The organism is Streptomyces sp. NBC_00259 (assembly GCF_036181745.1).
Taxonomy (GTDB): domain Bacteria; phylum Actinomycetota; class Actinomycetes; order Streptomycetales; family Streptomycetaceae; genus Streptomyces; species Streptomyces pratisoli.
The window spans coordinates 2,345,645-2,458,930 of record NZ_CP108080.1; the positions used below are offsets into that span (position 1 = coordinate 2,345,645).

101 protein-coding genes, 4 tRNA genes and 1 pseudogene (1 of these 106 running past the window's edge) are annotated in these 113,286 nt (G+C 71.8%); 60 read left to right on the forward strand and 46 right to left on the reverse strand.

The window, feature by feature from the left end:
- Window positions 1–103: 103 nt before the first annotated feature.
- The 4 genes from OG766_RS10535 to OG766_RS10550 all read left to right on the forward strand — a co-directional run bounded on the left by OG766_RS10535 (window position 104) and on the right by OG766_RS10550 (window position 5,451).
- Complete coding sequence (locus tag OG766_RS10535) at window positions 104–757, forward strand: HNH endonuclease family protein (protein ID WP_266374469.1); 654 nt, start codon at window positions 104–106, stop codon at window positions 755–757.
- A gap of 155 nt (window positions 758–912) precedes the next feature.
- Window positions 913–2,820: an alkaline phosphatase D family protein gene (locus OG766_RS10540; protein ID WP_266374468.1), complete on the forward strand. Its 1,908-nt coding sequence runs from the start codon at window positions 913–915 to the stop codon at window positions 2,818–2,820.
- A gap of 130 nt (window positions 2,821–2,950) precedes the next feature.
- Entirely contained in the window at window positions 2,951–4,924 is a 1,974-nt protein-coding gene (locus tag OG766_RS10545) for an FAD/NAD(P)-binding protein (protein ID WP_423247028.1), read from the forward strand.
- Window positions 4,925–4,983: 59 nt separating this feature from the next.
- Window positions 4,984–5,451 (forward strand): DoxX family protein, encoded by a 468-nt coding sequence (locus OG766_RS10550; RefSeq protein WP_266374467.1) that lies wholly within the window; start codon window positions 4,984–4,986, stop codon window positions 5,449–5,451.
- Window positions 5,452–5,721: 270 nt separating this feature from the next.
- Here the strand turns inward: OG766_RS10550 and OG766_RS10555 are convergent, their stop codons facing one another.
- Window positions 5,722–6,339 carry a superoxide dismutase family protein gene (locus OG766_RS10555; RefSeq protein ID WP_266374465.1) on the reverse strand — a complete coding sequence of 206 codons (618 nt, stop codon included), beginning with the start codon at window positions 6,337–6,339 and terminating at the stop codon, window positions 5,722–5,724.
- A 298-nt stretch (window positions 6,340–6,637) separates the two neighbouring features.
- Here OG766_RS10555 and OG766_RS10560 point away from each other — a divergent pair, with 298 nt between their 5' ends.
- Window positions 6,638–7,330 carry a DedA family protein gene (locus OG766_RS10560; RefSeq protein ID WP_328725137.1) on the forward strand — a complete coding sequence of 231 codons (693 nt, stop codon included), beginning with the start codon at window positions 6,638–6,640 and terminating at the stop codon, window positions 7,328–7,330.
- Here OG766_RS10560 and OG766_RS10565 read toward each other — a convergent pair.
- Window positions 7,299–7,598, reverse strand: coding sequence for a DUF2277 domain-containing protein (locus OG766_RS10565; protein ID WP_266374463.1), 300 nt, complete (start codon window positions 7,596–7,598; stop codon window positions 7,299–7,301). The genes OG766_RS10560 and OG766_RS10565 overlap by 32 nt on opposite strands.
- Before the next feature lie 157 nt (window positions 7,599–7,755).
- On the reverse strand, window positions 7,756–7,998 hold the full coding sequence (locus OG766_RS10570; RefSeq protein WP_328725139.1) for a hypothetical protein: 243 nt from the start codon (window positions 7,996–7,998) through the stop codon (window positions 7,756–7,758).
- 299 nt (window positions 7,999–8,297) lie between these two features.
- Between OG766_RS10570 and OG766_RS10575 the strand changes: the two genes are divergently transcribed.
- On the forward strand, window positions 8,298–8,756 hold the full coding sequence (locus tag OG766_RS10575; protein WP_328725140.1) for a protein-tyrosine phosphatase family protein: 459 nt from the start codon (window positions 8,298–8,300) through the stop codon (window positions 8,754–8,756).
- A gap of 161 nt (window positions 8,757–8,917) precedes the next feature.
- Here OG766_RS10575 and OG766_RS10580 read toward each other — a convergent pair whose 3' ends face one another.
- Window positions 8,918–9,184 (reverse strand): hypothetical protein, encoded by a 267-nt coding sequence (locus OG766_RS10580; protein WP_266374460.1) that lies wholly within the window; start codon window positions 9,182–9,184, stop codon window positions 8,918–8,920.
- A gap of 468 nt (window positions 9,185–9,652) precedes the next feature.
- Here OG766_RS10580 and OG766_RS10585 point away from each other — a divergent pair, with 468 nt between their 5' ends.
- The 3 genes from OG766_RS10585 (at window position 9,653) to OG766_RS10595 (ending at window position 11,564) form a co-directional block, all read left to right on the forward strand.
- On the forward strand, window positions 9,653–10,126 hold the full coding sequence (locus OG766_RS10585; protein ID WP_266374459.1) for a VOC family protein: 474 nt from the start codon (window positions 9,653–9,655) through the stop codon (window positions 10,124–10,126).
- A 114-nt stretch (window positions 10,127–10,240) separates the two neighbouring features.
- Window positions 10,241–10,984 carry an SDR family oxidoreductase gene (locus OG766_RS10590; RefSeq protein WP_328725141.1) on the forward strand — a complete coding sequence of 248 codons (744 nt, stop codon included), beginning with the start codon at window positions 10,241–10,243 and terminating at the stop codon, window positions 10,982–10,984.
- Between the two features lie 79 nt (window positions 10,985–11,063).
- Window positions 11,064–11,564 (forward strand): YfbM family protein, encoded by a 501-nt coding sequence (locus tag OG766_RS10595; RefSeq protein ID WP_328725142.1) that lies wholly within the window; start codon window positions 11,064–11,066, stop codon window positions 11,562–11,564.
- A 77-nt stretch (window positions 11,565–11,641) separates the two neighbouring features.
- On the opposite strand, the gene OG766_RS10600 is transcribed toward OG766_RS10595, so the two are convergent.
- Window positions 11,642–12,112: a GNAT family N-acetyltransferase gene (locus OG766_RS10600; protein WP_266374455.1), complete on the reverse strand. Its 471-nt coding sequence runs from the start codon at window positions 12,110–12,112 to the stop codon at window positions 11,642–11,644.
- 297 nt (window positions 12,113–12,409) lie between these two features.
- Here OG766_RS10600 and OG766_RS10605 point away from each other — a divergent pair, with 297 nt between their 5' ends.
- Window positions 12,410–12,667: a hypothetical protein gene (locus tag OG766_RS10605; RefSeq protein ID WP_266374454.1), complete on the forward strand. Its 258-nt coding sequence runs from the start codon at window positions 12,410–12,412 to the stop codon at window positions 12,665–12,667.
- 75 nt (window positions 12,668–12,742) lie between these two features.
- Here the strand turns inward: OG766_RS10605 and OG766_RS10610 are convergent, their stop codons facing one another.
- Together OG766_RS10610 and OG766_RS10615 are read right to left on the reverse strand one after the other, a co-directional pair.
- A complete protein-coding gene (locus tag OG766_RS10610) occupies window positions 12,743–15,163 on the reverse strand; it encodes a SpoIIE family protein phosphatase (protein ID WP_328725143.1) in 2,421 nt (806 codons plus the stop codon).
- Window positions 15,164–15,489: 326 nt separating this feature from the next.
- Entirely contained in the window at window positions 15,490–18,129 is a 2,640-nt protein-coding gene (locus OG766_RS10615) for a SpoIIE family protein phosphatase (RefSeq protein WP_328725144.1), read from the reverse strand.
- A gap of 341 nt (window positions 18,130–18,470) precedes the next feature.
- Between OG766_RS10615 and OG766_RS10620 the strand changes: the two are divergent.
- Window positions 18,471–18,731, forward strand: a pseudogene (locus OG766_RS10620) (IS110 family transposase); the annotation flags it as partial.
- 199 nt (window positions 18,732–18,930) lie between these two features.
- Here the strand turns inward: OG766_RS10620 and OG766_RS10625 are convergent.
- The gene (locus OG766_RS10625; RefSeq protein ID WP_328725145.1) at window positions 18,931–19,668 is read right to left on the reverse strand and encodes a hypothetical protein; all 738 of its coding nucleotides are present in this window, start codon (window positions 19,666–19,668) and stop codon (window positions 18,931–18,933) included.
- Window positions 19,669–20,567: 899 nt separating this feature from the next.
- Window positions 20,568–20,642, reverse strand: a tRNA-Val gene (locus tag OG766_RS10630).
- 296 nt (window positions 20,643–20,938) lie between these two features.
- Between OG766_RS10630 and OG766_RS10635 the strand changes: the two genes are divergently transcribed.
- The 3 genes from OG766_RS10635 to OG766_RS10645 all read left to right on the forward strand — a co-directional run bounded on the left by OG766_RS10635 (window position 20,939) and on the right by OG766_RS10645 (window position 23,381).
- Entirely contained in the window at window positions 20,939–22,309 is a 1,371-nt protein-coding gene (locus OG766_RS10635) for a hypothetical protein (protein ID WP_328725146.1), read from the forward strand.
- A 159-nt stretch (window positions 22,310–22,468) separates the two neighbouring features.
- Entirely contained in the window at window positions 22,469–23,068 is a 600-nt protein-coding gene (locus OG766_RS10640; protein ID WP_266374446.1) for a DUF4383 domain-containing protein, read from the forward strand.
- Between the two features lie 91 nt (window positions 23,069–23,159).
- Window positions 23,160–23,381 (forward strand): FmdB family zinc ribbon protein, encoded by a 222-nt coding sequence (locus OG766_RS10645; RefSeq protein WP_328725148.1) that lies wholly within the window; start codon window positions 23,160–23,162, stop codon window positions 23,379–23,381.
- Window positions 23,382–23,538: 157 nt separating this feature from the next.
- Here OG766_RS10645 and OG766_RS10650 read toward each other — a convergent pair whose 3' ends face one another.
- On the reverse strand, window positions 23,539–24,201 hold the full coding sequence (locus tag OG766_RS10650) for a response regulator transcription factor (protein ID WP_266374444.1): 663 nt from the start codon (window positions 24,199–24,201) through the stop codon (window positions 23,539–23,541).
- A complete protein-coding gene (locus OG766_RS10655; protein ID WP_328725149.1) occupies window positions 24,192–25,343 on the reverse strand; it encodes a sensor histidine kinase in 1,152 nt (383 codons plus the stop codon). The genes OG766_RS10650 and OG766_RS10655 overlap by 10 nt, the downstream gene beginning before the upstream one ends.
- Before the next feature lie 133 nt (window positions 25,344–25,476).
- On the opposite strand from OG766_RS10655, the gene OG766_RS10660 reads away from it, so the two are divergent.
- Window positions 25,477–26,115 carry a DedA family protein gene (locus OG766_RS10660; protein ID WP_328725150.1) on the forward strand — a complete coding sequence of 213 codons (639 nt, stop codon included), beginning with the start codon at window positions 25,477–25,479 and terminating at the stop codon, window positions 26,113–26,115.
- A 183-nt stretch (window positions 26,116–26,298) separates the two neighbouring features.
- Here the strand turns inward: OG766_RS10660 and OG766_RS10665 are convergent, their stop codons facing one another.
- The 3 genes from OG766_RS10665 to OG766_RS10675 form a co-directional block, all read right to left on the reverse strand.
- Entirely contained in the window at window positions 26,299–27,111 is an 813-nt protein-coding gene (locus OG766_RS10665) for an HAD family hydrolase (protein WP_423247173.1), read from the reverse strand.
- A 77-nt stretch (window positions 27,112–27,188) separates the two neighbouring features.
- Window positions 27,189–29,765: a phosphoribosyltransferase gene (locus OG766_RS10670; protein WP_328725152.1), complete on the reverse strand. Its 2,577-nt coding sequence runs from the start codon at window positions 29,763–29,765 to the stop codon at window positions 27,189–27,191.
- Window positions 29,765–30,928 (reverse strand): HpcH/HpaI aldolase/citrate lyase family protein, encoded by a 1,164-nt coding sequence (locus OG766_RS10675; RefSeq protein WP_266374437.1) that lies wholly within the window; start codon window positions 30,926–30,928, stop codon window positions 29,765–29,767. Before OG766_RS10675 ends, OG766_RS10670 begins: the two co-directional genes overlap by 1 nt.
- A gap of 206 nt (window positions 30,929–31,134) precedes the next feature.
- On the opposite strand from OG766_RS10675, the gene OG766_RS10680 reads away from it, so the two are divergent.
- Window positions 31,135–32,007 carry a TerD family protein gene (locus OG766_RS10680; RefSeq protein WP_266374435.1) on the forward strand — a complete coding sequence of 291 codons (873 nt, stop codon included), beginning with the start codon at window positions 31,135–31,137 and terminating at the stop codon, window positions 32,005–32,007.
- 106 nt (window positions 32,008–32,113) lie between these two features.
- Here the strand turns inward: OG766_RS10680 and OG766_RS10685 are convergent, their stop codons facing one another.
- The 6 genes from OG766_RS10685 to OG766_RS10710 form a co-directional block, all read right to left on the reverse strand.
- On the reverse strand, window positions 32,114–32,851 hold the full coding sequence (locus OG766_RS10685) for a TerD family protein (RefSeq protein ID WP_266374434.1): 738 nt from the start codon (window positions 32,849–32,851) through the stop codon (window positions 32,114–32,116).
- 158 nt (window positions 32,852–33,009) lie between these two features.
- Window positions 33,010–34,143 (reverse strand): DUF475 domain-containing protein, encoded by a 1,134-nt coding sequence (locus tag OG766_RS10690; protein WP_266374432.1) that lies wholly within the window; start codon window positions 34,141–34,143, stop codon window positions 33,010–33,012.
- Between the two features lie 68 nt (window positions 34,144–34,211).
- On the reverse strand, window positions 34,212–34,787 hold the full coding sequence (locus OG766_RS10695) for a TerD family protein (protein WP_266374430.1): 576 nt from the start codon (window positions 34,785–34,787) through the stop codon (window positions 34,212–34,214).
- A gap of 130 nt (window positions 34,788–34,917) precedes the next feature.
- Window positions 34,918–35,493: a TerD family protein gene (locus OG766_RS10700; RefSeq protein WP_266374429.1), complete on the reverse strand. Its 576-nt coding sequence runs from the start codon at window positions 35,491–35,493 to the stop codon at window positions 34,918–34,920.
- 183 nt (window positions 35,494–35,676) lie between these two features.
- Window positions 35,677–36,135: a peroxiredoxin gene (locus OG766_RS10705; protein ID WP_266374428.1), complete on the reverse strand. Its 459-nt coding sequence runs from the start codon at window positions 36,133–36,135 to the stop codon at window positions 35,677–35,679.
- Between the two features lie 163 nt (window positions 36,136–36,298).
- Window positions 36,299–36,727 carry a DUF3052 domain-containing protein gene (locus OG766_RS10710; protein ID WP_266374427.1) on the reverse strand — a complete coding sequence of 143 codons (429 nt, stop codon included), beginning with the start codon at window positions 36,725–36,727 and terminating at the stop codon, window positions 36,299–36,301.
- 339 nt (window positions 36,728–37,066) lie between these two features.
- Between OG766_RS10710 and aceE the strand changes: the two genes are divergently transcribed.
- Window positions 37,067–39,814, forward strand: coding sequence for a pyruvate dehydrogenase (acetyl-transferring), homodimeric type (aceE, locus tag OG766_RS10715; protein WP_266374426.1), 2,748 nt, complete (start codon window positions 37,067–37,069; stop codon window positions 39,812–39,814).
- Window positions 39,815–39,890: 76 nt separating this feature from the next.
- Window positions 39,891–40,763 (forward strand): potassium channel family protein, encoded by an 873-nt coding sequence (locus OG766_RS10720; protein ID WP_443045473.1) that lies wholly within the window; start codon window positions 39,891–39,893, stop codon window positions 40,761–40,763.
- On the opposite strand, the gene OG766_RS10725 is transcribed toward OG766_RS10720, so the two are convergent.
- Entirely contained in the window at window positions 40,744–41,148 is a 405-nt protein-coding gene (locus OG766_RS10725) for a peptidase inhibitor family I36 protein (protein WP_328725154.1), read from the reverse strand. The two genes, OG766_RS10720 and OG766_RS10725, sit on opposite strands and share 20 nt — an antisense overlap.
- Before the next feature lie 190 nt (window positions 41,149–41,338).
- Window positions 41,339–42,943 (reverse strand): MFS transporter, encoded by a 1,605-nt coding sequence (locus OG766_RS10730; RefSeq protein WP_328725155.1) that lies wholly within the window; start codon window positions 42,941–42,943, stop codon window positions 41,339–41,341.
- Between the two features lie 126 nt (window positions 42,944–43,069).
- Between OG766_RS10730 and OG766_RS10735 the strand changes: the two genes are divergently transcribed.
- The 7 genes from OG766_RS10735 to OG766_RS10765 all read left to right on the forward strand — a co-directional run bounded on the left by OG766_RS10735 (window position 43,070) and on the right by OG766_RS10765 (window position 50,595).
- Window positions 43,070–43,756, forward strand: a complete 687-nt coding sequence (locus OG766_RS10735) for a TetR/AcrR family transcriptional regulator (RefSeq protein ID WP_266374422.1) — start codon at window positions 43,070–43,072, stop codon at window positions 43,754–43,756.
- A gap of 87 nt (window positions 43,757–43,843) precedes the next feature.
- Window positions 43,844–45,055 carry an alpha/beta hydrolase gene (locus OG766_RS10740; RefSeq protein WP_328725157.1) on the forward strand — a complete coding sequence of 404 codons (1,212 nt, stop codon included), beginning with the start codon at window positions 43,844–43,846 and terminating at the stop codon, window positions 45,053–45,055.
- 86 nt (window positions 45,056–45,141) lie between these two features.
- Window positions 45,142–46,005 carry a DUF4429 domain-containing protein gene (locus OG766_RS10745; protein WP_266374420.1) on the forward strand — a complete coding sequence of 288 codons (864 nt, stop codon included), beginning with the start codon at window positions 45,142–45,144 and terminating at the stop codon, window positions 46,003–46,005.
- A 165-nt stretch (window positions 46,006–46,170) separates the two neighbouring features.
- A complete protein-coding gene (locus OG766_RS10750; RefSeq protein WP_266374419.1) occupies window positions 46,171–47,541 on the forward strand; it encodes a sensor histidine kinase in 1,371 nt (456 codons plus the stop codon).
- Window positions 47,538–48,218 carry a response regulator transcription factor gene (locus OG766_RS10755; RefSeq protein WP_328725158.1) on the forward strand — a complete coding sequence of 227 codons (681 nt, stop codon included), beginning with the start codon at window positions 47,538–47,540 and terminating at the stop codon, window positions 48,216–48,218. The genes OG766_RS10750 and OG766_RS10755 overlap by 4 nt, the downstream gene beginning before the upstream one ends.
- 104 nt (window positions 48,219–48,322) lie before the next feature.
- Window positions 48,323–49,378 carry an alpha/beta hydrolase gene (locus tag OG766_RS10760; protein ID WP_266374417.1) on the forward strand — a complete coding sequence of 352 codons (1,056 nt, stop codon included), beginning with the start codon at window positions 48,323–48,325 and terminating at the stop codon, window positions 49,376–49,378.
- On the forward strand, window positions 49,375–50,595 hold the full coding sequence (locus OG766_RS10765; protein ID WP_328725160.1) for an acyltransferase family protein: 1,221 nt from the start codon (window positions 49,375–49,377) through the stop codon (window positions 50,593–50,595). Before OG766_RS10760 ends, OG766_RS10765 begins: the two co-directional genes overlap by 4 nt.
- A 68-nt stretch (window positions 50,596–50,663) precedes the next feature.
- Here OG766_RS10765 and OG766_RS10770 read toward each other — a convergent pair whose 3' ends face one another.
- Both OG766_RS10770 and OG766_RS10775 read right to left on the reverse strand, forming a co-directional pair.
- Window positions 50,664–51,674, reverse strand: a complete 1,011-nt coding sequence (locus tag OG766_RS10770) for an aldo/keto reductase (protein WP_266374415.1) — start codon at window positions 51,672–51,674, stop codon at window positions 50,664–50,666.
- A 4-nt stretch (window positions 51,675–51,678) separates the two neighbouring features.
- Window positions 51,679–52,134: a MerR family transcriptional regulator gene (locus OG766_RS10775; protein WP_266374414.1), complete on the reverse strand. Its 456-nt coding sequence runs from the start codon at window positions 52,132–52,134 to the stop codon at window positions 51,679–51,681.
- 122 nt (window positions 52,135–52,256) lie between these two features.
- Here OG766_RS10775 and OG766_RS10780 point away from each other — a divergent pair, with 122 nt between their 5' ends.
- Window positions 52,257–52,721 carry a GNAT family N-acetyltransferase gene (locus OG766_RS10780; RefSeq protein WP_266374413.1) on the forward strand — a complete coding sequence of 155 codons (465 nt, stop codon included), beginning with the start codon at window positions 52,257–52,259 and terminating at the stop codon, window positions 52,719–52,721.
- A gap of 10 nt (window positions 52,722–52,731) precedes the next feature.
- On the forward strand, window positions 52,732–53,556 hold the full coding sequence (locus OG766_RS10785; protein ID WP_266374412.1) for a serine hydrolase domain-containing protein: 825 nt from the start codon (window positions 52,732–52,734) through the stop codon (window positions 53,554–53,556).
- A gap of 45 nt (window positions 53,557–53,601) precedes the next feature.
- Here OG766_RS10785 and OG766_RS10790 read toward each other — a convergent pair whose 3' ends face one another.
- Window positions 53,602–54,258 (reverse strand): pirin family protein, encoded by a 657-nt coding sequence (locus OG766_RS10790; RefSeq protein WP_266374411.1) that lies wholly within the window; start codon window positions 54,256–54,258, stop codon window positions 53,602–53,604.
- 139 nt (window positions 54,259–54,397) lie between these two features.
- On the opposite strand from OG766_RS10790, the gene OG766_RS10795 reads away from it, so the two are divergent.
- The 5 genes from OG766_RS10795 (at window position 54,398) to fabF (ending at window position 59,374) form a co-directional block, all read left to right on the forward strand.
- On the forward strand, window positions 54,398–55,594 hold the full coding sequence (locus tag OG766_RS10795; protein ID WP_266374410.1) for a PucR family transcriptional regulator: 1,197 nt from the start codon (window positions 54,398–54,400) through the stop codon (window positions 55,592–55,594).
- 89 nt (window positions 55,595–55,683) lie between these two features.
- Window positions 55,684–56,652 (forward strand): ACP S-malonyltransferase, encoded by a 969-nt coding sequence (locus OG766_RS10800; protein WP_266374409.1) that lies wholly within the window; start codon window positions 55,684–55,686, stop codon window positions 56,650–56,652.
- A gap of 16 nt (window positions 56,653–56,668) precedes the next feature.
- Complete coding sequence (locus OG766_RS10805) at window positions 56,669–57,700, forward strand: ketoacyl-ACP synthase III (RefSeq protein WP_266374408.1); 1,032 nt, start codon at window positions 56,669–56,671, stop codon at window positions 57,698–57,700.
- Between the two features lie 83 nt (window positions 57,701–57,783).
- A complete protein-coding gene (locus OG766_RS10810; RefSeq protein WP_266374407.1) occupies window positions 57,784–58,032 on the forward strand; it encodes an acyl carrier protein in 249 nt (82 codons plus the stop codon).
- Window positions 58,033–58,111: 79 nt separating this feature from the next.
- Window positions 58,112–59,374, forward strand: coding sequence for a beta-ketoacyl-ACP synthase II (fabF, locus tag OG766_RS10815; protein WP_328725163.1), 1,263 nt, complete (start codon window positions 58,112–58,114; stop codon window positions 59,372–59,374).
- Between the two features lie 88 nt (window positions 59,375–59,462).
- Here fabF and OG766_RS10820 read toward each other — a convergent pair whose 3' ends face one another.
- On the reverse strand, window positions 59,463–60,149 hold the full coding sequence (locus OG766_RS10820) for a hemerythrin domain-containing protein (protein ID WP_328725164.1): 687 nt from the start codon (window positions 60,147–60,149) through the stop codon (window positions 59,463–59,465).
- A gap of 83 nt (window positions 60,150–60,232) precedes the next feature.
- On the opposite strand from OG766_RS10820, the gene OG766_RS10825 reads away from it, so the two are divergent.
- Window positions 60,233–60,679: a MarR family winged helix-turn-helix transcriptional regulator gene (locus OG766_RS10825; protein WP_328725165.1), complete on the forward strand. Its 447-nt coding sequence runs from the start codon at window positions 60,233–60,235 to the stop codon at window positions 60,677–60,679.
- Between the two features lie 37 nt (window positions 60,680–60,716).
- Here OG766_RS10825 and OG766_RS10830 read toward each other — a convergent pair whose 3' ends face one another.
- Window positions 60,717–61,211 (reverse strand): DUF3145 domain-containing protein, encoded by a 495-nt coding sequence (locus tag OG766_RS10830; RefSeq protein WP_266374403.1) that lies wholly within the window; start codon window positions 61,209–61,211, stop codon window positions 60,717–60,719.
- A 245-nt stretch (window positions 61,212–61,456) separates the two neighbouring features.
- Between OG766_RS10830 and OG766_RS10835 the strand changes: the two genes are divergently transcribed.
- The 3 genes from OG766_RS10835 to OG766_RS10845 all read left to right on the forward strand — a co-directional run bounded on the left by OG766_RS10835 (window position 61,457) and on the right by OG766_RS10845 (window position 64,822).
- Window positions 61,457–62,377, forward strand: coding sequence for a GDSL-type esterase/lipase family protein (locus tag OG766_RS10835; protein WP_266374401.1), 921 nt, complete (start codon window positions 61,457–61,459; stop codon window positions 62,375–62,377).
- 430 nt (window positions 62,378–62,807) lie between these two features.
- A complete protein-coding gene (locus OG766_RS10840; RefSeq protein WP_328727461.1) occupies window positions 62,808–64,064 on the forward strand; it encodes a pyroglutamyl peptidase in 1,257 nt (418 codons plus the stop codon).
- Between the two features lie 23 nt (window positions 64,065–64,087).
- Entirely contained in the window at window positions 64,088–64,822 is a 735-nt protein-coding gene (locus OG766_RS10845) for a carbon-nitrogen hydrolase family protein (RefSeq protein ID WP_266374400.1), read from the forward strand.
- A gap of 41 nt (window positions 64,823–64,863) precedes the next feature.
- Here the strand turns inward: OG766_RS10845 and OG766_RS10850 are convergent, their stop codons facing one another.
- Window positions 64,864–65,691 carry an EI24 domain-containing protein gene (locus tag OG766_RS10850; protein WP_266374399.1) on the reverse strand — a complete coding sequence of 276 codons (828 nt, stop codon included), beginning with the start codon at window positions 65,689–65,691 and terminating at the stop codon, window positions 64,864–64,866.
- 175 nt (window positions 65,692–65,866) lie between these two features.
- On the opposite strand from OG766_RS10850, the gene OG766_RS10855 reads away from it, so the two are divergent.
- Window positions 65,867–68,428 (forward strand): M14 family zinc carboxypeptidase, encoded by a 2,562-nt coding sequence (locus OG766_RS10855; protein ID WP_328725166.1) that lies wholly within the window; start codon window positions 65,867–65,869, stop codon window positions 68,426–68,428.
- A gap of 112 nt (window positions 68,429–68,540) precedes the next feature.
- On the opposite strand, the gene OG766_RS10860 is transcribed toward OG766_RS10855, so the two are convergent.
- Together OG766_RS10860 and OG766_RS10865 are read right to left on the reverse strand one after the other, a co-directional pair.
- Entirely contained in the window at window positions 68,541–68,963 is a 423-nt protein-coding gene (locus OG766_RS10860; protein ID WP_266374397.1) for an organic hydroperoxide resistance protein, read from the reverse strand.
- A 61-nt stretch (window positions 68,964–69,024) separates the two neighbouring features.
- The gene (locus OG766_RS10865; RefSeq protein WP_423247029.1) at window positions 69,025–70,044 is read right to left on the reverse strand and encodes an NADP-dependent oxidoreductase; all 1,020 of its coding nucleotides are present in this window, start codon (window positions 70,042–70,044) and stop codon (window positions 69,025–69,027) included.
- 92 nt (window positions 70,045–70,136) lie between these two features.
- Between OG766_RS10865 and OG766_RS10870 the strand changes: the two genes are divergently transcribed.
- Window positions 70,137–70,571, forward strand: a complete 435-nt coding sequence (locus OG766_RS10870; RefSeq protein ID WP_266374396.1) for a MarR family winged helix-turn-helix transcriptional regulator — start codon at window positions 70,137–70,139, stop codon at window positions 70,569–70,571.
- Window positions 70,572–70,680: 109 nt separating this feature from the next.
- On the opposite strand, the gene OG766_RS10875 is transcribed toward OG766_RS10870, so the two are convergent.
- Window positions 70,681–71,394, reverse strand: a complete 714-nt coding sequence (locus OG766_RS10875; RefSeq protein ID WP_266374395.1) for an SCO2400 family protein — start codon at window positions 71,392–71,394, stop codon at window positions 70,681–70,683.
- A 138-nt stretch (window positions 71,395–71,532) separates the two neighbouring features.
- On the opposite strand from OG766_RS10875, the gene OG766_RS10880 reads away from it, so the two are divergent.
- From OG766_RS10880 to OG766_RS10900, 5 genes are all read left to right on the forward strand, one after another.
- Window positions 71,533–72,081 (forward strand): hypothetical protein, encoded by a 549-nt coding sequence (locus tag OG766_RS10880; RefSeq protein ID WP_266374394.1) that lies wholly within the window; start codon window positions 71,533–71,535, stop codon window positions 72,079–72,081.
- A gap of 153 nt (window positions 72,082–72,234) precedes the next feature.
- The gene (locus OG766_RS10885; RefSeq protein ID WP_328725167.1) at window positions 72,235–73,272 is read left to right on the forward strand and encodes a rod shape-determining protein; all 1,038 of its coding nucleotides are present in this window, start codon (window positions 72,235–72,237) and stop codon (window positions 73,270–73,272) included.
- A 2-nt stretch (window positions 73,273–73,274) separates the two neighbouring features.
- Complete coding sequence (locus OG766_RS10890) at window positions 73,275–74,924, forward strand: GAF domain-containing sensor histidine kinase (protein ID WP_443045474.1); 1,650 nt, start codon at window positions 73,275–73,277, stop codon at window positions 74,922–74,924.
- A gap of 165 nt (window positions 74,925–75,089) precedes the next feature.
- Window positions 75,090–75,734 carry a hypothetical protein gene (locus OG766_RS10895; protein WP_266374390.1) on the forward strand — a complete coding sequence of 215 codons (645 nt, stop codon included), beginning with the start codon at window positions 75,090–75,092 and terminating at the stop codon, window positions 75,732–75,734.
- An 85-nt stretch (window positions 75,735–75,819) separates the two neighbouring features.
- A complete protein-coding gene (locus OG766_RS10900) occupies window positions 75,820–77,043 on the forward strand; it encodes a nitrate/nitrite transporter (protein WP_328725169.1) in 1,224 nt (407 codons plus the stop codon).
- A 77-nt stretch (window positions 77,044–77,120) separates the two neighbouring features.
- Here the strand turns inward: OG766_RS10900 and OG766_RS10905 are convergent, their stop codons facing one another.
- On the reverse strand, window positions 77,121–77,801 hold the full coding sequence (locus OG766_RS10905; protein WP_443045601.1) for an esterase/lipase family protein: 681 nt from the start codon (window positions 77,799–77,801) through the stop codon (window positions 77,121–77,123).
- Window positions 77,802–78,010: 209 nt separating this feature from the next.
- Here OG766_RS10905 and OG766_RS10910 point away from each other — a divergent pair, with 209 nt between their 5' ends.
- The 4 genes from OG766_RS10910 (at window position 78,011) to OG766_RS10925 (ending at window position 81,485) form a co-directional block, all read left to right on the forward strand.
- Window positions 78,011–79,528 (forward strand): acyl-CoA synthetase, encoded by a 1,518-nt coding sequence (locus OG766_RS10910; RefSeq protein WP_328725171.1) that lies wholly within the window; start codon window positions 78,011–78,013, stop codon window positions 79,526–79,528.
- A complete protein-coding gene (locus tag OG766_RS10915) occupies window positions 79,521–80,906 on the forward strand; it encodes a carboxyl transferase domain-containing protein (protein WP_328725172.1) in 1,386 nt (461 codons plus the stop codon). The genes OG766_RS10910 and OG766_RS10915 overlap by 8 nt, the downstream gene beginning before the upstream one ends.
- 125 nt (window positions 80,907–81,031) lie before the next feature.
- The gene (locus OG766_RS10920; protein ID WP_266374384.1) at window positions 81,032–81,283 is read left to right on the forward strand and encodes a DUF6400 family protein; all 252 of its coding nucleotides are present in this window, start codon (window positions 81,032–81,034) and stop codon (window positions 81,281–81,283) included.
- On the forward strand, window positions 81,267–81,485 hold the full coding sequence (locus tag OG766_RS10925; protein WP_266374383.1) for a hypothetical protein: 219 nt from the start codon (window positions 81,267–81,269) through the stop codon (window positions 81,483–81,485). The genes OG766_RS10920 and OG766_RS10925 overlap by 17 nt, the downstream gene beginning before the upstream one ends.
- 118 nt (window positions 81,486–81,603) lie before the next feature.
- On the opposite strand, the gene OG766_RS10930 is transcribed toward OG766_RS10925, so the two are convergent.
- Entirely contained in the window at window positions 81,604–85,284 is a 3,681-nt protein-coding gene (locus OG766_RS10930) for a S8 family serine peptidase (protein ID WP_328725174.1), read from the reverse strand.
- A 300-nt stretch (window positions 85,285–85,584) separates the two neighbouring features.
- The gene (locus OG766_RS10935) at window positions 85,585–86,877 is read right to left on the reverse strand and encodes an MFS transporter (protein WP_328725176.1); all 1,293 of its coding nucleotides are present in this window, start codon (window positions 86,875–86,877) and stop codon (window positions 85,585–85,587) included.
- A 252-nt stretch (window positions 86,878–87,129) separates the two neighbouring features.
- Between OG766_RS10935 and OG766_RS10940 the strand changes: the two genes are divergently transcribed.
- Both OG766_RS10940 and OG766_RS10945 read left to right on the forward strand, forming a co-directional pair.
- Complete coding sequence (locus tag OG766_RS10940; protein WP_266374380.1) at window positions 87,130–87,303, forward strand: CsbD family protein; 174 nt, start codon at window positions 87,130–87,132, stop codon at window positions 87,301–87,303.
- Window positions 87,304–87,557: 254 nt separating this feature from the next.
- On the forward strand, window positions 87,558–88,217 hold the full coding sequence (locus tag OG766_RS10945; RefSeq protein WP_266378022.1) for an NADPH-dependent FMN reductase: 660 nt from the start codon (window positions 87,558–87,560) through the stop codon (window positions 88,215–88,217).
- 22 nt (window positions 88,218–88,239) lie between these two features.
- On the opposite strand, the gene OG766_RS10950 is transcribed toward OG766_RS10945, so the two are convergent.
- Window positions 88,240–88,965: a hypothetical protein gene (locus OG766_RS10950; protein WP_266374379.1), complete on the reverse strand. Its 726-nt coding sequence runs from the start codon at window positions 88,963–88,965 to the stop codon at window positions 88,240–88,242.
- A 1,319-nt stretch (window positions 88,966–90,284) separates the two neighbouring features.
- Here OG766_RS10950 and OG766_RS10955 point away from each other — a divergent pair.
- Entirely contained in the window at window positions 90,285–91,427 is a 1,143-nt protein-coding gene (locus OG766_RS10955) for a hypothetical protein (RefSeq protein WP_328725177.1), read from the forward strand.
- Between the two features lie 109 nt (window positions 91,428–91,536).
- Here OG766_RS10955 and OG766_RS10960 read toward each other — a convergent pair.
- The 3 genes from OG766_RS10960 to OG766_RS10970 all read right to left on the reverse strand — a co-directional run bounded on the left by OG766_RS10960 (window position 91,537) and on the right by OG766_RS10970 (window position 91,941).
- Window positions 91,537–91,613: transfer RNA gene (locus OG766_RS10960), tRNA-Ile, on the reverse strand.
- Between the two features lie 177 nt (window positions 91,614–91,790).
- Window positions 91,791–91,863 (reverse strand) — tRNA-Asn (locus tag OG766_RS10965).
- Window positions 91,864–91,868: 5 nt separating this feature from the next.
- Window positions 91,869–91,941, reverse strand: a tRNA-Asn gene (locus OG766_RS10970).
- A gap of 251 nt (window positions 91,942–92,192) precedes the next feature.
- Between OG766_RS10970 and OG766_RS10975 the strand changes: the two genes are divergently transcribed.
- From OG766_RS10975 to OG766_RS10990, 4 genes are all read left to right on the forward strand, one after another.
- A complete protein-coding gene (locus OG766_RS10975) occupies window positions 92,193–92,495 on the forward strand; it encodes a YtxH domain-containing protein (protein ID WP_266374370.1) in 303 nt (100 codons plus the stop codon).
- 422 nt (window positions 92,496–92,917) lie between these two features.
- A complete protein-coding gene (locus tag OG766_RS10980; protein ID WP_266374369.1) occupies window positions 92,918–94,357 on the forward strand; it encodes an FGGY family carbohydrate kinase in 1,440 nt (479 codons plus the stop codon).
- A 146-nt stretch (window positions 94,358–94,503) separates the two neighbouring features.
- Window positions 94,504–96,237 (forward strand): ABC transporter ATP-binding protein, encoded by a 1,734-nt coding sequence (locus OG766_RS10985; protein ID WP_266374368.1) that lies wholly within the window; start codon window positions 94,504–94,506, stop codon window positions 96,235–96,237.
- Window positions 96,237–98,162 carry an ABC transporter ATP-binding protein gene (locus OG766_RS10990; RefSeq protein WP_266374367.1) on the forward strand — a complete coding sequence of 642 codons (1,926 nt, stop codon included), beginning with the start codon at window positions 96,237–96,239 and terminating at the stop codon, window positions 98,160–98,162. Before OG766_RS10985 ends, OG766_RS10990 begins: the two co-directional genes overlap by 1 nt.
- A 46-nt stretch (window positions 98,163–98,208) precedes the next feature.
- On the opposite strand, the gene OG766_RS10995 is transcribed toward OG766_RS10990, so the two are convergent.
- Window positions 98,209–99,471: an RNA polymerase sigma factor gene (locus OG766_RS10995; RefSeq protein ID WP_266374366.1), complete on the reverse strand. Its 1,263-nt coding sequence runs from the start codon at window positions 99,469–99,471 to the stop codon at window positions 98,209–98,211.
- 217 nt (window positions 99,472–99,688) lie between these two features.
- On the opposite strand from OG766_RS10995, the gene OG766_RS11000 reads away from it, so the two are divergent.
- Window positions 99,689–100,723: a nucleotidyl transferase AbiEii/AbiGii toxin family protein gene (locus OG766_RS11000; protein ID WP_266374365.1), complete on the forward strand. Its 1,035-nt coding sequence runs from the start codon at window positions 99,689–99,691 to the stop codon at window positions 100,721–100,723.
- Here the strand turns inward: OG766_RS11000 and dnaG are convergent.
- From dnaG to OG766_RS11025, 5 genes are all read right to left on the reverse strand, one after another.
- Window positions 100,720–102,618, reverse strand: a complete 1,899-nt coding sequence (dnaG, locus tag OG766_RS11005; protein WP_266374364.1) for a DNA primase — start codon at window positions 102,616–102,618, stop codon at window positions 100,720–100,722. The genes OG766_RS11000 and dnaG overlap by 4 nt on opposite strands.
- Window positions 102,619–102,669: 51 nt before the next feature.
- On the reverse strand, window positions 102,670–103,938 hold the full coding sequence (locus OG766_RS11010; protein WP_328725178.1) for an NAD(P)/FAD-dependent oxidoreductase: 1,269 nt from the start codon (window positions 103,936–103,938) through the stop codon (window positions 102,670–102,672).
- Between the two features lie 322 nt (window positions 103,939–104,260).
- A complete protein-coding gene (locus OG766_RS11015; RefSeq protein ID WP_266374362.1) occupies window positions 104,261–105,583 on the reverse strand; it encodes a deoxyguanosinetriphosphate triphosphohydrolase in 1,323 nt (440 codons plus the stop codon).
- A gap of 35 nt (window positions 105,584–105,618) precedes the next feature.
- Window positions 105,619–106,587 carry a sirohydrochlorin chelatase gene (locus tag OG766_RS11020; protein ID WP_266374361.1) on the reverse strand — a complete coding sequence of 323 codons (969 nt, stop codon included), beginning with the start codon at window positions 106,585–106,587 and terminating at the stop codon, window positions 105,619–105,621.
- 175 nt (window positions 106,588–106,762) lie between these two features.
- Entirely contained in the window at window positions 106,763–107,467 is a 705-nt protein-coding gene (locus OG766_RS11025) for a hypothetical protein (protein ID WP_328725179.1), read from the reverse strand.
- Between the two features lie 422 nt (window positions 107,468–107,889).
- On the opposite strand from OG766_RS11025, the gene OG766_RS11030 reads away from it, so the two are divergent.
- Together OG766_RS11030 and OG766_RS11035 are read left to right on the forward strand one after the other, a co-directional pair.
- The gene (locus OG766_RS11030; protein WP_328727463.1) at window positions 107,890–108,510 is read left to right on the forward strand and encodes a SanA/YdcF family protein; all 621 of its coding nucleotides are present in this window, start codon (window positions 107,890–107,892) and stop codon (window positions 108,508–108,510) included.
- A gap of 103 nt (window positions 108,511–108,613) precedes the next feature.
- A complete protein-coding gene (locus OG766_RS11035; RefSeq protein ID WP_328725180.1) occupies window positions 108,614–110,734 on the forward strand; it encodes a molybdopterin oxidoreductase family protein in 2,121 nt (706 codons plus the stop codon).
- Window positions 110,735–110,786: 52 nt separating this feature from the next.
- Here OG766_RS11035 and OG766_RS11040 read toward each other — a convergent pair whose 3' ends face one another.
- Entirely contained in the window at window positions 110,787–111,218 is a 432-nt protein-coding gene (locus tag OG766_RS11040) for a gamma-glutamylcyclotransferase family protein (protein WP_328725182.1), read from the reverse strand.
- Window positions 111,219–111,298: 80 nt separating this feature from the next.
- Window positions 111,299–111,637, reverse strand: coding sequence for a divalent-cation tolerance protein CutA (gene cutA / locus OG766_RS11045; RefSeq protein WP_328727464.1), 339 nt, complete (start codon window positions 111,635–111,637; stop codon window positions 111,299–111,301).
- Window positions 111,638–111,857: 220 nt separating this feature from the next.
- On the opposite strand from cutA, the gene OG766_RS11050 reads away from it, so the two are divergent.
- The 3 genes in view from OG766_RS11050 to OG766_RS11060 are tightly spaced (each overlapping or abutting the next) and all read left to right on the forward strand, a layout consistent with a single transcriptional unit that may run on beyond the window.
- Window positions 111,858–112,616, forward strand: a complete 759-nt coding sequence (locus tag OG766_RS11050; RefSeq protein ID WP_328725183.1) for a hypothetical protein — start codon at window positions 111,858–111,860, stop codon at window positions 112,614–112,616.
- Window positions 112,613–113,068, forward strand: coding sequence for a hypothetical protein (locus tag OG766_RS11055; protein WP_328725184.1), 456 nt, complete (start codon window positions 112,613–112,615; stop codon window positions 113,066–113,068). Before OG766_RS11050 ends, OG766_RS11055 begins: the two co-directional genes overlap by 4 nt.
- Window positions 113,047–113,286 carry the 5' portion of a sensor histidine kinase gene (locus tag OG766_RS11060; protein WP_328727465.1) on the forward strand. 621 nt of this gene lie beyond the right edge of the window, so 240 of the gene's 861 nt are visible here — the first part of the coding sequence; the start codon lies at window positions 113,047–113,049; its stop codon lies off the right edge, out of view. Before OG766_RS11055 ends, OG766_RS11060 begins: the two co-directional genes overlap by 22 nt.

Genomic DNA, 113,286 nt, shown 5'->3' on the forward strand with positions numbered 1-113,286 from the left:
TTACCTGGCGCCCATCCCCGGGCAACCTGGCGCCGCAACGATGGCGCGGGCCCTGACCCAGGGCTCGCTCCGGCCAACGTCCCCCACAGCCATAGGAGTTCGCATGTCAGGTGTCTACGCGCGTCGAGTGACCCGTACCGCCATACTCGCCGCCTCCGTCGCACTCGCGTCCGCGACCGCGCTGCTCACCGCGCCCGCTGCCCAGGCCGCCCCGCCCACCCCGGTCAGCGCCGCCACCGCCCGTACGTATCTCGGCCAGCTCACCGTCAAGACGGAAGGTTCCTCCTCGGGTTACAGCCGGGATCTCTTCCCGCACTGGATCACCCAGTCGGGCGCCTGCAACACGCGCGAGGTCGTCCTCAAGCGCGACGGCTCCAACGTCGTCCAGGACTCCAGCTGCGCGGCCACCAGCGGCAGCTGGTACTCCCCCTACGACGGCGCCACCTGGTCGGCCGCCGCCGACGTCGACATCGACCACATCGTGCCGCTCGCCGAGGCCTGGCGTTCCGGCGCCAACTCCTGGTCCACGTCCTCGCGCCAGGCCTTCGCCAACGACCTGACCCGCCCGCAGTTGATCGCCGTCACGGACAACGTCAACCAGTCCAAGGGCGACCAGGACCCCGGGGAGTGGCTGCCGTCACGGACCGCCTACCACTGCGTGTACGCCCGCATGTGGGTGCACACGAAGCACTACTGGAACCTCTCGGTCGACTCGGCCGAGAAGTCCGCGCTGCAGTCCATCCTGAACGGCTGCTGAACGGCCGCCGAGCGGCTGCCGACGACGTCTGACGACCTCTGCGGCCGCTGACCCGCGGGCCGGCGGTCCGCCCGGCCCCGCGGGTTCTGCCGACACGGAACCGCGCTACCCTCCCCCGTCGTTCCGTACCGTACGGGGGCGACGGAGGAGGGCACATGGCAGCGGGGCTGCGCCTGGGACCACTACTGCGGTACGTGGACTGGGACACCGGTGAGCACGCGACCATCTGGATCGAGGCCGACCGGCCCTGCACGGCCGAGGTGCGGTGCGCCGACGCCGGGGCGGGCCGGACCGGGACGGCCGGCAGCGCGGACGGCACCGGGCCGGAAGCCAGGACGAGGGCGGACGCCGCGACCGGGGCCGACGCCGTGACGAGGGCCGACGAGTCCGGAGCCGACCGGCCCAGACCCGACCAGCCCAGACCCGACCAGCCCGGACCCGACCGCCCCGGAGCCGGCGGGTCCGCCCGTACGTTCCAGGTCGAGGGCCATCACTACGCGCTGATCCCGGTCTCGGGCCTCACGCCCGCCTCCTCGACGGCGTACGAGGTGCTGCTGGACGGCCGCCGGGTCTGGCCGCTCGACGACTCGCCCTTCCCTCCGAGCACGATCCGTACGCCCGCGATCCCCGCCGCGGACGTGCGGGTGGCCTTCGGCTCCTGCCGCTGGGCCGCCCCGCCGGCCGACGAGCACGACCCCATCGGGCCCGACGCGCTCGACACCCTCGCCGCCCGGCTGGCGGACGACCCCGACGCCTCCCGCCCCGACGTGCTGGTGCTGCTGGGCGACCAGGTGTACGCGGACGCGACGTCGCAGGCGACCCAGCGCTGGCTGGCCGCGCGGCGCGATCTGAACGAGCCCCCCGGCGTCGAGGTCGCGGACTACGAGGAGTACACCCGGCTGTACGACGAGTCCTGGCTGGACCCCGTGGTCCGCTGGCTGCTCTCCACCGTCCCCAGCTGCATGATCTTCGACGACCACGATCTGATCGACGACTGGAACACGAGCGCGTCGTGGCTGGCGGAGAAGCGCGCCACGGCGTGGTGGCAGGAGCGCATCCTCAGCGGGCTGATGTCGTACTGGGTCTATCAGCACCTGGGCAATCTCTCCCCGGCCGAGCTCGCCACGGACCCGGTGTACGCGGCCGTACGGGACACCCCGGACGGTACGGACGCGCTGCGGCGGTTCGCGGCCACGGCCGACGCCGACCCCGCCGCCGTCCGCTGGAGCTACCGGCGCGACTTCGGCAGAAGCCGGCTGCTGATGATCGACACCCGCGCCGCCCGGGTCCTCGACGAGCGGCACCGGGCGATGCTCGACCAGGACGAGGCGCACTGGCTGCGCGACCAGGCGCTGGAGGCACCGGGGTCGTACGACCACCTGCTCATCGGGACGTCGCTGCCGTGGCTCCTGCCGCCGCTCATCCATGACGCGGAGAGCTGGAACGCGGCGCTGTGCCGCGGGGAGCGCGGCGAGCGCTGGGCACGATTCGGCGAGGACCTGCGCAGACGGGCCGATCTGGAGCACTGGGCGGCGTTCCCGTCCTCGTTCGAGAAGCTGACCGCGCTGATCGCGGAGGTGGGCAGCGGACCACTGGCGCCCGCGACGATCTGCGTCCTGTCCGGGGACGTGCACCACGCCTACGTCGCCGAGCCCGAGTGGCCCGACAGGGAGGTGGACACGACGAGGGCGATGGACACGACACCGGGCGGCGCCGCCGCCGCGGTGCCGGGCGGGGCGACCGGCGGGGCGCCTGACGCGCGGGTGTTCCAGCTGACCTGCTCCCCCGTGCACAACGCCATCCACTCCTGGGTGCGGCTCGGCTTCCGCTTCGGCTGGAGCCGGGCGGGGCGGCGCCTGGGCCATGCGCTCGCCCGGCACGGCCGGGCGGGTCGGCCGGTCATCGACTGGAGCAGAAGCGGCGGCCCCTGGTTCGGGAACCAGCTGATGACACTGACGCTGAACGGGCGTTCAGCCGAGCTCCAGCTCGATCAGGCGCGGGCGGATCGTACGGGTACGCGGCTCCTGACCGTGGAAACGCGGAACCTGACGAATGGTCCGTGACACTTCACACAGCGGGCGACGATCCTCACCCCCGCCCCTTCGGGTCCTCACAAGGCACCGGCATGATGAGGCGGTCGATCCGCTTCTCGCGACGCCACACGCCCCCACATTTGCCCCGGGAGTCAGTGCTTTGTCCGTGTTGCCCGCAGCGCCGCCCTCAGCTCCGCACGCCATAGCGCTGGTCGGCGCGGGGCCCCGCGGCACTTCGGTCCTCGAAAGGCTCTGCGCCTCCGTGCCCGAGCTGACCCCGGACACTCCGCTGACCGTCCATGTCATCGACCCGGCTCCGGCCGGTCCCGGCCAGGTGTGGCGTACGGACCAGCCGGCCGAGCTGCTGATGAACACGGTCGCCTCGCAGGTGACGCTCTTCACGGACGCCAGCGTGGAGTGCGAGGGGCCGGTGCGGCCGGGCCCGAGCCTGTACGAGTGGGCCGCCACGGGTGACGCGGCCGCCGGGACGCTCGGCCCGGACGACTATCCGACCCGCGCCTGCTACGGCCGCTATCTGGAGTGGGCGTTCCGCTCGATCGTCCTGAACGCGCCGGTGACGGTCCGGGTGGAGGTGCACCGGGCACGGGCGATACGCCTCGACGACGCCGAGGACGGCTCGCAGCAACTGGCGCTGGACGACGGGACGGTACTGACCGGACTGAGCGCGGTGGTGCTGGCGCAGGGCCATCTGCCGGTGGCGGCGGGCGCGGCACCGGCCGGGCTCGGTGCGTACGCGGAGCGGTACGGACTGCGTCACTACGCCCCCGCCAACCCCGCCGACCTCGACCTCTCCGTGATCGCACCGGGCGAAACGGTCCTGCTGCGCGGTCTCGGCCTCAACTTCTTCGACCACATGGCGCTGTTGACGACGGCCCGCGGCGGAGTGTTCGTCCGGGACGGGGACCGCCTCGCGTACCGGCCCTCGGGGCGTGAGCCGCGGCTGTACGCGGGCTCGCGGCGCGGCGTTCCGCACCAGGCGCGCGGGGACAACGCGAAGGGTGCGTCGGGGCGGCACCATCCGCTGGTCCTCACCCCGGATGTGATCGCGGTCCTGCGCAAGCGCGCGGACGCCGGTGATCCGCCGGACTTCCTGGACGAGATATGGCCGCGGATCGCGAAGGAGGTGGAGACGGTCTACTACGAGGCGCTGCTCGCGCAGGGCCCGGGCGACGGGACCGGCTCCCGGGTCCACGGACGGGCGGGCTGTCGGACCGGTGAACGGAGTGGCTTCCGGGCCGCGTTCCTGGACACCGCGCACGGCAGCGCGGAGGAGGCGGCGGTCCTGGACGCCCACGGGTGCGCGCAGGCCGACCGCTGGTCCTGGGAGCGGATCTCACGACCGTACAAGGGCGAGACCTTCACCGGTCCGGCCGCCTTCCGCGACTGGCTGCTCGGCCATCTGCGGCGCGACGCCGAGCACGCGACGCTCGGCAATGTGGCGGGTCCGGTCAAGGCGGCCCTGGACGTCCTGCGGGACGTGCGCAACGAGGTACGGCAGATCGTGGACCACCGCGGTCTGTCAGGGGCGTCGCGCCGCGACCATCTGGACCGCTGGTACACGCCGTTGAACGCCTTCCTCTCCATCGGCCCGCCGCGCCGCCGGATCGAGGAGATGACCGCGCTGATCGAGGCCGGAGTGCTGGACGTGGTCGGCCCGAGGATGTCCGTACGGGCGGAGGGCGGGGTGTTCACGGCCGAGTCCCCCGACGTGCCGGGGTCGCGGGTGACCGCGACGACGCTGATCGAGGCCCGGCTTCCGGAGCCCGACCTGCGGCGCAGCCAGGACGAGTTGCTCGCGCGGATGCTTCGGACGGGGCAGTGCCGACCGCATACGATCGGCGGCTACGAAACCGGCGGCCTGGACGTGACGGGGCGTCCTTACCGTCTGATCGACCGCCGGGGAAGGGCCCACTCCCGGCGGTTCGCGGTCGGGGTCCCCACCGAGGGAGTGCACTGGGTGACCGCGGCGGGGGCGCGGCCGGGCGTGGACTCGGTGACGCTTTCCGACGCGGACGCGGTGGCACGGGCGGTGCTGCGTGTCGTCGCGGCCGGCCGTGAATTTCTCATGAAGAACGACCGCGAGCACAATGTTGAACTTGCAAGCATTGATTAGGCCCGCCTAACTTGGGGTCTCATCGGTTTCACGTCCCCAGACCGAAGGAGACCCCCCACATGGCCACACGTCAGCTGTCCTCACGGCTGGACCAGGTCCAGCCGTACGCGCTGGGCCTGTTCCGCATCGTCCTCGGCCTGCTCTTCGCCTGCCACGGCGCCCGCTCGCTCTTCGGCGTCCTCGGCGCCGAGGCCGCCGGCGGCACGGCACCCACCGGCGCCTGGCCGGGCTGGTACGCGGCCGTCATCGAACTCGCCGCCGGCATCCTGGTACTGATCGGCCTCGGCACGCGCGCCGCGGCGTTCGTCGCCTCGGGCGCGATGGCGTACGCGTACTTCACGGTGCACCAGACCGAGGCCCTCTTCCCGATCCAGAACGGCGGCGAGGGCGCGGCGGTCTACTCCTGGGCGTTCCTGCTCCTGGTCTTCACCGGGCCGGGCGCGCTGGCCCTGGACCGGCTCTTCGCCGCACGCGGCAACGCGAACGACAGCGCCAAGCGCGACGAGCCGACGGCAGTCGCGGCCTGAGTCCTCGACTTACCTGATGCCTGATGCCCGGCACCCGGCGCCCCGCCGACGCCCGGGCCTCCCGGCCGCTGAGCCCGGGTCCGCACCCTGCCGGACCCGGGCTCACACGCGTACGGGGCCGGGCGGGCGGTGCGAGCGGCCCGGATGGGGGCCGGTAGCGGCGTGGGGCCGGGGCCGGTTCGGCTGGTAGCGGTGCAGGTCCGGGGCCGGTCCGGGGCCGGTCCGGGGCCGGTCCGGGTCAGGGGCTCGTGTCGCGGATTCAGTGCGGGCTCACGGTGTTCCGTAGCCGCCGAACGGGATGGTGAAGCAGGCGACGCGGGCGCCGGCGCCGCCCTGTTCCCGGTGGAGGACCAGCGAATTCGCGCTGCCGCGCCGGAATCCCCAGTCGTGCCGGGCCTCCACGGTCGCCTGGCCGGTCGCGTCGGTCGTGAAGTCCAGCCACACCTCGTTCGCGGCCTCGGCGACACCGGCCGGGTCGGCATGGTGGCGGTAGTGCGGCCCCGCCTGGTCCGGCGCCGCGTCGCACGGCTCGGTGTGAACGTGCGCACCGAACGCGTGGCCCGCCTTCACCCCGCCCACGCGCGCCCGCACCACGGTTCCCGCCCGGCCCGCCTCCTGCTCGACCACGATCCACGCCCCGGCCGGCACGAGTGTCCGGTCGTACGTGAGCGCCGTCGACGGTACGAACGAGCCGGGCGGCGCGAACCGGCCGTGGACCCGCAGCACGAGCCCTTCGCCCGCGCCCGCGCCGACGCCCACACCCGCGGACCCGGACCCGGACGTGGCCCCGGACCCGTCCGAGGTGCCGTAGGCCGCACCCACGGCACCGACCGCCAGCAACCCCAGGGCCGCCGCCCCGGCCAGTACTCCCGCCGACGTCACCGCCATGTGCCCACTCCTCGTGCTCGCCGTACTCGCCGTGCTCTCCGTGGTCGCCGCGCTCGCCGAGCTGCCACGTCGGCCGGGCTCGCCCGGCCTCCCTCCTACCGCGAGCGGGTCGGATCACCGGCCGAGCCGCGCCCGCAGGGAGGCCTCTGTGCCGCAGACTGCACCCGTACGGCCGCGCCCGACTTCACCCCACCCCTGACGATCTGTGCGCACGACTCGGGCGTACGCTGTATGGCTGTCATGCCGCCCCTGCCGCTCCCCTGCGACGTCGCGGCGTTTCGTCCTGTGGGGAGTCGTGGTGCTCGAGACTGTGGGGCTGCTGACCGGCAGCCCATGGATCTATGCCGTCGTGGCCCTCTCGATCCTTCTCGATGTGTTTCTGCCCGTACTGCCGAGCGGCGTGCTGGTCATCACGGCCGCGACGGCGGCCGCGGCCGGGTCGACGGCCGTCGCGGGATCGACAGCGGTCGCCGGGGCGAAGGCGGCCGCGGAGTCGGGGGCGGTCGCGGGAGCGAAGGCGGCGGCCGACCAGGTGTCCGGCGAAGTGCCGTCGCTGATCGCGCTGCTGCTCTGCGCGACGACCGCGTCCGTGCTCGGCGACCTCGCCGCGTACCGGCTGGCCTGGCGCGGCGGCGAGCGGCTGGACCGGGCCATCGCGCGCTCCCGACGCCTGACCAGGGCGCAGGAACGTCTCGGCACGGCGCTCGTCCAAGGCGGTGGGATGCTCGTCGTCATCGCCCGGTTCGCCCCCGCGGGCCGCTCCGTCGTCTCCCTGGGCGCGGGCGCGTCCCGCCGCAGGGTGAGGGAGTTCCTTCCCTGGTCGGCCCTCGCGGGCGTGGCATGGGCGGGCTACAGCGTCGGCCTCGGCTACTTCGGCGGCCAGTGGCTGGGCGCCACCTGGGTGGGCGTGGCGGTGTCCGTCCTCGCCCTCTTCGCCGCCGGGTCCGTCGCGGCCTACGTCATGCGGCGTCCGGCGCCGGAACCGTCGTAGCCGATCCGGCCGATCCGGCCGATCCGTCCACTCCGGTCGTCGTGGCCGTCCTGGTCACGCCGCCTCGCACCTCCAGCCCGTCGAGGAGCTTCTGCGTCGCCTCCGCTATCTCGTCCACGGCGCGCTCGAACACCTCCCGGTTGTGCGCGGCGGGGGCCCGGAACCCGGACACCTTCCGTACGAACTGCAGGGCCGCGGCCCTGATGTCCTCCTCGGTGGCTTCTTCGGGGAGGACCGGCGGTCGGAGAGTCTTGATGCTGCGGCACATGTCTCCAGTGTGGGCCACACCACTGACAACCGGGCTGATCCCGGCGCCGACCCCGGTATGGCAGGCACGACCGGAGCGACCGACGCGACCGGCGCGACGACCGGACCGGCTCCCAGATCCCGCAGCCGACTCCACCGGCCGGTCGGGGTGGTGGGTGTCAGGCCGCCTCGGCGAGCGAGGCTCGCGCGGTGCCTTCGGCGAGAGGGGCGGGCTCAACGCCTTCGGCGCCCTCGGCCGACGCAGGGCCGACAGCCGCCGCCCACTCCACGAGCAGACGCTGGTACTTCGCCTCGTCCGCGGCGGACAGCCGTGCCCCGGACCTCGCCCACAACGCACGAATCTCCGCATTCACCACGGCAGCGGACCGCACGGAACCAAGCTCGCGAAGGGTTGGGGACATGCGCACAAGGTTACGCCGCGGGACTGACAACCGTGACCCTGGCGACGCGCACGGTGACGGAGTTCATATGCCGGACAGGGCGACCGTCACCGACCCCAACGTCCCGCTCACCCCTCAGAGTTTGCGCCCGGACCGGCGACCGACGCCGACCTCTGACGTTGACGGCCGACGACCGACCACCGACGACCGCGGGCACTTCGGTCACCGCGAGCAGGATCGACGCCAGGTGCCCCTGCCCCGCCGCCAGGCGCATCGGCAAGACCTGCGACGACGCGCAGAGCCTCGACTACGTTGGCGGCATGACCGCACCCTGGCCCGAGAGCGCCCCCGGAGTGCTCCGTCTGCCCTCCGGTCGCCTCGTCCGGGGCCGCGGCCTGCGCCGTGCCCTGCCGCCCGGCCTTCCGCCCACGTACGCGGTGTATCTGCTGGGCAAGCAGCCGCCGAGCACCCCCTGGGAGGCCCGCTGGCTCCGCTGGCCGGACTTCCGCCTCCCCAGCGACCGCGCCGACGCCCACGCCGCCCTCCACGAGGCCCTGACCAGGGCGTCCACCGATCGGGTCGAGATCGCCTGCGGCGGTGGCCGCGGCCGCACCGGTACGGCACTGGCCTGCCTCGCGGTCCTCGACGGTGTACCGCCCGCCGAGGCGGTCGCCTTCGTACGACGGCACTACGACCGGCACGCCGTCGAAACCCCTTGGCAACGGCGGTACGTCCGCCGCTTCCCCACCCCCTCCGCGCCCCCTCCGCAAGGCGGTTGACGCCGGATCCGTATCGACGGAACCGCACGTGCAGCACTCCCGCAACCGAACTGCCGCCGTCACCACGACTGTTGCCACGCACCGGGGTCACACCGCTTTCGCACGCGCGGTCCGGCCGGACGGCGATGCCGTCCGGCCGGACCGTTGCTCAGGGCCGAGCCCTACCTCTTCTTCACGGTCTTCTTCTCGACCACGATGACGATCTTGGTCTTCCCCGTCTTGAAGACGATCTTGGTCTTCTCCCGCTTGCGCTCCCCGTTGCGGTCACGCTTGTCGTGGTGGTCGAAAGTGGGCGCCTTCGCGCTCACGGCGCCGATCTGCGGCGCCGGGGCGGCGAATGCACTGGAGGGAATGAGCGCACCTCCTGCGGCGAGAGCGGTCGAAGCGGTAAGGATCACGAGACGCTGCGTGCAGGTTGTGCGAGCCATGGAAATCTCCTCAGCGAAAAGGGCGAAAAGGTTCGGTGGAAAGTCCTGCCGGTACGAGCCGGACCTTTCGAGTGGGCCACCTGCTCCGCGTGAACCCATGACTCAATTACGCCCGCACTACCGAAGCACGTCACGTCGCTGCATTTCGGGGCTTGACAGCAGGCGACAATCACGTTAAAAGCTGCACCGGCCCGCAGTCCGAGCTCTCGATTCACCTGGCTCCGCCCGGCTACGGGGCTGCGGGCGGGCACGCCGCGCGATCGGCCGCACAAGCCGGTACGTTGAGATACGAGGCGCGCATCTCCGTCTTGCGTGGGAAACGCACATGCGCCGGACCAACAACCGCTACCCGAGCGCGGCCGCCGGCCTGGCCACCGCCCTCGTCGGTGCCCCGCTGGCGGCGGCCCTGTTTCGGCCCCCAGCATCAGGCAGGACATCCAGCGAAAAGCGCGAAGAAAGAGATCCCTCATGGATCTGAAACTCGAACTCATCATATTGCCCGTCTCCGACGTAGACCGGGCCAAGAGTTTCTACGAGGCGGCGGGATTCCGGATGGACATCGACGTCACCGCGAATGAGGACTACCGGGTCATACAGTTCACACCGCCCGGCTCCGAGTGCGCGATCATCCTCGGAAAAGGGGTCACCTCCGCCGCGCCCGGCTCCACGCAGGGCCTGTACCTCATCGTGTACGACATCGAGGTGGCCCGTGCGGAGCTCGTCGGCCGCGGCATCGACGTGAGCGAGCTGTTCCACGATGCCGAAGGCATCTTCGCGCACAGCCACGACGGCGGAAAGTTCGTGTACCCGGCCGGCAACAAGGGGCAGGTGGCCGGCCCGCACCCCACCCGTGCCGACTACGGCACCTACGCCACCTTCAGCGACCCGGACGGCAACGGCTGGGTGCTCCAGGAGGTGAAGCAGCGTGCCCCTGGCCGCTGACACCCTTCGGCAGCGAGCCGGTTCCCTTCACGTTCCTCCGAAGCCACAGCCCGTACCCGTACCCGCACGCGAACCCGCACCCATCCCCATAGCCGTACCCGGAGGTGTGCGCGGATGACGGCCGGCAAACCCAACCACTCCCTCGCCGGCCAGACCGTTGTGGTCATCGGCGCCAGCGCGGGCATCGGGCTCGAAACCGCCCGCCAGGTACGCGCGGACGGCGCCCGGCTGGTCCTGGTGGGCCGCAACCCCGAACGGCTGCAACAGGCCGCGCACGAGCTCGAACCCCTCGGCACGGCGACGTTCGACGCCACGGACACCGAGCGCGTCGAGCAGTTCTTCGGGGATCTTCCCGGTCCGGTCGACCATGTGATGGTCACCGCCGGTGGCCCCTTCTACATGCCCCTGGAAGGCATGGACCTCGCGGCCGCCTCACGAGAGTTCGAGCAGCGTCTCAGCATGACGCTCGGGATCGCCCTCCACAGCCGCGGCAAGGTCCGGGCCGGCGGCACCCTGATCTTCATCGGAGGCACCGGCGGTCGCCGTCCCACTGTCGGCCTTTCCGTCGTGTCCGCCCTCACGGCGGCTCTGTCCGCCCTCATCGCGAACCTGGCGCTCGAACTGGCGCCGGTCCGGGCGAACCTCATCGCCGCGGGCTTCGTCGACACTCCCCTGTCGGCCTCGCTCCTGGGCGATCAGCTCGACGCCCGACGTGCGGAACTGCGCGCCACGCTCCCCATCCGACGGGTCGTCGGCCCGGCGGACGTCGCCGCCCTGGCCGTACACATCATGTGCAACGACGCGCTCACCGGCGGAACGTACGACATCGACGGCGGCCAGCAGCTCCTCCCCAAGTGACAGCCCGGGGAAGCCGGTGGACGGCCAACTGCCGCACGCCGTCGGAAGCCTTGTCAGTGGCCCCGCCTAGTCTCCGGCCATGAGCATGATCGGTGAGTACCTGCGCGTCACGGCCGTCGAACTCGACCGGGCGATCCAGAACCCTGTCTGGGCCCTGGACTTCGTCGAAGAGGTCGAGGACCGCGAGGAGGAGTCGACGCCCACCCCGGCCGAGGCGCGCCGTTTCAGCACGTACAAGACCTGGGACATGCTCCGCTTCCTGCTGGCGCGCACCGGGTTCCCCGTGTACGTGATCCATGGTGAGGAGCCCTTCGCCGAGGACGAGGACTGGGGATACGGGCCACCGAGGTACCTGCGGCCCGAGCGGGTGCGGCTCGCGGCACAATCTCTCCTCACCGTGACGTACGACCGACTCATCGACGACGTGGACCGTGCGGACCTGACCAAGGCCGCGGTGTACCCGCAGGGATGGGACGGTCCCGGAGCGCTCGAGTGGGGGCGCCACTGGTACGGCGGCCTGACGCAGTTCTTCGAGGCCGCCGCTGCGGCGGATGACGCCATGCTCATCTGGCTCGACTGACGGGGGCAGGGCCGAGCGGATGCACTCGGCTCGGGAACCACAGGAGGTCACAACCGTCGGCTGCTTCGTCTACGAACTCACCGATCGGGGAAGGTGAGCCGCAGGACGATCTCGCCGTCGTCGATCTCCCCGGTGGGCTCGAACCCGAACTTCTGGTAGAAGGGCCACGGTTCGCCGTCGCCGGGCTCGTAGCTGGTCAGCAGCTCGGTGGCGCCGTCCGCGCGAACCAGGGCGGCGATCTGCGCAAGCGCGTCCCGGCCGATGCCTCGCTTCTGGTACCGCTTGTCGATGAGGAGGCGCCACAGGAAGTGCCGTCCCTTGTAAGGACCGGCCGGCGGTTTCCACGACAACATCACGAAGCCGACCGGCTCGTCACCACGGTAGACGGCGCGGTACCAGGGATTGGCCTCCGGCGTCTTCGCCGCATCCTTGAGCGACCTGGACACGGAGGCGACGAACTGCTTCTGGTCGCGTCGGACGCGAAGTGCACGAACGGCATCCCAGTTGTCGTCGGTGACCTCCCGTAGCTGCACGCCTGGGGACTCCATGCCACACCCCTTTCTGCATCCGTCAACTGCGCCGTCCAGGTGCGCGTTGCGTACGCGTTGCCTACGCGGTGTGTACGCGGTGTGTACGCGTGGTCGAGGACGCCACGTTGATCGTCTCGCAGCGTATGCGACCCAGCCGATCCGGAACGGGACTGGCACGCCGGGCCGCGACATGGCGCGCCGCGGCCGGGATCGTTGGCAACCTTCCCAGGTGTGCGGCGGTCTTACCGGGCGTCTTGTTCGGAGGATCAGCCTCAGTCGACTCGTACGGGTAAACCGACCGAAAGGGCGTACTCCATGGTGCTCGATCCGAACTTCTGCCTGGACGTTCCGGAGGGATTCGACGATTCGGACGCGGAAACCGGGGTGCATCCCATGGCGAGGAAGCTGTTCCCCGCCAGAACTGCCGCGGACGCCTTCAAGAAAGCCCATGAGTGGGTGCGGGATCACAGGATCCGCCTGTCCGACGTGTCGTGGGACTTCTTCCATGACGAGGACGAGCCCTATTGCCTGAGCATCTATTTCACGTTCGAGCTGGATACCGAGGAATCCTGACACCGAGGAATCCTGACCACGACGGGAACCTCGGTGGACCGGCCGGTCGTTGGTCCGGGTGCGCCGTTCAAGCGATCAGCGGCCGGATGCACGGGCGAGGTCCGCCTCGGCCCAGACGACCCTGCCGCCCCGCGCCGGGCGAGTGCCCCATCTGCGGGACAGTTGGGCGACTTTGGCGAGGCCGCAGCCGTGCTCGTCGACGATGCGCGCGTCACACACACGCGGGGTGGAGAAGTCGGCATCGGACACTTCGACGGTCAGGACCTGGTGCTGGATCAGGCGCAGGCGAATCGGGCCGGTGCTGTGGCGGACGGCGTCGGCGACCAGTTCGCTGACGATCAGCTTCACGGAGCCCGCGAGACCTTCCAGGCCCCATGAGGTCAGCTGATCGGCGGCGAGGTTCTGGGCGCGGTGGACGACGGTGCCGTCACCGGGCAGGGTCCAGGAGGCGACCTGGGCCGGGCTGAGCGCGCGGGTGCGGACCAGGAGCAGGCTGGTGTCGTCGCACGCCGCCTGACCCTGGACGGGCTCCAGCGCGCGGGTGCAGAGCTCCTCCAGGGACAGATCCGGTTGTGCCAGGGCGGTGCCCAGACGGTGCATTCCCTCGTCGATGTCCTGGCCGCGGGCCTCGATCAGGCCGTCGGTGTACAGGGCGATGAGACTCCCCTCGGTCAGTTCCAGCTCCACGGCCTCGAACGGGACCCCCAGCCCGATGCCGAGTGGAGCCCCGGTGGGAAGGTCGGGGAAGGTCACCTGGCCCTGCGGGTCGACGATCGCGGGCGGGGGGTGCCCGGCGGCTGCCATGGTGCACTTCCGGGTGGCCGGGTCGTACACGGCATACAGACAGGTGGCTCCCTCCACCGCGGTGCACTCGTCCGGAGCGTCGGCGTCTGCTTCCGCCAGTCGCTGGACCGTGTCGTCGAGGCGGGCGAGCAGTTCGTCGGGGGGCAGCTCCATGTCGGCGAGCGTGCGGACCGCGGTGCGGAGCCTGCCCATGGTCGCGGCGGCGTCGAGGCCGTGGCCGACCACATCGCCGACGACAAGGGCCACGCGGGCGCCGGACAGCGGGATCACATCGAACCAGTCGCCCCCGACGCCCCTGTCGATGTCGGCGGGCAGGTAGCGCGACACCGCCTCGACGGCCGCACCGCCACGCAGGCGGTGCGGGAGCAGATTGCGCTGGAGCGCGAGTGCCGCGGTCTGCTCGCGGCTGTACTGACGGGCCTTGTCCAAGGACACCGCGGCGCGACTGACGAGCTCTTCGGCCAGCAGCAGATCGGCCTCCTGGAACGGCGCCGGATTCTCGTTGCGGATGAACACCGCCGTGCCCAGCAGGACGCGCCGTGCGCGGATGGGGACGATCATCACGGAGTGCATGCCGGTCTCACGGATCCTCTGCGCCAGTGCCGGCGACTGGTCGATCCACGAACCCGGAGAGGTGTCCACCTTCGACTCCAGACTGGACCTGCCGGTGCGCAGGACCTCGGCGATGGGCGAGGCGGGCGGTACGAGTACGGTCTCACCGCGCTCCCACACGGCTTCCGGGATCCCCTGATGGATCGAGGCCACGCCGGCACGCCGGAGAACGGGGAGGCGCTGGCCGATCGAGCCGATGCGCACCGGGGGCCCCTCGCCGAACGGGACCGACTGCTCCAGGTCCACGGCGACGAAGTCGGCGAACAGGGGCACGGCGAGATCGGCCAGTTCCTGACCGGTCTGCATCACATCCAGGCTGCTGCCCAGGCGTGTGCCGGCATGCCCGAGAACGGCCAGGCGCTCGCGCGCCCGCCGGCTCTCGGCGACGTCGACGCTGATGGTGCACACGCCCAGCGCTCGGCCGTCGGCGCCCAGGAGACAGGAGAACGAAACCGCGTACGGGCGTTCCTCACCCCGACTCGTCGGCAGCCACGTCCGGTACTCGTGGACCTTGGTGCTCCCGCTCCTCAGCACCCGCCGCATCACCGCCTCCGTAGCCTCGGTCTCGACACTGGGCCACGCGTCGGTGATCCCGACTCCGAGCCGCCGGTCACGGGAGATGCCGTCGCGGCTCTCCATCGCGTCGTTCACCCAGGTGCAACGCAGCTCCAAGTCACGTATCACGACGCCGATCGGCGCGCGGTCAAGGATCGATCCCTGCACCGATGCGCTCACCGCGTCCCCGGACGGCACGCCGAGGTCGGTCACCGTCACAAGCCAGCGTGCTGCTCCGTCCTGCCCCTGCAGAGGCGAGATCCGCAGGCAGACGTCGAGCACGCGGCCGTCCCGATGGCGCACCGCCGTCGCGCCCGACCAGCCGTTCCGGGCGCGGCACTGCTCCACGAACGCCGACATCGTCGACGCTGCACCGAAGGACGGCAGGACGAGTGCGGCGGACCGGCCCACCACCTCGTCGGCGGAGTATCCGACAAGGTGCTCGGCGGCCTCCGTCGACGCGACCACCGTCCCCTGCTCGTCGAGCAGCACGAACGCCGTATCGGATATGTCAGACGCATGCATCTGCCTACCGAGCGTCACTCGCTCGGCACTGATCGTGGTACTCGTCATCGAGCTGTCGTCCTCGGGTGGCTGGGGAATAGGCGACATGGAGGTAAATTTACCCCTTTGGGACCCATTGACCGGATGGTGCTCTTCTCTGTGACAAGCGCTGCAGCCGTGGCTGATGGCGGTTCGGTCAGGAAAGCCCACTGGCGGGCCGCGAGGCAGGCGCAGCACGTGGACGGCATGCGACGACCCTCCGCGATGAGACGGCCACCCCAGTGTCCAGAGGTGCCGGGATCGGCCACCTCACGTGCGTGGACGTCGGCGCCCCGACGGGCAATCGATCAGCGGTCGCAGGCGCCGGATGCGTGGGCAAGGTCCGCCTCGGCCCAGACGACCTTGCCGCCGCCCGGTATCGGGCGGGTGCCCCATCGGCGGGACAGCTGGGAGACCAGGAAGAGGCCACGACCGTTCTCATCGGACGTACCCGCGTTACGCGGACGCGGGGAGCAGGCGTCGGTATCCGACACTTCCACGGTCAGGACCTGGTGCCGGGTCAGACGCAGATCGATCGAGCCGGTTCCGTGCCGGACGGCGTTGGTGACCAGCTCGCTGACGATCAGCTTCGTGGAGTCCTCAAGACCTTCCAGACCCCATTCGGCCAGCTGACGGGCTACCAGGTTCCGGGCGCGGCGGGCAGTGGTGTCGTCGCTCGGCAGTGTCCAGGAGGTGACCTGGGCCGGGCCGAGCGCGCGGGTGCGGACCAGGAGCAGGCTGGCGTCGTCGAACGCCGCCTGACCTCGGGCAGGTTGCATCGCGCGGGTGCAGAGGTCTTCCAGGGAAGGATTCGGTTGTGCCAGGGCAGTGCCGAGACGGCGCATCCCCTCCCCGATGTCGTCCTCGCGGGTCTCGACCAGGCCGTCGGTGTACAGGGCGATGAGACTCCCCTCGGGCAGTTCCAGCTCGACGGCCTCGAAAGGGACCCCCAGCCCGATGCCGAGCGGGGCTCCAGTGGGAAGGTCGGGGAAGGTCACCCGGGCCTGCGGGTCGATGATCGCGGGCGGGAGGTGCCCGGCCGTTGCCATGGTGCACTTCCGGGTGACCGGGTCGTACACGGCATACAGGCAGGTGGCACCCACCACCGTGGCACCCTGGTGCGGGTCATCGGTGTCCTCTTCCGCCAGTCGCTGGACGGTGTCGTCGAGACGGGCCAGCAGTTCGTCGGGGGGCAGCTCCATGTCGGCGAGCGTGCGCACCGCGGTGCGGAGCCTGCCCATGGCCACCGCGGCGTCGAGACCGTGCCCGACCACATCGCCGACGACGAGGGCCACCCGGGCACCGGACAGCGGGATCACATCGAACCAGTCGCCCCCGACACCGCGGTCCACATCGGCGGGCAGGTAGCGCGAGGCCGCCTCCACCGCCACGCCTCCCCTGAGATGGCGTGGGAGCAGACTGCGTTGGACCGCGAGAGCCGCGGTGTGCTCGCGCGCGTACTGGCGCGCGTTGTCCAGCGACACCGCGGCGCGGCTGACGAGCTCTTCGGCCAGGAGCAGATCGTCCACCTGGAACGGCACGGGATTCTCGGTGCGGATGAACACCGCCGAGCCCAGTAGCGTGCGCCGGGCGCGGATGGGCACGACCATCGCGGAGTGCATGCCGGTCTCACGGATCTTCTGCGCCCGCACCGGGTCCCGGTCGATCCATGAGCCCGGAGCAATGTTCAGGACCGGCACCATGTGTGACCTGCCGGTGCGCAGGACGTCGATGAAGGGCGAGGCGGGCGGTACGTGAACGTGCTCACCGCGCTCCCACGCGGCTTCCGGGATCCCCGGGCGGGTCGAGGCCACGCCGGCCCGCCGGAGAACGGGGAAACGCTCGCCGATCGAGCCGATGCGCACCGGGGGCCCATCTCCGAACGGGACCGACTGCTCCAGGTCCACGGCGACGAAGTCGGCGAACAGGGGCACGGCGAGATCGGCCAGTTCCTGCCCGGTCTGCATGACATCCAGGGTGCTGCCCAGGCAGGTGCCCGCCTCCCCGAGAACCGCCAGGCGCTCGCGCTCCTGCCGGCTCTCGGTGAGATCGACGCTGATGACGCACACCCCCAGTCCTCGGCCGTCGGCGCCCTGGAGGCAGGAGAACGAAACCGCGAACGGGTGCTCCTCACCCCGACCCGTCGGCAGCCACGTCCGGTACTCGTGGACCTTGGTGCTCCCGCTCCTCAGCACCCGCCGCATCACCGCCTCGGCCACTTCGGCCTCGATACCGGGCCACGCGTCGGTCATCCGGGATCCGAGCCGCCGGTCACGGGAGATGCCGTTGTGGCTCTCCACCGCGTCGTTCACCCAGGTGCAACGCAGCTGCAGGTCACGGACGACGACGCCGATCGGCGCGCGGTCAAGAATCGATCCCTGTACCGATCCGTTCCCCACTTCCCCGGACAGCGCGCCCATGTCGGTCACGGACGCAAGCCACCGCGTCCCTCCGTCCTGCCCCCGCACCAACGACATCCGCATACAGACGTCGAGCATGCGACCGTCCCGGTGGCGCACCGCCGTCGCGCCCGACCAGCCGTCCCGGTGGCGCACCGCCGGCGCGCCCGACCAGCCGTCGCGGGCACGGCACCGCTCGACGAACGCCGACGCTTTCGCGAAGGACGGCAGTACGCGTGCGGCGGACCGACCCACCACCTCGCCAGCGGAGTATCCGACGAGCTGCTCGGCGGCCTGCGTCCACGCGACCACCGTCCCCTGCTCGTCGAGCAGCGCGAACGCCGTGTCGGAAACGTCAGATGTGTGTATCTGCCTACCGAGTGCGACTCGGTCGGTGCTGATCGTGGTCTTAGTCATCGCGTGACCTCGGATCGCTTGGCAATGGGCGACATAGGGATATATGAGAGATTTGTCTCTTACTGGAAAGGGACCGAATCGTGCTCTGCCCTGTGACAACGTCGCAGCCGTGGCTGATGCCGATTCGGTCATGCAAGCCCGCTGACACGGGCGGCGAGGCGGGCGCAGCACGTGGACGGCATGCGTGCGGCAGCGTGCCGTAGCCCGGGATGGAGGAGCACCCGCCGTCAGCTCCGCGAACAGCGATCAATTCGCAGATCAATCAGCGGAGCGGCGCCACGAAGAGCGGGGCGGCCACTCCCCCGGAGCCACCGGCGGCAAGTGGAGCCACACCCCACTCTTCCGGGCCGCCGAACAACTCTCGGAGCGGCTTTGGGCGGGAGCCGCCATGGGGCGAGAGAGCATGAACCCTTGCGCTGGCCGCGAATCGGGTCGGCTCCTGGCCTGCCCGCGACAGCCCGATCTTGGCCCGCAAGAAGTCGTCCATCACCCGGCGCTGGGTGAAGAACGACAGGCTCAACCACACCGGATACCTGTGGGCCTTCGCCTCGCTCCGAGCCTCGGCCGGAGCCAACGCCCATTACCGGCGACGACGCGAGGTCGGCGACTGGCACGCAGCTGCCCAACGCAATCTCTTCAACCGCATGATCGGCCAGCTCTTCCACTGCCTTCAGCACCGCAAGCTGTTCGAAGAAGACACCGCGTTCCCCATCGCTATCACCGCCGCAGCTTGACGCGTTGGCATCGTGAGGTGTCTAAAGCCGCGAAACCGACCGCCCAGGCACAGCGGGCTGCTGTCCACCGCACAGGTGTCCCTCGGCTCTAGCCGCGCGGCGAGCGGATGAGGCTCTCTGAAATTCCTCGCCCGGTTTGCTCAGGAGTGGCACAGACTTGCTCGCTGAAGCTCCCCATACGGGGAGTCACACCGGAGCACTACCGGCCTGCACAGGCGCCGAAGTCGAGCCAGCCGAGCTTGAGGTCGGGCCAGTCCGCCACCCCGTAGAAGTCGGTCCGCTCATGGCTCACAGAGACCCCGCCGCCGTCCTGCCGACCGATGTAGCGGGACACGGTGCCATCCCCGCTCGACTGGAAGACTTGGAGCTCGGCGCGGCCATCGTGATCGCTGTCGGTGGCCCGCACTCCGTACACGAACGTCGATTTCCTCATACGGATGGTGCCGGTCCGGTCACTGCTCAGATCGCGGGCGAGAGGCCCGTAGCGCACCTCATGCACCACCATGTTTTCCCGCGAAGCGTCACCCTTATTGCGCTGACTGTAGAAGAGGGCCAGATCAAGGTAACCGTCGCCATCGAAGTCGCCGAAGGTTCCCCGTGTCTCCATGTCCTCCTGCGGTACGCCTCGCAGCTTCTGCCACAACCCGCGGGCATCGCCGACGCTGACCGTGGTTCGCTGATCGTCTCTCTGGAAGACCACTGAGCTGGTGCCGTCGCGGTCTTGGTCGTGGATCTCGTCCAGTTGACCGTCCGCGTCTATGTCGGCGCGCAGGATTGTGCGGTCGAGGGCGCATATGACCATGGGCGCGTGGTCGCCGGGTTTGGGCCCGGTGCCCAACAGAAGCCACATGCCGCCGGCGATCACGACGAGACCGGCCCCGGTAGTCGTGGCAAGCCGCCGCCGTCGTGTGCGCTGTCGCGACAGCGACGAGAACACGCCCCCAAACGTGGATTGCTTCGGAGCATCAGAGAAGGGCATGCCAGAACCCTAAGGCTGCGCTGTTTCGGACCGCCGTGGGCAGGCAGCCCGTCTCCGTTGCCTGCGACAACCGCCTGGGGAGTGAAGAGCAGCACTGGCCCTCTTCAGGGTTCTGGCCGGAGTTTCGTGAAAGGCCAGGTCATTGGATTGGGGGTACGTGGGATCCAGCGCCACTCCGCAGGTCCCTACCCAGCAGCCACAACCTGGCCGGCCGCGGCCTGGGGAGGGTTGGGGAGCAGCGAGGCGAGGTTGGCCCGGACGAATTCCGCCGCCCTCCTGGTCGACTCCTCGGCCCCGGCTTGGTCTTCGAAGACGCCGGTAGAGACCATCACTCCATCCCCGGCGTCGACCCAGTAGTAAGCCACGAATCCGGAGACTTGGCGCAGGATAGGCACGAATCCCTCGTTCACTCGGCGTCCCGCCTCGGCAGGGTCGGTCACCCCTTCGTAGCGCCGAACTACTGCGTACATAGTTGCTCTCCTCATGGATCCCGAGATCACCTTGCGCGAAATGGCATACCCCCATCGCGCGTCTCCCGCTCGCGGGACGTCGGGAGAGGGCTCGGATAGGTGTATTGGTGATCCGAACCGGGCTTCTGCTGTGACCAAGGCTGGGCAAACCGAGGCTTCACGGAACTGCGGTCAGAGCCCTCTTCAGAGATCCTCATCAGAGCGGAGCGAGCCGCCTTGAACCCGTAGAGAAGGTTTCTCCTCACGCGCCGCCAGCGCCGCTCTCGCCCTGGCGCAGCGCCAGTTCCTACACGCCTCGACGCGCCACGTCGGTCGGACGAAGCAGCTACTGGAGTCCGCACGTGGCATGCAGAAGGCCCCGACCGGTTCGGTCGGGGCCTTCTTCGCTGGTGGGCGCGGACGGTTTCGAACCGCCGACATCTGCTTTGTAAGAGCAGCGCTCTACCCCTGAGCTACGCACCCGTGAATGAGGCAACAGCGTACATGGCGCACCGGTGGGTGCCGCAAACCAGATCCCGGTGGGCGCAGGGGCCAACCCCGTGATCAACCCCGTGGTCAGTCGCGTGGGAGACCTTGCGAAGGAGACCCGTGGGGCGGCCCGCGGGGAACGAGGAGGGGAGCGAGGGGGCCGTCCCTCTGGGGCCCGACGGGAACGTGGTGAGATCGTCGCAGGAATCGCGAACTGACAGGCCCGTGTGTTCGTCCTTACCCAGTGGGAGAATGAACCGGGCAGGGCGGACACGGCACGGGAGAGGGATGTGACGGCGACACACGCGCGGCCGGACGCAGGAGCGAAGGCGAGAGCGGGTGTCGTGCGGGATGTCGTTGCCCTGGTGTTGTTGCCCTTGCCGTTGATCGCCGCCGCGCTGCCGGCCGCCTTCGCCGCCGGAGGTACGCGGCGCTGGTTCGGGGGCCGGGGCGAGAGTCAGCGGGCCGATGCGCAGGCCGCGAAGGACGCGGCGGCCGCAGCCTTCTACGAGCTGGACACGGCGCAGCGCGATCTGCGCATCTCGATCGAGACGATCACGGCGGTGGACAGCTCACCGGGAGCGCGCCGAGTGGTCGAGGACTTCGCCGCGCTCGGGCGGCGGATCGACGAGGTCAGCCATACGTACATCACGGCCGTCGACGCGCACGATCTCGACCGCGATGATCTCGATCCCTCGGTGGCCGCCCAGGCGCGTACGCAGCTGACGAAGGCGAAGGACGAGCTGGTCCGGGTCAAGGGTGAGCTCGACCGGTTCGCCCAGGGGCTCGGGCCGCTGCTCGACACGGCGGAGACCCAGCTGGCCCGGCTCGCGCCTGCGGTGGAGCGGGCACGGCAGGCGCTGCTCGCCGCGAGCAACGCCCTGGATGCGGCACGGGCCGGCGGAATGCGGGCGGACGACCTCGCCGCCCGGCTCGCCGCTCTCGCACCCGAGCTGACCAGGCTCAACGAAGGCGCCGGCCGGCACGGCGTGCCCGAGACCCTGCAGCGCGCGGACCGCGTGGTGCGCGATGCCGAGGCCGTACGGGCCGAGGCCGAGCGGCTCCCGGAGCGCGCGGCCGAGATCGACAAACGGCTGGTGTCGCTGCGCACCCGCGCCCAGGCCCTCACCACCCGCGCGGACGGCGTGCAGCCCATCCTCAGTGAGCTGCGGCGCCGCTTCACCGTGGCCTGCTGGCAGGATCTGCAGCCCGTTCCCGCCCAGGCCGCCGACAACGTCCGGCGCGCCGAGGAGAAGCTCAAGGAGGCGGGCAAGGCGCGCGACGAGCAGCGCTGGCCGGACGCGACCGCCCTCCTCGGCACGGTCCGGGCCCTGCTGAACAGCACGGACGAGGCCGTGTCGGCCGCCGGAGAGCGGCTGCGCCGACTGGATGCCGTCGCCAAGGATCCGGAGCAGGAGATCCAGCGGACCCGTTTCGCGATCCGCGACGCCCAGCGCCTGGCCATGGCGGGCCGCAACACCCCGGACCCGCGTCACGCCCGGCCCCTGGACGACTCCGTGGCCCGGCTCGACCGGGCGATCGCCGGTCTCGAGGGCCGCCACCCCGACTACTGGCACTTCCTGACGGAGACCGAAGGCGTGCGGCAGGCCGTGGCCCGCGTCGTGGACCAGATCCGCAGCGAGCGCGGCGCCGGAGCTTGAGCGGACCGAGAGCCGACCGAGAGCCGACTGAGAGCGGACCGAGCGCCAGGAGAGCACCACCGGCCCCAGGAGCAGGACGCCGCCCCATTTGTCGGGGCGTCGGTGCGGGCGGATGCTGTATGGAGGCATGGAGGTACGCACCGCCCGAAGGAGGCCGTTATGGCATCCACGAACGCGTCGCAGCCCGCACAGCCCTCGCAGCAGCCCGGCGGCGGCCTGCACGTCCCCCTGGACGAGCATCTGCCTGTCGATCACCGCCTCAGCCAGGTCTACCGCTACGGCGCCGGGATCATGGGGCTGGTGCTGCTGGCCTTCGGGATCCTCGGTCTGACGAACAACATCGGCTTCTTCGACACCGGCAACAACAGCGTCGGGGGCCTCAACACCAACGGCACGCTGAGCGTGCTGTCCATCTGCATCGGACTGCTGCTGTTCGTGGGGATGGTCATCGGCGGAAACTTCGCCTCCACCCTCAACATGGTCCTCGGCATCCTCTTCATCCTCAGCGGCTTCATCAACCTCGGGATGCTCGACAGCGGCGCGAACTTCCTCAACTTCCGCATCCAGAACGTCCTCTTCAGCTTCGTCGTCGGGATCATGCTGATGTGGTTCGGGATGTACGGACGGGTGAGCAGCACGCTGCCCCACGACAATCCGTACTGGAAGGCCCGCCACCCGGACGAGGCCGCGCAGGAGCAGCGGGCGCGTGAGGCACACGCGGCGCAGGCGCGCGGGGCCATCTCGGACGACCGGAGCTGACAGCCGCGGCTGGCGGCCGGAGCCGATGGCCGGAGCTGATGCCCGGAGCCGGATCTGACGGCCACGGCTGAGCCACGGCTAATCTGGGCGCATGCCCCGTTACGAGTACCGCTGCCGCTCCTGCGACGACACCTTCGAGCTGAGCCGGCCCATGGCCGAGTCCTCCGCCCCGGCCACCTGCCCCGCCGGGCACGACGACACGGTGAAGCTGCTGTCCGCCGTGGCCGTGGGCGGTACGAGCACGGGCCCCGCCCCCGCGTCGGCCTCCGGCGGCGGAGGTGGCGGTTGCTGCGGCGGTGGCTGCTGCGGCTGAGCGGCCCCCGAGCCCCCATGGCCCTGGGGGCCAAAGACCCCCAGGGCCATGAACCCCGGCCCCAGGACCTGGCCCGCCCTGCCCCGCCGCCCTGGCCTGCCCTGGCCCGCCGGCCACGTCCCGCCACCGCCACCGCCGGGCACGGCCACCACCACCGCTACGTCTCCAGGTACCGCAGCACCGCCAGCACCCGGCGGCTGTAGCCCGCCGCCGACTCCCCCGTCAGCCCCAGCTTGTCGAAGATCGCGTTGATGTGTTTCTCCACCGCGCTCTGCGACACGTGCAGGCGCGCCGCGATCGCCGCGTTCGTGTGCCCCTGAGCCATCTCGGCGAGCACCTCTCCCTCCCGCCCGGTCAGCCGCGCCAGCGGGTCCGTGTGGGTGCTGCGCACCAGGAGCCGGCGTACGACCTCGGGGTCGAAGGCGGCCTGCCCGTCGCCCACCCGTTCGAGCGCGTCGAGGAACTCGTCGACCTGGGCCACCCGGTCCTTCAGCAGATAGCCGACACCTCCCGAGTGCGCCGAGGGGTCCGCGGTCAGCAGCTCGGTCGCGTACCGCCGCTCGATGTACTGCGACAGCACCAGCACCCCCACCTCCGGCCAGCGGCGCCGGATCTCCAGGGCGGCCCGGAGTCCCTCGTCGGTGTGCGTGGGCGGCATCCGTACGTCGGCGACCACCACGTCCGGGCGCTCGGCGACGACGGCCACCAGGAGCAGGTCCGCGTCGCCGACCGCCGCCAGTACGTCGTGGCCCTCCTCGGCGAGCAGCCGTACGAGCCCCTCCCGCAGCAGGGTCGAGTCCTCGGCGAGCATCACGCGCATGGCAGCTCCGCGGTGACGACGGTGGGGCCGCCCGGCGGGCTGTGCACCGCGAACCGGCCGTCGAGGGCGGCGACCCGGCTCGCCAGCCCCGTGAGGCCGCCGCCTGACGGGTCCGCGCCGCCGCGGCCGTCGTCCTCGACGCGCAGTCGCAGCGGGCCCGCCGCACGGTCCCGGGTGAGGCTGACGCCGATCCGGGTGGCTCCCGAGTGCTTCACGACATTGGTGACGGCCTCGGAGACGACGAAGTAGGCGACGTTCTGCACCGTCCGCGCCAGCGGCGCCGTGCCGGCCACCGTGTAGTCCAGTGCGAGCGGCAGCGGTGTGCGTTCGGCGACCGTCTCCAGCGCGGCCCGCAGCCCCGCCTCGTCGAGGACGGTCGGGTGGATGCGCCAGGCCACGTCGCGGAGTTCGGCGAGGGCCCGGCGGCTCTCGTCATGGGCCTGGAGCAGCAGTCGGTCCGCGCGTTCGGGGTCGCGGCTGCGGCGGGCGCGGCCGAGCAGCATGCCGAGGGCGACGAGCCGCTGCTGCACGCCGTCGTGCAGGTCGCGTTCGATACGGCGGCGTTCGTCGTCGACCGCGGCCATGACCTCGGCCCGGGTGGTGGCCAGTTGGACGATCCTCCGCTCCAGCTCGCCCTGATGGCTCGGCCCCAGGAAGTGCCGGGCCAGATGGCCTTCGAGGAGCGCCACCCCGAAGACGCCCTGGGCGGCGAGGAAGAGCAGCAGTAAGCCGGCGAGGCTGCTCAGCGCCACGAGGCCGAGGTAGTTGATGGGAGTGACCAGCCACCCCCACAGGATGAAGCTGCCGTAGGCAACGCCGGTGAGGGCGCAGCCGAGCACGACTCCGCCGAGCAGGCCCAGCGGCCAGCGCGCGAGGAGGTAGCGGGTGCCGCGGCCGTCCTCGGGCGCCGCCGCGAGCGTCACGGCGAGGAAGCGGCGCAGTCGTCGCCGCTCCAGCTCCGTCAACCGGCCCGCCACCGCGCCCACCGGCCGCAGCACCGCGCGCCGACCGCGCGGCCAGGCGAGCACGGGAAGCAGCGCCAGGCCCGCGAACAGGGCGAAGAACAGCTCGGCCACGGCGGTGACGGTCCCGAGGGCGAGCCCGGCCGCGTACCACACCCCTCGTACGGCTATGTCCTTCATGATCGGCCACGCTAACGGGCCGTCCCTCCCGCGCACACTGCGGTAAACCGCAGGATTGCCGTCCGGCTGCCCTCAGCGAGCTGTGCGGCCGTCTTCAGGGTGCCTTCAGCTGCGGGTTCCTAGCGTGGCGGCCATGGATGTGAGCAGCGCTGAGAGCAGCGCACCGGGCTGGATCAACAGCCTCATGGACACCCTCGGGGCGCCTGGCGCGGGGATCGCCGTCGCCCTGGAGAACCTCTTCCCGCCGCTGCCGAGCGAGGTGATCCTGCCGCTGGCCGGCTTCGCCGCCGCGACCGGACGGATGGACCTGCTCGACGCGGTGCTGTGGACCACGCTCGGTTCGGTGGTGGGCGCGCTCGCGCTGTACGGGGTCGGGGCGCTGCTCGGCCGGGACCGTACGGTCGCGATCGCGGCACGCCTGCCGCTGGTGAAGGCGACGGACATCGAACGCACGGAGGCGTGGTTCGCACGCCACGGCACGAAGGCGGTGTTCTTCGGCCGGATGATCCCCGTCTTCCGCAGCCTGATCTCCGTACCGGCGGGGATCGAGCGCATGCCGCTGCCGGTGTTCCTGGGACTGACCACGCTGGGCAGCGGCCTGTGGAACACGGCGTTCGTCCTCGCCGGGTACGCCCTCGGCGACAACTGGTCCGAGGTGACGGGGTACGTCGACGCCTACGCGAAGGTCGTGCTGGCGTCCGCCCTGGCCGCGATCGTGCTGTTCGTGACGCTACGGCTGCTGCGTCCGGGGCGGGGAGCGCGGCGGGGCTAGGTCCAATACCAGTGACTTTGGCGCCCGGCGGAGGCCCCGTGGGCGATGTTTCCGCACGTCAGAGCTTCGAGTGGCTCGTTAAGTCACTGGCATTGGGGCTAGGTCCACAACCGCGCGGCGCGGCTGGGTCCAGTACCCGACGGACGTTGTCGACCGGACCTGGCCGCCCGGGCGACGCGGCCCCTACAGCGCGACCGGCGCCTCCGTGCCTCCCGGTGCCGGTACGGTCGCGCGCACCGGGCCGGCGGGCGCCGCGGAGGCTTCCGTCACCGTCTCGGTGAACCGGCGCAGGATCTCCTCGCCCGCTTCGACGCCGCGCTCGGCGAGCGCGGTGACATGCGGCGGCGACCAGTCCGTGTCGGCGAGTTCGCCGTGCCCGGGACGCCAGGCGTGGTCCGCGGTCAGCAGCAGATCGGCGTCCAGGAGCGAGTCGCCCGCCGCGAGGACGCGCTCGGCACCGGTGCGCCGGACGAGCTCGTGGACCGCCGCGCTCTTGGTGAGCGGCTTCGGGACGGCGTAGATCTTGCGGCCCTGCAGGGAGACCGTCCAGCCCTTGGTCCCCGCCCACTCCGCCAGCTCCCGCGTCCAGCCGTCGGGCAGCAGCGAACGCTCCACGACGAGATAGGCGAAGAGGTCCTCGGCGACCCGCTCCTTGAGCAGCCACGCCGGGTCGGCCGCCGCGAGCAGATGCGCGCGGACCTCGGCGAGCGAGGCGCACTCGTCGGCGAGCCGGGCCGCGACCACGCGCTGCCAGTCGCGGTCGGACTCGCCGTCGACCAGCAGATGCCCGCCGTTGGCGCAGATGGCGAACCGCGGGGCGGGACCCGGCAGATGGATCCTGCCGTACTGCTCGCGGGTGCGGGTCGTGGTCGGCACGAAGACGGCCGATCGGGCCAGGCCGGCGAGCAGCGCGGCGGCGGTCTCCGTCATGTACGACAGGGGCTTGCGCTCGTACACCTCGACGCACAGCAGCCGGGGCGCCTGCGCGTCGGGCATCGGCAGTTGCAGGGCGGCGGCCGAATAGATGAGCGTCCGGTCGAGATCGCTGGCGATCAGGGAGAGGGGGGTCGAGGTCACGGCGTGGCCACCGCCTTGCCGTCGGCGCCGGTCGCCCCGCGGGTGAACCGGGGGTGGATCAGGCCGACGCAGCTGTACGGCAGGTCGTCGACCTCCTCGACGGGGACGCCGCGCTGCGCGGCCAGCAGCCGTACGTGGTCGAGGTCGGCGCCCGCGCCGCGCTTGGCGAGGATCTTCCAGGGGACGCGGCGCAGCAGGACCCGGGTGGTCTCGCCGACACCGGGCTTGACCAGATTGACGTCGTGGATGCCGTACTCCTCGCTGATCCGCTCCACGGCGGCCCAGCCGACCCAGGTGGGTGCCCGGTCCGCCGACAGCAGCTCCTTCACGTCGGCGTCGACGGCGTCGGCGACGTCGTCGAAGCGGGCCGCGACGGTGTCGAGGAAGTGGCCGGAGACGTCGGCTCCGGCCAGCTCGCGGTAGAACTTCGCGCCGTGGAAGTCGGACGGGCCGACCAGGTCGGTGCGCAGGACGGTGCGTGAGATCAGCCCGGAGACGGTGGAGTTGAGGCAGGCGGAGGGGATGAGGAAGTCCTCGCGGGTGCCGTACGTACGGACACAGCCGCCCGGGTCGGCGAGGACCGCGATCTCGGGGTCGAAGCCGTCGAACTCCGCGACCGCGTCCGCCAGTTCGCGGGTGATGGCGCCCTTGCCCGTCCAGCCGTCGACGAACACCACGTCGGCGGGGTCGTGGTGGGCGGCGAGCCAGCGCAGCGCGTTGGCGTCGATGCCGCGGCCGCGGACGATCGAGACGGCGTAGTGCGGCAGGTCAAGGCCGTGGCGGTGCTGGGCCCAGCGGCGCATGAGTACGCCGACGGGGGTGCCGGCGCGGGCCAGCGAGACCAGGACGGGGCGCGGCTGCGGGTCCGCTGCGCGCCGGCCACGGCGCAGGGGGAGTTCGGCGAGGACCGTGTCGGTGACGGCGCCCACGGCACGGGCGATGCGGGCGGCCGAGGTGTCGAGCGCGGCGTGGAACAGCTCCTGGTACTGCTCGCTGGGCTGGTACTCGACGGGCAGGGACTCGGCGTAGTGCGCGCCACCGCTCTGTATCGCCTCCTCGCGCTCCTCGGTGGGTGCTTCGAGTTCGACGTCCGAGAGGTCCTGGAGCAGCCAGCCGACCTCTTCGGGCGCGTACGAGGAGAAGTCGGGTCCGCGGAGCGGCTCGGGCAGCATGGATTCCCTTCCGGGGACGTGCATGGGTTCCCTTCCGGGGACGTGACTGGGGAGGACCGCGAGCACGACGTGCGGGACGTGTGCGGCGAGCTGCGCGAGCAGGCCGTCCGGAGCGTGCAGCGAGGGGGTGTCCGCCGTCGAGTCCACGACGGCCACGACCGCGTCGAAGCCGCTGCCGGTGACGTTGTACGCGTACCGGTCGCCGGGGCCGTCGGCCGGATCGTCATGGGCCGGGAAGACGAGCCGGTTCCGTATCGCGTAGCCGGGGTCGTCCACGGCGAGCACGGGTGAGCGTGTCGTCGTCGAGTAGCGCACCTCGACCTCGTGCGCGGTCGTGGCCCGCTCCAGCTCGAGGGCGAGCCGCAACGGCGCGTACATCAGCTCCTCGCAGCCGAGCACGAGCACTCGCTGCGGCGTGGCCCTCCCCTCCGGGGTCCCGAGGGCCTCGGCGAGGCGTCGCGCCATACGGGGCAGGGCCGCCTCCAGCTCGACGCGGTGCGCCGGGGTGAAGCCGTGCCGTCCGCCGTCGGGGACGCCCGCGGGCCAGTCGAGCTCGACGCGCACGACGCTCCCGCCCCGCGCCTCGTCGCCCTCGTCGCCCGCAGGGCCCGCGTCGCCCGCAGCGCCCGCGTCGGTGACACGCGAGGAAGCGGTCTCAGGGGACTCGGTCCCCGAGGGCGTGGTCTCGTGGTGGGCCACCAGGGCCTGGCCCTTCTCCAGGACTCCGTCCGGGAGCCGGACCGTTCCGCCCGCCGTCGCCACCAGATCGATCCGGGCGTCGATCTCCCGGGCGAAGACCTCCAGGCGGCCCAGATCGGCCGGCGAGCGCATGTCGACCAGGGCGACGACCACGTACCGCTTGCGGGGGTGGCGCTCGTGGAGGTCGCGGATGGTGTTCAGGACGGTGTTCCCGGTGGAGAACTCGTCGTCCACGAGCACCAGCGGGCCCTCGCCGGCCAGCAGCTTCGGGTCCTCGGGGAGCAGCAGGTGGGAGGTGGCGTGGGAGTGGGACTCCTCGAAGCCGCCGGCGGGGTCGACGCCGTCGACGGGACGGCGCGTGGAGTGCAGGTACGGCGCGAGGCCCAGGCCGTCGGCGACCGAGTGGCCGAGGCCGGTCGCGGTCTCCGCGTAGCCGAGGACGACGGCGCGCGCCGCCTCCTCGGTCCCCAGCAGCTCCCGCACCCGCTCGCCGAGCGCGAAGCCGTGGCCGTACACGACGGAAGGTTTCTGCGGCACGTGCTTGCCGAGGACGTGGGACACCAGCAGATGCGCCCGCTTCGGGTTGCGCCGCAGGGCCAGGCCCAGCAGCTCTTTCAGCCCGTCGTCGCCGACGAGCTCCACGCCCAGTCGCTGGGAGACCCAGCTGCCCGACCACTCCACTGCTTCGTATTCCTCCGTCATCAGCCTGCCAGACCCGCGGTCAGCAGCTCCACGAAGCCGACGTCCTCGCGGGCGACCCCGAACGCCTCGGCGCGCTGCATGGTGCGCTCCGCCCAGGCGCGGTGCGGCTTCACTTCGTTCATCTTGTTCGTGTACGCCGAACGCATCACGCCTCCTCCTCCCCGCTCCGGGCGAAGGATGTCCTGCGCGTCGCTGAACTCCTCGTGACTGACGACCGACAGTGCGTGGACGGGCAGCACATGGGAGGGGTGGATGCAGGTCTTGCCGAGCAGTCCGTTGGCACGGTCGAGCTCGATCTCCCGCAGCAGTCCGTCGAGGTCGTGCTCGATCAGTGTCGTACGCAGCTTCTCGGCCCGTACCTCCAGGAAGGGGCTGCGGCGCAGCTGCGGCTTGAAGATGCGCTCCTGGTGCCTGAAATACTCCCAGACCGGGCCGGTGATGGTGAATCCGGTGCCGTCGGAGCGGCCGAGGACATTGACGACGTCCGCGATCACATGAGCCACGATCTGGACGTCGTACGCCGTCATGTCGGGCGAGCGGCGCAGTCCGTAGGCCGAGCAGAAGTCCGTGACACCGAGACGGAGCGCCAGGATCCGGTCACGGTGGGTGCCGACCGTGCGGGCGATGCCGCTCAGCGTCTCGCGCCGGGTCTCCAGGTGGAGCAGCTCGGGCGATTCGAGCACCGGCATCGCATACAGTGCCCGGCCGCTCGCCGCCTCCGCCGCGGCCACGGCCGCCAGGAAGGCGCCACCGCGCTCCTCGGTGAACTTGGGGAGTACGAATCCGGACAGCAGCCGGCTCGTGTCGCCGAGGCGCCGGACGAGGTCCTCGATCTGGCCCGGTTCCCGCACGCGGACGAACAGCAGCGGCACCTCGCCCCGGGCGGCGTCGAGCTCGGCGAACTGACGGACCAGGTTCTCCTCGGCGCCGGAGACCTCGGCGTCGTCGATGGAATCCTCAAGGCAGAGCACCATGGAGACGACTCCGCGCGCGGCCTGCTTGATCACGTCGTCCGCGAGACGCGGCCGGGTCGCGGGGCTGTAGAGCGTGGCGCCGAGGGCGACGGAGAGCGCGCTCGCAGGAGAGCCGGCGTCGAATTCCGCCGGCTCCTGATGGAACAGTTCCTTCCGGGCAGTGGCCGGGATATGCCCGAAATGTCGCATCTGAATCCCCCGTACTGCCTCTGCGGCCCGTGGTTGAGGTGGCCGGTAATAGTACGTAGGAACAGGTGTCAAGAGTTCCCCAGGTGTATGAAATCCAGGTAACTCGTGCACTTCGTCCCCGACTCAGACTGCCCTGTGCCGACCCGGGACATGCCCGGTCGACCCCGCGTTGTCCGCAGGGGGCGCGGGAAGGCAGGATGACGGGCATGACGCACGCGATGCTGAAGGGCTCCAACGTTCCGCTCGGAGCGACCGCGGTCCGGGCCGTTCTGCGCTGGTCCCCCGGCGCCGGGGTGCCTGACGTGGACGCGTCCGCCCTGCTGCTGGGCACCGACGGCCGTGTGCGCTCCGACGAGGACTTCGTCTTCTACAACCAGCCCCGGCACCCGTCCGGACTGGTACGGCTGCTGCCCAAGAAGCACACCGGCGAGGGGTTCACGGACACGGTCCAGGCGGACGTCGGCTCGCTCGACGCGTCGGTCGACCAGGTGGTGCTCGCGGCGTCCTGCGACGGCGGCACCTTCTCCGGCGTGCGTGACCTGCGGATCATGATCTACGACGCCGCGACGACGGACGGTGAGCCGCTCGCCTCGTTCGACGTCCGCGCGGAGACGGGCGAGGAGACCGCGGTCATCTGCGGCGAGCTGTACCGGCGCGGCGACGGCTGGAAGTTCCGCGCGGTGGGGCAGGGCTATCCGACGGGGCTGATCGGCCTGGCCACGGCCTTCGGCATCTCGGTGGACGACAGTGAGCCGTCCGGCACCCCGGCGCAGGGAGCGGCCACGTCTCCCGCCGCGCCCACCGTCTCCGCGCCGCTGCCGCAGGCCCAGCCGCAGCCGCAGCCGCAGCCCGCCTACGGCTACCCGCAGCCGGCCTCGCCGACCGCCCAGCCCGCCTACGGCTATCCCCAGCCCGCATCCCCGGCGACGCAGCCGGCCTACGGCTATCCGCAGCCGGCGGCCGCCGCCACGGACCCGCAGACCGGGTACGGCTATCCGCAGCCCGCCGCAGCGGCCGCTCCCGCGCCCGACCCGAACTTCCGGCTGCCTCCGATGGGCCCCCAGTTCATCCGGCAGTAGCCGGCGGTCCTTCCGCAGCAGACGGCAGGTGGCAGGCAGCAGACGACAGACGGCAGACGGCAGACGGCAGACGGGCAGACGGGCAGACCGCAGGGACGGGAGCCGCTCAGGCCTTGGTCTTGTAGCCGCGGCCCCACTGCAGTCCCCAGCCGTACAGCCGGTCCAGCTCGGCCTGGAAGCCGTACACGAACTTCACCTCGCGGCGTACGACCAGCTCGCCCTTGACGTTCTCCACCATGAAGACCGCGCAGGAGCGGGCCTGTGGTGCGCGCTCGTCCAGTTCGATCTCCACCCGCGGCCCGTTGCTCGGGTAGAGCGTCACCTTCGCGTGCGTACGGTCGAACGCCGGCGTCCGGTCGTAGATGTAGACGAAGAACAGCAGCCGCTTGATCGAGTCGCGGTGGTCGAGATTGACGAACAGCGTCTCGCCGGACGGTGCGCCGAACCGGTCGTCGCCGCTGAGCCGGACGAACGGCGGCTCGTTGAGGCTGCCGAAGAAGCTGCCGAGCGGCTGCACCACGCCCTTGCTGCCGTCCGTCAGCTCGTAGAGACAGCCGAGGTCGAGGTCCACGTTGACGACGCCCTGGGTGTGCGCCTGGACGACCTCGGGCCGGAAGAGCTTCGACGGATGACGCAGCAGCCGGCCGCTCTGCCGGGACCGGCCCTCGATGTCGGACGTCCGCATCCGCCAGGAGAGATTGACCCGGAGGTTTCCGGTGGCGGCGCCCTGCTTGCTGAGCGAGACCTGCGGGCGCCGCTTGGTCAGCTGGATGGAGTTCGTCGAGGCGCTGCCCGAGTCGAACTGCGCGTCCCTGCCGCGCCACAAACCGTCCCAGAAGGCCATGTCCCCCACCCCTGCCTGCGCCGGCCCTCCCGGAGCCGGTCCCGATTACCCCTCGCGCGGTCCCGGTGACGACCTCGTCCCGGTAACCGCGCGGGGCGGCCCGGAGACCGTCTGCCTCCTGGCCGCCCCGCTCAGAGCGTTCCTCAAACCCCGCGGCGTCACACTTCCTTTGCCGCGAGTACCTCTTCCTTCGGCTCCTCCGCCGCCAGCCGGCGGTTGCGCCGAACGGAGGACCAGAAGGACCAGGCGATCAGGGCCACACCGATGAGACCGGTGACGACCTCGGGGACCTCGTACTGGATGGTGATCAGCAGGATCACGGCGAGGGCGCCGATCGCGTAGTGCGCGCCGTGCTCCAGGTAGACGTAGTCGTCGAGGGTGCCCTGGCGGACCAGGTAGACCGTGAGGGACCGGACGTACATGGCGCCGATACCGAGGCCGAGCGCGATGACCACCGGGTCGTTGCTGACCGCGAAGGCGCCGATGACACCGTCGAAGGAGAACGAGGCGTCCAGCACTTCGAGGTACATGAACATGAAGAACGCGGCCTTGCCGACGAGCTTGGCGGCCGAGACCGGCTTTCCGGTCCGCCTGGCCTCCTCCTCGGCCTCGTGCTCCCGCTCCTCCTCCTCTTCGAGCTTGTCCTCGAAGTAGCCGGAGAGACCGCCGACGACCATGTAGGTGATCAGGCCGGCGACGCCGGCGAGCAGCACCGTCGCCGACTTGTCCGCGTGCACGCCGCCGTACTGGTGGGCGTGGACGGCGAAGGTCGTCGCGGTGATGAGCAGGACGATCAGCGCGATGCAGGCCGCCAGCATGTCGACCTTGCCGAGCTTGGCCAGCGGCCGCTCCAGCCAGGCGAGCCACTTGATGTCACGGTCCTCGAAGATGAAGTCGAGGAAGATCATCAGAAGGAACATGCCACCGAACGACGCGATCGCCGGGTGGGCGTCGGTGACCAGTTCCTCGTAACGCGCGTGGTCGTTCAGCGCGAGGTCGACCGCCTCGATGGGGCCGAGTTGCGCGGTGATCGAGACGATCACGACGGGGAACACGAGCCGCATGCCGAAGACGGCGATCAGGATGCCGATGGTGAGGAAGATCTTCTGCCAGAACTCGCTCATCTTCTTCAGCACGCCGGCGTTGACCACCGCGTTGTCGAAGGAGAGCGAGACTTCCAGGACGGACAGGATCGCGACGAGCCCGAAGGCCGTCCATCCCCCGTAGAACACCGCAGCGACCAAGCCGAGCGCAGTGACTGCGAACGACCAGCCGAAGGTTTTCAGAACCACTGGCTACCCAATCGTTGTGTACGGAGCTCTCCCGCCGAACGGGACTCCCCCGCGCCGCACGCGGCTTTTTACGAAACGTTGACCCCAAAGTCTAGAGCGATGCCCCGGAGCCCCGACGCGTACCCCTGGCCCACCGCCCTGAACTTCCATTCGCCGCCGTACCGGTACAGCTCGCCGAAGATCATCGCGGTCTCGGTCGAGGCGTCCTCGCTCAGGTCGTAGCGCGCGAGCTCCTGACCGTCGGCCTGGTTGACCACACGGATGAAGGCGTTGCTGACCTGGCCGAACGTCTGGCCGCGATTGTCGGCGTCATGGATCGAGACCGGAAAGATGATCTTGTCGCAGTGAGCCGGGACCGCGGAGAGGTCGACGATCAGCGACTCGTCGTCCCCGTCACCCTCACCCGTGAGGTTGTCGCCGGTGTGCGTGACCGAGCCCTCCGGGCTCGTCAGATTGTTGTAGAAGACGAACCACTCGTCGCCGAGCACCCGGCCCGACTGGCAGAGCAGTGCGCTCGCATCGAGGTCGAAGGGCGCTCCGGTGGTGGAGCGCGCGTCCCAGCCGAGCCCGACGAGGACCTGGGTGAGGTTCGGTGCGGCCTTGGAGAGGGAGACATTGCCTCCCTTGGCGAGCGTGACGCCCATGTCGGTGTCCTCCCCTGGATGTGCGGAATTACAGGCGCGTCCGGCGCCGCACGGATGGTGTGCGGCGCCGGCTGCGTTTCTCCGGGGTCGGCCCCCGGACCCCCAGCAGACTGGGACGTACGGGTGTGGCTCAGACGTTGACCCCGAAGTCCTGCGCGATGCCGCGCAGACCCGAGGCGTAGCCCTGGCCGATGGCGCGGAACTTCCACTCCGCTCCGTTGCGGTACAGCTCGCCGAAGACCATGGCGGTCTCGGTCGAGGCGTCCTCGCTCAGGTCGTAGCGCGCGAGCTCCTCGCCGTTGGCCTGGTTCACCACGCGGATGAACGCGTTGCGGACCTGGCCGAAGGACTGCTGACGGCTCTCGGCGTCGTAGATCGACACCGGGAACACGATCTTCTGAACGTCGGCCGGGACACCGGCGAGGTTCACCTTGATCTGCTCGTCGTCGCCCTCGCCCTCGCCGGTGATGTTGTCACCGGTGTGCTCGACCGAGCCGTCGGGGCTCTTCAGGTTGTTGAAGAACACGAAGTTGCCGTCGAGTGCGACCTTGCCCTCGTCGTTCGTCAGCAGGGCGCTGGCGTCGAGGTCGAAGTCGGTCCCGGTGGTGGTGCGGACGTCCCAGCCCAGACCGACGGTGACCGCGGTCAGGTTGGGGGCGGCCTTGGTCAGCGAGACGTTGCCGCCCTTGCTGAGGCTGACTCCCACGAGTCCTCCCATGTGGTTTCAGGGGCAGCGCCCCCGTCGTGCGTTGGCATTCGGATCAACGTGTGGATCCTAGTGACCGGTTCCCGGGTGAGACACCCTTTGAGCCGGGGGTCCGGGGGTTTGTCCCCCGGAACGGCACAGCGGCCGGGGTCCTCCCGCAGTCGCGGGTGCCGGCCAGGGCGATCAGAGGGTGTCGAGCGCCTTGACGTAGTCGTTCAGGTCGCGGGCGTCCGGGAGACCGTTGACGACGGTCCAGCGCACCACGCCCTCCTTGTCGATGATGAACGTGCCGCGTACCGCGCAGCCCTTCTCCTCGTCGAAGACGCCGTACGCGCGCGAGGTCTCGCCGTGCGGCCAGAAGTCCGACAGCAGCGGGTACTCCAGTCCCTCCTGCTCGGCGAAGACGCGCAGGGTGTGGATGGAGTCGTTGGAGACGGCGAGCAGCTGGGTGTCGTCGTTGACGAACCTCGGCAGCTCGTCGCGGAGCGCGCAGAGCTCACCGGTGCACACCCCGGTGAAGGCGAAGGGGTAGAACAGCAGCACCACGTTCTTCTCGCCGCGGAACCCGGCGAGGCTCACGGTCCGCCCGTGGTTGTCCTTCAGCTCGAAGTCCGGGGCCTTGGTGCCGACCTCGATCGCCATGACTGGTGCATCCCTTCGCTCGCCGCTCCGGCACCGGCCGTGACCGGCGCGGGTCCGTGTCCGGGCCGCGTCCGGGACCGTGCCGGTGCCGTGTCTGTGGCGCCCAGCCTACGCACAGGGCCCCCGCCGGCGGCTGCCGACGGGGGCCCTGGACTGCTCTGACTCAGCGCTTGGCCTTGGGCGTGACCAGCCTGCTACCGGTCCAGTCCTTGCCCGCGTTGACGCTCTTCGTCTGCGAAAGGCCCGCCGTCTGGGAGGCCTCGTTGATGTCACTGGGCTCGACGTAGCCGTCACGGCCGGTCTTAGGCGTCATGAGCCAGACCACTCCGCCGTCGTCGACCAGACCGATGGCGTCCACGAGCGCATCCGTAAGGTCGCCGTCCTCGTCACGGAACCACAGCAGGACGACGTCAGCGACGTCGTCGTAGTCCTCGTCGACGATTTCCTGGCCGATCACGGCCTCAATGCCCTCACGGAGCTCGTGCTCGACGTCATCGTCATAGCCGATCTCCTGGACCACCTGTCCGGGCTCGAACCCCAGCCTTGCAGCCGGGTTGGTCCGCTCCTCCGCGTGGTCCGCGGTCGCGCTCACGGCTTGCCTCCTGATCTTGTTTCGGAAAATGCTTCAGCCGCGCGCGTACGCGAGGCGTTGGCCCGTAGTCCACACGGGCGGGACGGATCGCGCAAGTACCCGGCCGTCGAGACCGCCGAAACGGTGACGTTTACGGCCGACTCGCCCCAACTCCGGATCGGGCTTCCGTCCGCCCTGGTGAGCCGTGCTCACCCCTTCGCCACCTTTGTACGCTTCCGCACCCACGGTTCGCCAATCGGGGGCGCTTGGTTACCGTTCGGTAGAGATGACGTTTTGCTCCCCGGGGGTACACGATGGTGGCGGCGTGACGACACAGCAACCGACCAGCGAAGGAACAGCGTGGCTTCCGGATCAGATCGCAACCCGATCATCATTGGCGGCCTTCCGAGCCAGGTCCCGGACTTCGATCCGGAGGAGACCCGGGAGTGGCTCGACTCGCTCGACGCCGCCGTCGACGAGCGCGGCCGTGAACGGGCCCGCTACCTCATGCTGCGACTGATCGAGCGGGCCCGCGAGAAGCGCGTGGCCGTGCCCGAGATGCGCAGCACGGACTACGTGAACACCATCGCGACCAAGGACGAGCCGTTCTTCCCCGGCAACGAGGACATCGAGCGCAAGATCCTGAACGCGACCCGCTGGAACGCCGCGGTGATGGTGTCCCGCGCCCAGCGGCCGGGCATCGGCGTCGGCGGACACATCGCGACCTTCGCCTCCTCCGCCTCCCTCTACGACGTGGGCTTCAACCACTTCTTCCGGGGCAAGGACGAGGGCGACGGCGGCGACCAGATCTTCTTCCAGGGCCACGCCTCGCCCGGTATCTACGCGCGCGCGTTCCTGCTGGACCGGCTGAACGAGACGCAGCTCGACGCCTTCCGCCAGGAGAAGTCGAAGTACCCGAACGGGCTGTCGTCGTACCCGCACCCGCGGCTGATGCCCGACTTCTGGGAGTTCCCGACCGTGTCGATGGGCCTCGGCCCCCTCGGCGCGATCTTCCAGGCGCGGATGAACCGCTACATGGAGGCGCGCGACATCGCCGACACCTCCCGCAGCCATGTGTGGGCGTTCCTCGGCGACGGCGAGATGGACGAGCCGGAGTCGCTCGGCCAGCTGTCCATCGCCGCCCGTGAGGGCCTGGACAACCTGACCTTCGTGGTCAACTGCAACCTCCAGCGGCTCGACGGCCCGGTGCGCGGCAACGGGAAGATCATCCAGGAGCTGGAGTCGATCTTCCGCGGCGCCGGCTGGAACGTCATCAAGCTGATCTGGGACCGCACCTGGGACCCGCTGCTGGCGCAGGACCGGGACGGTGTGCTGGTCAACCGGCTGAACACGACGCCGGACGGCCAGTTCCAGACGTACGCCACGGAGACCGGCGCGTACATCCGGAAGCACTTCTTCGGCGACGACCACCGGCTGCGCCAGATGGTCGACGGCATGACCGACCACCAGATCCTGATGCTGGGCCGCGGCGGTCACGACCACCGGAAGATCTACGCGGCGTACGAGGCGGCCCGCGCCCACAAGGGCCAGCCGACCGTGATCCTCGCCCAGACCGTCAAGGGCTGGACGCTCGGCCCGAACTTCGAGGGCCGCAACGCGACCCACCAGATGAAGAAGCTGACGGTCGACGACCTGAAGGGCTTCCGCGACCGGCTGCACCTGCCGATCACGGACGCCCAGCTGGAGAACGGCGCGCCGCCGTACTACCACCCGGGCCGCGACTCGGAGGAGATCCAGTACATGCACGACCGCCGCAAGGGCCTGGGCGGGTACGTCCCGACCCGGGTCGTGCGGTCGAAGCCGCTGGCCCTGCCGGACGACAAGACGTACGCGGCCGTGAAGAAGGGCTCCGGGCACCAGTCGATCGCCACCACGATGGCGTTCGTGCGGCTGCTGAAGGACCTCATGCGGGACAAGGAGATCGGCCGGCGCTTCGTGCTGATCGCGCCGGACGAGTACCGCACGTTCGGCATGGACTCGTTCTTCCCGAGCGCGAAGATCTACAACCCGCTCGGCCAGCAGTACGAGGCCGTGGACCGCGAGCTGCTGCTCGCCTACAAGGAGTCGCCGACCGGACAGATGCTGCACGACGGCATCTCCGAGGCCGGCTGCACGGCCTCGCTGATCGCCGCCGGCTCCGCCTACGCGACGCACGGCGAGCCGCTGATCCCGGTCTACGTCTTCTACTCGATGTTCGGTTTCCAGCGGACCGGCGACCAGTTCTGGCAGATGGCCGATCAGCTCGCGCGCGGTTTCGTCCTGGGTGCCACCGCCGGCCGTACGACCCTGACCGGTGAGGGTCTGCAGCACGCGGACGGCCACTCCCAGCTGCTGGCCTCGACGAACCCCGGCTGTGTCGCGTACGACCCGGCCTTCGGTTTCGAGATCGCGCACATCGTCAAGGACGGTCTGCGCCGGATGTACGGCTCGGACGCCGAACACCCGCACGGCGAGGACGTCTTCTACTACCTGACCGTCTACAACGAGCCGATCCAGCACCCGGCCGAGCCTGAGAACGTGGATGTCGACGGCATCCTCAAGGGCATCCACCGCTACCGGGCGGGCGAGGCGGGCCGGATCCCGGCGCAGATCATGGCGTCCGGTGTCGCCGTGCCGTGGGCCGTCGAGGCCCAGCGGATCCTCGCCGAGGAGTGGGACGTCCGGGCCGATGTGTGGTCGGCGACGTCCTGGAACGAGCTGCGGCGCGAGGCCGTCGCGGCCGAGGAGCACAATCTGCTCCACCCGGAGGAAGAGGAGCGCGTCCCGTACGTGACGCGGAAGCTCGGCGACGCGGAGGGTCCGTTCGTGGCCGTCTCCGACTGGATGCGGTCGGTGCCGGACCAGATCTCCCGCTGGGTGCCCGGCCGTTACACCTCGCTGGGCGCGGACGGCTTCGGCTTCGCGGACACGCGCGGCGCGGCCCGCCGGTACTTCCACATCGACGCGCAGTCGATCGTGCTGGCGGTACTGACCGAGCTGGCGCGCGACGGCAAGGTGGACCGCTCGGTGCTGAAGCAGGCCGTGGACCGCTATCAGCTGCTGGACGTGGCGGCGGCGGACCCCGGCCCGGCCGGCGGCGACGCGTAGTTCCTGGCGCAGGGGACGGCCCCCGCGCGCGCCCACGGTGGGCGCGGGCGGGGGCCGTCCCGTACCGCCGCCTACTATGCGGCCCATGAAGGAACAAACCGCGCAGATGCGCTGGGAGGCGCGTACCCAGGGACCGCTGCTGGGGCTCGCCGTGGCGTTCGGCGTCGCGTACGCCGTACCGATCGTGGCACCGGACGCCGACGCCTGGGTGCACGATCTCTGTGCGGTCGTGGAGTGGACGGTCTGGGGCGTCTTCGCCGCCGACTACCTCGTACGGCTCTGGCTGGCGCCGTACAAGGGACTGTTCGTGCGCAAGCATCCGCTGGATCTGCTGGCGGTGCTGCTGCCGCTCGTGCAGCCGCTGCGGCTGCTGCGGGTGGTCGCCACCCTGCTGCTGGTCGGGCGGCGCGCCCGGATGGCCCCGCAGGTCACGCTGACGACGTACGTGGCGGGCGCGGTCGTCGGGCTGATGATGTTCGGCTCGCTCGCGGTGCTGCACGTCGAGCGGAACGCGCCCGACGGGAACATCAGAACGCTGGGCGACGCCGTGTGGTGGTCGTTCACGACGATGACGACGGTCGGATACGGGGACCACGCGCCGACGACCGGTCTCGGGCGGGTGCTCGCGGTGGGGCTGATGCTCTCCGGTATCGCCCTGCTCGGTGTGGTGACGGCCAACATCGCGGCCTGGTTCATCTCCCGCTTCGAGCGGGACGACGCCGAGGAGCGCCGTCAGACGGCGCTCCTCGAAGCCCTGACCACGGAGGTCAGGGAGCTGCGGGCGGAGGTGGCGCGGCTGTCGGACAGGGCGGCGGCGCCTGCGCCCGAGGTGCCGGCACAGAACGCCGCTCCTGCTTCTGTTCCTGCTTCTGTTCCTGCTCCTGTTCCTGTTCCTGCTCCTGCTCCTGCTCCTGCTCCTGCTCCTGCTCCTAGTTCTCCCACACCTTGAACGCCCGTACCCGGTACGGGGACTGCGGCACCCACGTCCCGCCGCCCGGATACGTCTCGAACTCGGCGGTCTCCGCGCACTCCGCCGACTGGTAGGTGGTGACGGGCCGGCCGGTGCGGTTGGCGAGCGCCTGGGCACTCGCGCCCGCAGGGAGCGCCACGCAGGACTCGATGTCGAGCCCGGACAGCTCATGGATGTGCCGGGCCCCCGTGAAGTCCGGCTTCTCCCAGAGGCACAGCTCGCCGGGCGCGCAGGCGCCGAGCTGCGGCCGCGGCGCGGCGTTGGCTGTGGCTGTGGCTGTGGCTGTAGCTGCGGCGCCTGCGGCTGTGGTCGGTGCGAATGCCGCGGTCAGCGCCAGGGCGGCCGCGAGGACGGTCGTACGCATGGTGGATCAACCCCCGTGTCGTTGTGGATCACTCGGCCGCAGCCTGACCCGCGCCGACGCGGGTACGGAAGACCCGCCGGGCCGGTTCATCCTGATAGGCGACAGCCCCGCCGGACGGTTCCGGCGGGGCTGTCGTCCCTCACACGCGTCACGGCGTTGACGTCGAAGGATCGACGTCGACGCGTCGCCGTCAGATGTGGGCCGCGCCCGCACCCCCATCCGCGTTCTCCCCGCGCTTGGTGAACAGGGCGACCGCCCCGGCCAGCACCGCGACGATGCCGGCGACGGTGAAGGCCATGCCCATGCCCGAGATGAAGGTCTCGTGCGCGACGTCGGTGATCTGGGCCGCGACCTGCGTCGGGGTCCCGGGGGCGACGGGCGGCATGCCGACCTCGACCGCTTCCTTGGCCAGGCCGAGCTGATCGGGCGAAAGCGGCGGAAGCTTGGCGTCCGCCCAGTTCCCCGCGAGGTCGGAGCTGACCTTGGCCGACATGACCGCGCCCAGCACGGCCGTACCGAGGCTGCCGCCGACCTGCATGGCGGCCTGCTGCAGACCGCCCGCGACACCGGACAGCTCCAGCGGGGCGTTGCCGACGATGACCTCGGTGGCTCCGACCATGACCGGCGCCAGGCCGAGACCGAGGAGGGCCAGCCAGACGGACATCGGCAGCGTGCCGGTGTCCGTCGAAAGGGTGGTCATCCCGAACATCGCGACGGCCGTGCACACCATGCCGCCGACGAGCGGGATGCGCGGGCCGAACCTGGTGATGAGCGCTCCGGCGAGCGGCGACGAGACGATCATCATGGCGGTGAGCGGCAGCAGATGCAGACCGCTGTCCACGGCGCTCATCCCGTGCACGTTCGCCAGGTAGAAGGTGACGAAGAACAGACCGCCCATGAAGGCGAAGGCCATCAGGACCATCAGCACCGTGCCCGCGGTGACCGGGACGGAACGGAACAGCCGCAGCGGGATGAGCGGCTCGGCGACCCGGGTCTCCCAGAAGGCGAACAGCACGAAGAGGACCAGGGACCCGGCCAGCCAGCCCAGCGTGCTCGCCGAACCCCAGCCCCACTCACCGGCCTTGATGAGCGGCCAGATGAGGGCGAACATCGCGCTCGACAGCAGCGCGATGCCGGGGATGTCGAACGACTTCGGCGCGTTCTCGGCGCGGTGGTCCTTGAGGATCACCGCGCCGAGGACGAGCGCGAGGACGCCGACCGGCAGGTTGATGAAGAAGACGGACTGCCAGCTGACGTGCTCGACGAGGACACCGCCGAGGATGGGGCCGCCGGCCGTCGAGGCGCCGATGACCATGCCCCAGATGCCGATCGCCATGTTGAGCTTCTCGGCGGGGAAGGTGGCGCGCAGCAGGCCGAGCGCCGCCGGCATCAGCAGGGCGCCGAAGAGGCCCTGGAGCACCCGGAAGCCGACCACGAGCGCGATGGAGTCGGACAGGCCGATGGCGCCGGAGGCGGCGGCGAAGCCCGCGACACCGATGAGGAAGGTCTGACGGTGGCCGAAGCGGTCACCGAGCTTGCCGGCGGTGATCAGCGCGACGGCGAGCGCCAGCAGATAGCCGTTGGTGATCCACTGGACGTCGGCGAGGGTCGCGCCGAGGTCCTTCTGGATGGCCGGGTTGGCGATGGCGACGATCGTGCCGTCCAGCGCGACCATCATCACGCCGATGGCCACGGAGAAGAGCGTCAGCCAGGGGTGGCCGCGGAGCCCCTTGGCCCGTGCCGGTACGGGACCGCGGTCCACGGGCACCTTGTCGACGGTGGTCTGACTAGTCATGCCGAGCACATTATGTCAGCGTCTGACAGTTGACAAAACATTTCATCAGTCGGTAACTGTCATGTGGCTCACAAGTACGCTGAGCAGGGGAAAGCAGCACAGAGACGACGGAGGGCGAGCCGACAGGTGACGGGAACCGGACTGCGTGAGCTGAAGAAACAGCGCACCCGCGACGCCCTGCTGCGGGCCGCGCTCGAACTCTTCACGACGCAGGGGTACGAGCACACGACCGTCGACGAGATCGCCGACGCCGTCGAGGTCTCCCAGCGCACCTTCTTCCGGTACTTCGCCAACAAGGAAGAGGTCGCCTTCGCCGTCCAGGACATCGTCGAGTCCCACTTCGTCGACGCCCTGCGCGCACGGCCCGCCGAGGAGGGCCCGTTCGACGCCATGCGCAACGCCGTGCGGTCCGCCTGGGACACCATCGAAGAGGCCATCGGCGAGGTCGTCCCCGTCGAACTCCACATGCGGGCCTACCAGATGATCGAGTCGACCCCCTCCCTGATCGCCGTCCATCTGCGCCGCTCCGCCGAACTGGACGAGCAGGTCGCCCGGCTGATCGCCGACCGCGAGGGTCTCGACGTCGACACCGACCCCCGGCCGCGGGTCGCCGTCGCCGCCGTCGCCGCGGTGATGCGGGTGACCGGCCGGCTCTGGGGACAGGGCGAGGACCCCAGCCTGGCCGCCATCCGCGAACTGACCGAGAAGTATCTCGACCACCTCGGGCCCGCGCTGGCGGCGGACTGGCACAGCCCGGTCGCCGCCGCGCCCCGGGACACGTCTCCCCGTACCTCCGGCGCGCACGGAGAGTAGTCGATTCATCCTCTCGAATGTCCGGACGCGTGATCTCCCTCACGGTCTTCGCGAGCGTCCGTAGGCGCCCCCTAGGCTGTCCCCTCAGTGACTGCTTTCGACTCCTCCCCCACTCTCAACGTCTGGCGCGCCCTTCTCGCTCTTGCCGTTGTCTTCGTACTGCTCGCCACCACCGGTTGGACCGCCGTACGACATCAGCGCGGTCCCGGTGAGCCCGGACAGGCCGCACTCGCCGCCTGGGAGCACGCCCGGATCGGGGGCCGTGAGCTGCCCGACCCCGGCTCGCCGGCCGGCCGGCTGTCCGACTTCTTCGCCTCCATCGGGCCCGCGCGTGCGGCCTCGCTCGCCGACCGGCACCCCCTCGTGGTGGGCAATCTCAACGGCGCACCGGTGACGCTGCGCTACCGCGCCAACCGGGTCGCGCTCACCCAGGCACGCCAGGTGGAGCGGTGGCGCATGCACGACAGCCGGCTCTCGGCGGACGGCCGGTACGAGGCGGGCCGGCGGATGCACCGGTACGAGTCCCTGCTGAGCGCCGGCCGGCAGATCCTCGCCTTCGACCCGTCGGGCAAGGGCCGGGTCGCCGAGGTGTTCGGCGACCTCGACCGCGCGCAGCGGGTCTCGGTGATCGTCCCGGGAGTCGACACCAACGTCCTGACGTTCGAGAGGACCCGGCGCAAGTACACGGCCCCGGTGGGCATGGCGCAGTCGCTGTACTCGGCGGAGCGGGCCGCCGCCCCCGGCGTGCGTACGGCCGTCATCGCCTGGGCCGACTACACCTCGCCGACCGGGATCGGGCTCGACGCCTCGACCGGCAGGCTCGCCGCGAGCGGCGCGGACCGGCTCGTGGCGCTGACCGGCGCGCTGCCGGGCGACGCCAGGGTCACGCTGTTCTGCCACAGCTACGGCTCGGTGGTGTGCGGGGTCGCCGCACGTGAACTGCCCGGCCGGGTCGGCGACATGGCGGTGGCCGGCAGCCCCGGCATGCGGGCGGAGACCACGACACAGCTGGCGACGAACGCCCGGGTGTGGGCGATGCGGGACCGCGACGACTGGATCGAGGACGTGCCCTACCTGGAGGTCGGCGGGCTCGGCCACGGCGCCGACCCGATGACGCCGGACTTCGGCGCGCGTCTGCTGTCGGCCGCCGGCGCGATCGGCCACACCGGCTACTTCGAGCCGGGTACGGAGAGCCTCAGCAACCTGGCCGAGATAGGCGTCGGTTCGTACCTCACCTTGAGCTGCGCGGACGGCGAAAGCGCGTGTCGCAGTGGAATTTATGGTGCGCAAGAGGTCTGACGCGCGTAGAGAACGGCGACGGGGCGCATATGACCGTCGTGTGTACGGGGGCGACGCGCGGGCGCACGCCGCATACGATGAGGCACATGGGTGATGTGCTGGCCGGAATTCATGCCACCTGGGAGTTCGAACCGGACTCCGTACTCATCCGCTTCACACGGGGGAACCGCGGCGCACCGAAGCTGTTCCAGGCGCTGGGCGAACGGCGCATCCCCCTCGAAGCGCTCGAGTCGGTGACCCTCTCCCCGGGCAAGCGCGGCACGGTGGTGCTGCACACGGTGCCGAGACCGGGCGCCGATCCGCTGATGGACGCTGCGGCGGGCCAGTTGAAGGACGGCTGCGACCCGTACCGGCTCGTGCTGCCCGCGGAGCGCGAGACGCTCGCGGAGTACTACGCGGACGAACTGCGCGCCGTACTGCCCGGACCGGGGCACGGACCCGCGGGGAGATATCTGGTGGCGTCCTCGGTCGCGGCGCCGCTGCAGTTCAAGGCGTACGACGGAAAGGCCACGTTCGACGGCGACAAGGTGTCGTTCCGCTGGTCCTGGACGGGCGCCTCGTCCGCGAAGTGGAAGGCCGGCGACCAGACGTACGCGGTCTCCGAGCTGAGCGGGGTCGAGTGGCGCTCCCCCGACGTCTTCGACGGCTACCTCCGGCTGCTGCCGCGCGGCGCCGACCCGGCGGCCCGGCCCGCGCAGGCCGACCAGGACCCGGCGGCGGTCGTCTTCGGCCTCGGCTACGGCCCGGTGCACGAGTCCCTGCCCTTCGCCGCGGCCGTACTGGAAGCGGTCCGCGACGCCACGCCGGTCCTGCCCCTGGCACCGGCGGCACCGCACGATCCGGCGGGCGTCGCGGAGCGAATACGTCACCTCGGGGAGCTGCACAGCGCGGGCCTGGTGACGGACGAGGAGTTCCGTGCGAAGAAGGCGGAGCTCCTGGCGGAGCTGTAGGAACCTCGGGCGGAGCTGTAGGAACCTCGGGGCCCGGACCTCCGGGCCCCCGGGGCCGGTCGGTCGGGCGGCGCCGCGGGCCCGGGTCATACCGGGGTATGAGGTCCCACCCGGCCCTGCGGTATGACGCCGCGTGCGGCCCCGGTTGCCTACGCTGGGCCGGACATGAGTACCGCACCGCCTTCCACCCCCACGAGGTCCGACCGGGTCCGCGGCGCGCTGCGCGGTGCGGCGAGGTCCGGGCCCGCACTGCGGGCGCGTTCCGCCGCCGGTGAGTCCCTGCGGTCGCTCGGCGCCGCGCTGACCACACCGACCTCGCCGTCCGCGCCGCTGCTCGCGCAGGCGTCGGCCCGCTGGCAGCGGTGGCTGCCGTACGTCCTCGCCCTCGCCGCCGTCTGCACGCTGCTGCCGGTCACGATCAGCGTGCTCACCCAGGACTACCGGATGGGCGGCGCGCTCGCGGGCGCCCTGGCCACGGCACAGACCGCCCCGCTGCTCCTGGCCGTGACCCGGCCGCTGCAAGCCTGGTGGATCGTCTTCACCGCCGATGTCCTCGGCGCGGTCGTCCTGCTGAACGCGGACGGCACCGCGGGCAGGAGCTGGCCGTGGACGCCGATGATCGTCGTCGGCTACCTGGTGCTGATGTTCTGCCTGGGGCTGCGCGCGCCGCGCCGCACCCTGGTGGCCGTCTGGCTGGTGACCGGTGCGACCGGGTTCCTCTTCGAACTCCTCTCGCAGAAGCTCAGCGACGGCATCCATGTGCTGTTGTTCGTCCTCAGCGGCGTCGTCCTGCTGGTCGCCCACACGCTGCGGACCCGGGGCGACGTCCAGCGGAGGCTGGCCGAGCAGGAGACCATCAGCGAGGCCGAGCGTGCGCAGCGCACCCTGCTGGAGGAACGCGCGCGTATCGCCCGTGAACTGCACGACGTGGTGGCCCACCACATGTCGGTGATCACGGTGCAGGCCGACTCGGCGCCGTACCGGATCCAGGGCCTGCCGGAGGCCGCGCAGGAGGAGTTCGCGACGATCGCCGCCGGAGCGCGGGAGTCGCTGTCGGAGATGCGGCGGCTGCTCGCGGTGCTGCGCAGCGACGGCTCCGAGAGCGAACGGGCGCCGCAGCCGGGGCTCGGCCGGGTGCAGCAGCTGGTCGAGGCGACGGTACGGGCCGGGGTGCCGGCCGAGCTGTCGCTCCCGGCCGGGCTGGGCGACGTGCCGCAGGCCGTGGACCTGTCCGCGTACCGCATCGTGCAGGAGGCACTGTCGAACGTGGTGCGGCACGCCCCGGGCGCGCTGACGCGCGTGTCGGTGACCGCGGACGACGAACATCTGACGGTGCTCGTCGTCAACGGCCCCGCGGCCGAACCGGTTTCCGCGCTGGAGACCACCGGCACGGGCCACGGGCTGGTGGGAATGCGCGAGCGCGTACGGTTGACCGGCGGCAGCCTGGACACCGGTCCGCTGCCGGACGGCGGCTTCCGGGTCGCCGCGCGCATGCCCCTGACGACCGTGCCGGACGATGTGAAGGACCCCAGTTGACCATCCGCGTGATCATCGTCGACGACCAGGCCATGGTGCGCGCGGGCTTCGCCGCCTTGCTGTCCGCCCAGGCGGACATCGACGTCGTCGGCGAGGCACCGGACGGACGGCAGGGTGTGGACCTGGCGCACTCGGCTCACCCCGATGTGGTGCTGATGGACGTGCGGATGCCGGAGCTGGACGGGCTGGCGGCGGCCCGGCAGATCCTGACCCCGCCGCCGGGGATCGTCCACGTGCCGAAGGTGCTGATGCTGACGACCTTCGACATCGACGACTACGTGTACGAGGCGCTGCGCGCCGGGGCGTCCGGCTTTCTGCTGAAGGACGCGCCGCCCGCCGATCTGATCTCGGCGGTACGGATCGTGGCCGCGGGCGAGGCCCTGCTCGCGCCCTCCGTGACCCGTCGCCTGATCGCCGACCTCGTCGACAAGCGCCCGGCCCCGCGCAAGGACCGGGCCGCCCTGCGCCTGGGCGGCCTCACCCCGCGCGAGACCGAGGTCCTGGAGCTGATCGCACGCGGCCTGTCCAACCAGGAGATCGCCGAGCATCTCGTCCTCGCCGAGCAGACCGTGAAGACCCACATCGGCCGCATCCTCGCCAAGCTCGGCCTGCGCGACCGCGCGCAAGCGGTGATCTTCGCGTACGAGTCCGGCCTCGTGACCCCTGGAGACCACTAGTACCCAGGTATCACCGGGCAGTTGGCTCCCCGGTGTGACGCTCCCTCAGGCGTCGTCTTCCTACCTTCCTCTCCGCCACGCAGTCGGAGAAGGAAGAGGGGATCATGCGACGGTTCAGGAGGACTCTGGTCGCCGCGACGCTCGCGGCGACCGTTGTCGCGAGTACGGCCGGGTGGGCCTCGGGGACCGCCCAGACGCCCGTCACCGGGCCGCCGCCGGGAACCGCCCAGTGGCGGGCGGACCGCTCGCTCGGGCGCGAACTGCCGGACCCGGCGAGCGCGTCAGCGGCCGAGATCGCCGCGTTCTTCGCCGCGCTGACGCCCGGTCAGCGGCACGCGCTGGCCGACCGTCATCCGCTCGTCGTCGGCAACCTCGACGGCGCCCCGGTCGCCCTGCGGTACGAGGCCAACGCCCGCGCCCTGGGCGCCGAGGCCGACGGCCGGCGGATCCTCGCGTACGACCCGCGCGGCCGGGGCCAGCTCGCCGAGGTGTACGGGGACCTCGGCCACGCCCGGCACATCGCCGTGATCGTGCCCGGCTCGGACATCGACGCCGCGACCTTCGACCGAACGGCCGCGATGGCCCGCGCACTGTACGAGGCCACGAACAAGGCCACGAACGGAGCCAGGGGCGTGGCGGCGAACGGCCGTACCGCCGTGGTCGCGTGGGCCGGCTACACCACGCCCGTCGGCGTCGGCATCGACTCCGCCACCGGCGATCTCGCCGAGGCCGGCGCCGAACGGCTGACCAGGTTCACCCGCGGCCTCGCGGCGAACCGCGCACCCGGCGCGGCGAAGCCCGCCCTGTTCTGCCACAGCTACGGCTCGGTCGTGTGCGGACTCGCCGCGCACGAGGCCGGGGCGTCGGACATCGTCGCGTTCGGCTCGCCCGGAATGCGCGCGGACAGCGTCGCCGACCTGGGGACGGACGCCCGGGTCTGGGCCGCGAAGGCCCCTGACGACTGGATCTCCAAGGTCCCGAACGTCGAGTTCGCCGGACTCGGCCACGGAAACGACCCCACCGCACCCGAGTTCGGCGCGCGGCACGTCCCCGCCGACGACACCGACGGCCACACCGGCTACTTCGCGCCGGGGACCTCGTCACTGCGCGCCTTCGCCGCGATCGCCCGGGGAGAGACCCGAGGGGGAGAGACCCGATGAAGACACTCGCCCCGCTCCCCCGGCTCGCACCCTTCGTCGAGAGGATCGAGTCCTCGACCCCCGCCCACCGCGACCGCGCGATCGACGGGCTGCGCGCCCTCGCGCTGCTCGCCGTGCCGACCGGGCACTGGCTGCTCGGCGGGTTCACCCTCGACGCGGACGGTGCGGTCCACAACGCGAGCCCGCTGTCCACGTTCGCATCCTTCGCCCCGGTCAGCTGGGTGCTGCAACTGCTGGGGATCTTCTTCCTGGTGGGCGGATACGCCTCGGTGCTCTCGTACCACCGCCGCCCCGGCAGCCCCGCCGACTGGCTCCGCGGGCGCGTCGCCCGGCTGGGGCGGCCCGTGCTGGGGGTGACCGCGGTGTGGGCGGCGCTGATCGCCGTCCTCTCCGCCGCGGGGGTGCCGCAGGACACGCTGCGGACGGGGGCCACGCTGGTCGTCCAGCCGCTGTGGTTCGTGGGCGTGTACGTGGTCGTCACCGCCCTGACCCCGCTGTGCGTACGGGCCGCCCGGCGCATGGGCGGCTGGGCCGCGGCGCCGTTGCTGCTGTCCGTCGCCGTCGTCGACCTCCTGCGCTACGGGCCGTACGCGGAGGCCGTGCCGTCCTGGCTGAGCGTGCTCAACATCCTTCCCGGCTGGCTCTTCGCCTACCAACTCGGCGTGTCCTGGGGCGAGAAGCGCATCGGTAAGCGGGGCGCGGTGCTGCTGCTGGCCGGCGGGGCGGTCCTGTTCGCCGTGCTGCTCGTCGCCTTCCACTACCCGGCGTCGATGGTCGGCGTCCCGGGTGAGGCCCGCACCAACTCCCATCCGCCGTCCCTGCTGGTCCTCGCCCTGGCCTCGGCGCAGAGCGGCGCGGCGATCCTGCTGCGCGAGCGGCTCGGGCGGCTGCTGGCACGGCCCGCGCTGTGGGCGCCGGTCGTCGTGGTCAACCTCTCGGCGATGACGATCCTGTGCTGGCACCAGACGGCGATGCTCGCGGCGGCGGTCCCCGCCTCCTACGCGGGCGCGCTCCCGGGCCTGACGACGGCGCCCGACTCGCTCGGGTGGGTCCTGGCCCGACTGGCCTGGATGCCGCTCTTCGCGGCCCTGCTGATCCTGATCGGCCGCCACGCCCGCGTCTTCGAGTCCCCCTGGCGCACGGCGGGACCCGCCCGCCGCGCGGTGGCGGGCGTCCTGGCGGCGGGCTTCGCGGCGTTCGCGCTGGGCCTGACGTGAACCGTGGCGTGTGGACCGCCCTCCGTGCCGTGGGGCGGCCCACCCGCGGTGCCGGGCGCCTGCTCCCGTTACTCCCGTGTGTCCGACAGCGACGTCATCTCCGGGTAGCGGTCCCCCACCACGCGCCCCGCGATCGGCTCCAGCAGGGCCAGTTCGTCCTCGGTCAGCGTGATCCGCGTCGCGCCGGTGTTCTCCTCCAGCCGGGAGCGCTTGCGGGTGCCGGGGATCGGGACGACCGGCAGGCCGTGGACCTGGGCCCGCTGCTGGACCCAGGCGAGGGCGATCTGCGCCGGCGTCGCCCCGTGCGCCGCCGCGATCTTCCGCACCGGTTCCAGCAGCGCCGCGTTGACCGCCGCGTTGTCGCCCGTGAAGCGCGGCTGGCGGCGCCGGAAGTCATCCTCGGACAGTTCCCCGGCGTCGGCGAAGGCGCCGGTCAGAAAGCCCCGTCCGAGCGGCGAGTACGGCACCAGCGCCACGCCCAGCTCCGCCGCGGCACCCACCGCGCTCCGCTCCACGGAACGGCTGAACAGCGACCACTCCGACTGCAGCGCGGCGATCGGGTGCACGGCGTGCGCCTCGCGCAGTTCCGGCCCGGTCACCTCGCTCAGCCCGAGGTGGCGGACCTTGCCCGCCGCGACCAGTTCGGCCATCGCGCCGACGGAGTCGGCGAACGGCACCTCCGGGTCGCGCCGGTGCATGTAGTAGAGGTCGATGACCTCGACGCCGAGCCGCCGCAGACTGCCCTCGACGGATTCACGGATGTACGCGGGGTCGTTGCGGACGGCGCGGAACTGCGGATCGTCCGTCCGGACGATGGAGAACTTCGACGCCAGGGTGATCTCGTCGCGGTGCGCGGTCACGAACGGCTTCAGGAACTCCTCGTTGGCGCCCCGCCCGTACACGTCGGCCGTGTCGAAGAGCGTCACCCCCGCGGCCAGGGCCGCTTCGAGCGTGTCGCGCGCGGCGGCCTCGTCCGTCCCGCCGTAGAACTCGCTCATGCCCATGCAGCCGAGTCCCTGCACGCCGACCTCGGGCCCCTGCGCGCCGAGTCGTATCCGGTCGATCATGGTGTCCGTCATGGGCTCAGGCCCTCTCCGGCGCCCGCTGGGCGTCTGCGTAGAAGCCGATCTTGTGGTCGAGCACGGCAAGCGTGTCCTGGAGCTCGGCGATCCTGGCGCGGACGTCGCGCCGTGTCGCCTCCAGGAGGTCCTGCCGCTGCTGGTAGGTGTGCTCGCCCTCGCGCATCATCTCGGCGTAGCGGACCATGTCCGCCACCGGCATCCCGGTCCGCCGCAGCTTGCCGACGAAGCTCAGCCAGTCGAGGTCGCGGTTGCGAAAGCGCCGCTGGCCGGTGTGCGAGCGGTCGATGTGCGGCATCAGCCCGATCCGCTCGTACCAGCGCAGTGTGTGCGCGCTCAGCCCGGTCCATTCGACGACCTCGCTGATCGTGTAGTGGTCGTGTCCGTCGGGCCGCGGGTGGGCGGGGGGCGCGGCTACGCAGATGTCGGTCGTCGCGGATGTGGTTTCCAGCACCGTCATGACCTCCACGCTAGAACGTTGGAGTGCACTCCAAGCAAGCGAATACCGAGGGCGGGCCGGACGGGAGGCCCCGTGGGAAAACCGTCAGCGGTGCGGGACCGCTCGGGCTGGCCTCGCCGTCCATGAGCCGTGCACGCCGCGCCCGCCCCGACGACGCCGAAGAGCTGGTCCGTCTGCGTACCGTCATGCATGAATCACTGTCAGGTCACCCGGCCTGCGACACCGGCTGGCGGCCCGCCGCGGCCGAGACCCTGCGCCGCCGCCTCGGCGACCCCGGCGGCGATCTCGCCGCGTTCGTGGTCGAACGGCCCGGGGGGCTCGCCGCCTGCGCCGTCGGCACGATCGAGCACCGCCTCGGCGGCCCCGGCAACCCCACCGGTACGACCGGCTACGTCTTCAGCGTAGCCACCGACCCCGACCGGCGTCGCCGCGGCCACTCGCGCTCCTGTATGGAGGCCCTGCTCGACTGGTTCCGCGAGCGCGGCGTTCGCCGGGTCGACCTGCGGGCGTCCGAGGAGGGCGAGCCGCTGTACGCCTCGCTCGGCTTCGTCCGGACCCCCGATCCGGCCATGAGGCTGACCCTTTAGGCTCGTACGCATGCAGAGCCTGGCGATGATCGAGAACTGGCCCGTCCCCACCGCGGCCGCCGCCGTCGTCCTCGCCGACGGCACCGTCGCGGGCACCGCCGGCCCCACCGGGCAGCGCTTCCCGCTGGCCTCGGTCACCAAGCCGCTCGCCGCGTACGCCGCGCTCGTCGCGTACGAGGAGGGCGCCGTCGAGCTGGACGAGCCGGCCGGGCCCGAGGGTTCCACCGTGCGGCATCTGCTCGCGCACACCAGCGGGCTCGCCTTCGACGAGCACCGGGCGACCGCTGCTCCCGGCACCCGCAGGCTGTACTCGAACGCCGGTTTCGAGGTGCTCGGCGACCACATCGCGAAGGCGACCGACATCCCGTTCGCGGAGTATCTGCGCCAGGCCGTGCTGGAGCCGCTGGGCATGACGTCCACGACGCTCGACGGCTCACCGGCGAAGGACGGCGTCTCGACGGTCGACGATCTCGCGCGGTTCGCGGCGGAGGTGCAGGCGCCGCGGCTCCTCGACGCCAGGACCGTCCTGGAGGCGATGTCCGTCGTCCACCCGGGGCTGTCCGGCATCCTGCCCGGCTACGGGCACCAGAAGCCCAACGACTGGGGACTCGGCTTCGAGATCCGCGACGGCAAGTCCCCGCACTGGACGGGCTCCACGTCCTCACCCCGCACCTTCGGGCACTTCGGCCAGTCCGGCACCTTCCTGTGGGTCGACCCGGACGCGGGCGCCGCGTGCGTGGCGCTGGCCGACCGCGCCTTCGGGCCGTGGGCGGTCGAGGCGTGGCCGCCGTTCACCGACGCCGTACTGGCGGAGTTGCGCGGCACGCGCCGGTAGGCCTCCCGGCCCGCGGCGGGGACGGCGTGCGGCGAACTCACGGGTTCACGCCGGGAGTTCCCACATCAGTACCTCGGAGGCGACGGCGGCGGCGAGTTCGAGACCGTCGGCGTCGGTGATGCGGGCCGCGTCCCCCGGACCGAGGTCGTCGCCGTCGATCCGGACGACTCCGCGGACGACGTGCACGTACACGTACGGCGCGTCCGGGACCGCGGTCCGCTCGTCGGCCGCGAGCCGCCGTACGTGCAGCATCGCCCCGGCCTCCGGCAGCGCGTACGGCGTCGAGTCGGCGATGCCGCGCACGATGTCGTACGACGGCTCCCCGCCCGGGTCCTTCGGCGCGAGCCACATCTGCACGAACGTCAGGGGAACACCGGCGTCGTTGCGCTCGCTGTGCCGCACACCGCCGGCCGAGCTGAGCCGCTGCACGTCTCCGGGCCGTACGACGGTGGCGTGCCCCGTCGAGTCCCGGTGGGTCAACTCGCCCTCCACCACCCAGGTCACGATCTCGGTGTGGCTGTGCGGGTGCTCGTCGAACCCGGCGCCGGGGGCGAGGCGCTCCTCGTTGCAGGCGATGACCGGACCGAAGCGGAGATTGTCCGGGTCGTAGAACCGCCCGAACGAGAACGCGTGCAAAGACTCGATACCCGCGGCTTCGTCCCCACCGCGGAAGCGCCCTCCGGCGCGCCGTACGGAAATCACCCGTCCACGGTAGAGCCTGGCTCCCCTCCCTGGCCCCGCCCGTCGCGGACCCGCCCCGGCCGGGCCCGCGACGGGGCTCGGGGCACCGCCCCGACCCCGCGTCTCCGCAGGGGCGTCCCGATAAGGCACTCTTGTCCCCGTGCCCCATCCCGAACCGGCTCTGCCTCCGAACACCGCCCATCCGCACTCCGCGACCCTGAAGCGCCTGGAGCAGTCGTCCGGCCGCCTCGCCGCGAACGCGATCGCCCGCATGGACGAGACGCTGTCGTGGTACCGGGCGATGCCCCCGGAGAACCGGTCGTGGATCGGCCTGGTCGCCCAGGCCGGTATCGCCGCGTTCACGGAGTGGTTCCGGCACCCCGAGACCCCACAGGCGATCTCGACGGACGTCTTCGGTACGGCTCCGCGCGAGCTGACCCGGGCGATCACGCTGCGCCAGACCGTGGAGATGGTGCGGACGACCATCGAGGTCATGGAGGCCGCGATCGAGGAGGTCGCCGCGCCCGGCGACGAGTCGGTGCTGCGCGAGGCGCTGCTCGTCTACGCGCGGGAGATCGCCTTCGCGACCGCCCAGGTGTACGCGCAGGCCGCCGAGGCCCGTGGCGCCTGGGACGCGCGGCTGGAGTCCCTCGTCGTGAACGCCGTGCTGTCGGGCGAGGCCGACGAGGGAGCCGTCAGCCGGGCCGCGGCGCTGGGCTGGAACTCGCCGGAGCACGTGTGCGTCGTGCTCGGCACCGCGCCCGACGGGGACAGCGAGCTGACGGTCGAGGCGATCCGCCGCGCGGCCCGGCACGCCAAGCTGCAGGTGCTGACGGGAGTGCTCGGCGACCGGCTCGTCGTCATCGCGGGCGGCAGCGACAATCCGCTGCATGTCGCCAAGGCGCTGATCGGCCCGTACGCGGCCGGGCCCGTCGTCGCGGGACCCGTCGTACCGGACCTGCTCGCCGCGACGAGGTCGGCGCAGGCAGCAGCCGCCGGGCTCAAGGCGTGTTCCGCCTGGCAGGACGCGCCGCGCCCGGTGCTGGCCGACGATCTGCTGCCGGAGCGCGCGATCGCGGGAGATCCGTCGGCGCGCGAGCAACTGGTGGAGGAGATCTACAGACCGCTCGAAGAAGCCGGCTCGGCGCTCCTGGAAACGCTGAGTGTGTATCTGGAGCAGGCAAGCAGTCTCGAAGGCGCGGCCCGGATGCTCTTCGTCCACCCCAACACCGTCCGCTACCGGCTCCGACGTGTGACTGACGTCACCGGCTGGTCACCCTCTGATGTCCGCTCCGCGTTCACTCTTCGGATCGCACTCATCCTCGGGCGTCTGGTAGACGGCGATCAGCAACTCTAGGATTTTGTCGGACACCAACAATTCCCCTGACGGTTCTTGGTCCCTGTCCCCACGGGCGGCCGGGACCATCCACAAGAGAGAGTGTGAGGGTGCTCGTACTCGTCGCTCCCGGCCAAGGCGCTCAGACGCCCGGCTTCCTGACCCCCTGGCTCGAACTCCCCGGCGCCTCCGACCGCATCGCGGCCTGGTCCGACGCCATCGGGCTCGACCTTGCCCACTACGGCACGAAGGCCGACGCGGACGAGATCCGCGACACGTCCGTGGCGCAGCCGCTGCTCGTCGCGGCCGGTCTGCTGTCGGCGTCCGCTCTGAACCAAGAGGTGGCCCGAAGGGCATCCGTTGAGGGTGGTGGTGGGCGACGGGCGGGCGAGGTCGCGCCCGGCGCCGTGGCCGGTCACAGCGTCGGTGAGATCACGGCCGCCGCGTTCGCGGGTGTCCTCGACGACACCGCCGCGCTGCGTCTCGTACGGACCCGCGGCCTGGCGATGGCCGAGGCCGCCGCGGTCACCGAGACGGGCATGTCCGCACTGCTCGGGGGCGACCCCGAGGTGAGTGTCGCGCATCTGGAGAAGCTCGGGCTGACCCCGGCGAACGTCAACGGCGCGGGCCAGATCGTCGCCGCCGGCACGATGGAGCAGCTCGCCGCGCTGGAGGCGGACAAGCCGGAGGGCGTCCGCAAGGTCGTCGCCCTCAAGGTGGCCGGCGCGTTCCACACGCACCACATGGCGCCCGCCGTCGCCACGCTCGACGAGGCCGCCAAGGCCCTCGCTCCCGCGGACCCGAAAGTGCCCTACGTTTCCAACAAGGACGGGCAGACCGTCGCCTCCGGGGACGAGGTCCTCTCCCGGCTGGTCGGCCAGGTCGCCAACCCGGTCCGCTGGGACCTGTGCATGGAGACCTTCAAGGCGCTCGGTGTGACCGCGCTCGTCGAGGTGTGCCCGGGCGGCACGCTCACCGGTCTCGCCAAGCGCGCCCTGCCGGGCGTCGCGACACTCGCCCTGAAGACCCCCGAAGACCTCGACGCGGCCCGGGCGCTGATCGCCGAGCACTCAGCCTGACAAGGAGCCGTAGCGCATGTCGAAGATCAAGCCCAGCCAGGGCGCCCCGTACGCACAGATCCTGGGTGTCGGCGGCTACCGCCCCATCCGGGTCGTGCCGAACGAGGTGATCCTCGAGAAGATCGACTCCTCCGACGAGTGGATCCGCTCCCGCTCGGGCATCGCGACCCGGCACTGGGCGAACGACGAGGAAACCGTCGCCGCGATGTCGATCGAGGCCTCCGGCAAGGCGATCGCCGACGCCGGGATCGCCGCCGAGCAGATCGGTGCCGTGGTCGTCTCGACCGTCTCGCACTTCAGCCAGACCCCCGCCATCGCCACCGAGATCGCCGACAAGCTCGGCACCGCCAAGGCCGCGGCCTTCGACATCTCGGCCGGCTGCGCCGGCTTCGGGTACGGCCTCACCCTCGCCAAGGGCATGGTCGTGGAAGGTTCCGCCGAGTACGTCCTGGTGATCGGCGTCGAGCGGCTCAGCGACCTGACCGACCTGGAGGACCGTGCGACGGCCTTCCTGTTCGGCGACGGCGCGGGCGCGGTCGTCGTGGGCCCCGCCCAGGAGCCGAGGATCGGCCCGACCGTCTGGGGCTCCGAGGGCGACAAGGCCGCGACGATCAAGCAGACCGTGCCGTGGAACGAGTTCCACGTCGGCGACGTGTCGCAGCTGCCGCTCGACTCGAAGGGCGAGATCAAGTTCCCCGCGATCACGCAGGAGGGCCAGGCGGTGTTCCGCTGGGCCGTGTTCGAGATGGCGAAGGTCGCCCAGCAGGCGCTGGACGCGGCCGGGATCACCGCGGACGACCTGGACGTCTTCATTCCGCACCAGGCCAACATGCGGATCATCGACTCGATGGTGAAGACTCTCAAACTGCCGGAGCACGTCACGGTCGCCCGTGACGTGGAGACCACCGGCAACACCTCGGCCGCCTCGATTCCGCTCGCGATGGAGCGGCTTCTGGCGACCGGGCAGGCGAAGAGCGGCGACACCGCGCTCGTCATCGGCTTCGGGGCGGGGCTCGTCTACGCCGCGACGGTCGTTACCCTCCCCTAGGCAAGCATCCGGATCTTCCGGATATCCGGTCCTCCGGGGCAAGCCCCAGTTCAACCCTCAGCTACACATCGAAGGAGCGCCACATGGCCGCCACGCAGGAAGAGATCGTCGAAGGTCTCGCCGAGATCGTCAACGAGATCGCCGGTATCCCGACCGAGGACGTCCAGCTGGACAAGTCCTTCACCGACGACCTGGACGTCGACTCGCTGTCCATGGTCGAGGTCGTCGTCGCCGCCGAAGAGCGCTTCGACGTCAAGATCCCGGACGAGGACGTCAAGAACCTCAAGACGGTCGGCGACGCCGCCGGCTACATCCTGAAGCACCAGGCCTGATCCAGGCCGATCAGGTACGCCACCCAGCGGTGGCGCCGCTGATTCACGAACCCTCATAGACCGTGGAGAAAGAATTCCTGTGAGCTCGACCAATCGCACCGTGGTCGTCACCGGTATCGGCGCAACCACACCGCTGGGTGGCGACTCCGCATCGACCTGGGAAGGTCTGATCGCGGGACGCTCCGGCGTCAAGCCCCTCGAGGGCGAACGCTTCGCCGACCTGCCCGTCCGTATCGCCGCCCCGGCGGCGGTCGACCCGGGTGAGGTCCTGCCCCGGCCGCTGGCGCGCAAGCTGGACCGCTCGGCCCAGTTCGCGATCATCGCCGCCCGTGAGGCGTGGGCCGACGCCGGCTTCTCCGCCCCGGCGGGCGAGGAGGAGCAGATCCTCCCCGAGCGGCTGGGCGCTGTCATCGCCTCCGGCATCGGCGGTGTGACCACCCTGCTCGACCAGTACGACGTACTGAAGGACAAGGGCGTACGCCGGGTCTCTCCGCACACCGTGCCGATGCTGATGCCCAACGGCCCCTCCGCGAACGTCGGCCTGGAGGTGAACGCCCAGGCGGGCGTGCACACTCCGGTCTCCGCGTGTGCGTCGGGCGCCGAGGCGATCGGCTACGCCGTGGAGATGATCCGTACCGGCCGCGCGGACGTCGTGGTCGCGGGCGGCACCGAGGCGGCGATCCACCCGCTGCCGATCGCGGCGTTCGCCAACATGATGGCGATGTCCAAGAACAACGACGAGCCCGAGAAGGCCTCGCGTCCGTACGACAAGGGCCGCGACGGCTTCGTCCTCGGCGAGGGCGCGGGTGTCGTCGTCCTGGAGTCCGCGGAGCACGCCGCCGCGCGTGGCGCCAGGGTGTACTGCGAGGTGCTGGGCCAGGGTCTGTCCGCGGACAGCCACCACATCGCGCAGCCCGAGCCGACCGGCCGCGGTGTCGCCGCTGCGGTGCAGAACCTGCTGGACAACACGGGTCTGAAGCCGTCCGAGGTGGTCCACCTCAACGCGCACGCGACCTCGACGCCGCAGGGCGACATCGCCGAGATCAAGGCGCTGCGCAAGGTGCTGGGCGACGACCTCGACCATGTCGCGATCTCCGCCACGAAGTCGATGACGGGTCATCTGCTCGGCGGCGCGGGCGGCATCGAGACCGTTGCCACGGTCCTGGCGCTGCACCACCGGCTGGCTCCGCCGACCATCAACGTCGACGACCTCGACACCGAGGTCGAGGCGGACATCGTCCGCGACGAGCCGCGCGCGCTGCCCGAGGGCACGATCGCGGCGATCAACAACTCGTTCGGCTTCGGCGGCCACAACGTGGTGCTGGCGTTCCGTACGGTCTGAGGTCCATGACCCGACCGGGGCCCGACTCCTTCCCGGGAGTCGGGCCCCGGTGCGTTTCGGCTCCGGTGCGTATCCGCCCCGGTGCGTTTCAGCGCAGGGCCGCCCATGCCTCCGGGGCGCCGAGATCCGCGTAGAGGCGGGCGCGTTGTGCGGGGGTGAGCGTGGTGGCGAGGGCGTCGAGTACGCGGCCCGCCTCCCCGGCGGGTACGGCCTCGACGGTCGCGCGGGCGACGGCCGCGCGGTCCGCGGGAGGCAGGGCCGGCAGCATCCGGCGCAGATCACCGAGGCTCTCCTCCGGAGTGCGGGACGCGCGGAAGGCGCCGAACACCGCGGCGAGTTCGTCGTCGCCGCAGCGGTCCCACAGCGCGGGCATGGCGACGGTCTCCTCGGCGTGCAGATGGGCCAGATAGGCGCTGATGAGTTCGTTGAGGGCCAGATAGAGCGCGTGCCGGTCCTCGGGCCGGGCGCCGGAGACCGCCTTCGGGAACGAGCGCGCCCGCTCGTCCAGGGCGGCGAGAGCCGTGTCGAGCCTGAGGTGCTCGGCGTCCAGGGCGTCGGCGGCCGCCGGTGCCCGGTCCCGCAGCAGCGGATGTATGTAGGTGTCCTCGTGGCCGGCGTGCTCGCGCAGCTCCTGCGTCATGGCCAGGCACTCTCCTGCGAGCCGCTCGACGGCGGCGGGGTCCGCGTCGTCCGCCGCGCCGAGCTCGACCGCGAGGGCGAACAGCCGGGCGCGCTGGCCCATATGCACGTTCCGGTACACATCGATCCTGGGCATGGCACCTCTCCTTGGGATGTACCTCCCGCTAGAATGACAACACATTCACATACAGACAACATGTTGTCAAAGGAGGCAGGACCGTGCCCGACGAGATCGCACTGCTCGTGGCGGATGTGTACGAGGCCGCGGGGGCGCTGCGCCGTCTCGGCGAGCGCACCGCGCGGGCCGAGGGGCTCACCCAGGCCCGCTGGCAGGTGCTGAGCGTCGCCTCCGAGGAGGCGCTCACGGTGCCGCAGGCGGCCCGCCGTCTCGGCGTCACGCGACAGAACGTGCAGCGTGTCGCCAACGACCTCGTGGAACTCGGGCACGCCGCGTACACGGCCAATCCCGACCATCGGGGTTCACCCCTGCTGACGCTCACCCCGAGCGGACGGGACGCGCTCGCGAGCGTGACGGAGCGGGCGACGGAGCAGCACCGCACGCTGTTCGCCGCACTGCCGGAGAAGGACGTCGCCGCGGCGCGCTCGCTGCTGCACAGGCTGCTCGCGGAGCTGAACCGTCAGGAGCGGGCGGCAGGAGAGCACTGAGGCAGGCCTCCGCCGTCCTGAACGCGGAGCCGGCGCGTCAGACCACCTGGTGGAGCCAGCGGACCGGGGCGCCCTCGCCCGCGTAGCGGAAGGGCTCCAGCTCGTCGTCCCAGGGCTTGCCGAGCAGCCGGGAGATCTCCGCCTCCAGGTCCGTCTCACCCTGGACGGAGCGGGCGAGGGCCGCACGGAGACGGTCCTCGGGGATGAGGATGTCGCCGTGGATGCCGGTGACGGCGTGGAAGATGCCGAGTTCGGGCGTGGCGCTGTAGCGCTCGCCCTCGGCGGTGGGGCAGGGTTCCGCGGTGACCTCGAAGCGGAGGAGCTGCCAGCCGCGCAGCGCGGACGCGAGCTTGGACGCCGCGCCGGGCTCACCCTGCCAGGAGAACTCGGATCTCCAGGTGCCGGGTGACGCGGGCTGGCGGATCCAGTCGAGCTGGACGCGCACACCGAGCACACCCGCGACCGCCCATTCGACGTGCGGGCACAGCGCTCGGGGTGCGGAGTGGACGTAGAGAACGCCGCGTGTCGTCACCGGGACCTCCAGTGTGGGACGAGGATTGCCTTCCCAGCGGCCTCAGTAAACAACATCAAGCGTGAAACTCCGCAAAACGGAAAGCATGTGACGTGATGTAATTTACTGGAGCCGGTGAGCCAGGTGCCTCTGGTTCGACGTGGGAAAAGCTACCGTGCGGCGGGGTCCCAGGGGCGTCGTACCGCCCGTCCCGGGGCCCGTACGCACCAAGCTTTCACCCGCGAGGACGTCAAGGGGGAGGGCAGATGTGTGAATTCCGGCGGAGCCGGCGGCCGGGACGCCGACGACGCGGCGCCGTCGCCGGCCTCACGGCGGCGGCCCTCGTCATGGTGGCGGCGCTGACGGGTTGTGACGTGCCGGGGCCCTCGGCCCAGCGCGGCCCGGTGAAGCGGCCGCAGCCCTCCCCCACTCCCGTCTGGGACCGCAGTCCCGCCTCCCTGGCCGCCGTCGGCGACTCCATCACCCGGGGCTTCGACGCCTGTCGGCTGTTCTCCGACTGTCCCGAGGTGTCCTGGGCGACCGGCACCGACACGGCCGTGCGCAGTCTCGCGCAGCGGCTGCTCGGTCCGGCGGCGGCCGCGGAGCGCGCCTGGAACCATGCGCGGTCCGGGGCGCGGATGGCCGATCTGCCCGGGCAGATGGCGCAGGCCGCGGCCCGCCGGCCCGAGCTGGTGACCGTGATGGTGGGCGCCAATGACGCCTGCCGCGACAGCCCGGAGCAGATGACACCGGTCGCGGAGTTCACGGGGACGTTCACGTCGGCGCTGGGCGCGCTGCGCCGCACCGCGCCCAGGACGCAGGTGTATGTGTCGAGCGTGCCCGACCTGGAGCGGCTGTGGTCGACCGGGCGGGGCAATCCGCTCGGCAGGCAGATCTGGAAGCTGGGTATCTGTGCCTCGATGCTGGGCGACGCGGACGATCTGAGTACGGCGGCGCAGGAGCGGCGGGCGCTCGTGCAGGACCGTGTCGTGGCGTACAACCGGGCCCTGAAGAGTGTCTGCGCGAAGGACCTGCGCTGCCGGTACGACGGCGGGGACGTCTTCGACTACCGCTTCACCGGTGCGCAGTTGAGCCCCTGGGACTGGTTCCATCCGAGCAAGGACGGTCAGCGCCGGCTGGCGGAGATCGCGTACCGCAACATCACCGCGGCCAGGCCACCCGCCTAGAGGGTGTCCGGTGGGTCGAGGCGGCACGGGCCTGGACCCCGGGGCGGCTGTCAGGGACCGCCCCGGGGCGATCGGGGTCTCGGACCTCCAGGGTCGCGGCCGGGCGGCGGTCGTCGAGCGAGCGGGACGCCTGGACCTCGGAGGAGCCGGAGACGAACCTCCAGGATGCGCTTTCCTCGTCCCGGATCACGAAGGCGCGCCGGGGCATCGGGATCTCGGCCCCGACGCTCTCGCCGGGCGCGGCCCCGACCGTCGCGCGGCCGGCCTCGCCGAATGAAGCCGCTGGAACCACGCCAGTTCTCGCCGGCCCCTCTGGTCACATCGCAACTCCCCTCCGATACTGACGACTTCGAACGATTCGGTTTCGGCGAAGGGATGCGGCGTGCGGCGGACACTCGGGGTGCTGCTCGTGTCGGCGATGGCGTGCACGATGGCCGGTACGGCTCCGGCGAGCGCCGGCGAACAGGCGGCGGGGGCGGCAGGGTCGGCGGCGGCGCCGACCGTGGAGGAGCAGCGGCTGGACCGGGCGGTCCCGCAGGAGATCCTGCGGCGCAGCGGATTCGACTCCCTGACGGCAGCGTTCACGCGGGCGCTGCGGGCGGCGGACTCGGCCGACGAGGCCGCTCGGGTCGTGGACCGGCACGGCTCGCGGCTGTGGCGACGGGCCGTCGACAGGGCGCAGGGCAAGGGGCCGGTACGAGGGGATCTCAGCCGGGACGACGACCGTCCGCTGTACTGGGCCAGGCTCACCATGACCCGCGAACTGCGCGGCTGGGAACCGCGGTTCACCGTGTCCGCGGCCGAGCGGGACCGGCTGCTCGGCGTGCTGGAGCGGACCTCACGCGGCCAGGACACGATGGACTTCCCGGGCGGCGCCTTCGCAGGCACGGGCTCGGGTGCGGGCGCAGCAGCCGGCAAGGGCTTCAAGCGGATCGTGCTGACCGGCTTCGACCCCTTCACACTGGACCGCGACATCCGCATCAGCAACCCGAGCGGGGCGACGGCACTGGCGCTGGACGGTACGTGGATACGCACCGCGGACGGCGGCCTGGCCCGGGTGGAGACGGCCGTCTTCCCGGTCCGCTGGGCGGACTTCGCGGCCGGCACGGTCGAGCGGACCCTGCGCCACCGGCTTCCCGAGGCGGACGTGTTCACCACCGTCAGCCAGGGCCGCGTCGGCAGGTTCGACGTCGAACGCACCAACGGCGCCTGGCGCGGCGGCTTCCCGGACAACGACAACCTGTCCCGCACCGAGACCGTGCCGGTGGGCGATCCCGCGTCGCAGCCGCAGTGGACCTCGACGACCCTCCCGTACGCCGCGATCGTCGCCGCCGGCACCGGCCGCTTCCCCGTGTACGACAACACCTCCGTCACCGAGATCCCGGCGGGCGGCAGCGCGCCGGTGGTCCGCCCGGAGGGCCCGACCCCCGGCTCCACGGCCCGCGCCGGAGGCGGTGGCGACTACCTCTCCAACGAGATCGCCTACCGGGCCACACTGCTGCGCGACCGCCTCGGTCTGCACGACACACTGCCGGGCGGTCATGTGCACACCCCGGTGCTGCAGTTCGGCGCGGGCAACACGGACCCTGCGACGGGCACCGTGACCGACCCCGCGTTCGTACAGAACCGGCTGGACATCATCGCCCAGGTGCGGGCGATCGTGGGGGTGGCGGCGGCGAACCGCTGACAGGCACGGGCGATGATGGACGCATGATCGCCGCAGCAGCCCAGTTCGTCCCGGTGCCGGGCGACGTTCCGGCCAATGTCCGCTCCATGGAAGCCCTGGTCCACGAGGCGGCCGCTCGCGGTGCCCGGCTGGTCGTCTTCCCCGAACTCGCGGTCACCGGGTACGAACTGGGCCTGCTCACCACGGACCCCGGCCTGTGGACGGCCCACGACGATCCCCGCCTGTCCGGGCTGCGGGAGGCCTGCCGCGCCACCTCCACGGCCGCCGTGGTCAACTGCGCGGCGCCTTCCCCGGGCGGAGCCCGGCCCACCATCGCCTCACTCGTCCTCGGCCCGGACGGCGAGCTGCTGACCCGCTACGACAAGCGGCATCTGCACGGCGCCGAGCACGACCTCTTCGCCGCCGGGACGGCGGACGGCCGCTTCGCCCTCGACGGGGTCCGGTTCGCGCTCGCCGTCTGCTACGACAACCGCTTCCCGGAGGTCGCCGGCCGCGCCGCCGCCGACGGCTGCGAGGTGTACGTGGCGAGTTCGGCGCTGGACGTCGGCAACGACTCCTTCGAGACGGTCTACCCGGTCCGGGCGCGGGACAACGGGATGCACGTGGTGCTCGGCAACCTCATGGGGCACAGCACCGAGGCCGGGGAGTGCGCCGGCAACAGCGCGGTGTGGGGCCCGGACGGCGCGCTTGTGGCCACGGCGGGCACCGCCGCCCCCGGGCTCGCGGTCGCGGAGCTGCCGGCGCGACATCGCGCCTGAGCGAGGACCGGCCGCCCGGATCCAGGACCGGGCCGCGGGATCTAGGACCGGGCCGCCCGGTCCTTGTCGAAGCCGTACGGGGAGGACGGCGCGGCCGGGGTCCGGTGCTCCGGGTCCGGTGCCTGGTCGTCCTCGTGTGCCGTCAGGTCGCGTACCAGCAGGGTCGCGCCCGCGACGGCGCCCGGCATCAGGAAGACCGCGACGAAGGGGACGATGAAGGCGACGGCGAGCGGGACGCCGAAGCCGAGGGTGAGGAGACGGCGGCCGCGGAGCAGGGTGAGGCGTTCCCTGAGCTCGACACCACGGCGTTGCAGCGCCACGGCGGTGAGCTCCTCGGCGAGGAAGAAGCCGGTGACGCAGAAGCCGATCACGGGGACGACGGTCTGCCCGACGACGGGGACGAAGCCGAGCGCGAAGAGCAGCACGCCGTACAGCGCGACCCTCAGCACCACCTTCAGGCTGTCCCGGGCGGAGATCCACAGCTCCCGCCAGATCGGCAGCCCGGACTCGGGCACGTCACCGCCCTCGCTGCGGTCGACCTGCTCGGAGAGCGACTCGTAGAAGGGCTGGCCGACCAGCAGGGTCACGGCGGTGAACGTGATCACGGCGAGGAAGAGCCCGAAGACCCACAGCAGCGCGGTGAGGAAGCCGCGGAACAGCCCGAGCCACGGCGACGACCAGTCCGCGGCGAACGGTGTCGCCCAGCCCACCAGGTCGTCCGCCCCGTACCCGAGGCCGACGAGGGCTCCGGCGTACAGCACGAGGGTGACCAGTCCGGGCAGCAGACCGAACCCGAACCACCGGCCGTGCCGGCCGACCCACCGCTGCCCCTTCATCAAGTAGCCGAAGCCCACACCGAGATCACGCATGCGCCACAGCCTATACGGGGCGCCGGAACCGCCGGTCATGAGCATGCGGACGCGGCGGCCGGGGTGCGTCGTGACCGATACCCCCCATTCGCCACTCAAGTCCCTCTTGTTGTTCCGGAGTTGAACAGGTAGACCCTCCCTACCGACCGCTTCCGACCACCGGAGGTCCGTACGCATGGGCATGCCCAGATCCTTCGTGGCCGCCACCGCGGGCACCGCCGCCATCGCCGTCGCCGGAGCGCTGTTCCTCGCGCCCGGGCCCGCGGCCGCCGCTCCGGGGCCCGACCGTCCGCATCCGGTGCGCGAGGGCGCGGGCCGGGACACGGGCCGGGACGCCACACCGGTCGACGGCGCCGCGCTGCGGGCGCTTCAGGGGGCCGCGCCGGAGCTGCGCAAGGAGGGCGGCTATCCGCGCAGGACGGTTCTCACACCGCCACCGGTCGACCCTGCCGACAAGTCGCTCAAGCTGGGCCTGGCGCCGTACCACTCGCTCGCCCCGCGTCTGAACGCCCTGCAGAAGCTGGGCGACCGGGTCGGCGTGGAGATCGCGGGACGCTCGGCCGGCGGGCACGAGCTGTATCTGGTGACCGTCACCGCCCCGGAGAGCGCCAAGGAGGCCCGCGACCAGGAGCGGATGCGCGAGCTCATCGAGAACCGGCCCGCCACCGCCGCCGGGGACCGGCACATCAAGGCCGCCTACAAGACGCCGGTCTTCATCAACAACAACATCCACGGCAACGAGTGGGAGGGCACGGACGCCGCCCTGAAGCTCATCGAGGAGCTGGCGAAGGCCAAGGACGCGAAGACCGTGGGCCTGCTCGCCAGGAACCGGATCCACCTCAATGTGACGGCCAACCCGGACGGCCGTATCGCCGGCACCCGCGCCAACGCCAACGGCTTCGACCTCAACCGCGACTTCATCACCGCCTCGCAGCCCGAGACCCGGGCGATGCGGCGGATCGCCATCGACAAGCAGCCCGCGGTGATGCTCGATCTGCACGGGTACGTCAACGGCACGCTCATCGAGCCGACGACCCCGCCGCACGGCGAGAACTACGAGTACGACCTCTTCCTGAAGAACGCCTACGCCAACGCCCTCGGCATGGAGAAGGCCGTCAACGGGCTCGGCTACACCCCGCAGAAGGACGGCGTCGAGCCGGCCGTCATCCCCTTCCGCGACCAGCAAGAGGGCTGGGACGACTGGCCACCGGTCTTCACCCCGCAGTACATGCCCTTCCACGGCGCCGTCGCCTCGCACACCATCGAGTTCCCGATGGCGGTGAACAACGCGCTGTACGACTCGCTGCCCGTCGCCGAGCTGCGCCGCCGGGCCGCGATCAACACGGACATCGCGGGCGCGGCCATGCGCGCGGCCCTCGCCTACACCGACACCCACCGCGCGTCCGTCCTCGCCGACCAGATCGAGACCTTCCGGCGCGGCGCCGCGGGCGAGGCCCAGCGGCCGGTGTCGGAGCAGACCGTGCCGGGTGTGCCCGGGATCGGGCCGGAGGACGTCTACACGACCACCTTCCCGCGGGCCTACGTCATCCCCTCGGGCGTTCGTCAGCGCAGCGCCACGGCGGCGGCGCGGCTGGTGGACCATCTGGTCGCCAACGACGTCCGCGTGGAGCGGGCGCGCGGGGCCTTCCGGCTGGCCGGGCGTACGTACCAGGCCGGTTCGTACGTCGTCGACATGCACCAGCCCAAGCGCGGTATCGCCAACGTCATCCTCGACGAGGGCCGGGACATCAGTGCCGACGTCTCGACGATGTACGACATCTCGGGCTGGAGCCTCGGGCTGCTGTGGGGCGCGAGCGTGGACGCGGTCGAGCGCGGCCGGCTCGCGGTCGACGGCCGTCCCGTGCGGGCCGCCGCGGCGACCGGCTCCGTGGCGCCGCACGGCGATCTGGAGCTGCGGCTCGACGACCCCCGGGAGCTGGCCGCGGTCAACTCGCTGCTCGCGCAGGGCGTGGCGGTGCGCCGGACGGCCGAGGGCTCGGCGATCGTCCCCGGCTCGGCCCGTGGCAGGGCCGAGGTGCTGGCGGACCGGTACGGAGTGGTCTTCCGCGCGACCGAGGAGCGGGGCACGGCGCCGCTGAGGCGCACCAGGGTGGCGGCGGCGGTCAGCGCCGGTGAGCTGTTCGCGCTGCGGGAGATGGGCTTCGACGTGGTGCCGGTGTCGACGCAGGTGCTCAACGCGGGCTTCGACTGGTCCGGGGCGGACGCGCTGTTCGTCTCGTCGGGTCTGGACCGTACGAGGCTGACGCCGGCGGCCCGCGATGCCCTCGACCGCTTCCTGGCCGGGCACGGCGCGGGCGTCGTCGCCTCCGGTGCGCAGGGCGCCGCGTTCAACGCCTCGGCGGGGCTGCTCAAGGCCCGCGCGGTGGCGGGCAACGGGGACGCCAACGGCGTCGCACGGGTGGTCAACTCGGGCGGGAGGGTCACCGCGGGCGCCCCGCGGCACACCTTCGTCTACTCCCCGCTGTGGTTCACCGACCTCGGCGGCAGCGCGCGGGCGGAGCAGTGGTACGGCCCGGGGAACCCGCTGGTGTCGGGCCACTGGCGGGCCGGCGAGGACGGCAGGGGCGGCCCGCAGGACGCGGCGGGCAGGGCCTCGGTCGTCAGCGGTACGTCGTCGCACGGCGCCTCGGTGGTGCTGTTCGGCACCGAACCGCTGTTCCGTGACCATCCCAAGGGTGTGTTCGCGCAGGTCGGGCGGGCGCTGCTGATGCGCTGAACGCGAGGGTCGGTGCACGGGTGAGGGCCGCACCCCGCCGTGGCGGGGTGCGGCCCTCGTGCGGTGCCGCCTGCAGCGCTCGCTCGGCACCGGCCGGGCATCGTGCCGCGGATCAGACCTCGAGCTCGACCGTGATGTTGCCGCGGGTGGCCTTGGAGTACGGGCACACCTGGTGGGCCTTCTCGATCAGGTCCCTGGCGGTGGCGGCGTCCACGTTCGGGATGACCGCCGAGATCTTGACGATGATGCCGAAGCCCTCGTCGTTCTTGCCGATGCCGACCTCGGCGGTGACCGTCGAGCCGGAGATGTCGGCGCCCTCGTTGCGGGCGACGACTCCGAGCGCGCCCTGGAAGCAGGCGCTGTAACCGGCGGCGAAGAGCTGCTCCGGGTTCGTACCGGCGCCGGAGCCGCCCATCTCCTTGGGCGGGTTGACGACGACGTCGAGCTTGCCGTCGTTGGTGGCGACGCGGCCGTCCCGGCCGTTCTCCGCCGTGGCGACGGCGGTGTACAGGACGTCGGACTGCTGGATCGACATATGAGGTTCCTTCTGTGGATCGCCGCGGCTCGCGCCCACGACCGCGACGGCTGGTCCGAGCCTATCGGGTGAGCGAGACGACCATCTTTCCGGTGTTCTCGCCGCGCAGCAGACCGATGAAGGCGTCGAAGCCGTTCTCGATGCCCTCGACGACGGTCTCGTTGTACTTGAGCTCGCCCGAGCCGATCCAGCCGGCCACGTCCTGGACGAACTGCGGCTGGAGCGCCGCGTGGTCGCTGACGAGCATGCCCTGCAGACGCAGCCGCTTGCCGATCACCAGGGCGAGGTTGCGCGGGGCGGGGGTGGGCTCGGTCGCGTTGTACTGGGCGATCATTCCGCAGATGGTGGCGCGGCCGTGCACGTTGAACGAGGACAGCGCGGCCTCCAGGTGCTCACCGCCGACGTTGTCGAAGTAGACGTCGATGCCGTCGGGGGCGGCGGCCTTGAGCTGCTCGGCGACCGGGCCGTTCTTGTAGTTGAAGGCCGCGTCGAAGCCGTACTCCTCGACCAGGAGCTTGACCTTCTCGTCGGATCCCGCCGAGCCGATGACGCGGGAGGCGCCCTTCAGTCTGGCCATCTGGCCGACCTGGCTGCCGACGGCACCGGCGGCGCCGGAGACGAAGACCGCGTCGCCCTCCTTGAAGGAGGCGACCTCGAAGAGGCCCGCGTAGGCGGTGAGGCCGGGCATGCCGAGGACGCCCAGGTAGGCGGAGAGCGGCGCGACGGAGGCGTCGACCTTCGTGGCGTGCTTGGCGGGCACGTCCGCGTACTCGCGCCAGCCGAGGCCGTGCAGGACATGGTCGCCGACCGCGAAGCCCTCGGCGTTCGACGCGATGACCTCGCCGACCGCGCCGCCGTCCATGGGCTTGTCGAGCTGGAACGGCGGTGTGTACGACTTCACGTCGTTCATCCGGCCGCGCATGTACGGGTCCACGGAGAAGTGCAGGTTGCGGACCAGGATCCGGCCTTCGCCCGGCTCGGACACCGGGGCCTCGCGCAGGGCGAAGTCCTTCGGCTCGGGCCAGCCGTGCGGGCGGGAGACGAGGTGCCATTCACGGCTGGACGAGGGAAGTGCGGACATGATGCGGGCTCCTCAGGAAAAAGCTTCACTGACTGAAACAACCATGCGACTGAATATTTCATGTTGTCAAGCATCTGGGTATGCTGAAGGACATGGCCACCACACGTACGGACCCGCTGACCCTCGAGGTCGTCGATCTCATCGGCACCGTCGTGGCGCGCTACCACGACGAGTACGAGGAGGTCGCCGCGCGGTACGGCCTCACCGGGGCGCAGGCCAGGGTGCTCGGGCTGCTCTCCCTGGAGCCCACGGCCATGCGCCGGATCGCCCAGAAGCTGAAGTGCGAGCCGTCGAACGTGACGGGGATCATCGACCGCCTGGAGGCCCGCGGCCTCGTCGAACGGCGCCCCGATCCGGACGATCGCCGCGTGAAGATAGCCGCGGCGACGGAGAAGGGCCGCGACACGGCACGGCAGCTGCGGGACTCGCTGCGCTTCGCGCGCGAGCCGCTGGCGGAACTGTCCGCGCAGGAGCGGGGAGTACTGCGGGATCTGCTGAAGCGCATGCTGGGCGAGTCCCCGGACTAGGCCGGAGCCCCGGACCAGGGCGAGTCTCCGGACCAGGGCGCGTCTCCGGACCAGGCCGGATCTCCGGACCGGGCCGTGTCCGTGTCCGCGCCTGCGCCTGCGCCTGCGCCTACAAGCAGAAGATGAACCAGCAGTCTTCCGTCTCGGACGGCGTGGGCGTCGGCTGCGGCGGCGGGGGCGGCTGCTGGGACGGCGACTGCGAGGGCTGCTGCGACGGACCGCCCGACGCGGACGGGGAACTGCCGTCGCGCGGATCGGGCGCGGACGACGACTCGGACGGCTCCGCCTGCGACGACGACGGGGCGGCCGTCGGCCGCGTACTGATCTGCCCGACGGCCGTCCTGGTGGGCCTGGCCGTCGCCGACGACGTCGTGGGCGGCTCCTCCACCGCGCTCGGCCCGGGCGGCGGCTCCGCGCTGCCGGTCGGCTCGGGTATGTCGTCGACCGCGAGCGACTCCTCCTCGCGGACCTCGACGGACGTGTCGTCACCGCCCGACGACTCCTGCGCCAGCTCGGCGAGGCTCAGCGCACCCGCCGCGAGCGCCAGCCCGACGGTCCCTATCAGCAGCTTCCGGCCGCGCCTGCGGCGCGCCCTGCGGGTTCCGGCGGACTTGCGGGCGGCCCGGCGGCCGGACGTGGACGCACGTCGATGTCCGGCGGGCGGCCGGTCCTCGTCACCGTACGCACCGCCGAGTTCGATGACGACGTCGTCCTCCCGCGCAGCGGCGGGGTTGCGGTGCCGTAGCTCCTCGACAGGAGTACCGCACCCGGCGCACGCCAAAGCCCCGTTGAGGTGTCGACGGCACTGGTGGCAGTAATCCATGGCGCCCGCAGCGTATGCAGCGATCGGACAACAGAGATAGCCGCGCCTGTGAGGATCCTGTGTGGAAACGACATCTTTACGGCACGGCGGCTGGCCATCGTGTCCTCACGGACCGGGCCATACGGGCACGATGAGGGCATGAACACCTTCGGGCCGCGCGAGTTCCAGCTCGTCCTGCTCCGCCGGATGGCCGACCACCAGCCCGGGCTCGTCGAGCGGGCCCGCCATGAGCTGGGCGCCTCGGTCGCCGACATGCGGGAGGCGAACCGCCGCTGGCAGGCGATGGTGCGCTCGCCACGCGCCCGCGGCTCGCTGGCCCGGTACCGCTCCGTGCTGGGCGAGCCCGAGTCCACGGCCCGCCGCCGGATCGGCGACCTGGAGTGCGACGCGCTGCTGTGGCCCGTACCGCTCTGGCCGGATCTGCGGTTCGAGGTGCTGGCGGCGCCGGGCGGGGCGGTGTGGAACGAGTGGCTCGTACGGGCACCGGGGGCGGCCGGCCCCGAGCTGCGCACGGAGGAGGATCTGCGTCCCTGGTCCTGCACGGTCGACGAGGTCGCGAAGTCCTTCGCCCCGGTACGGCCGATGGAGGGCACGGCCCCGACGCGATGGCGGCTCGCGTTCACCCTGCCCGGCGGCCGGCCGTGCGTCGCCGAATTCACCTGGGGCCTGCTCCAACGCCTCATGTGACGCCCGACGGGATCCGACGCCACGCCTGCCGTGCCGCCTGATGTGACGTCAGGTACGTCCCTCCCGCGCACCCCCGACCGGCTCAGCTCAGCGCGCGCCCCGCGCCGGGCGATCGCAGGATGCGAAGAAGAACCGCTCTCGGGAGGATCCGCTGTGACCGTCAGTCTTGAGCAGTTGCGCCGCTGCCATGTCGCCGTGGATCTGGGTGCCGCGCGGACCCGGGTCTATGTGAAGGGAGCCGGGCTCGTCGTCGACCAGCCGAGCGTGGTCGCGGTCAACACCCGTAACGGCTCTCTCATCGCCGTCGGCGAGTTCGCCGAGAAGATGACCGGCCGGACACCCGACTACATCCGGGTCATGCGCCCCGTCTCCGGCGGCACCGTCGTCGACATCGACATGGCCCAGCGCATGCTGCGGCACCTGCTCGGCGAGAAGCTCCGCCGCCAGCTGCGCCGCAAACCGCGGCTGCGCGCCGCCGCCTGCACCCCGCACGAGGCCGATCCGCTCGCGCAGCGCGCGGCCGTGGAGACCCTGGTCGGGCTCGGCGCCCGGCGCGTGGAGCTGGTGGACACGCTGATCGCCGGGGCCGTCGGCTGCGGGCTTCCGGTGGAGCAGCCCACCGCCACCATGATCATGATGTGCGGCGCGGCCACCACGCAGGTCGCCGTGCTCTCCCTCGGTTCGATCGTCACCGCCACGCGGATCCCCATCGGCGGCGAAGCCGTCGACCACGCGGTCATCCAGCATCTGCGCCACCAGCACGAACTGATGCTGCCCAGCCAGTCCGTACGCCCTCTCCAGCTCGCCCTCAGCGGAAACGGTCTCACCGCCCAGGGTCCCACCTCCACCGAGATCCACGGCCGGGACGTGGCCACCGGGCTGGCGCGGTCCGTGAAGGTCGACACCGCGGCCGTGCGCGACGCCATCCACACCCCGCTGACCGCGGTGCTCGACGGCATCGGGAGGATCCTGCGCGAGTGCCCGCCGGATCTCGTCGCCGATCTCGCCGACCGCGGGATCATGATGGTCGGCGGCAGCGCGCTGCTGCCGGGATTCGACCAGATGCTGCGCGACGCGACCGGGATGCCGGTGCACATCGCGGAGCGGCCCGACGTGTGCGCGGTGCTCGGGCTCGGGGAGATGCTGGAGGGCCGGGTCCATTCGATGGTCCTCGATCCGCTGACCGCCTGAGGATGCCGCCCGCCCAGAGCCCGCCGGCACCGGGAGACACCCCGGACGGCCCGCCGCAACCGGGAAGCACGCCCGGCGGCGGCCCGCCCGGGCGGGCACCACGGCACGCCGTGGCCACGAATCTGCCGGCGCTGCTGGAGGCGGTGCTCGGCGTCGGCACCGACCTCGAACTGCGCGGCACGCTCCAGCACCTCGTGGACTCGGCGACCGAACTGACCGGCGCACGGTACGGGGCGCTCGGCGTCGTCGACCCGGAACGCGGCGACATCACCGAACTGTTCACCTGCGGGCTGAGCGACGCCGAGCGGGAGCGGATCGGCCGGCTCCCGGACGGACACGCCGGACTCATCGGCGCGCTCATCGACGATCCGCGGCCGCTGCGCCTCGACGACATCACCGAGGACCCCCGCTCGTCCGGAGTGCCGAAGGAGCACCCGCCGATGCGCACCTTCCTCGGCGTACCGATCCGTGTGCACACCGAGGTGTTCGGCAACCTCTACCTCGCCGAGAAGCGCGGCGGCACCTTCACCGAGGACGATCTCGCGCTGCTGCGGATCCTCGGCACGCAGGCCGGCATCGCCATCGGCAACGCCCGGCTGTACGCCACGGCCCGCCAGCGGGAACGCTGGATCGAGGGCGCCGCGGCCGTCACCACCGCGCTGCTCACCGGCGAGACCGCGGCGGACGCGCTGATGACCGTCGCCGAGCGGGCCCGGGTCCTCGCCGACGCCTCCGCCGGGGTCGTCCTGCAGCCCACGGAGACCGGCGGCATGGAGATCGTCGCGGCGTCCACCCATGACGACCCGGGCGATCTGATCGGCACGACCATCGAGCCCGGCTCGACCGTGCTCGTCCAACTCCTCGGCGGGGAGCCGGTCTTCGTCGAGGATTCCGCGACCGACCCGCGCATGACGACGCGCGTACGGCACCGCTTCGGGCCGTCGATGATGCTGCCGCTGCAGAGCGGCGGCCGGCTCATCGGCACGCTCGCGCTGCCGAGGAAACGCGGCGACCGGCCGTACACGGCGGCGGAACGGCTGCTGGCCTCGCAGTTCGCCTCCCAGGCGGCACTCGCGCTGGTCCTCGCGGACGCCCAGCACGACCGCGAACAGCTCGCGGTGTACGAGGACCGCGACCGTATCGCCCGCGACCTGCACGATCTCGTGGTCCAGCGGCTCTTCGCCACGGAGATGATGCTGGAGTCGACACGGCGGCGGACGGCGGCCTCGTCCGAGGAGGACGAGCTGCTCGGGCGGGCGGTGGACGAGCTGGACTCCACGATCCAGGAGGTCCGCACCGCGATCTTCGCCCTCCAGCAGCCGCCGGCGAGCGCGCCGACGTCGTTCCGCGGGCGGGTGCTGCGGGAGACGGGCGGGGCGGCGGCGGTGCTCGGCTTCCAGCCGTCGGTGCACTTCACCGGGCCGGTGGACGAGCTGGTGGACGAGGAGCGGGCCGGGCGGCTCCTCGGGGCGCTGCGCGGTGCGCTCGCCGCGGCACACCGGCGGTCCGGGCTCACCGCCGTCGACGTCGAGATCGACGCGACGGCGGTCCTCCCGGACGGACGCGCCGGCCTGCGGCTCACCGTCACGGACGACGCCACGTCGGACGACGGCGCGCCGGGGACGACGCTGGTCTGGCAGACGCCGCGCTGAGGGACACGCCGAGCCGACGGACGCACCGAGCCGACGAACCCACTGAGCCCACGAACGCACCGAGCCGACGACCCCACCGAGGAACGCGCCCGCCCTCCCGGCAACGGCACAGGAGCGCGGAAATTCGGTCGCGGGGCACGCGGGGCGCCGTCGAGAGTGGGCGCCATGAGTGAGATGTGGACGACCGCGGTCGCCGGCGCGGCCGCCGGGCTGGGTGTGGCGATGCCCCTGGGGGCGATGGGCGTTCTGCTGCTGCAGGAAGGGATGCGGGACCGCCGCAACGCCGTCGCCGCGGCCGCCGCCGTGGCCGTCGTCGATCTCGCGTACGCGGCGGTCGCCACGGCCCTCGGGCCGCTGGTCGCGTCCGCGCTCTCGGGGGTCGAGGCGTGGGTACGACTGGTGTCGGCGGTGATCCTGATGGTGATCGCGGTACGGGGGCTCTGGGCCTCACGGCACATGGACGACGGCCTCGCGGCGGCCGAGGCCCACGACCAGGGCGGGACCGGGGACATGGTCGGGGCCGGGCGGACGTTCACGAGGTTCGCCGCGCTGACCCTCGTCAACCCGACGACCGCGCTGTACTTCGCGGCCCTGACCACCGCGCAGGGCGGCGCGCTCAGCGGCGGCGGCGCCGGAGTCGTGTTCGTCGCCGGGGTGTTCGTCGCCTCGCTCGCATGGCAGCAGCTGCTCGTCGCCGCCGGCGGATTCACCGGGGCCCGGATCGGGGCGCGGGCGCGGGCATGGACCTTCCGCGCCGGTTACGGCCTGGTGGCCGTGTACGCGGTGAAGGTGGCCCTGCCGCTGCCGTGAACGAACGGGGCGAAGCGACGACGGCGCTACCCCGTACGGCCCCGCACCGCGCGCCCCCGCGAGAGCGTGACTTTTGACTGGGCTCGTGGACCCCGCCGAGAAGCCCTCCCCCACCGCGTACGTCGATCTCGTCCTGGCCACGGTCGGCTTCGCCCTCACCTTCTGGGCGTGGAATCTGATCGCTCCGCTGGGTGGCGTCTACAAGGACCGGCTCGGGCTCAGCTCCTTCGAGCAGTCGCTGCTCGTGGCGGTGCCGGTGCTCGTGGGTTCGCTCGGCCGGATCCCGGTGGGCGCGCTCACCGACCGCTACGGCGCCCGGCTGATGTTCCCGCTGGTGTCGGCGCTGACGATTGTGCCCGTACTGCTGCTGATCCCGGCGAAGCACTCGTACGGCGCGATGCTGGCGGTGGGCTTTCTGCTCGGCCTCGGCGGTACGACGTTCGCGATCGGGGTTCCGCTGGTCAACTCCTGGTTCCCGCCCGCCCACCGGGGCTTCGCCATCGGTGTGTTCGGCATGGGCATGGGCGGCGTCGCGCTCTCGGGATACCTCACCCCGCGCATGGCCAAGCACAGCGAGAACCTGCCGTTCTACGTCGTGGCGATCGCGCTCGCCGTGTACGCGGTGATCGCGGCGGTGCTGCTCAGGGACCGCCCGGACCGGCCGGTGCCGACGGCCTCGCCGGCGCACCGGCTCGCGCTCGCCGGGCGGCTGCGGGTGACCTGGGAGCTGTCCGCGCTGTACGCGATCGGCTTCGGCGGGATCGTGGCGTTCGGGGTGTACCTGCCGACGTATCTGAAGACCTGGTACGAGCTCTCCCCGACGGACGCGGGCACGAAGGCGGCCGGGTTCGCGCTGCTGACGGTGATCTTCCGGCCCATCGGCGGCTGGCTGTCGGACCGTGTCCACCCGGCCCTGGTGACGTCGGCGGCGCTGGGGTTCGTGGCGCTCTGGGCCATCGTCCAGGCCTTCGATCCACCCCTCGTTCCGGGCGGCACGCTCGCGCTGCTGTGCATGGCCGCCGGTCTCGGCACCGCGAGCGGCAGCGTCTTCGCCCTCGTCGCGCAGGTGACGCCGCAGCCGCAGGTGGGCAGTGTGACCGGGATCGTCGGCGCGGCGGGCGGGCTCGGCGGCTTCGTGCCACCGCTCGTGATGGGCGCGGTCTACAGCACGAAGGACTCGTACTCGATCGGCTTCATGCTGCTGTCGGACCTGGCGCTGGCGGGATGTGTGTACGCGTACGGACGGATGCGGAACATCCGCGCGGGCGGGGAGCCGGCGGGTCGGCCCCCGGCGCCGGCGAAGGTGTGAGACGGGCTCCAGGTCGCTACGCCTGGCCCCGGAGGTACGCCTCTGGCTGCGGAGTGCGCCCGGCCGCTGAGGTGCGCCTAGCTGCGGAGGAAGGCCCGTACGCCCTGTGACACGGCCTCGTCGCCGAGGAGTGCGTTGTGGTCGAGGCACCCGGCGGCGTTGTTGGCGGCGCCGGTCAGCGGCACGCTGCTGTCGGGGTTGATCATTTCGTCGCAGCTGGACCACCACGTCGCGTAGCGCACCTCGCCCGGTGTCTCGTCGCCCGACGCCAGATGGCTCTGGACGTACGAGCCGGGGGTCATGTCACGGCAGGCCTGGTCCCACGCCGCGCACGCCCAGGCGACGGAGGTGCCGTGGTTGGGACCGCCGAGGGAGACCCAGCGGCCGACGGTCCCGGTGCCGCCGCCGAACTTCACGTACCAGCGGGTGACGAGGCTGCCGAAGGAGTGCGCGACGACGTCGACGCGCTCGGCTCCGGTCTGCCCGCGGACGTCCTCGACGTAGGAGGCGAAGCTTCCGGAGAGGGTCTCGTTGACGGACCGGTGGGTGTCGTAGCCCCAGGAGAACAACTCGGAGTCGGTGTAGCCGTCGGCCTTGAGGTCCTCGCGGAGGCTGCCCCAGACGCCCGGGTCGGCGTTGTAGCCGTGGACGAGGATCACGGGGTTGCTGGCCTGGGCCCGGACCTCGGCCTTCGCCCGGGCCTGGGCCTGGGCTTGGGCCTGGGCAACGAGGAGCGAGGTCAGGACGACGACGAGCATGATCAGCCTTGCGCGCGTGACGGCCACGGCATCCCCCTCCGACAGGCATCCGGGAGAATGGTGAGGTCTGTGGGCATGGATGAACAGCTCTGTGCGCAGGGGACTTGGGGAAGCTTGGGACAACGCGAGGAAACCTGAGGAAACCTACGGACGTCCGAGAACACCCGCGTACGCCCAGGACACCGGCGAACACCTGAGGAGGACGACGAGTGAGTGCGCTGTTCCCGGCTCTGGCCGCGGGCCACGAGGCTTCCGGCCGGCCCGCGCTGCGCTTCGGCGACCGTGCCCTGACGTACGGCGAGCTGGTCTCGGCCGCCGGGGCCCTGGCCGAGCGGATCGCCGGTGCGGAGCGGGTCGCGGTCTGGGCCGCGCCCACGCCGGAGACGGCCGTCGGTGTGGTCGCCGCGCTGCTCGCGGGCGTGCCCGCCGTACCGCTCAATCCGCTCACGGGCGAGCGGGAGCTGGCGCACATCGTCGGGGACAGCTCGCCGGACCTGGTGCTGGCGGGGCCGGGGGACCAACTGCCGTCGGCGCTGGACGCCTTGCGGCGGATCGACGTCCCGCTGTCCGGGCGGTCCGGGCCGAGGGCGGCCCTCCCGCCGGAGCCCGGGCCCGATTCGCCCGCGCTGATCGTCTACACCTCGGGGACGACCGGCCCGCCGAAGGGCGCGGTGCTGCCGCGGCGGGCGATCGCGTCGACGCTGGACGCGCTCGCGGACGTGTGGGCGTGGACCGGGGACGACGTCCTCGTCCACGCACTGCCGCTGTTCCATGTGCACGGGCTGATCCTGGGGATCCTCGGGCCGCTGCGGCGGGGCGGTGCGGTGCGGCACCTGGGGCGGTTCTCGGCGCAGGGCGTGGCACGGGAGCTGGCGTCCGGGGGGACGATGCTGTTCGGGGTGCCGACGATGTACCACCGGCTGGCGGAGGCGGTGGAGGGCGACCCGGAGCTGAGGAAGGCGCTGACGGGCGCGCGGCTGCTGGTGTCGGGCTCGGCGGCGCTGCCGGTCCACGACCACGAGCGGCTGTTCGCGGCGACGGGCCGCCGGATCGTGGAGCGGTACGGGATGACGGAGACCCTGATGCTGTGCTCGCTGGGGGTCGTTCCCCAGGCCCCCGGCAGTGTGCGGGTGGACGGGGAGCCGCGGCCCGGGTCGGTGGGGCTGCCGCTGCCGGGCGTCGAGCTGCGGCTGGTGGACGAGGACGGGACCGTGATCGGGACCGGGACCGGGGCCGGGGCCGGGGCCGGGGACCGGGACGAGGAGGCGGTCGGCGAGATCCAGGTGCGGGGGCCGAACCTCTTCACGGAGTATCTGAACCGGCCGGACGCGACGGCGGCGGCCTTCGACGGGAGCTGGTTCCGTACGGGCGACATGGCGGTCCGGGACCCGGACGGGTACGTACGGATCGTGGGACGCAAGGCGACCGATCTGATCAAGAGCGGCGGCTACAAGATCGGCGCGGGCGAGATCGAGAACGCGCTGCTGGAGCACCCGGGGGTGCGGGAGGCGGCCGTCACCGGCGAGCCGGACGACGACCTGGGCGAGCGGGTGGTCGCGTGGGTCGTGCCGGCGGACCCGGCGCGCCCGCCGTCCGCGGGCGAGCTGGCCGACCACGTGGCCCACCAGCTCGCCCCGCACAAACGCCCCCGCACGGTCCGCTACCTCGACGCGCTGCCCCGCAACGACATGGGCAAGATCATGAAGCGGGCGCTCTCCGATGGCTGACGGCCTGACGGCCCGCGCGGCGATCGCCCTGGTCGCGACCCACTTCGAGGAGGCGCCCCGGCACCCCGCCGTCGGCGTCGGTGTCGGTGTCGGTGTCGGTGTCGGTGTCGGTGTCGGTGTCGGCGAGTCCGGGGACGGGCCGCTGGACTGGGCGGGGTACGGGGAGTCCCGGGCGCGGGCGGTGGGGCGGACCGGGGAGGAGGAGTCCGTCGTGTGGGGGGCGGCGGAGATCGGCGGGGTGCGGGCCGTGCTGGTCTCGTTCGAGTTCCGGTTCCTCGGTGGATCGTTGGGCCGGCGGACGGGCGACCTGCTGGAGGCGGCGTACGCGTACGCCCGCACCGAGCGGCTGCCGATGGTGTCGCTGATCGCGACGGGCGGCAGCAGGATGCAGGAGGGCATGGTCGCCCTCGGCCAGCTCCAGCGCGTGGCCCGCGCCTCGGCGCTGACCCGCGCGGCCGGGCTGCCGCAGCTCGCGGTCCTGCGCGATCCGGCGACGGGCGGCGGCTGGGCCACGCTCGGCGCGGGCGCGGACGTCGTCCTCGCGCTCCCGGGCGCGCAGATCGGTTTCGCCGGCTCCCGGGTGCGCCCGCCGGACGCGGACCCGTCGGCGTACACGGCCGAGGGCCAGCTGGCCGCGGGCCACATCGACGCGATCGTCCGCCCCGGTGACCTGCGCTCCACGCTGTCGCGTTGGCTGACCCTGCTGACGCGGGGCGGTGCGGAGCCCGCGCCGCCTCCCCGCGCACTCGACGGTGTCGGCACCGCGGCCACCGGATGGGAGGCCGTGCAGCGGGCGCGAGCCGCCGGCAGACCCCGCGCGGGGGCGTATCTCGACGCGTACTTCGATGAGCGCCTGGAGATCCACGGCGACCGGTGCGGCGGCACCGACCCCGGGGTGACGTGCGGGTTCGGCCTGCGGGAGGGGCGCGCGGTCGCCTACGCGGCGCAGCTCGGGACGGCGACCCGGCCCGCGGGCTACCGGACCGCCGCCCGTCTGATCCGGCTCGCGGACCGGCTCGGGGTTCCCGTGCTCACGCTCGTGGACACGCCCGGCGCCGCGAACGACGCCGACGCCGAGCGGGCCGGCGCGGGCGCGGCCATCGCCGACGTGTTCGCGGCGATGGCGTCGGTCCGGGTTCCGGTCACGACCCTCGTCATCGGCGAGGGCGGCTCGGGCGGAGCCCTGGCGCTGGCGGCCCCGGGCAACACCTGGGTCACCCCGGACAGTTACTTCTCCGTCATCGCGCCGGAGCTCGCGGCGGCCATCCTCAAACGCGCGCCCGCCGACGCTCCCGCGACCGCGGACCAGCTCCGGCTGCGCCCCGAGGAACTGGTGGAGCTGGGGGTCGTACGGGGGATCGTGACCCGGCGGGCATGACCGGTGGGAGGGACCGCGCCGTGGCCATGAGGTCCGTCACAGCGACTTAGGCAACCCTTCCCTGTCGCCCGGACCCTCTGGTACACGTGGCAGTCCCCCGCACGCACCACCGGAAGTCTCGCCCCATGGACCAGGACCCTTCCCCCGGCCTCATACCCTTCACGATCGACCTGACCTTCGAGGAGGCCAGGCGGCGCGCCGAGGTCGTGACCGCGCTCGGTCCCGACTGGGACCCGGTGGCGGCCCTGGAGGGCGAGGAGGCGGCGTACGCGCTGCTCTACTCGGGACTCGACGCCGACCAGCAGCGCACGTACGACATGCTCGTCGCCGCCGGGGTCCTGCCGGGAGGGGAGCCGGGCCGTGCGGCTGCCCATTGACCCGCAGGCGGACATCGCCCGCCGCGCCTGGTTGCCCTGCCCCGGCTGTGACGACGCCCGCGACTGCGCCACCTGCACCGACCGGCGCAACTGCACCGAGCACTGGCGCTATCTGATCTCCAACAAGGGCGCGGTCGTCCATCTCCAGTGTCCCGGCTGCACCCACATGTGGTCGGTCGACACCCGCGCCTCGCGACCCTGAACGATCCTGAACCGGCCCGGTCCGGGCGCACGGTCCCGGCCGGTACGCGCACATGGGCCGGCCCGGTACGGCTCCGCTTCGCCGTACCGGGCCGCTGCTCCGGGGATCGGTCAGCGTGTCACTTCACGCCGACCGCCCGGATGATCTCCTGCTTCACCGAGCCGCCCCGGTCGTCGGACGCCGAGGCCCGCAGCGAGATGAACCGCGCGTCCCTCGGCACCCACAGGGACGCCTCCCACGTGGCGGACTTCCCGCGGACGTCGTCGAGCCGGACCGTGGACCAGGTCTTCCCGTCGTCGTACGACACCTCCAGCGCGCCGCCGGTGATCTTCCCGGTGCCCTCGGCGCCCTTCACGTACTCGGAGAAGATCCCGACGTCGAGCTTGCGCCCGGCGCGGACGTTGCCGGTGAGGTCGGTGTCGACGTCGAAGCCGAGGTTCAGCATCGGCAGGTAGGTCTCCCGGTCGGCCGGGGTCTCCTTCGAGCGGAAGGTCCACTCGGAGTGGCCGCGGGTGGACAGCCGCCACCGCTCCGGGTCCATCGTGGTGTCCGTGACGACCCGGAACTCCTGCTCGGTCGGCTTGACGTCCCAGGCGTACGCGCCCGAGCTCATCCTGCGGTCGACCCGCACCCCGTCCACGTACACCTCGGTGAACTGGGTCAGCGAGTCGTCGTTCCAGACGTTGCCGAAGCCGGTGTGGTCCGGACCCGAGTCGCCCCAGCCGGGGGTGTTGAACTCCAGGCTGTTGCCGGTGCGGGTCTGGCCCCAGCCGAGGCCGGTGCCGAGCCACGGGTGCCAGACCGGCTTGAACCAGTTCAGCGTGGAGCGGGTGCCGCCGCGGTAGGACGGGGTGCCGCTGCGCTGCTCGACGGCGTCGGGCCCGTTGGTGACGGACTGGTGCCAGCGCTGGCCGGGTCCGGTGCTGACGTAGTCGGTGCGCTCCGCCGGGAAGGAGATCCACTCCGGGAAGCCGAAGCCGATGCGGAAGGTGTCGGTGATGGAGTAGCGGAACTCGCCGCCGAGCGCGGGCTTGGTGCCGTGCAGGCGCGTGTCCAGGACGGCCAGGTCACGCTTGCCGGGGCGGAACGTCAGGTCCTCGGGGACCGCGCCCGGGTGGCCCTCGGACAGGTCGTAGACGTACGGCGTGAACCGGGTGCCCGTCAGCTCCACCCGCTCGCGGCGGGCGGCCGAGGCGATCAGCCGTGCCCCGTCGGCGGCGTTGACGGTCACGACGTGCAGCGGACGGTCCTCGTACTCGGCCGTGCCGAACCAGGCCATCAGCCGGCCGGGCGCGTCGTCGGTGACGAACAGCGCCTTGGCGCCGGCGTCCTGGGCGTTCTGGGCGAGCTGTGCCGGGGTGATCGCGCCGGTGTGGCAGACGACGACGGCCTTGCCCTTCACGTCCTTGCCCTGGTAGGCGGCGGCGTCACCGGTGCCCGCGTCCACGATGCCGAGCCGCAGCTCGCCGTCGAGGGGGGCCGTGCCGGCCTGCACCCTGGTGTCGCTGATCGGCCTGCCGCCGGCCTCGGCCTCCAGCATCGGCTTGCCGAGGCGCCAGACGGTCCGGTACTCGAAGGTGCCGGTGGCGGGCTTGCGGGTAGGCGCCGCGAAGACCGAGTCGTACTTCGGCGGCACCTGCAGCGCCCCGCCGTAGTGGGCTCCGTTCGCCTGCCGGTCGAACTCCATCAGCAGCTGACGGGTTTCGGTGCGCTTGTCGACCTCGGCGCGGATCTCGCGCAGCTTCCGCCCGTCGAGCGTGACGGTGCGGTCGCGGTCGAGGGTGATCTCCGGCTCGGTGATGAAGCCGAGGCCGAGGGAGTCCGCGCCCTTGCTGCCGCGTACGTCGAGGAAGGTGTCGAGCGTGTACGTGCCCGGCTTCAGGCGCAGCTCCAGCGTGCCGGACTCGCCGACCGTCTCGGGGAACGGGTCCTCGCCCGCGGCGAGCCGCTGCACGCCCAGGTAGGCGGGCGACGGGGCGCCGTCGCGGTCCTTCACATGGACCGTGAGGGTGTACCGCTCCTCCTCCTTGACCAGACCGAGCGCGGTGCGGGCGACGACGGTGCCGTCGGCCGCGGTGGCGGTGATCCGGCCGCCGGTGTTGCCGACGGCCGCCTTGCCGCCGTCACCGGTGACCGTCGTCCGCGCGGTGCCGTGCGCGGGCACGGTGAGCGTGGTGTCGGCGAGCGTCGCGACACCGGCGGGCGCACCCTCGACGGCGAGCGTCAGCGTGACGGGCACGTCGGTGTGGTTGGTGTACGTCACGGGCTTCGTGACCGGCGTGTTGGCCTCGTACGGCCAGCTGTAGAAGCCGAGGTCGGCGGAGCCGGTGGCGGTGACCGTGGCACGGGTCGCGGCCGGTACGTCGACCCGGCCGGCGCCGAGCGCGTACGGGGACGCGTCGAGCGGCTTCGACGACGACATCAGCGCGTCCTTGAGCTGCGCGCCCGTCCAGTCGGGGTGCTCCTCGGCCAGCAGCGCGGCGACGCCCGCGACGTGCGGGGTGGCCATCGACGTACCGCTCAACGAGGTGTACAGGCCCTCGCCGGGTGTGAGTTGGGAGCGGGCGGCGAGGATGTCGACGCCGGGTGCGGACAGGTCCGGCTTGAGGGCGTAGTCGCGGTAGCGCGGGCCCTGGCTGGTGAAGTACGCGGCCTCGTCGGCGGAGTCGACGGCGCCGATCGTCAGCGCGGAGTCGGCGGCGCCGGGCGAACCGATGGTGCCGGGGGCGCCGGAGTTGCCGGCGGCGATGACGAAGAGGGCGCCGGTCTGGGCGGAGAGGGTGTTGACCGCCTCGGCCATCGGGTCGGTGCCGTCGCTCCCCTCGCGCGAACCGAGGCTCATCGACACGATCTTGGCGTCGACGTCCTTCGCGGCCCACTCCATGCCGGCGATGATCTCCGACTCGCTGCCCGAGCCCTCGTCGGAGAGGACCTTGCCGACGGCGAGGTCGGCGCCGGGCGCGACGCCCTTCTCCTTGCCGTCCGAGCCGGCGCCGCTGCCGCCGACGGTCGAGGCGACGTGAGTGCCGTGACCGTTGCGGTCGGCGACCTCCTGGCCCGCGATGAAGCTCTTCGACTCACCGACACGGCCGGCGAGATCGGGGTGGGCGGCGTCGACGCCCGTGTCGAGGACGGCGACCTTGACGCCCTTGCCGGTGAGGCCGGCCTGCCAGGCCTCGGGGGTGCCGATCTGGGCGTTGGACTCGGCCATGTCGGCCTGTACGCGGCCGTCGAGCCAGATCTTCTCGATGCCGCCGGAGAAGGTGCGGCGGGTGGCGGCACCGGCGTCGGCCACCGCGTCCCAGATGGTCCCCGGCTCGGCCTTCATGGCCACGCCGCCGATGCTGGGCAGGGACCGTGTCGTGTCGCCGCCCTGCGGGGCGGCCGTGCGGGCGCCCTTGGCGTACGTGACGATCAGCGGCAGGTTGCCGTCGATGCCCTGCTCGACGAGTGCGGTGACATCGAAGAGCCGCCTGTCGAGGACACCGGCGTCGAGGTACGGGCGGGCCTCGTCGGGTACGACGGTGACCCGGCCGTTCGAGATCTCGCTGCGCACGGCACCGGTGGCGCCCTTGCGACGCTCCACGGCGACGGCTTTGCGGCCGGCACCGAGGTCGGTGACGGTGACCTTGTCGCCGGTGATGAGCGTGACGGTGTGCCGGGGGGCGGCAGCCGGGGCCTGCCGCCCGGCGCCGTGCTCGGGTGACTCGGCGGCGAGGGCCTGTCCGGCCGGGAGCAGGACGAGGGAGAGCCCGGCAGCCAGCAGCCGGGCTCTCCTCCTCGCGGACGCTCTGGTCATGGATGTCTCTCCTCGTACGCCCGGTGACGGGGTGGTGTCCGGGCGTTGGCGAAGAGTCTGAGCGCTCAGAGGTCGCTTGGGGCGACCAAACCCTGGCGGTTATCTGCCATGGCGGCTACCTGCCAGGTCGGAGACGGGTCCTCGGAGGTGTCGGGGCGTCGAGGTGTCGGGGCGTCAGGAACCGCCCGGAGCCAGAGGTGTCCAGGGCTGCGGGGAATCCGGGTGTCAGGGCTGCGGGGGATCCGGGACGTCAGGCCTGCGGGGCGTCGGGCCCGCCGCGCCTCGGGGCCTCCGGGGGCCTCACGGAGTGGGCTCGCGGGCGTCGTACCGTACGAACCCGCGCCCACGCAGCGCCAGTAGACCCACCGCGAGGACACAGGCGAGCCCGCCCCCGGTGACGGCGACGGCGGGCGAGGTGAGATCGGCGACCGAGCCCGCGAGGAAGTCGCCGAGACGCGGTCCGCCCGCGACCACGACGAGGAACACCCCCTGCAGTCGCCCGCGCATCTCGTCCGGCGCGGCCGCCTGCATCATGGTGTTGCGGAACACCATGGAGACGGTGTCGGCGCAGCCGGCGACGGCGAGGAAGAGCAGCCCGAGCCAGAGGTTCCTGGTCAGCCCGAACACGGCGATCGCCACTCCCCATGCGGCGACGGCGAAGAGGATCGCCACCCCGTGCCGGCGGATGCCTCCCAGCCAGCCGGAGAACACCCCGCCGAGCAGCGCGCCGACGGCCGGCGCGGCGACCAGGAGGCCGGTGGTGCGGGCGTCCCCGCCGTACCAGAGCACGGCGATGGCGGGGAACAGCGCCGTCGGCTTCGCCAGGATCATCGCGCAGAAGTCGGAGAAGAACGTCATGCGGATGTTGGGCCGGGTGGCGAGGAAACGCAGCCCGTCGAGGACGGACGCGCGCTTCGCGGTCGTACGGTCCCGGTCGGGGAGCATCGACGGCAGCCGCCACACGGCGTACAGGGCGGCGCCGAAGGCGACGGCGTCGATGAGGTACGCCGTCTGGTAGCCGCCGTATCCGACGATGATGCCGCCGAGCATCGGCCCGATCAGCATGCCGGAGGTCGCCGTCATGGAGTTGAGCGCGTTGGCGGCGGGCAGCTGTTCGGGCGGCAGCAGCCGCGGGATCATCGCGCTGCGGGCGGGCGAGCTGAGCGCGGCGCACACGGCTTGCAGCGCGACGATGCCGTACAGGAACCAGACGTGGTGGAAGCCCGCGAGCGCGGCGGTGGCGAGGGCGGCCGACAGCCCGGCGGACCCGGCCGCGCTGTACAGCCCGAGCGCGCGCCGGTCGACGGTGTCGGCGACGGCGCCGCCGTACAGCCCGAAGACGATCAGCGGGACGAGGGAGAAGAGCCCGACGAGCCCGACGGAGAAGGTCGAGCGGGTGATGTCGTACACCTGGAGGGAGATCGCCAGGGTGGTCATGCCCTGGCCGACCCAGGAGATGGTGCTCCCGAACCAGAGCCGGCGGTAGTGGGCGGAGATCCGCAGCGGCGTGAGGTCGGCGAGGATGCGGCGGCGCAGGGGAACGGAAGCCGGGGTGCCGGGCGGAGTACCGGGCGGAGTGCCGGTGTCGGTCATGCGACGGGTGTCGTGCGGCGGGCGGCTGCGGGCGATATCGGCGGCATGGGCGCAGTATAGGGACGCGTCGGGATGGGCCCCTTACGGGCATGGGGGCACGGGTCCGCCCGCCCCGCCCGCGAAGAACAAGATCGTCCTCACGGGGTGTGGCGGGCGCCGGTTGCGGCCTCCCGCGGGCAGGCGCAGGGTGAACAGGCGCGGGGTGAACACGTGTGTGGGCGCCCCACCGACCCGGAGAGGACGGCGATCCTGATGAGCAGCGCCAGGACGAAGCAGATCAAGGGCAAGCTGAAGGAAACCCTCGGCAGGACCATGCACGACAAGTCCATGCAGCGGCACGGCCGGAGTGACCAGCTGCGCGGCAAGGCGCAGGAGATGGCGGAGAAGGCGGCGGAACGGGTACGCAAGGGCACCACCAGGCACTGAGCCGGGGCGGCAGGGGTACGCGTACGGGGCTGCGGAGGCGCGGGCCCGGGCCTGGTCCTGCCGTGGTCCTGGCCTGGTCCTGACTGATCCTGACTGGTCCTGGCCGCTCCTGCCAGGACCCCGCCCCCTACCCGTTTCGTTCCCGCACATCGCCCGGAAGGCCCCGCCGCGATCGCGCGGCGCCCGCGACCGGACGACACTGATCCCATATGCCCCTGACCAGGGCGCCCGCACGCCGCAAGGAGCGTTACCTCATGCCCACGGACGCCCATCCTGGCCCGCTGCGGGTGCTCGTCTTCGGCGCGGCGCTACGGGCCGGGTCCGTCAACGCCCGTCTGGCCTCCCTCGTCGCCCGCCTGGTCTCCGACACCGGCGCGACCGCGGACCTGGCCGGCATGCGCGAGTTCACGATGCCGCTCTTCGACGGTGACGTGGAGGCCGCCGAGGGGCTGCCGGAGGGCGCGCTCGCGCTGCGCGACCGCCTCGAACGGTGCGACGCGTTCGTGATCTCCTCCCCCGAGTACAACGCCTCGGTGCCCGGAGTGCTCAAGAACGCGATCGACTGGGTCTCCCGCGTCCGCCCCCAGCCCTTCAAGACCAAGCACGCGCTGCTCGTCTCCGCGTCCCCGTCCATGGTGGGCGGCAACCGTGGGCTGTGGGCCCTGAGGATCCCCCTGGAACACCTCGGCACCCGCGTCTATCCGGACATGTTCAGCCTCGCCGAGGCGTACCAGAGCTTCACCGAGGACGGACGACTCGCGAACGACCGATTGCAGCAGCGTCTGGCCGAGACCGTGACGGGCTTCCTCAGCCTGGTCGAGGCCGACGTCCGCTACGTCTGCCTGCAGCGCCGGTGGTACGAGTTCCTCGGCGACGAGACGGAGGCCGCGGTCACGCAGAGGGCGGAGGACTGACGGGCGCAGGCCCAACGGGCCGCTAGACCAGGACGTTGACGGCTCGGGCGATCACGAGGCCGAGGATGAGCAGGGAGACGAGGGACTGCACGGCCATGGCGATCTTGGCCCAGGGGGCCAGTGGCATGACGTCGGTGGGACTGAAGGCCGTGGAGTTGGTGAGTCCGAGGTAGAGGTAGTCGACGTAGCGGGGGCGCCAGTGCGCGGCGTTCAGTTCGGGGCTGAGCTGCTGGGGGAAGGCGAGTTCGGGGGTGGCGGGCATGTGGTGGGCCCGGGCCGCCGCTCCGCCGCTGTCGAGTTCGAAGTACAGCAGGGAGAAGGCGACGACGGTGGAGGCCCAGACGACGCCGCCGGCCTGGAGCAGGCCGGTGGCCGAGTTGGTCTCGTCCCCGCCGTGGATGAGGTCGTCGACCAGCCGGACGGTCGACCAGATGGCGCTGACCGCCAGCACGCCGACCAGGGCGATGGATACCGCGCGCAGGGTGGCCGAGCGGCGGCTGATCCGGCCCGGGTCTCCCGCGATCAGCGTCACCAGGAGCAGTCCTTCGACGAAGGGGAGCAGCCAGCGGGGCCCCAGGCGCAGGTCGTCGGGCATCAGCAGGGTCAGCACCATGGCGGCGATGACGGCTCCGGCCATCGGCCAGCGGGCCTCACCGAACGCCGCCTGCCCCGGCTCCGGCTCCGACTCCGGCTCCGACTCCTGCGGATCGCTCGGACCGCCGGCATCGGCGGGGTGATGTCCGGTCATGTTCGGCTGCCGCGCCGGGGCGGGACGGGGGCGCCGGTCCGCGGGTCCGCCCACCGCACACGGAGTGCCGTCGCTCCGCCCGAGGCGGAATCGACGAACGTCACGACCCCCCGCTCGGCGGCGGCGTCACACCAGCGGGTCAGGGCCTCGTCCGGCATTCCACCACCCCAGCCTCCTCGCGGAACCGAGCGGCCCGGCCGCCCGCTTTGTCCTCGAACGTACCTCGAAGCCGCGCGGCCACCCTCCCGCCGGGACCGCGTGTCCCCCACCCGACCGCCGCGCACGGCCCGCGCGGCACGCCCCGGGCAAGGAGGCTCGGGCGGTGGTGGACGAGAGGGAGCGGCACGAGAACTTGCGTCCATGTCCGCCGGTCACTGACACCGGCATGCCCTCGGCCCGACCGCGGCACCTCTTCCGGGCCTCCGGTCATGAACCGGCGGTGAGTTGCCGTTCCGCCCAGATGAGTTTGCCGTCCCAGGTGGAGCGGGCGCCCCAGCGGCCGAGGCTCCGAACAGCAGGGTTCCGATGATGAATGTCGCGCCGCCGCCGAGGATCACCCAGTGCGACGGCCCGTCGAGCACGGTGTCGGACACGGCTGGTTCGACGAAGAACAGCACCACGTTGTAGGCGAACGAGGCCCCGGCGAACAGTCCGAGGCCGATGATGTCGACGGCGGCGGCGATGGCTCCGAACCGGCCGGCGGCGTCCGCCTGGCGGAGATGGAACGCGATCAGCGCCGGCGCTCCGAAGCCCGCGACTCCGAGAGCGACGACAAAACTGGTCGCGGCAAGTCTCCCGGTGAATGCCTCAATCGCGCCGGCTGCCCCCAGGGGACAGGCCGAAGAGGATTCCGCAGATCGCTCCGAAACGCGTCAGCCTTTCGAGTTTGCGATCCATGGTGGTGGCTTTCCTATCCTGTGATGCCGGTGATTCCGCGTGCGCGGGTCACCATTTCGCGAGGGTGCGGGACCGTTGGTGCGGAACGTACGGGGAGTAGCACCGGCGATGCCGTTGACGGCGCTGACTGGGACGTACCAGTCACCCCCGACCTGCCGATGCCGGCCCCGTGGCTAGCGCTCTCGCACCTTTCTTCCGGTGCTTCGAGTTTTCCCCTACGCATTGCACGAAGCTACGGCGAGAAGCCGGAAATATTAGGCTCGGGTTTGTGGAATCGCCGAATCCTGATCTGTCGGCGCCGCTCTCGGAGGCCGCCGCGCAGGCCGTCGCCCGAATCTGCGCACGCATATCCGAGGACCTGCCGGTGATCAGTCACGAGATCGTCCGGCACATCCGGGCGGAGATCCCCCGACGACGCCGTCGTGCCCGCGGAGGAACACCGCCAGTTCGTGCTGTACCAGGGGCGCATGCTGCTGACCGGCATCGCCGAGCAGAGCCCGCCGCAGGAGGAGCCCATCGAGCGGGCCAGGGAACTGGGCCGGCGGCGTGCCCGGCAGGGCCTCTCCATCGAACTGATGCTCGGCGCCTACCACATCACCTTCCGCGAGGCCTGGAACCCGATCCTGCGGAAGGCCACGGTCGACGAACCCGAGCACATCGGCGAGCTGGCGCACATGGTCGCCCTCATCTGGACCTGGTTCCGAGTCCTCATGGGCAACGCGTCCGAGGCATACGGAGAGGAACTCCGGCGCGCCCAGGTCACCCGGGCGACCCTCGCCCACCGGCTGTTCGCCGCGCTCACCGCCGATCCCGTCCAGCCGGAACCGGCGGCCACCCTGGCCCGGGCACTCGGCTACGAACCGGACGGCGAGTTCCAGTCGCTGTGCCTGCCGGCCGGCGATTGGCAGGACGACGGCACCGACCGACTGCGGCACCGCCTGTCCGCCCTGCCCGGAGTGCTCCACTGCGCGACCGCGGACACCCGGCTCCTGGTTCTGGGCCAGCGGCACGACCCGGACGCGGTCGTCTCGGCCGCGGCGGTGGACAGCATCACCGACGCGACCCAGGCGCTGTCCCAAAGTGGTGGGCAGCAGCGCGTCGTACGCTTCGCCGGCGCCTGGCTCACCGTCGGCCTCGGCGGGCAGGCCACCCGCCTGGCCCCGCTGTTCACCGAGGCGATGGCCGCCGCGCGCACGGACGAGCACGCTGTCCTACCGGCTCAGCCGGTGGCACGAGCTCACCGGACTGGATCCGCGCAACGGCGACGGACTCATCGCGTCGCTGGTCGCGCTCCGCCTCTATCGGACGGGCTGACGTCATGTGCCATGTCCACCGGGTGGCACTGGGCCGTTGGAGCTCGGACCCAGGACGACGCCGGCGACGCTGCCGTGACGTGGACGGGTGAGCACTGCACCGCGAACGGCCTGGAGCCGGTCCGGGTAGGGCAGTTCGACGACCGCTACCTCGAGGAGCGGCGAGCCGACTTCGCGCTCACGCGCTTCACGATCGTCCGCCGGGCTTCGAACAGGCGCTGGAAGCCGGTGCGAAGCCTCTCTGTCCCCTGAGTGTCCCCTGGATCTTGATCTGAACGGATGAACGGTGGCCCCCACCGTGGAGTGGTGACCACCGTACTCGCGTCCGCGCAGGTAGAAACGGTTCTCCGGGAGCAACGCGTGGTGGGGCGGGTGGGACTCGAACCCACGGCCGACGGATTATGAGTCCGCTGCTCTAACCGGCTGAGCTACCGCCCCTAACGGCGCGTCGCGCACATTTGTGCGCGCCGTCTGCCGCAGCATAGCCGCTCATACGATCTCCTGCTTCGGATGGTCGGCATCGCTATGACCTTGAGGACTGCGCTGCCGTCCGTCCGGTTCCAGGATGGGACGACTACATGAAAAAGGACCCCGAAGGGTCCTCTTCCGCTGCTGCTCCCCCGGCTGGACTCGAACCAGCAACCCTCCGGTTAACAGCCGAATGCTCTGCCAATTGAGCTACAGGGGATCGCGCTCCCCCGACTGGACTCGAACCAGTAACCTGCCGGTTAACAGCCGGCTGCTCTGCCAATTGAGCTACAGGGGATTGCTGCGTGTGCACCGAACGTACCTACCCCGGGGCTTCCCAGGCGGCGCGCGCTCGCTGCGACACATACATTAGCGCAAGCAGGGGGGTGCTCCGCCAATCGGTTCCCCCGGTGACCTCGCGGTGAGCTCCAGGTGGTCCTGGAGGTGATCGCGGGGTGATCTCGGGGACCGGCGGGTAGGCGAGCACCGCAGCCTCACGGTCCGTATCGACACCGGCGTCCCCGACGACGCCGCCGAAGGGTGGCAGCCATGCGCTACCGGCTCACGTTCATCGCCGGACTTGCCCTGGGATACGTGCTCGGCACGCGCGCCGGGCGCGAGCGTTACGAGCAGCTGAAGAAGTCCGCTCGGGAGTTCTCGCAGAACCCGGCCGTGCGCAACGCGGCCGAGTCCGCCGCGCAGACGAGCCGCGAGATGGCCGGGAAGGCCTACCACGTGGTGAGCGACACGATCGGCGACCGGATGCCCGAGGCCGTGGCCGACCGGGTGCGCTCCCTGCGGGAGCGGGGCCAGGGCGGCGGCGAGGACGACTGGGGTACGACCAACACCTAGGGATGCGGGCGGCCGCGGTACGGCCGACGCCCGGGGACACAGGCGGCCCGGGCGCGGCCGACACCCGCGGGCACCGGCTCGGGGGCGGGGCACCGACGACGTCGGCGGGCCCCAGGGAGCGGCCCGCTCCGAAGCACGGCCGGACACCGACCCGCCCCGGCTGGCCCCGCGGCCGACCTCGCTCCGAAGCACGGCCGGGCACCGACCCGCCCTCGGCGGCCCCGCGGGCCGGCTTCGCTCCGGAGCGCGACCGGAGGTCGCCGCCGCCTTCCGGGCGCGGCCTCCGGCATCCCGAAGGCCCGTCCCCGAGTGCCAAGGGCCCGTCCCCGACCCCTCGAAAACCCCGTCCCCGAGCCCGCGCGGTCCCGGATTGAGCGGGCCATGACCATGACCGCGGCCGGAGTGCGGCAGAATCTGAAGGCATGGGGATAGTCGCCGGGCTGGACAGTTCGTCCGCGTTCACTCGCATCGTCGTCTGTGACACGGACACGGGCGCCGTGCTGCGCCAGGGATACGCGCCGCATCCCGTCGAGGCGAAAGCCACCGACGTCGATCCGCAGGCGTGGCTGCTGTCCCTCGGTGAGGCCGCGGCCGGGGGGCTGCTGGAAGGTGTGCAGGCCATCGGGGTGTCCGCGCAGCAGCACGGGGTGATCCCACTGGACGCGTCGGGTGCGCCGGTGCGGGCCGCGATGGTCGGCAACGACAAGCGGGCGCAGGCCGCGGCGGCCGATCTGATCGAGGGCTTCGGCGGGCGGCAGGCCTGGGCCGAGGCCGTCGGCTGCGTACCGCAGTCCGGGCTGCCCGTGGCCAAGCTGCGCTGGCTGGCGCGGACCGAGCCGGAGGCGGCCAGGCGCACCGCGCTGGTGATGCAGCCCCACGACTGGCTGGTGTGGCAGCTGCTGGGCCGGCCGGCGCGCAGGACGACGGACCGGGGCGCGGCGTCCGCGACCGGGTACTGGTCGGCGGGCACCGGCTCCTACCGGCCCGACCTGGTGGAGCTGGCGCTCGGCCAGCAGGCCGCGCTGCCCGAGGTGCTGGGTCCGGCCGACGCGGCCGGGACCACCCCGGAGGGGCTGCTGATCTCCGCCGGCACCGGCGAGACGATGGCCGCCGCGTTCGGGCTGGGCCTCGGGACCGGCGACGCGGTGGTGTCCCTGGGGGCGTCCGGCTCCGTGATGGCCATCCATCACGAGGCGCTCGCGGACCCGTCCGGGATGATCACTTCGTTCGCCGACGCCACCGGGATGCATCTTCCGGTCGTGCACACCCTCAACGCCGTACGGGTCCTGCGCGGCACCGCCGAGATGCTCGGCATCGAGGATCTGGCCGAACTGTCCGCGCTGGCCGTGAAGTCCACCCCGGGCTCCTCCGGTCTCGTCCTGCTCCCGTATCTGGAGGGCGAGCGCACCCCGCAGCTGCCGCACACCGCCGGCACCCTGACCGGGCTGCGGCGCGAGTCGATGAAGCCCGAGCATCTGGCGCGGGCCGCCTTCGAGGGCATGCTGTGCTCGCTCGCCGACGCGCTGGACGTGCTGCGCGGGCGGGGCGTGGTGGTGCGGCGCGTGTTCCTGCTGGGGCAGGCCGCCGAGCTGCCGGCGGTGCAGGCCGCGGCGCCCGCGATCTTCGCCGCGCAGGTCGTCGTCCCGCAGCCCGCCGACTACGCGGCGCTGGGCGCGGCCCGTCAGGCCGCCTGGGCGCTCGGTGTGGCGCAGGGCACACTCGCCCCGCACACCCCGCCGGCCTGGCAGGGCGCCTCGGCCCAGGTGTTGGAGGCGGGCGAGGAACTCGCGGTCGGCCAGGCGGTGCGGCAGCAGTACGCCGCGACACGCGAGCAGGTGCACCCCGGGGCGTTCAACCCCTGAGCGACCCGCCGGGCCGAGCGCCGGACCGCCGTGCGTCCGCGCGTTCTTGACCCGTCCTTGGCGAAATCCCTTGGGCAGACGGTGGCCGAGTGTCGGAGTATTGGGGCGACTCCACGATCCGGCACCGACCCGAGAGACAGCCGCGCGTGCTCATACGAATCCTCCGGACGTTCCTGCGTCCTTACCGACAAGCGATCACCCTCCTGGTGGCGCTGCAACTGCTGCAGACCAGCGCGACCCTCTATCTGCCCACGCTGAACGCCGACATCATCGACAACGGTGTCGTGCAGGGTGACACCGGCTACATCCTGAGCTTCGGCGCCCTGATGATCGGCGTCAGCGTGGTCCAGGTGGTGTGCAACATCGGCGCCGTGTACTACGGCGCGAGGACCGCCGCCGCGCTCGGCCGGGACGTGCGGGCCGCCGTCTTCGAGCGGGTGCAGTCGTTCTCGGCCCGTGAGGTCGGGCACTTCGGTGCCCCGTCGCTCATCACCCGGACGACCAATGACGTCCAACAGGTCCAGATGCTGGTGCTGATGGGCTTCACGCTGATGGTGTCCGCGCCGATCATGTGCGTCGGCGGCATCGTCCTGGCGCTGGCCCTGGACGTTCCGCTGTCGGCGGTGCTGCTCGCGGTCGTGCCGGTGCTGGGCATCTCCGTGGCACTGATCGTGACGAGGATGCGGCCGCTGTTCCGCACCATGCAGGAGCGCCTCGACACGGTGAACCGGGTGCTGCGCGAGCAGATCACCGGTAACCGGGTGATCAGGGCCTTCGTGAAGGACACCTACGAGGCGGACCGCTTCCGCGGCGCGAACGCCGAGCTGACGGACGTGTCGCTGTCGACCGGCCGTCTCATGGCGCTGATGTTCCCGATCGTCATGACCGTCGTGAACGTGTCGAGCATCGCCGTCGTCTGGTTCGGCGCCCACCGCATCGACAGCGGCGAGATGCAGATCGGCGCGCTCACCGCCTTCCTCGCCTATCTGATGCAGATCGTCATGGCCGTCATGATGGCCACCTTCATGTTCATGATGGTGCCGCGGGCCGAGGTCTGTGCCGAGCGCATCGAGGAGGTCCTGGCGACCGGTTCGAGCGTCGTCCCGCCGCTCTCCCCGGTGCACGAGCTGGCGCGCCACGGCCATCTGGAGGTCCGCGGCGCCGACTTCCGCTACCCGGGCGCCGAGGAGCCCGTGCTGCGCGCGGTGGATCTGGTCGCCAGGCCCGGTGAGACGACCGCGATCATCGGCTCGACGGGCAGCGGAAAGTCGACCCTGCTCGGGCTGGTCCCGCGGCTGTTCGACGTCACCGGCGGCGAGGTCCTCGTTGACGGCGTGGACGTACGGGAGCTGGATCCGGCGCTGATGGCCCGGACGGTCGGGCTCGTACCGCAGAAGCCGTACCTCTTCTCCGGCACGGTCGCGACGAACCTGCGCTACGGCAATCCGGACGCGACCGACGAGGAGCTGTGGCACGCGCTCGAGGTCGCCCAGGCGGCCGACTTCGTACGCGATCTGGAAGGCGGGCTGGACGCGCCGGTCGCGCAGGGCGGCACGAACGTGTCCGGCGGTCAGCGGCAGCGGCTCGCCATCGCGCGGACGCTGGTGCAGCGGCCCGAGATCTATCTCTTCGACGACTCCTTCTCGGCCCTGGACTACGCGACGGACGCGGCGCTGCGCGGTGCGCTGTCGCTGGAGACCGCCGAGTCGACCGTCGTGATCGTCGCACAGCGGGTGTCGACCATCCGTGACGCCGACCGGATCGTGGTCCTCGACGAGGGCCGGGTCGTGGGCACGGGCGGCCATCACGAGCTGATGGCGGGCAATGAGACGTACCGGGAGATCGTGCTCTCCCAGCTGACCGAGGCGGAGGCTGCCTGATGGCCGGTCCTGGTGGACGCATGATGATGGGCCAGTCCGGCGAGCGGTCCATGGACTTCAAGGGCTCGGGCAAGCGGCTGCTGCGGCAGTGCGCCCCGGACCGGCGCGCCCTGTGGGTGATGCTGGTGGCCTGTGTGCTGAGCGTGGGTCTCTCGGTGGTCGGGCCGCTGATCCTCGGCAAGGCGACCGACCTCGTCTTCGCGGGTGTCGTCGGCCGTGAGATGCGGGAGGGCACCACCAAGGAGCAGGCCCTGGACGGCCTGCGGGCGCAGGGCAGCGACGGGCTCGCGGACATGCTGTCCGGGGTCGACTTCACCCCGGGCCGGGGCATCGACTTCGGGGCGGTCGGCGACATCCTGCTGGTGGCGCTCGTCGTGTTCGCGGCTTCCGGGCTGCTGATGCTGGTGGCCACGCGGGCGTCGATCGTGGTCATCAACCGGACCATGTACCGGATGCGGGAGGACATCCAGGACAAGCTGTCGCGGCTGCCGCTTTCGTACTTCGACAAGGCCAAGCGCGGTGAGGTGCTGAGCCGTGCCACGAACGACATCGACAACATCTCGCAGACCATGCAGCAGTCGATGGGTCAGCTGCTCAACTCCCTGCTGACGATCATCGGTGTGCTGGCGATGATGTTCTGGATCTCGCCGCTGCTGGCGCTGGTCGCGCTCGTGACCGTGCCGCTGTCGGTGGTGGTGGCGGCGAAGATCGGCAAGCGTTCGCAACCGCAGTTCGTGCAGCAGTGGAGGTCCACGGGCCGGCTCAACGCGCACATCGAGGAGATGTACACCGGCCATGCGCTGGTGAAGGTCTTCGGCCGGCAGGACGAGTCGGCGAAGGAGTTCGCCGAGCAGAACGATGCGCTGTACGAGGCGGGGTTCCGGGCGCAGTTCAACAGCGGCGTCATGCAGCCGCTGATGTTCTTCGTCTCGAACCTCAACTATGTGCTGGTGGCGGTCGTCGGCGGGCTGCGGGTCGCCTCGGGCACGCTGTCGATCGGCGACGTGCAGGCGTTCATCCAGTACTCGCGGCAGTTCTCGATGCCGCTGACGCAGGTCGCGTCGATGGCGAACCTGGTGCAGTCCGGGGTCGCTTCGGCCGAGCGGATCTTCGAGCTGCTGGACGCGGACGAGCAGGCGCCCGACCCGGTCGTCGGGGCGCGGCCCGGGGAGCTGCGGGGCGCGGTCGCGCTGGAGAAGGTCTCGTTCCGCTACGAGCCGGAGAAGCCGCTCATCGAGGATCTGTCGCTGGCGGTCGAGCCGGGGCACACCGTCGCGATCGTCGGCCCGACCGGAGCCGGCAAGACCACGCTGGTGAATCTGCTGATGCGGTTCTACGAGGTCACCGGCGGCCGGATCACCCTCGACGGCGTCGACGCGGCCACGATGTCCCGGGAGGACCTGCGGTCCGGGATCGGGATGGTGCTGCAGGACACCTGGCTGTTCGGCGGCACGATCGCGGAGAACATCGCGTACGGCACCTCGCGCAAGGTGACCCGGGAGGAGATCGAGGAGGCGGCGCGGGCGGCCCACGCCGACCGCTTCATCCGGACCCTCCCGGACGGCTACGACACCGTCATCGAGGACGACGGCGCGGGCGTCAGCACGGGCGAGAAGCAGCTGATCACCATCGCGCGGGCGTTCCTGTCCGACCCGGTGATCCTGGTTCTCGACGAGGCGACCAGCTCCGTCGACACCCGGACCGAGGTGCTGATCCAGAAGGCGATGGCGCGGCTCGCCCATGGGCGTACGAGCTTTGTGATCGCCCACCGGCTCTCCACCATCAGGGACGCGGACGTGATCCTGGTGATGGAGAACGGCTCGATCGTCGAACAGGGCACGCACGAGGAGCTGTTGCTGGCGGGTGGCGCGTACGCGCGGCTGTACTCGGCACAGTTCGCGCAGGCGGTGGCGGAGGTCGACTGAGCCGTCCGGCGGCCCGGGGACTGCGCACCGCCCGGGCCGGCGGAGCTCAGTCCAGATAGCCGCGCAGCTGGTCGGCGAAGGCGTGGTCCCGCAGCTTGCCGAGGGTCTTGGACTCGATCTGGCGGATGCGTTCGCGCGTCACGCCGAAGATCCGTCCGATCTCCTCCAGGGTGCGGGGCCGGCCGTCGGCCAGGCCGTAGCGCAGCTGGACGACCTTGCGCTCGCGCTCGCCCAGCGTGGACAGGACGGCTTCGAGATGCTCCCGGAGCAGCAGGAACGCCGCGGACTCCACGGGGGACGCGGCGTCGCCGTCCTCGATGAGGTCGCCGAGCGCGACATCGTCCTCCTCGCCGACCGGCGCGTGCAGCGACACCGGCTCCTGGGCGAGGCGGAGGACCTCACCGACCCGCTCCGGCGACAGGTCGAGCTGTGCGGCGACCTCTTCGGCGGTGGGTTCGTAGCCGCGTTCCTGGAGCATGCGGCGCTGGACGCGGACGACCCGGTTGATGAGTTCGACGACGTGGACGGGCACGCGGATGGTCCTGGCCTGGTCGGCGAGGGCGCGGGACATGGCCTGGCGGATCCACCACGTCGCGTACGTCGAGAACTTGTAGCCGCGCGCGTAGTCGAACTTCTCGACCGCGCGGATCAGGCCGAGGTTGCCTTCCTGGACGAGGTCGAGCATCGTCAGCCCGCGGCCCACGTACCGCTTGGCGACGGACACGACGAGACGCAGATTGGCTTCGATCAGGCGGCGCTTGGCCATCCGGCCCATGACGACGAGCTTGTCCAGGTCGAGGGCGAGCTGGGAGTCCAGGTCCGGGGTGTTGCCCAGCTTCGCCTCGGCGAACAGGCCCGCTTCGACGCGGCGGGCGAGCTCCACCTCCTCGACGGCGGTGAGCAGCGGGATGCGTCCGATCTCCCGCAGATACTGCCGGAAGAGGTCGGAAGAGGGGCTGCCGCCGCCGGTGTCCGCGACGCGGACCGGCCGCTCGGGCGGCTCGGGCGGCTCGAACAGCTCCGCGGGCTCGGGGACGTCCGGCGCTGCCCCGGCCTCCGGGGGCGGCTCGTTCTCCGGGTGGTGTGCGGCCCGGCTCTGCGGCGGAACGGCCGTGACCGGGTCGGCTTCTGTCAGGGTCTGGGTCTGCACGGGGGCGACCTCCAAGGTGGGCGCTGCCGGTTCGGGGGCAGGCGGCAGCGGGACGGGGACGGCGGCCCGGCCGCTGTCCGTCCCGTTCACGATGAGCGGATCCGCGGGGGTGAGTGGCCCACCTGCTGTGGACCGGCCGCGCTCCGAGGACTCAGGCACCGCCCCCAGTGTGGGGTACGACACATCACCGCCACGAGGGGCGTGCGATGACTTTTTGCGTCCGGTGCGTGACCGCGTGGTTACGGGGCCGGGGGCCCGGGGGGTGCCCCCGGGACAGCACAGCGAGGCCGGTGCGTGACCGGGCGGATACCGGACTCGCATACCCAGGTGCGGGTGACACCGTTGTCTGGGACCATCCGGCGCAGGGGGTGGAGCCATGAGCACCGCATCGGAGCGGCGTGCGTTTCCCGGGAGCCCGGAGGGCCCGAACGAGCCGGCGGACGAGCGGGAACGACGGCAGCGCGACATGCCGCGCACCGTTCTCGCCCCGGGCGGGGGACCGGACGATTCGGTGTTCGACCCTGCGCTGAAGCACTTCGCGCACGCCTACCGCGCGAGCGAACCCCGGTTCTCCGACCCCGCCCTGGCCGGAGCATGGCGCGCGGCGCGGGCCGAGGCGCTCGACATCGTGCTCTGCGCGATCGCCGGCTCTCAGTGGGCCGAATCGCTCGTGCTGCGCGGCAGTGTGCTGCTGAGGGCGTGGTTCGGCGAGGCGGCGCGCGACCCCGGCGACCTGGACTTCGTGGTCGTGCCCGCGGACTGGCGCATCGAGCAGGACCGTACGCAGCGGATGCTCGACGGCATCGCGGAGGCCGCTCAGCGCACCGCCGAGGAGCGCGGCGGCGCGGTCGGCATCTCGGCGCGCGGCGCGGAGTCCGAGTACATCTGGACGTACGAGCGCGTCCCCGGGCGGCGCATGGTGCTGCCGTGGTCGGCTCCGGGGCTGCCGGGCGGGCTGGTGCAACTGGACTTCGTCTTCAACGAGGAACTGCCGGTGCCTCCGGAGCCCGCGCGGGTCGGGACGGCCGTCGTCCGGGCGGCGACGCCCGAGCTGTCGCTGGCGTGGAAGGTGATGTGGCTGATCGACGACTCGTACCCGCAGGGCAAGGACCTGTACGACGCGGTGCTGCTCGCCGAGCGGCACCCGCTGCGGTACGAGCTGCTGGCGCGGGTGATCCGGCACGCCGAGGCGGAACCGTACCCGCGTGACGTCGAGTTGGGCGATGTCGCCGAGATCGCCCAGTGGGTGGAGTGGGAGCAGTTCGTCGCCGAGTATCCGGGCGTGGGCGACGACGACCGGCGTTACGTGGACCGGCTCGTCACGGCACTCCGCCCCACCTTCGAAGCCCGGACCGCACAGGACTCGACCGGCCAGGACTCGACCGGGCAGGACAGCACCGGAGAGAGCTAGAGGGCGTCCGCGCCCTTGTTGCGCAGCGACTGCCCGTACTGCTGGAGCACCCACAGCTCGTTCTGCACGGCCGAGAGCTGCTCCGGATCGGCGTGGGCGCCGAGGCGGGCCAGGGTGCCCTGGACGTCACGGATGCGGCGGTCGACCGCGCGGAGGCGGACCTGGACGAGCTGGACGCCGGCGTAGGTCTCGTCGACGGTCTTGGCGTGGACCGCCTCCACCGCGAGTTCGGTGGTCATCGCGCGGACGGTGTCGTTGGGCGCCGCGTCCCGGACGCGGGCCAGATAGGCCGGTGCGTCGGGGACGCCCAGCTCGGCGCCGCCCGCGTCGGCGATCGCCTGGCGCACGGCGGCGTACGGCGGGGCGGTGAACTCGTCGGCCCCGTACGCGTCGAACGCCGGGGAGACCAGCTCCGGGTGCTGGAGCGCGAGCTTGAGCAGTTCGCGCTCGGTGCGGTGGGCGGGGCTGCGCAGATTGAGCGCGGGGCCGCTGGGCTGCGCCGTGGGCCGCGGGCTGTCGTACGAGGGGGCCTGGCGGGACTGCTGCCCGCCACCGCTGCCCCGCTCCCGCGCCCAGCGCGCGAGCTGGGAGACCCGCTTGACCACGAACTGGGTGTCGAGGATGCCGAGGAGGCCCGCGAGCTGGACGGCGACCTCGTGCTGCGAGGCGCTGTTCTTGATCCGGGCGACGATGGGCGCCGCCTCGTCGAGCGCGGCCGCACGGCCGACGGGGGTCTCCAGGTCGTAGTTCTTCACGATCTGCCGGATGGCGAACTCGAACAGCTGGTTACGGGGTTCGGCCAGCTCCCGCACGGCCTCGTCGCCCTTGGCGAGCCGCAGCTCGCACGGGTCCATGCCGTCCGGGGCGACCGCGATGAAGGTCTCCGCGGCGAACTTCTGGTCGTCCTCGAAGGCCCGCAGCGCGGCCTTCTGACCGGCCGCGTCACCGTCGAAGGTGAAGATCACCTTCGCGCTGCCGTTGTCCATCAGCAGCCGGCGGAGGATCTTGATGTGATCGCCGCCGAAGGCGGTGCCGCAGGTCGCGATGGCCGTCGGAACACCGGCGAGATGGCAGGCCATCACGTCGGTGTAGCCCTCGACGACCACGGCCCGGCTGGACTTGGCGATCTCCTTCTTCGCCAGGTCGATGCCGTACAGCACCTGGGACTTCTTGTAGATCGCCGTGTCGGGGGTGTTCAGGTACTTCGGCCCGTTGTCGTCGTCGCGGAGCTTGCGCGCGCCGAAGCCGACGACGTCGCCGGAGATGTCGCGGATCGGCCACATCAGCCGGCCGCGGAAGCGGTCGATGGGGCCGCGGCGGCCCTCCTGGGAGAGGCCGGAGAGGACGAGCTCCTTGTCGGAGAAGCCCTTGCCGCGCAGATAGCGGGTGAGGTGGTCCCAGCCGGCCGGGCTGTACCCGACACCGAAGTGCTGCGCGGCGCTCTGATCGAAGCCGCGCTCGGCGAGGAACTTCCGGCCGATCTCGGCCTCGGCGCTGTCGAGCTGCTCCGTGTAGAACCGGGCCGCGACCTGGTGGGCCTCGACCAGGCGGATGCGCTCGCCGCGCTGGTGGGCCGGGTTGTACCCGCCCTCCTCGTACCGCAGGGTGATGCCGGCCTTGGCGGCGAGCCGCTCGACCGCCTCGGAGAACGACAGGTGGTCCACCTTCATCACGAAGGTGAGGGTGTCCCCGCCCTCCTGGCAGCCGAAGCAGTGGAAGAGACCCTTGCTCGGACTGACCTGGAAGGAGGGGGACTTCTCGTCGTGGAAGGGGCACAGCCCCTTGAGGTTTCCGCCGCCGGCGTTGCGCAGCTGGAGGTATTCGGACACGACGGAGTCGATCGGGACCGCGTCCCGTACCGCCTTCACGTCGTCATCGTTGATCCTGCCTGCCACGCGCCGATTCTACGGGGCGGGGCTCCGGTGGACGTCCCCCGGGAGATACCGCTACGGGGCGGGTGGGACGGCGCCGAGCGCAGTGGCCGGGTTGGCGAGGGCGTCCGTGTCCACGGGTGTGCCGGAGCGGATCAGGCCCTGGATGTCGTCCGTCACGTCCCACACGTTCACGTTCATGCCCGCGAGCACCCTGCGGTCCTTGAGCCAGAAGGCGATGAACTCGCGCTTGCCCGCGTCGCCGCGGAGGACGACCTGGTCGTACGAGCCGGGCGGCGCCCAGCCGGAGTACTCCATGCCGAGGTCGTACTGGTCGGAGAAGAAGTACGGGACGCGGTCGTACGAGACGTCCCGGCCGAGCATGGCGCGGGCCGCGGCGGGGCCGCCGTTCAGGGCGTTCGCCCAGTGCTCGACGCGCAGGCGGATGTCGAGGAGCGGGTGGTGCACGGCAGCGATGTCGCCCGCGGCGTAGATCTCGGGGTCGGAGGTGCGCAGCGAGGCGTCGACGGCGACGCCGCCGCCGTGGGCGCGGTCGACGAGCGCGAGGCCGGCGGCTTCGGCGAGACCGGTGCGGGGGGCGGCGCCGATCGCCGCGAGGACGCTGTGGGCGGGGTGCTCGTCGCCGTCGTCGGTGCGGGCGGCGAGGACCATGCCGTCCTGGCCGATGATCTCGGTGAGGCGGGTGCCGAAGCGGAAGCGGACGCCGCGGTCCCGGTGCAGATCGGCGAAGAACTGGCCCAGCTCGGGTCCGATGGCCTGGTGGAGCGGGGTGGGCTCGGGCTCGATGACGGTGACCTCGGCACCGTAGCCACGGGCGGCGGCCGCGACCTCCAGACCGATCCAGCCGGCTCCGGCGATCACCAGGTGGCCGTTGTCGCGGCCGAGAGTGGCGAGAACCTGTCGCATCCGGTCCGCGTGGGCGAGACGGCGCAGATGGTGGACGCCGGCCAGGTCCGTGCCGGGGATGTCGAGCCGGCGCGGCTCGGAGCCGGTGGCCAGCAGCAGTTTGTCGTAGTGGATGACGGCGCCGTCGCCGAGCCGTACGGAGCCGCCCTCGCGGTCGATGGAGGTGACGGGCTGGCCGAGGTGCAGCTCGATGTCGTTCTGGGCGTACCAGGCGGGCTCGTGGACGAAGACGACGTCGCGTTCCTCCTTGCCGCACAGATAGCCCTTGGAGAGCGGCGGGCGTTCGTAGGGGTGGTCGCGCTCGTCACCGATGAGGATCACCCGGCCGGTGAAGCCCTCGGCGCGAAGGCTCTCCGCCGCCTTGGCCCCGGCGAGTCCTCCGCCCACGATGACGAATGTCCGATGTGCGTCGACCACTTGATGCCTCCCTGTTGACGACCGGGGGTCCCGGGGGTGACCCCCGGGACAACACAGCACGCTACGCCGCCCAACTGCGAGCGTCCCGCACGGAGGGTGATGGGGGAAGAGGGGGTGCTCCGCAGGGCATACCACTTCCCGGCCGTCTCCGACGGTTTCCGGCCACGGGCTGTCACCGGCGGCGGACGGCCATCGGCAGCGGGCTGCCGGCCGCGGCACACGATCACCGACGACGCATGGTCACGGAGACGCATGGTCACGGAGGCGCATGGTGACGGAGACGCACGGTCATTCGCGGCGGGTGGTCACCTACGGCACGCGGTCATCGGCGGGGCTCGGTCAGCCGGGTGTGCAGCGTGCGGGCCGAGGCGTCGGTGAGGGAGGCGATCTGGTCGACGATCACACGCTTGCGGGCGCGGTCGTCCGGAGCGCTGTCGAACATGGCGCGGAACTGCGGGTCCAGGCCCTCCGGCGCCCGCGCGACCAGCGCCTCGGCCAGCTCGGCGACGACGATCCGCTGGTCGGCGCGGAGCGCCTCCTGCTCCGCGCGCTGCATCACATAGCGGTCGGCGATCGCCTTGAGGACGGCGCACTCGAGGTGGGCCTCCTCCGGGACGACCAGCTCGGCGGCGTACCGGGTGAGCCGGCCGCCGCCGTACGCCTGCCGGGTGGCGGCCTCGGCGGCCAGGCAGAACCGGCCGATGAGCTGGCTGGTCGCGTCCTTGAGCCGGGCCTGGGCGACGGCCGAACCGTCGTAGCCGTGCGGCCACCACTCCTGGTCGACGAGGCGGTCGAGGGCGTCCGCGAGCGACTGCGGATCGGTCTCCTTGGGGACGTAGCGGCCGATGGCGACCGCCCAGATCTCGTTCCGCTCGGCCTCGGAGAGCAGGGCGTTCGGGTCGATGTGGCCGGCGTGCAGACCGTCCTCGAAGTCGTGGACCGAGTACGCGACGTCGTCGGACCAGTCCATGACCTGCGCCTCGAAGCATTTGCGGTGCGCCGGGGCACCTTCCCTGACCCAGGCGAAGACCGGCAGGTCGTCCTCGTACACACCGAACTTCGGCGTGCCGGGGTCGGTGGGGTGGCCGCCGCGGGCCCACGGGTACTTGGTCGCGGCGTCGAGCGCCGCGCGGGTGAGGTTCAGACCGACGCTGACCGGCTCACCGCGCACGTCGGAGTCGACGAACCGCTTCGGCTCGATCCGGGTGAGCAGCCGCAGCGACTGGGCGTTGCCCTCGAAGCCGCCGCAGTCCTCGGCGACCTCGTTGAGCGCCTGCTCGCCGTTGTGCCCGAAGGGCGGATGGCCCAGATCGTGGGCGAGGCAGGCGGCCTCCACGAGATCGGGGTCGCAGCCGAGGGCGTCCCCCAGCTCCCGGCCGACCTGGGCGCACTCCAGGGAGTGCGTCAGCCGCGTACGGGGACTGGGGTCCCAGGCCGCGCTGCGCGAGCCGGGCGTCACCACCTGGGTCTTGCCGGCGAGCCGGCGCAGCGCCCCGGAGTGCAGCACTCGGGCGCGGTCGCGCTGGAAGGCCGTGCGGCCGGGGCGCTTGTCGGGCTCGGGGGCCCAGCGCGCGGTGGCCGCGTCGTCGTAGTCGCAGGGGTCGTGGGGATCGCTGCCGGTTCCGGTGTCCGTGGTGCCTTCCATGCCCCGACGGTAACCGCAGTCGCCGACAGCGTGACTCAGGCGGTGACCAGTTGACGCGGGTCGGCCGCGTACGGCGCGGTCCGTGCCTCGTCGTAGCGCTGCAGGACGAGCCGGGCGAGCGCGGGGTGGGAGCCGAGCGGGGCGGCGGCGATCCACGGCGCCGCGCTCCTGGACGCCGTGGCGAACCGGCCGGGGGCGGTGAAGTACGAGGCGACGGCTATACGGTGCCGGCCGCGCGCCGCCAGGGCGCGCAGCGCCTCGGGAACGGTGGGCGAGACGGCGGAGGCGTAGGCCGGGAGGACGGGCACCCCGCCGAGGCGCTCGCTGAGCATCGCGGCGGTGTGGCGGGCGTCGGCGGCCGACTCGAGGTCCCGCGAACCGGCCGCGGCGAGCACCACCGCGGCACCCCGGCCGGCGGTGTCGGCGCTGCGCCAGCCGGCGTCGGTGAGCCGGGCGTACAGCGCCTCGACGAGCAGCGGATGCGGGCCGAGCGGCGGGGCGATCCTGGCCCGCAGCCGTGACGCGGCGGCGACGGCGTCCGGGATGTCCCGCTTCACGTGGTGGCCGCGGCCGAGCAGCAGGGGTACGACGACGGCCTCGCGGTCGCCCAGCCCGGCGAGGGTGTCGGGCAGCAGCGGTTCGTCGAGCTCGATGTGCCCCAGCCGGACGTCGAGCCCGGGGCGCAGCTCACGGACCCGGTCGAGCAGCCTGGTGACGGTGTGCAGGGCACGCGGGTCGCGACTGCCGTGGGCGACGGCGACGAGTGACGGGCCGCCGGTCCCGGCCGTGGACGAGCCGGCCGACGCGGCGGACACGGCGGACACGGCGGACACGGCGGTGGCGAGGATGGGTGAACTCATGGGCCTGCGCACTCCGTTGAGCTGGACGTGACTGAGCTGTGCCCCGAGCTGCGCGGTGATGCGGGTGAGCAGTTCCGCGGTGCTGTCGAGGGGCATCGTGTTCGGGGTCAGTGACTCGCGAGGGTGTGCTGCCGACTCCGTCATGAACCGATACTGGCGGCCGCAGGTTGCCATGCCGTTGCGTGGGAGTGACGGGTGTTTTCCTCCACCTCACGAGCGCGCGTGCGCGATTGTCAGCCCTTCGGCACGCGGCCCGCACGCCCGGCGTCCCACCCGCGCGGCACCGGGCGCCCGTGGGTGGTGCGCCGTTTCGGCGGAGTCAGCTCGCCAGCCACACCCGCAGCGCCTGTCCCGGCACACAGCCCTGCTGGGCCGCCGCGGCGAGGGCGTCGCCGTGTTCGTATCCGACGACCGGGATGCCCGGCCAGAAGCGGGCGACGGCGGCGAGGCAGCCGGCCCAGGCGGCGTCGAGGTCGTCGTCCACGGCGAAGAGGTTGGAGATGCCCACGACGGCGCCGCCGCCGCGGCTCACGACCGCTCCGGCGACGGTACGGGTGCCGCCGTCCGTGGTGCCCGCCAGCACGGTGGCGGCGCGGGCGGCGAGCAGTTCGGGACGGAAGAGTCCGGTCAGGTCGTCGTCACCGGCGGACCAGGCCGCCGCCCACGCGGCCAGGTGCCGTGCCGTCCGCACCGGCCGCCAGGTCACGCCCGCCGGCGTGACGGGTGCGGCGAGGACGGCAGGGCGGTGGATCCAGCGTGCCTCGAAGAGCACGTCGAAGCCGGCCGCCGAGAGGTCCAGCCGCCCGAAGCTGTCCTTGACCGTACAGCCGGGGGTCGTGCGGTCGATCCGGTCCAGCACCTCACCCGCGGTGGCGTCGGGCGTGAGCGTCACGGCGTCCGGATACAGCGGCGGGGTCCGCCGCTCGCTGGTCCACGCCCGCTCCCCGAACACTCCCGGCCTCCCGTGCGCACGGCACATGACGTCGCACCACTCGGCGTTGTTCCGGGCAGAAACAGTGATCATGAGGGAGATCATGCCGGACCGTCCGGGCACCGGCGGGCCGTTCCGGTGGCCGAGACGGCTCGTCACGTGCCCGCGCCCGGCTCCGTGACCGGCTCCTTGACCGGTCCTTGACCTGCTCCGCGCCGGCGTACCGCCCTCGAAGAGGTGACGCCTCGGAGGGTCTTCCTGATCACATCCGCACGACGGGGTGAACCATCGGGCCCCCGGCAGCGTCGGACGAGGTGCCGAGGGACCTGGGGGGTCGATCCATGCGCAAGCTCGCGCTCACCAAGCTCGCACCGCACATGCGCACACTGCGCGGGCTCGTCCCGCGCAGACGCGCCCCGCGCGGGCTCGTCCTTCGCGGGTTCATCCCGCGCATACGCCCGCGCAAGCTCCTGCCGAGGAGCCGGCGCGCACAGCGGCGCACCGTGCAGGCGGTGATGCTCGGGTGCGTGCTGGCGCTCGCGCCGGCGACCTGGATGCACGCGGTCGCGGACAGCCGCATCCGCACCACCGCCGACGTCCCGGCACGTGACGTCGCCGTCGTGTTCGGCGCCGGTCTGTGGAAGGGCCGGCCGACCCCGTATCTGGCGCACCGGCTGGACGCGGCCGCCGAGCTGTACCGGACCGGGAAGGTCAAGGTCGTCCTCGTCACCGGCGACAACAGCCGGGTCGAGTACGACGAGCCGGACGCGATGCGCGTGTATCTCACCGAGCGCGGCGTACCGGACGGGCGGATCGTCAGCGACTACGCCGGCTTCGACACCTGGGACTCCTGCGTCCGCGCCAAGAAGATCTTCGGTGTCGACCGGGCGGTGCTGGTCACCCAGGGCTTCCACATCAAGCGGGCGATCGCGCTGTGCGACGCCGCGGGGATCGAGTCGTACGGTGTCGGCGTCGCCGAGCCGCACGACTCGGTCTGGTACTACGGCGGTACGCGGGAACTGTTCGCGGCGGGCAAGGCGGCGCTGGACGTCGTGCTCGAACCCGACCCGCATTTCCTCGGCCCCGAGGAGCCGGGTGTCACGGAGGCGCTGGCGGGCGACACCGCCCGGCCCTGAGCCGGTCGCTCACGGCGCGACTCCGGGTGCGGGGAGGGCGGCGTACCGAGGGTGTAATGCGACGGGCCCGCCCGCGTAACACGGACGACGCACGCTGGGTGCCATGTCCCCAGCACCGGCCGCCGCTCGCACCCCCGCACTCGTCCCGACGCACTGTCCCTACTGCTCCCTGCAGTGCGGCATGAACCTGCGCGCGTCCGGTGCGGGGACCGTCGAGATCGTGGAGCGCGAGGACTTCCCGGTCAACCGGGGAGCACTGTGCGGCAAGGGACGTACGGCACCCGAAGTGCTCTCCTCCCGGGTACGGCTGACCGGGCCCCTGGTCCGACGCCCCGCCACAGGCAGGCTCGAACCGGCCACCTGGGAGGAGGCCCTGCGCGTCACGGCCGACGGACTGCGGCGCGCCCGTGCGCTGCACGGGGCGGACGCGATCGGGGTGTTCGGCGGCGGCGGGCTGACGAACGAGAAGGCGTACGCGCTGGGGAAGTTCGCCCGGGTCGTGCTCGGCACCTCGCAGATCGACTACAACGGCCGCTTCTGCATGTCGTCGGCGGCCGCCGCGCACACCAGGGCGTTCGGGCTGGACCGGGGGCTGCCGTTCCCGCTGGAGGACGTTCCCCGCACGGGCTGTGTGGTCCTCGTCGGCTCGAACCTCGCCGAGACGATGCCGCCGGCGCTGCGCCACCTCACGGAGCTGAGGGAGAACGGCGGCACGCTCATCGTCGTCGATCCGCGCCGCACGAAGACCGCCGAGCAGGCCGATCTGCATCTCGCGCCGCGTCCCGGCACCGATCTCGCGCTCGCGCTCGGGCTGCTGCATCTGGTGGTGGCGCAGGGCCGTACGGACGAGGAGTTCATCCGGGCGCGTACGACCGGGTGGGAGGAGGCCAGGGCGGCGGCGATGGCGCACTGGCCCGAACTGGTCGAGCGGATCACGGGCGTCGGCGTGCCGGAACTGCGCGCCGCCGTGGACCTGTTCTGCGACGCACCCGCCGCGATGGTGCTCACGGCGCGCGGACCCGAGCAGCAGTCGAAGGGCACGGACACGGTCGGCGCCTGGATCAATCTCGCCCTCGCGACCGGCAACGCGGGCCGTCCGCTCTCCGGCTACGGCTGTCTCACCGGGCAGGGCAACGGGCAGGGCGGCCGCGAACACGGCCAGAAGGCCGACCAGTTGCCCGGCTACCGCAAGCTCGACGACCCCGCGGCACGAGAACACGTGGCGCGCGTGTGGGGCGTGGACCCCGCATCGCTGCCCGGCCCGGGGCGCAGCGCGTACGAGCTGCTCGACGCGCTCGGCCGCGATGTGCGGGCGCTGCTGCTGATGGGCTCCAACCCGGTGGTGTCCGCGCCGCGCGCCGCGCATGTGGAGGAGCGGCTGCGGGCGCTGGACTTCCTCGTCGTCGCGGACGTGGTGCTGTCGGAGACGGCGGAGCTGGCGGATGTCGTGTTCCCCGTGACGCAGTGGGCGGAGGAGACGGGGACGACGACGAACCTGGAGGGCCGGGTGCTGCTGCGCCGGCGCGCGATCACGCCACCGGAGGGGATACGGAGCGACCTGGAGGTCCTGCACGCGCTGGCCGGACTGCTGGGGCACGAGAAGGGCTTCCCGACGGACCCGGAGGAGGTGTTCGGGGAGCTGCGGCGGGCCTCGTCGGGCGGGCCCGCGGACTACGCGGGCATCAGCTACCGGCGGCTGGAGGAGGAACAGGGCGTCTTCTGGCCATGCCCGGAGGCGGCGGAGCCCGCCGGGGACGCCCACCCCGGGACCCCGCGGCTGTTCCTGGACGGGTTCGCGACACCGGACGGGCGGGCGCGGTTCGTGCCCGTCGTGCACCGGGAGGCCGGGGAGGAGACCGACGCGGAGTACCCCGTGGTGCTGACGACCGGCCGGGTCGTGGCCCAGTACCAGTCCGGGGCGCAGACCCGCCGGGTGGCCGAACTGAACGCGGCGGCCCCGGGGCCCTTCGTCGAGATGCACCCGCGGCTCGCCGCGCGGGTCGGGGTGGTGGACGGCGAGCCGGTCGCGGTGGTCTCGCGGCGCGGGCGGGCGGTGGCGCCGGCACGGGTGACGGAGACGATCCGCCCGGACACGGTGTTCATGCCCTTCCACTGGCCGGGCGAGGGCCGCGCCAACACGCTGACGAACCCGGCGCTCGACCCGGTGTCGCGGATGCCGGAGTTCAAGGTGTGCGCGGTGCGCCTGGAGCGCGCGTCCGCGTGAACCGGGCGGGACCGGCAGGACCGGCGGGGCCGGCGGGACGGGTGGAGGGAGCTCAGCGCGTCGCCGACCAGTCGCCTCCCGGGATCGGCGCCCCCTTCTCCCTCAGTTCGCGCGCCACGTGTTCGGCCGCCACGTACACCCACGCCGTGACGGCGCCCGATGCCGTGTCGACGTCGCGCTCGACCCGTACGTACAGATTGCGCGGGTCGCCGGGGCCGAAGTACTCCTCCAGGTGGTCGAGCACCGCTGTCAGCTCGCCGTGGTGGCCCGGCGCGGCCGTGACGAGTTCGCCGGTGACGACGCCGTCGCCGTCGACGGCGTACGGATAGCCCGGCCCGTCGTACAGCAGCGCCCCGCGCAGCCGCGCGGGCTCCTCCGCCGTGGTGCGACCGCGCAGGAAGAGGTCGTGGTTGTGCTCGCCCGGGCGGAGCGTGCCGTAGACGAAGAAGGGCAGCGCCTCGCGGTGCCCGCGTCCGTCTCTCACTGCGTCTCTCACTGCGTCTGTCGCTTCGCCTGTCGCTCTGCCTGTCGCTCCGCCCGTCACGTGGCCCGTCGCTCCGTCCGTCACTGCGCCGTCGCCGTCGTCTGCGCCGCGATCCACTCCAGGTACGCCGCGCTGCCCCGCACCACCGGCGTCGCGATGATCTCCGGGGTGTCGTAGTCGTGGTGGGCCAGCAGATGCGCCTCCAGCGCCTCGTAACAGGCCTCGGTGGTCTTGAACAGGATCTGCCACTCCTCGCTCGTCTCGATGGCGTTCTGCCAGTGGTAGACGGAGACGACGGGCGCGGAGATCTGCGCGCACGCGGCCAGTCGCGCCTCCACCGCGCCGCGCGCCAGCTCCTCGGCCTTCGCGGCGCTGTCGGTGGTGGTCAGTACGGTCAGGGCGGCCAGGGTCACGAACACTCCTCGGACGGCGGCGGAGAAGACGACGAACGGCACATCGATGCGGCCGGGCCGCAGGACGGGACCAAAGGGCGGGACCAAAGCCCCCTACCCACCGGTCACCCCCGCCGTACGCCCGACTGTTACACAACCTCCCGGTGGCTGTGACGGTCCCTTCCTAACGTCGCACGAGTCGGTTGCCCAGGCCGCTACGGCGGTACGTCTACCACTCACCGGGCCCATGATCCAGCGTTCACTCTTCGCCTACGCGCTCCTCGCGACCGCCCTGGCCGCCGCCGCACTCGTCGGCTGCGGTACCCCCTCCGGGCTGGGCTCCGGCGAGCCCGCTCCGCCCGTCGCGGTACAGCCGCACCCCGAGGGGCTCTGGCCCGCCTGGGCGCGGGCCGGTACGCCGCCGGGCGACGCCGGTGCCGGGGAGGCGGCGCAGGAACAGGCTCCGCCCACGCCGCTGGCCGGGCTGCCCGCCGTGCCGGTGCGCGGCGGGCTGGCCGCGATGAAGCCGGACGCGATCGTGTGCGCGGACTCCCGGATGAAGGCGCAGTGCGGGCGGGCCCGGATCGACCTGCCGGGCAGGGCGGGAGTGCGGCCGCCCGTGTACCGCGATCTGACCGGGGACGGGGCACCCGAGCTGATCGTCGCGGCGGACGTGGAGAGCGGACGAACCGTCGTGAGCGTGTACACCGCGGAGCGCGGCAAGGTGGTGCAGGTCCTGTTCACGGGCGGCCGGCGGCTCGCGGTGGAGGCGGTCGGCAGCGATCTGGTGGTACGGGCCGCGGCGAGCGACGGAGCCGAGCAGGCCGTCCGTTACACCTGGGACGGCACCCGGATGTCGACGATCAGCGACGAGAAGCGCTACCGGCCCTGCCCCCGCTCCCCTCGCTCCTCCCCGGACTTGTCGCCGCCCGGATCGCCGTCCACGCAGGAGAGCCCGGCGGAGAAGAGCCGGGCGGAGAAGGGCCCGGCGGAGAAGGGCCCGTGAGCCTGCGCTGGAAGATCGCCGTGCTGCTGGCGAGCGGCTGCGCCCTCGTCGCCGTCACCATCGGGCTGCTGATCCATCACGCCCGGATGGAGCAGTTGTCGTCCTCGGCCCGTGCGGGCGCCGTCGCGCAACTGGTGCGGGTACGCCAGCTCTACGAGCTCACCGGCCGGGTCGACCCGGCCGACAACGGCGCGGCCCTCGACTCTCCACGGCTGCCGGCCGCTCTGCGCGCCTCCGCGCCGTCGGCAGGCGCAACACGTATCTCGACCTCGACGAGCGGCGTCCCGTGGTGTGGGCCGCCCGGCCGGTCGGCTCGCACGTCCTCTCCGTACGCGAACCGCTGGACGCCGAACGCGACGAGGTGGCCGCGCTCGACCGGGAGCTGGTGGCGTCGGGCGCCGTCGTCGTGGGCCTGGCCGCGCTCGGCGGGGTGGGGCTCGCGAGCCGGCTGAGCCGGGACCTGCGTACGGCGGCGGCGACCGCCCGCCGGATCAGCCGGGGCGAGCTGGACGCCCGGATCGCCATGCCGTCCTCGCCGCGCGCCTCCGGGGGCGAGGTGGCCGAGCTGGCGTCGGCCGTGAACACCATGGCCGCCTCGCTCCAGCAGCGCATCGAGGCGGAGCAGCGGTTCACCGCCGACGTGGCGCACGAGCTGCGCACTCCGCTGACG

What these genes read in the sequence shown, in the direction of transcription:
- OG766_RS10945 (WP_266378022.1), top strand. Translation starts at nt 87,558, where the DNA reads ATGCCCACGGACGCCCATCCTGGCCCGCTGCGGGTGCTCGTCTTCGGC.
- OG766_RS10835 (WP_266374401.1), top strand. Translation starts at nt 61,457, where the DNA reads ATGTGTGAATTCCGGCGGAGCCGGCGGCCGGGACGCCGACGACGCGGC.
- OG766_RS10540 (WP_266374468.1), top strand. Translation starts at nt 913, where the DNA reads ATGGCAGCGGGGCTGCGCCTGGGACCACTACTGCGGTACGTGGACTGG.
- OG766_RS10895 (WP_266374390.1), top strand. Translation starts at nt 75,090, where the DNA reads ATGAGTGAGATGTGGACGACCGCGGTCGCCGGCGCGGCCGCCGGGCTG.
- OG766_RS10940 (WP_266374380.1), top strand. Translation starts at nt 87,130, where the DNA reads ATGAGCAGCGCCAGGACGAAGCAGATCAAGGGCAAGCTGAAGGAAACC.
- OG766_RS10760 (WP_266374417.1), top strand. Translation starts at nt 48,323, where the DNA reads ATGCGACGGTTCAGGAGGACTCTGGTCGCCGCGACGCTCGCGGCGACC.
- OG766_RS10805 (WP_266374408.1), top strand. Translation starts at nt 56,669, where the DNA reads ATGTCGAAGATCAAGCCCAGCCAGGGCGCCCCGTACGCACAGATCCTG.
- OG766_RS10650 (WP_266374444.1), bottom strand. Translation starts at nt 24,201, where the DNA reads ATGCGCGTGATGCTCGCCGAGGACTCGACCCTGCTGCGGGAGGGGCTC.
- OG766_RS10655 (WP_328725149.1), bottom strand. Translation starts at nt 25,343, where the DNA reads ATGAAGGACATAGCCGTACGAGGGGTGTGGTACGCGGCCGGGCTCGCC.
- OG766_RS10570 (WP_328725139.1), bottom strand. Translation starts at nt 7,998, where the DNA reads ATGTCCCCAACCCTTCGCGAGCTTGGTTCCGTGCGGTCCGCTGCCGTG.
- OG766_RS10765 (WP_328725160.1), top strand. Translation starts at nt 49,375, where the DNA reads ATGAAGACACTCGCCCCGCTCCCCCGGCTCGCACCCTTCGTCGAGAGG.
- OG766_RS10685 (WP_266374434.1), bottom strand. Translation starts at nt 32,851, where the DNA reads ATGGCCTTCTGGGACGGTTTGTGGCGCGGCAGGGACGCGCAGTTCGAC.
- OG766_RS10905 (WP_443045601.1), bottom strand. Translation starts at nt 77,801, where the DNA reads ATGCTCGTCGTCGTCCTGACCTCGCTCCTCGTTGCCCAGGCCCAAGCC.
- OG766_RS10550 (WP_266374467.1), top strand. Translation starts at nt 4,984, where the DNA reads ATGGCCACACGTCAGCTGTCCTCACGGCTGGACCAGGTCCAGCCGTAC.
- OG766_RS10660 (WP_328725150.1), top strand. Translation starts at nt 25,477, where the DNA reads ATGGATGTGAGCAGCGCTGAGAGCAGCGCACCGGGCTGGATCAACAGC.
- OG766_RS10580 (WP_266374460.1), bottom strand. Translation starts at nt 9,184, where the DNA reads ATGGCTCGCACAACCTGCACGCAGCGTCTCGTGATCCTTACCGCTTCG.
- OG766_RS10585 (WP_266374459.1), top strand. Translation starts at nt 9,653, where the DNA reads ATGGATCTGAAACTCGAACTCATCATATTGCCCGTCTCCGACGTAGAC.
- OG766_RS10575 (WP_328725140.1), top strand. Translation starts at nt 8,298, where the DNA reads ATGACCGCACCCTGGCCCGAGAGCGCCCCCGGAGTGCTCCGTCTGCCC.
- OG766_RS10675 (WP_266374437.1), bottom strand. Translation starts at nt 30,928, where the DNA reads ATGCGACATTTCGGGCATATCCCGGCCACTGCCCGGAAGGAACTGTTC.
- OG766_RS10890 (WP_443045474.1), top strand. Translation starts at nt 73,275, where the DNA reads ATGCCGCCCGCCCAGAGCCCGCCGGCACCGGGAGACACCCCGGACGGC.
- OG766_RS10880 (WP_266374394.1), top strand. Translation starts at nt 71,533, where the DNA reads ATGAACACCTTCGGGCCGCGCGAGTTCCAGCTCGTCCTGCTCCGCCGG.
- OG766_RS10665 (WP_423247173.1), bottom strand. Translation starts at nt 27,111, where the DNA reads ATGCCCGACGCGCAGGCGCCCCGGCTGCTGTGCGTCGAGGTGTACGAG.
- OG766_RS10705 (WP_266374428.1), bottom strand. Translation starts at nt 36,135, where the DNA reads ATGGCGATCGAGGTCGGCACCAAGGCCCCGGACTTCGAGCTGAAGGAC.
- OG766_RS10605 (WP_266374454.1), top strand. Translation starts at nt 12,410, where the DNA reads ATGGTGCTCGATCCGAACTTCTGCCTGGACGTTCCGGAGGGATTCGAC.
- OG766_RS11030 (WP_328727463.1), top strand. Translation starts at nt 107,890, where the DNA reads ATGCTCGGGTGCGTGCTGGCGCTCGCGCCGGCGACCTGGATGCACGCG.
- OG766_RS10855 (WP_328725166.1), top strand. Translation starts at nt 65,867, where the DNA reads ATGGGCATGCCCAGATCCTTCGTGGCCGCCACCGCGGGCACCGCCGCC.
- OG766_RS10745 (WP_266374420.1), top strand. Translation starts at nt 45,142, where the DNA reads ATGGGTGATGTGCTGGCCGGAATTCATGCCACCTGGGAGTTCGAACCG.
- OG766_RS10785 (WP_266374412.1), top strand. Translation starts at nt 52,732, where the DNA reads ATGCAGAGCCTGGCGATGATCGAGAACTGGCCCGTCCCCACCGCGGCC.
- OG766_RS10865 (WP_423247029.1), bottom strand. Translation starts at nt 70,044, where the DNA reads ATGTCCGCACTTCCCTCGTCCAGCCGTGAATGGCACCTCGTCTCCCGC.
- OG766_RS10810 (WP_266374407.1), top strand. Translation starts at nt 57,784, where the DNA reads ATGGCCGCCACGCAGGAAGAGATCGTCGAAGGTCTCGCCGAGATCGTC.
- OG766_RS10695 (WP_266374430.1), bottom strand. Translation starts at nt 34,787, where the DNA reads ATGGGCGTCACGCTCGCCAAGGGAGGCAATGTCTCCCTCTCCAAGGCC.
- OG766_RS10820 (WP_328725164.1), bottom strand. Translation starts at nt 60,149, where the DNA reads ATGCCCAGGATCGATGTGTACCGGAACGTGCATATGGGCCAGCGCGCC.
- OG766_RS10860 (WP_266374397.1), bottom strand. Translation starts at nt 68,963, where the DNA reads ATGTCGATCCAGCAGTCCGACGTCCTGTACACCGCCGTCGCCACGGCG.
- OG766_RS10875 (WP_266374395.1), bottom strand. Translation starts at nt 71,394, where the DNA reads ATGGATTACTGCCACCAGTGCCGTCGACACCTCAACGGGGCTTTGGCG.
- OG766_RS10980 (WP_266374369.1), top strand. Translation starts at nt 92,918, where the DNA reads ATGGGGATAGTCGCCGGGCTGGACAGTTCGTCCGCGTTCACTCGCATC.
- OG766_RS10615 (WP_328725144.1), bottom strand. Translation starts at nt 18,129, where the DNA reads ATGACCGAATCGGCATCAGCCACGGCTGCGACGTTGTCACAGGGCAGA.
- OG766_RS10750 (WP_266374419.1), top strand. Translation starts at nt 46,171, where the DNA reads ATGAGTACCGCACCGCCTTCCACCCCCACGAGGTCCGACCGGGTCCGC.
- OG766_RS10590 (WP_328725141.1), top strand. Translation starts at nt 10,241, where the DNA reads ATGACGGCCGGCAAACCCAACCACTCCCTCGCCGGCCAGACCGTTGTG.
- OG766_RS10975 (WP_266374370.1), top strand. Translation starts at nt 92,193, where the DNA reads ATGCGCTACCGGCTCACGTTCATCGCCGGACTTGCCCTGGGATACGTG.
- OG766_RS10915 (WP_328725172.1), top strand. Translation starts at nt 79,521, where the DNA reads ATGGCTGACGGCCTGACGGCCCGCGCGGCGATCGCCCTGGTCGCGACC.
- OG766_RS10990 (WP_266374367.1), top strand. Translation starts at nt 96,237, where the DNA reads ATGGCCGGTCCTGGTGGACGCATGATGATGGGCCAGTCCGGCGAGCGG.
- OG766_RS10535 (WP_266374469.1), top strand. Translation starts at nt 104, where the DNA reads ATGTCAGGTGTCTACGCGCGTCGAGTGACCCGTACCGCCATACTCGCC.
- OG766_RS10725 (WP_328725154.1), bottom strand. Translation starts at nt 41,148, where the DNA reads ATGCGTACGACCGTCCTCGCGGCCGCCCTGGCGCTGACCGCGGCATTC.
- OG766_RS10950 (WP_266374379.1), bottom strand. Translation starts at nt 88,965, where the DNA reads ATGACCGGACATCACCCCGCCGATGCCGGCGGTCCGAGCGATCCGCAG.
- OG766_RS10680 (WP_266374435.1), top strand. Translation starts at nt 31,135, where the DNA reads ATGACGCACGCGATGCTGAAGGGCTCCAACGTTCCGCTCGGAGCGACC.
- OG766_RS10720 (WP_443045473.1), top strand. Translation starts at nt 39,891, where the DNA reads ATGCGGCCCATGAAGGAACAAACCGCGCAGATGCGCTGGGAGGCGCGT.
- OG766_RS10565 (WP_266374463.1), bottom strand. Translation starts at nt 7,598, where the DNA reads ATGTGCCGCAGCATCAAGACTCTCCGACCGCCGGTCCTCCCCGAAGAA.
- OG766_RS10645 (WP_328725148.1), top strand. Translation starts at nt 23,160, where the DNA reads ATGCCCCGTTACGAGTACCGCTGCCGCTCCTGCGACGACACCTTCGAG.
- OG766_RS10870 (WP_266374396.1), top strand. Translation starts at nt 70,137, where the DNA reads ATGGCCACCACACGTACGGACCCGCTGACCCTCGAGGTCGTCGATCTC.
- OG766_RS11050 (WP_328725183.1), top strand. Translation starts at nt 111,858, where the DNA reads ATGATCCAGCGTTCACTCTTCGCCTACGCGCTCCTCGCGACCGCCCTG.
- OG766_RS10840 (WP_328727461.1), top strand. Translation starts at nt 62,808, where the DNA reads ATGGCCGGTACGGCTCCGGCGAGCGCCGGCGAACAGGCGGCGGGGGCG.
- OG766_RS10935 (WP_328725176.1), bottom strand. Translation starts at nt 86,877, where the DNA reads ATGACCGACACCGGCACTCCGCCCGGTACTCCGCCCGGCACCCCGGCT.
- OG766_RS11035 (WP_328725180.1), top strand. Translation starts at nt 108,614, where the DNA reads ATGTCCCCAGCACCGGCCGCCGCTCGCACCCCCGCACTCGTCCCGACG.
- OG766_RS10920 (WP_266374384.1), top strand. Translation starts at nt 81,032, where the DNA reads ATGGACCAGGACCCTTCCCCCGGCCTCATACCCTTCACGATCGACCTG.
- OG766_RS11000 (WP_266374365.1), top strand. Translation starts at nt 99,689, where the DNA reads ATGAGCACCGCATCGGAGCGGCGTGCGTTTCCCGGGAGCCCGGAGGGC.
- OG766_RS10780 (WP_266374413.1), top strand. Translation starts at nt 52,257, where the DNA reads ATGAGCCGTGCACGCCGCGCCCGCCCCGACGACGCCGAAGAGCTGGTC.
- OG766_RS10640 (WP_266374446.1), top strand. Translation starts at nt 22,469, where the DNA reads ATGGCATCCACGAACGCGTCGCAGCCCGCACAGCCCTCGCAGCAGCCC.
- OG766_RS10770 (WP_266374415.1), bottom strand. Translation starts at nt 51,674, where the DNA reads ATGACGGACACCATGATCGACCGGATACGACTCGGCGCGCAGGGGCCC.
- OG766_RS10670 (WP_328725152.1), bottom strand. Translation starts at nt 29,765, where the DNA reads ATGACGGAGGAATACGAAGCAGTGGAGTGGTCGGGCAGCTGGGTCTCC.
- OG766_RS10850 (WP_266374399.1), bottom strand. Translation starts at nt 65,691, where the DNA reads ATGCGTGATCTCGGTGTGGGCTTCGGCTACTTGATGAAGGGGCAGCGG.
- OG766_RS10595 (WP_328725142.1), top strand. Translation starts at nt 11,064, where the DNA reads ATGAGCATGATCGGTGAGTACCTGCGCGTCACGGCCGTCGAACTCGAC.
- OG766_RS10610 (WP_328725143.1), bottom strand. Translation starts at nt 15,163, where the DNA reads ATGCATGCGTCTGACATATCCGATACGGCGTTCGTGCTGCTCGACGAG.
- OG766_RS10775 (WP_266374414.1), bottom strand. Translation starts at nt 52,134, where the DNA reads ATGACGGTGCTGGAAACCACATCCGCGACGACCGACATCTGCGTAGCC.
- OG766_RS10845 (WP_266374400.1), top strand. Translation starts at nt 64,088, where the DNA reads ATGATCGCCGCAGCAGCCCAGTTCGTCCCGGTGCCGGGCGACGTTCCG.
- OG766_RS10730 (WP_328725155.1), bottom strand. Translation starts at nt 42,943, where the DNA reads ATGACTAGTCAGACCACCGTCGACAAGGTGCCCGTGGACCGCGGTCCC.
- OG766_RS11015 (WP_266374362.1), bottom strand. Translation starts at nt 105,583, where the DNA reads ATGGAAGGCACCACGGACACCGGAACCGGCAGCGATCCCCACGACCCC.
- OG766_RS10600 (WP_266374455.1), bottom strand. Translation starts at nt 12,112, where the DNA reads ATGGAGTCCCCAGGCGTGCAGCTACGGGAGGTCACCGACGACAACTGG.
- OG766_RS11025 (WP_328725179.1), bottom strand. Translation starts at nt 107,467, where the DNA reads ATGATCACTGTTTCTGCCCGGAACAACGCCGAGTGGTGCGACGTCATG.
- OG766_RS11020 (WP_266374361.1), bottom strand. Translation starts at nt 106,587, where the DNA reads ATGACGGAGTCGGCAGCACACCCTCGCGAGTCACTGACCCCGAACACG.
- OG766_RS10555 (WP_266374465.1), bottom strand. Translation starts at nt 6,339, where the DNA reads ATGGCGGTGACGTCGGCGGGAGTACTGGCCGGGGCGGCGGCCCTGGGG.
- OG766_RS10930 (WP_328725174.1), bottom strand. Translation starts at nt 85,284, where the DNA reads ATGACCAGAGCGTCCGCGAGGAGGAGAGCCCGGCTGCTGGCTGCCGGG.